Origin of the sequence: Caballeronia glebae, assembly GCF_001545035.1 — a bacterium.
GTDB lineage: Bacteria > Pseudomonadota > Gammaproteobacteria > Burkholderiales > Burkholderiaceae > Caballeronia > Caballeronia glebae.
Genome location: NZ_FCOJ02000004.1, coordinates 56072 through 171414, shown reverse-complemented (window position 1 = coordinate 171414; position 115343 = coordinate 56072). Strand labels below are relative to the sequence as shown.

General features: G+C 63.7%; 105 protein-coding genes and 1 pseudogene (2 of these 106 running past the window's edge). 37 read left to right on the top strand and 69 right to left on the bottom strand.

Translation table 11 applies throughout. The features are described 5' to 3' along the window. The 9 genes from AWB82_RS04540 to ehuR all read right to left on the bottom strand — a co-directional run. Positions 1 to 220, bottom strand: partial view of a hypothetical protein gene (locus AWB82_RS04540; RefSeq protein WP_200818039.1) — the 5' portion only. 14 nt of this gene lie to the left of the window's left edge; 220 of the gene's 234 nt are visible here — the first part of the coding sequence; it begins with the start codon at positions 218 to 220; the stop codon falls past the left edge of the window. Positions 221 to 339: 119 nt separating this feature from the next. Continuing rightward, a complete protein-coding gene (locus AWB82_RS04535; protein WP_086965951.1) occupies positions 340 to 1758 on the bottom strand; it encodes an aspartate aminotransferase family protein in 1419 nt (472 codons plus the stop codon). Between the two features lie 48 nt (positions 1759 to 1806). Next, complete coding sequence (locus AWB82_RS04530; protein WP_086965997.1) at positions 1807 to 3285, bottom strand: NAD-dependent succinate-semialdehyde dehydrogenase; 1479 nt, start codon at positions 3283 to 3285, stop codon at positions 1807 to 1809. Between the two features lie 186 nt (positions 3286 to 3471). Further along, positions 3472 to 3951: an Lrp/AsnC family transcriptional regulator gene (locus AWB82_RS04525; RefSeq protein ID WP_086965996.1), complete on the bottom strand. Its 480-nt coding sequence runs from the start codon at positions 3949 to 3951 to the stop codon at positions 3472 to 3474. 3 nt (positions 3952 to 3954) lie between these two features. After that, positions 3955 to 4977: a N(2)-acetyl-L-2,4-diaminobutanoate deacetylase DoeB gene (gene doeB, locus AWB82_RS04520; protein ID WP_086965950.1), complete on the bottom strand. Its 1023-nt coding sequence runs from the start codon at positions 4975 to 4977 to the stop codon at positions 3955 to 3957. 4 nt (positions 4978 to 4981) lie between these two features. Continuing rightward, positions 4982 to 6199 carry an ectoine hydrolase DoeA gene (doeA, locus tag AWB82_RS04515; protein ID WP_086965949.1) on the bottom strand — a complete coding sequence of 406 codons (1218 nt, stop codon included), beginning with the start codon at positions 6197 to 6199 and terminating at the stop codon, positions 4982 to 4984. Between the two features lie 11 nt (positions 6200 to 6210). Beyond that, positions 6211 to 7215 (bottom strand): cyclodeaminase, encoded by a 1005-nt coding sequence (locus AWB82_RS04510; protein ID WP_086965948.1) that lies wholly within the window; start codon positions 7213 to 7215, stop codon positions 6211 to 6213. A gap of 4 nt (positions 7216 to 7219) precedes the next feature. Further along, positions 7220 to 8185 (bottom strand): hydroxyectoine utilization dehydratase EutB, encoded by a 966-nt coding sequence (eutB, locus tag AWB82_RS04505; protein WP_086965947.1) that lies wholly within the window; start codon positions 8183 to 8185, stop codon positions 7220 to 7222. Between the two features lie 79 nt (positions 8186 to 8264). Beyond that, positions 8265 to 9662, bottom strand: a complete 1398-nt coding sequence (gene ehuR, locus AWB82_RS04500; RefSeq protein WP_086965946.1) for a MocR-like ectoine utilization transcription factor EhuR — start codon at positions 9660 to 9662, stop codon at positions 8265 to 8267. Between the two features lie 247 nt (positions 9663 to 9909). On the opposite strand from ehuR, the gene ehuB reads away from it, so the two are divergent. The 7 genes from ehuB (at position 9910) to AWB82_RS04465 (ending at position 15725) form a co-directional block, all read left to right on the top strand. Next, on the top strand, positions 9910 to 10764 hold the full coding sequence (ehuB, locus tag AWB82_RS04495; protein WP_086965945.1) for an ectoine/hydroxyectoine ABC transporter substrate-binding protein EhuB: 855 nt from the start codon (positions 9910 to 9912) through the stop codon (positions 10762 to 10764). A gap of 50 nt (positions 10765 to 10814) precedes the next feature. Continuing rightward, entirely contained in the window at positions 10815 to 11498 is a 684-nt protein-coding gene (gene ehuC / locus AWB82_RS04490) for an ectoine/hydroxyectoine ABC transporter permease subunit EhuC (RefSeq protein WP_200818038.1), read from the top strand. Further along, positions 11495 to 12163, top strand: coding sequence for an ectoine/hydroxyectoine ABC transporter permease subunit EhuD (gene ehuD / locus AWB82_RS04485; protein ID WP_086965944.1), 669 nt, complete (start codon positions 11495 to 11497; stop codon positions 12161 to 12163). The genes ehuC and ehuD overlap by 4 nt, the downstream gene beginning before the upstream one ends. A gap of 73 nt (positions 12164 to 12236) precedes the next feature. Beyond that, positions 12237 to 13061: an ectoine/hydroxyectoine ABC transporter ATP-binding protein EhuA gene (gene ehuA, locus AWB82_RS04480; RefSeq protein ID WP_086965943.1), complete on the top strand. Its 825-nt coding sequence runs from the start codon at positions 12237 to 12239 to the stop codon at positions 13059 to 13061. Positions 13062 to 13137: 76 nt separating this feature from the next. Continuing rightward, positions 13138 to 14700, top strand: coding sequence for an FAD-dependent oxidoreductase (locus AWB82_RS04475; RefSeq protein WP_086965942.1), 1563 nt, complete (start codon positions 13138 to 13140; stop codon positions 14698 to 14700). 11 nt (positions 14701 to 14711) lie between these two features. After that, entirely contained in the window at positions 14712 to 15335 is a 624-nt protein-coding gene (locus AWB82_RS04470) for a UdgX family uracil-DNA binding protein (protein ID WP_235023175.1), read from the top strand. A gap of 9 nt (positions 15336 to 15344) precedes the next feature. Next, complete coding sequence (locus AWB82_RS04465; RefSeq protein WP_086965940.1) at positions 15345 to 15725, top strand: DUF3175 domain-containing protein; 381 nt, start codon at positions 15345 to 15347, stop codon at positions 15723 to 15725. Between the two features lie 64 nt (positions 15726 to 15789). On the opposite strand, the gene AWB82_RS04460 is transcribed toward AWB82_RS04465, so the two are convergent. Further along, a complete protein-coding gene (locus tag AWB82_RS04460) occupies positions 15790 to 15972 on the bottom strand; it encodes a hypothetical protein (protein WP_086965939.1) in 183 nt (60 codons plus the stop codon). A 257-nt stretch (positions 15973 to 16229) separates the two neighbouring features. Here AWB82_RS04460 and AWB82_RS37895 point away from each other — a divergent pair, with 257 nt between their 5' ends. The 3 genes from AWB82_RS37895 to AWB82_RS04450 all read left to right on the top strand — a co-directional run bounded on the left by AWB82_RS37895 (position 16230) and on the right by AWB82_RS04450 (position 18221). Continuing rightward, complete coding sequence (locus tag AWB82_RS37895; RefSeq protein WP_200818037.1) at positions 16230 to 16397, top strand: hypothetical protein; 168 nt, start codon at positions 16230 to 16232, stop codon at positions 16395 to 16397. Between the two features lie 90 nt (positions 16398 to 16487). Next, positions 16488 to 17738, top strand: coding sequence for a PQQ-dependent sugar dehydrogenase (locus AWB82_RS04455; protein WP_235023181.1), 1251 nt, complete (start codon positions 16488 to 16490; stop codon positions 17736 to 17738). Then, positions 17739 to 18221 carry a hypothetical protein gene (locus tag AWB82_RS04450; RefSeq protein WP_086965938.1) on the top strand — a complete coding sequence of 161 codons (483 nt, stop codon included), beginning with the start codon at positions 17739 to 17741 and terminating at the stop codon, positions 18219 to 18221. An 11-nt stretch (positions 18222 to 18232) separates the two neighbouring features. On the opposite strand, the gene AWB82_RS04445 is transcribed toward AWB82_RS04450, so the two are convergent. The 3 genes from AWB82_RS04445 to AWB82_RS04435 all read right to left on the bottom strand — a co-directional run bounded on the left by AWB82_RS04445 (position 18233) and on the right by AWB82_RS04435 (position 22688). Next, positions 18233 to 20425 carry a hybrid sensor histidine kinase/response regulator gene (locus AWB82_RS04445; protein ID WP_086965937.1) on the bottom strand — a complete coding sequence of 731 codons (2193 nt, stop codon included), beginning with the start codon at positions 20423 to 20425 and terminating at the stop codon, positions 18233 to 18235. A gap of 141 nt (positions 20426 to 20566) precedes the next feature. Next, complete coding sequence (nadE, locus tag AWB82_RS04440) at positions 20567 to 21424, bottom strand: ammonia-dependent NAD(+) synthetase (RefSeq protein WP_086965936.1); 858 nt, start codon at positions 21422 to 21424, stop codon at positions 20567 to 20569. A gap of 61 nt (positions 21425 to 21485) precedes the next feature. Beyond that, the gene (locus tag AWB82_RS04435; RefSeq protein ID WP_086965935.1) at positions 21486 to 22688 is read right to left on the bottom strand and encodes an ammonium transporter; all 1203 of its coding nucleotides are present in this window, start codon (positions 22686 to 22688) and stop codon (positions 21486 to 21488) included. A gap of 311 nt (positions 22689 to 22999) precedes the next feature. Here AWB82_RS04435 and AWB82_RS04430 point away from each other — a divergent pair, with 311 nt between their 5' ends. Next, the gene (locus AWB82_RS04430) at positions 23000 to 23794 is read left to right on the top strand and encodes a crotonase/enoyl-CoA hydratase family protein (protein WP_086965934.1); all 795 of its coding nucleotides are present in this window, start codon (positions 23000 to 23002) and stop codon (positions 23792 to 23794) included. Between the two features lie 13 nt (positions 23795 to 23807). Next, positions 23808 to 24458, top strand: coding sequence for a phosphoribosyltransferase (locus AWB82_RS04425; protein WP_086965993.1), 651 nt, complete (start codon positions 23808 to 23810; stop codon positions 24456 to 24458). On the opposite strand, the gene mdeB is transcribed toward AWB82_RS04425, so the two are convergent. Beyond that, positions 24455 to 27160 (bottom strand): alpha-ketoglutarate dehydrogenase, encoded by a 2706-nt coding sequence (mdeB, locus tag AWB82_RS04420; RefSeq protein ID WP_086965933.1) that lies wholly within the window; start codon positions 27158 to 27160, stop codon positions 24455 to 24457. The two genes, AWB82_RS04425 and mdeB, sit on opposite strands and share 4 nt — an antisense overlap. Before the next feature lie 138 nt (positions 27161 to 27298). Here mdeB and AWB82_RS04415 point away from each other — a divergent pair, with 138 nt between their 5' ends. The 3 genes from AWB82_RS04415 to AWB82_RS04405 all read left to right on the top strand — a co-directional run bounded on the left by AWB82_RS04415 (position 27299) and on the right by AWB82_RS04405 (position 29047). Next, positions 27299 to 27829, top strand: coding sequence for an Lrp/AsnC family transcriptional regulator (locus AWB82_RS04415; RefSeq protein WP_086965932.1), 531 nt, complete (start codon positions 27299 to 27301; stop codon positions 27827 to 27829). 158 nt (positions 27830 to 27987) lie between these two features. After that, entirely contained in the window at positions 27988 to 28800 is an 813-nt protein-coding gene (locus AWB82_RS04410) for a mechanosensitive ion channel family protein (RefSeq protein WP_086965931.1), read from the top strand. 82 nt (positions 28801 to 28882) lie between these two features. Next, positions 28883 to 29047, top strand: a complete 165-nt coding sequence (locus AWB82_RS04405; RefSeq protein WP_086965992.1) for an FmdB family zinc ribbon protein — start codon at positions 28883 to 28885, stop codon at positions 29045 to 29047. A gap of 3 nt (positions 29048 to 29050) precedes the next feature. On the opposite strand, the gene AWB82_RS04400 is transcribed toward AWB82_RS04405, so the two are convergent. The 9 genes from AWB82_RS04400 to AWB82_RS04360 form a co-directional block, all read right to left on the bottom strand. Beyond that, the gene (locus AWB82_RS04400; RefSeq protein WP_086965930.1) at positions 29051 to 29953 is read right to left on the bottom strand and encodes a LysR family transcriptional regulator; all 903 of its coding nucleotides are present in this window, start codon (positions 29951 to 29953) and stop codon (positions 29051 to 29053) included. 188 nt (positions 29954 to 30141) lie between these two features. Beyond that, the gene (locus AWB82_RS04395) at positions 30142 to 30834 is read right to left on the bottom strand and encodes a methyltransferase family protein (RefSeq protein ID WP_407642973.1); all 693 of its coding nucleotides are present in this window, start codon (positions 30832 to 30834) and stop codon (positions 30142 to 30144) included. 25 nt (positions 30835 to 30859) lie between these two features. Continuing rightward, complete coding sequence (locus tag AWB82_RS04390) at positions 30860 to 31624, bottom strand: ParA family protein (RefSeq protein ID WP_086965928.1); 765 nt, start codon at positions 31622 to 31624, stop codon at positions 30860 to 30862. A gap of 147 nt (positions 31625 to 31771) precedes the next feature. After that, a complete protein-coding gene (locus AWB82_RS04385) occupies positions 31772 to 32281 on the bottom strand; it encodes a DUF1269 domain-containing protein (protein WP_086965927.1) in 510 nt (169 codons plus the stop codon). An 84-nt stretch (positions 32282 to 32365) separates the two neighbouring features. After that, positions 32366 to 33484 carry an ABC transporter ATP-binding protein gene (locus AWB82_RS04380; RefSeq protein ID WP_235023174.1) on the bottom strand — a complete coding sequence of 373 codons (1119 nt, stop codon included), beginning with the start codon at positions 33482 to 33484 and terminating at the stop codon, positions 32366 to 32368. A 5-nt stretch (positions 33485 to 33489) separates the two neighbouring features. After that, entirely contained in the window at positions 33490 to 34527 is a 1038-nt protein-coding gene (locus AWB82_RS04375; RefSeq protein WP_086965925.1) for a carbohydrate ABC transporter permease, read from the bottom strand. Further along, entirely contained in the window at positions 34524 to 35675 is a 1152-nt protein-coding gene (locus AWB82_RS04370) for a carbohydrate ABC transporter permease (protein ID WP_086965991.1), read from the bottom strand. The genes AWB82_RS04375 and AWB82_RS04370 overlap by 4 nt, the downstream gene beginning before the upstream one ends. 54 nt (positions 35676 to 35729) lie before the next feature. After that, the gene (locus AWB82_RS04365) at positions 35730 to 37208 is read right to left on the bottom strand and encodes an ABC transporter substrate-binding protein (protein ID WP_086965990.1); all 1479 of its coding nucleotides are present in this window, start codon (positions 37206 to 37208) and stop codon (positions 35730 to 35732) included. A 46-nt stretch (positions 37209 to 37254) separates the two neighbouring features. Beyond that, on the bottom strand, positions 37255 to 37983 hold the full coding sequence (locus AWB82_RS04360) for a GntR family transcriptional regulator (RefSeq protein WP_235023173.1): 729 nt from the start codon (positions 37981 to 37983) through the stop codon (positions 37255 to 37257). Between the two features lie 134 nt (positions 37984 to 38117). On the opposite strand from AWB82_RS04360, the gene AWB82_RS04355 reads away from it, so the two are divergent. Genes AWB82_RS04355 through AWB82_RS04345 form a run of 3 tightly spaced genes read left to right on the top strand, consistent with a single transcriptional unit; the run spans position 38118 to position 41362 of the window. Further along, positions 38118 to 39416: an L-fuconate dehydratase gene (locus AWB82_RS04355; protein ID WP_086965923.1), complete on the top strand. Its 1299-nt coding sequence runs from the start codon at positions 38118 to 38120 to the stop codon at positions 39414 to 39416. Further along, entirely contained in the window at positions 39404 to 40279 is an 876-nt protein-coding gene (locus tag AWB82_RS04350; protein WP_086965922.1) for an ATP adenylyltransferase family protein, read from the top strand. Before AWB82_RS04355 ends, AWB82_RS04350 begins: the two co-directional genes overlap by 13 nt. A gap of 54 nt (positions 40280 to 40333) precedes the next feature. Further along, the gene (locus tag AWB82_RS04345; protein ID WP_086965921.1) at positions 40334 to 41362 is read left to right on the top strand and encodes a S1C family serine protease; all 1029 of its coding nucleotides are present in this window, start codon (positions 40334 to 40336) and stop codon (positions 41360 to 41362) included. A 54-nt stretch (positions 41363 to 41416) separates the two neighbouring features. Here the strand turns inward: AWB82_RS04345 and AWB82_RS04340 are convergent, their stop codons facing one another. Further along, the gene (locus AWB82_RS04340) at positions 41417 to 41707 is read right to left on the bottom strand and encodes a hypothetical protein (RefSeq protein ID WP_086965920.1); all 291 of its coding nucleotides are present in this window, start codon (positions 41705 to 41707) and stop codon (positions 41417 to 41419) included. A 280-nt stretch (positions 41708 to 41987) separates the two neighbouring features. Between AWB82_RS04340 and AWB82_RS37575 the strand changes: the two genes are divergently transcribed. Continuing rightward, positions 41988 to 42161, top strand: a complete 174-nt coding sequence (locus tag AWB82_RS37575) for a hypothetical protein (protein ID WP_159462555.1) — start codon at positions 41988 to 41990, stop codon at positions 42159 to 42161. Positions 42162 to 42215: 54 nt separating this feature from the next. On the opposite strand, the gene AWB82_RS04335 is transcribed toward AWB82_RS37575, so the two are convergent. Next, positions 42216 to 42590, bottom strand: a complete 375-nt coding sequence (locus AWB82_RS04335) for a hypothetical protein (protein WP_086965919.1) — start codon at positions 42588 to 42590, stop codon at positions 42216 to 42218. A 260-nt stretch (positions 42591 to 42850) separates the two neighbouring features. On the opposite strand from AWB82_RS04335, the gene AWB82_RS04330 reads away from it, so the two are divergent. Beyond that, on the top strand, positions 42851 to 43288 hold the full coding sequence (locus tag AWB82_RS04330) for a hypothetical protein (protein WP_086965918.1): 438 nt from the start codon (positions 42851 to 42853) through the stop codon (positions 43286 to 43288). A gap of 11 nt (positions 43289 to 43299) precedes the next feature. Here the strand turns inward: AWB82_RS04330 and AWB82_RS36940 are convergent, their stop codons facing one another. Next, positions 43300 to 43506 carry a hypothetical protein gene (locus AWB82_RS36940; protein ID WP_143756676.1) on the bottom strand — a complete coding sequence of 69 codons (207 nt, stop codon included), beginning with the start codon at positions 43504 to 43506 and terminating at the stop codon, positions 43300 to 43302. Positions 43507 to 43625: 119 nt separating this feature from the next. Beyond that, positions 43626 to 43769 (bottom strand): hypothetical protein, encoded by a 144-nt coding sequence (locus tag AWB82_RS37570; protein WP_159462554.1) that lies wholly within the window; start codon positions 43767 to 43769, stop codon positions 43626 to 43628. A gap of 313 nt (positions 43770 to 44082) precedes the next feature. Here AWB82_RS37570 and AWB82_RS04325 point away from each other — a divergent pair, with 313 nt between their 5' ends. Then, positions 44083 to 45021 carry a DMT family transporter gene (locus AWB82_RS04325; RefSeq protein WP_086965917.1) on the top strand — a complete coding sequence of 313 codons (939 nt, stop codon included), beginning with the start codon at positions 44083 to 44085 and terminating at the stop codon, positions 45019 to 45021. A 50-nt stretch (positions 45022 to 45071) separates the two neighbouring features. Here AWB82_RS04325 and AWB82_RS04320 read toward each other — a convergent pair whose 3' ends face one another. Beyond that, on the bottom strand, positions 45072 to 45287 hold the full coding sequence (locus AWB82_RS04320) for a helix-turn-helix domain-containing protein (RefSeq protein ID WP_086965916.1): 216 nt from the start codon (positions 45285 to 45287) through the stop codon (positions 45072 to 45074). Positions 45288 to 45915: 628 nt separating this feature from the next. Between AWB82_RS04320 and phaP the strand changes: the two genes are divergently transcribed. Continuing rightward, the gene (gene phaP / locus AWB82_RS04315; RefSeq protein ID WP_235023172.1) at positions 45916 to 46482 is read left to right on the top strand and encodes a TIGR01841 family phasin; all 567 of its coding nucleotides are present in this window, start codon (positions 45916 to 45918) and stop codon (positions 46480 to 46482) included. A gap of 54 nt (positions 46483 to 46536) precedes the next feature. Here the strand turns inward: phaP and AWB82_RS04310 are convergent, their stop codons facing one another. Genes AWB82_RS04310 through AWB82_RS38800 form a run of 4 tightly spaced genes read right to left on the bottom strand, consistent with a single transcriptional unit; the run spans position 46537 to position 49005 of the window. Beyond that, positions 46537 to 46905, bottom strand: a complete 369-nt coding sequence (locus AWB82_RS04310) for a DOPA 4,5-dioxygenase family protein (RefSeq protein WP_086965914.1) — start codon at positions 46903 to 46905, stop codon at positions 46537 to 46539. A gap of 53 nt (positions 46906 to 46958) precedes the next feature. Continuing rightward, positions 46959 to 47315, bottom strand: coding sequence for a hypothetical protein (locus tag AWB82_RS04305; protein WP_086965913.1), 357 nt, complete (start codon positions 47313 to 47315; stop codon positions 46959 to 46961). Next, positions 47312 to 48880 (bottom strand): FAD-binding oxidoreductase, encoded by a 1569-nt coding sequence (locus tag AWB82_RS04300; RefSeq protein ID WP_086965912.1) that lies wholly within the window; start codon positions 48878 to 48880, stop codon positions 47312 to 47314. Before AWB82_RS04300 ends, AWB82_RS04305 begins: the two co-directional genes overlap by 4 nt. Beyond that, a complete protein-coding gene (locus AWB82_RS38800; RefSeq protein ID WP_268811017.1) occupies positions 48877 to 49005 on the bottom strand; it encodes a hypothetical protein in 129 nt (42 codons plus the stop codon). Before AWB82_RS38800 ends, AWB82_RS04300 begins: the two co-directional genes overlap by 4 nt. Before the next feature lie 155 nt (positions 49006 to 49160). Between AWB82_RS38800 and AWB82_RS04290 the strand changes: the two genes are divergently transcribed. The 4 genes from AWB82_RS04290 (at position 49161) to AWB82_RS04275 (ending at position 54384) form a co-directional block, all read left to right on the top strand. Beyond that, a complete protein-coding gene (locus AWB82_RS04290) occupies positions 49161 to 50579 on the top strand; it encodes an aminotransferase-like domain-containing protein (protein ID WP_086965910.1) in 1419 nt (472 codons plus the stop codon). 40 nt (positions 50580 to 50619) lie between these two features. Then, positions 50620 to 52953 (top strand): ATP-dependent DNA helicase, encoded by a 2334-nt coding sequence (locus tag AWB82_RS04285; protein ID WP_086965909.1) that lies wholly within the window; start codon positions 50620 to 50622, stop codon positions 52951 to 52953. 119 nt (positions 52954 to 53072) lie between these two features. Next, positions 53073 to 53567, top strand: a complete 495-nt coding sequence (locus tag AWB82_RS04280; protein WP_086965908.1) for a hemerythrin domain-containing protein — start codon at positions 53073 to 53075, stop codon at positions 53565 to 53567. Between the two features lie 82 nt (positions 53568 to 53649). Beyond that, positions 53650 to 54384, top strand: a complete 735-nt coding sequence (locus AWB82_RS04275; protein ID WP_086965907.1) for a 2OG-Fe(II) oxygenase — start codon at positions 53650 to 53652, stop codon at positions 54382 to 54384. Positions 54385 to 54400: 16 nt separating this feature from the next. Here AWB82_RS04275 and ribA read toward each other — a convergent pair whose 3' ends face one another. Both ribA and AWB82_RS04265 read right to left on the bottom strand, forming a co-directional pair. Continuing rightward, positions 54401 to 55069 carry a GTP cyclohydrolase II gene (gene ribA / locus AWB82_RS04270; protein ID WP_086965906.1) on the bottom strand — a complete coding sequence of 223 codons (669 nt, stop codon included), beginning with the start codon at positions 55067 to 55069 and terminating at the stop codon, positions 54401 to 54403. A gap of 161 nt (positions 55070 to 55230) precedes the next feature. Continuing rightward, positions 55231 to 55926: an NADPH-dependent F420 reductase gene (locus AWB82_RS04265; protein WP_086965905.1), complete on the bottom strand. Its 696-nt coding sequence runs from the start codon at positions 55924 to 55926 to the stop codon at positions 55231 to 55233. Positions 55927 to 56141: 215 nt separating this feature from the next. Between AWB82_RS04265 and ahpC the strand changes: the two genes are divergently transcribed. Both ahpC and ahpF read left to right on the top strand, forming a co-directional pair. Beyond that, positions 56142 to 56705, top strand: a complete 564-nt coding sequence (ahpC, locus tag AWB82_RS04260) for an alkyl hydroperoxide reductase subunit C (RefSeq protein ID WP_086965904.1) — start codon at positions 56142 to 56144, stop codon at positions 56703 to 56705. Positions 56706 to 56851: 146 nt separating this feature from the next. Next, positions 56852 to 58438: an alkyl hydroperoxide reductase subunit F gene (ahpF, locus tag AWB82_RS04255; protein ID WP_086965903.1), complete on the top strand. Its 1587-nt coding sequence runs from the start codon at positions 56852 to 56854 to the stop codon at positions 58436 to 58438. A gap of 72 nt (positions 58439 to 58510) precedes the next feature. On the opposite strand, the gene AWB82_RS04250 is transcribed toward ahpF, so the two are convergent. Together AWB82_RS04250 and AWB82_RS04245 are read right to left on the bottom strand one after the other, a co-directional pair. Continuing rightward, the gene (locus tag AWB82_RS04250; protein ID WP_086965989.1) at positions 58511 to 59740 is read right to left on the bottom strand and encodes a sensor histidine kinase; all 1230 of its coding nucleotides are present in this window, start codon (positions 59738 to 59740) and stop codon (positions 58511 to 58513) included. A gap of 217 nt (positions 59741 to 59957) precedes the next feature. Beyond that, positions 59958 to 60851 carry a LysR family transcriptional regulator gene (locus tag AWB82_RS04245; RefSeq protein WP_086965902.1) on the bottom strand — a complete coding sequence of 298 codons (894 nt, stop codon included), beginning with the start codon at positions 60849 to 60851 and terminating at the stop codon, positions 59958 to 59960. Positions 60852 to 60953: 102 nt separating this feature from the next. Between AWB82_RS04245 and tam the strand changes: the two genes are divergently transcribed. Further along, entirely contained in the window at positions 60954 to 61733 is a 780-nt protein-coding gene (tam, locus tag AWB82_RS04240) for a trans-aconitate 2-methyltransferase (RefSeq protein WP_086965901.1), read from the top strand. Positions 61734 to 61736: 3 nt separating this feature from the next. Here the strand turns inward: tam and AWB82_RS04235 are convergent, their stop codons facing one another. After that, on the bottom strand, positions 61737 to 62672 hold the full coding sequence (locus AWB82_RS04235; RefSeq protein WP_086965900.1) for a LysR family transcriptional regulator: 936 nt from the start codon (positions 62670 to 62672) through the stop codon (positions 61737 to 61739). 158 nt (positions 62673 to 62830) lie between these two features. On the opposite strand from AWB82_RS04235, the gene AWB82_RS04230 reads away from it, so the two are divergent. The 3 genes from AWB82_RS04230 to AWB82_RS04220 all read left to right on the top strand — a co-directional run bounded on the left by AWB82_RS04230 (position 62831) and on the right by AWB82_RS04220 (position 68390). Continuing rightward, positions 62831 to 64414: an aldehyde dehydrogenase (NADP(+)) gene (locus AWB82_RS04230; RefSeq protein WP_086965899.1), complete on the top strand. Its 1584-nt coding sequence runs from the start codon at positions 62831 to 62833 to the stop codon at positions 64412 to 64414. Positions 64415 to 65113: 699 nt separating this feature from the next. Continuing rightward, positions 65114 to 67057 (top strand): zinc ribbon domain-containing protein, encoded by a 1944-nt coding sequence (locus tag AWB82_RS04225; RefSeq protein ID WP_086965898.1) that lies wholly within the window; start codon positions 65114 to 65116, stop codon positions 67055 to 67057. A gap of 193 nt (positions 67058 to 67250) precedes the next feature. Next, positions 67251 to 68390, top strand: coding sequence for a TAXI family TRAP transporter solute-binding subunit (locus AWB82_RS04220; protein WP_086965897.1), 1140 nt, complete (start codon positions 67251 to 67253; stop codon positions 68388 to 68390). Positions 68391 to 68400: 10 nt separating this feature from the next. Here the strand turns inward: AWB82_RS04220 and pdxR are convergent, their stop codons facing one another. From pdxR to AWB82_RS04195, 5 genes are all read right to left on the bottom strand, one after another. Then, entirely contained in the window at positions 68401 to 69864 is a 1464-nt protein-coding gene (pdxR, locus tag AWB82_RS04215) for a MocR-like pyridoxine biosynthesis transcription factor PdxR (RefSeq protein ID WP_086965896.1), read from the bottom strand. 345 nt (positions 69865 to 70209) lie between these two features. Further along, positions 70210 to 72420, bottom strand: coding sequence for a two-partner secretion domain-containing protein (locus AWB82_RS04210; protein ID WP_086965895.1), 2211 nt, complete (start codon positions 72418 to 72420; stop codon positions 70210 to 70212). Positions 72421 to 72467: 47 nt separating this feature from the next. After that, on the bottom strand, positions 72468 to 74141 hold the full coding sequence (locus AWB82_RS04205) for a ShlB/FhaC/HecB family hemolysin secretion/activation protein (protein WP_086965988.1): 1674 nt from the start codon (positions 74139 to 74141) through the stop codon (positions 72468 to 72470). Between the two features lie 203 nt (positions 74142 to 74344). Continuing rightward, positions 74345 to 74611, bottom strand: a complete 267-nt coding sequence (locus AWB82_RS04200; protein WP_086965894.1) for a helix-turn-helix domain-containing protein — start codon at positions 74609 to 74611, stop codon at positions 74345 to 74347. Then, positions 74608 to 76059, bottom strand: coding sequence for an aminotransferase-like domain-containing protein (locus AWB82_RS04195; protein WP_086965893.1), 1452 nt, complete (start codon positions 76057 to 76059; stop codon positions 74608 to 74610). Before AWB82_RS04195 ends, AWB82_RS04200 begins: the two co-directional genes overlap by 4 nt. Before the next feature lie 151 nt (positions 76060 to 76210). On the opposite strand from AWB82_RS04195, the gene AWB82_RS04190 reads away from it, so the two are divergent. Beyond that, positions 76211 to 78526: an FdhF/YdeP family oxidoreductase gene (locus AWB82_RS04190; protein WP_086965892.1), complete on the top strand. Its 2316-nt coding sequence runs from the start codon at positions 76211 to 76213 to the stop codon at positions 78524 to 78526. 14 nt (positions 78527 to 78540) lie between these two features. On the opposite strand, the gene AWB82_RS04185 is transcribed toward AWB82_RS04190, so the two are convergent. The 8 genes from AWB82_RS04185 to AWB82_RS04150 all read right to left on the bottom strand — a co-directional run bounded on the left by AWB82_RS04185 (position 78541) and on the right by AWB82_RS04150 (position 94555). After that, on the bottom strand, positions 78541 to 81279 hold the full coding sequence (locus AWB82_RS04185) for an MGH1-like glycoside hydrolase domain-containing protein (protein ID WP_086965891.1): 2739 nt from the start codon (positions 81277 to 81279) through the stop codon (positions 78541 to 78543). A 60-nt stretch (positions 81280 to 81339) separates the two neighbouring features. Continuing rightward, the gene (locus AWB82_RS04180; RefSeq protein ID WP_086965890.1) at positions 81340 to 83304 is read right to left on the bottom strand and encodes an amylo-alpha-1,6-glucosidase; all 1965 of its coding nucleotides are present in this window, start codon (positions 83302 to 83304) and stop codon (positions 81340 to 81342) included. Positions 83305 to 83927: 623 nt separating this feature from the next. Beyond that, entirely contained in the window at positions 83928 to 85172 is a 1245-nt protein-coding gene (locus tag AWB82_RS04175) for a DUF445 domain-containing protein (protein ID WP_235023171.1), read from the bottom strand. Between the two features lie 47 nt (positions 85173 to 85219). Further along, the gene (locus tag AWB82_RS04170) at positions 85220 to 85639 is read right to left on the bottom strand and encodes an ACT domain-containing protein (protein WP_086965888.1); all 420 of its coding nucleotides are present in this window, start codon (positions 85637 to 85639) and stop codon (positions 85220 to 85222) included. Next, positions 85629 to 91442 carry an excinuclease ABC subunit UvrA gene (gene uvrA / locus AWB82_RS04165; protein ID WP_096031414.1) on the bottom strand — a complete coding sequence of 1938 codons (5814 nt, stop codon included), beginning with the start codon at positions 91440 to 91442 and terminating at the stop codon, positions 85629 to 85631. Before uvrA ends, AWB82_RS04170 begins: the two co-directional genes overlap by 11 nt. 176 nt (positions 91443 to 91618) lie before the next feature. After that, positions 91619 to 92509 carry an alpha/beta fold hydrolase gene (locus AWB82_RS04160; RefSeq protein ID WP_086965886.1) on the bottom strand — a complete coding sequence of 297 codons (891 nt, stop codon included), beginning with the start codon at positions 92507 to 92509 and terminating at the stop codon, positions 91619 to 91621. Positions 92510 to 92649: 140 nt separating this feature from the next. After that, positions 92650 to 93774 (bottom strand): succinylglutamate desuccinylase/aspartoacylase family protein, encoded by a 1125-nt coding sequence (locus AWB82_RS04155; RefSeq protein WP_086965885.1) that lies wholly within the window; start codon positions 93772 to 93774, stop codon positions 92650 to 92652. A gap of 10 nt (positions 93775 to 93784) precedes the next feature. Beyond that, positions 93785 to 94555, bottom strand: coding sequence for a transporter substrate-binding domain-containing protein (locus AWB82_RS04150; protein ID WP_086965884.1), 771 nt, complete (start codon positions 94553 to 94555; stop codon positions 93785 to 93787). A 46-nt stretch (positions 94556 to 94601) separates the two neighbouring features. Here AWB82_RS04150 and AWB82_RS04145 point away from each other — a divergent pair. Continuing rightward, positions 94602 to 95471, top strand: a pseudogene (locus AWB82_RS04145) (LysR family transcriptional regulator); the annotation flags it as partial. 94 nt (positions 95472 to 95565) lie between these two features. On the opposite strand, the gene AWB82_RS04140 reads toward AWB82_RS04145, so the two are convergent. From AWB82_RS04140 to AWB82_RS04070, 15 genes are all read right to left on the bottom strand, one after another. After that, positions 95566 to 96069, bottom strand: coding sequence for a DUF6496 domain-containing protein (locus AWB82_RS04140; protein WP_086965883.1), 504 nt, complete (start codon positions 96067 to 96069; stop codon positions 95566 to 95568). Between the two features lie 72 nt (positions 96070 to 96141). Continuing rightward, positions 96142 to 97989, bottom strand: a complete 1848-nt coding sequence (locus AWB82_RS04135; protein WP_235023170.1) for a TadE/TadG family type IV pilus assembly protein — start codon at positions 97987 to 97989, stop codon at positions 96142 to 96144. After that, positions 97965 to 98711, bottom strand: a complete 747-nt coding sequence (locus AWB82_RS04130) for a TadE/TadG family type IV pilus assembly protein (protein ID WP_235023169.1) — start codon at positions 98709 to 98711, stop codon at positions 97965 to 97967. Before AWB82_RS04130 ends, AWB82_RS04135 begins: the two co-directional genes overlap by 25 nt. Then, positions 98708 to 99196 (bottom strand): TadE/TadG family type IV pilus assembly protein, encoded by a 489-nt coding sequence (locus tag AWB82_RS04125; protein ID WP_235023168.1) that lies wholly within the window; start codon positions 99194 to 99196, stop codon positions 98708 to 98710. The genes AWB82_RS04130 and AWB82_RS04125 overlap by 4 nt, the downstream gene beginning before the upstream one ends. Positions 99197 to 99198: 2 nt before the next feature. Further along, a complete protein-coding gene (locus AWB82_RS04120; RefSeq protein WP_086965881.1) occupies positions 99199 to 100074 on the bottom strand; it encodes a tetratricopeptide repeat protein in 876 nt (291 codons plus the stop codon). Continuing rightward, on the bottom strand, positions 100071 to 101039 hold the full coding sequence (locus AWB82_RS04115) for a type II secretion system F family protein (protein ID WP_086965880.1): 969 nt from the start codon (positions 101037 to 101039) through the stop codon (positions 100071 to 100073). The genes AWB82_RS04120 and AWB82_RS04115 overlap by 4 nt, the downstream gene beginning before the upstream one ends. Next, the gene (locus tag AWB82_RS04110) at positions 101036 to 102010 is read right to left on the bottom strand and encodes a type II secretion system F family protein (protein ID WP_086965879.1); all 975 of its coding nucleotides are present in this window, start codon (positions 102008 to 102010) and stop codon (positions 101036 to 101038) included. Before AWB82_RS04110 ends, AWB82_RS04115 begins: the two co-directional genes overlap by 4 nt. After that, the gene (locus tag AWB82_RS04105; RefSeq protein WP_086965878.1) at positions 102007 to 103431 is read right to left on the bottom strand and encodes a CpaF family protein; all 1425 of its coding nucleotides are present in this window, start codon (positions 103429 to 103431) and stop codon (positions 102007 to 102009) included. The genes AWB82_RS04110 and AWB82_RS04105 overlap by 4 nt, the downstream gene beginning before the upstream one ends. Then, on the bottom strand, positions 103431 to 104651 hold the full coding sequence (locus AWB82_RS04100; protein WP_086965877.1) for an AAA family ATPase: 1221 nt from the start codon (positions 104649 to 104651) through the stop codon (positions 103431 to 103433). The genes AWB82_RS04105 and AWB82_RS04100 overlap by 1 nt, the downstream gene beginning before the upstream one ends. 20 nt (positions 104652 to 104671) lie before the next feature. Beyond that, on the bottom strand, positions 104672 to 105058 hold the full coding sequence (locus AWB82_RS04095; protein ID WP_086965876.1) for a CpaD family pilus assembly lipoprotein: 387 nt from the start codon (positions 105056 to 105058) through the stop codon (positions 104672 to 104674). Positions 105059 to 105068: 10 nt separating this feature from the next. Continuing rightward, positions 105069 to 106595, bottom strand: coding sequence for a type II and III secretion system protein family protein (locus AWB82_RS04090; RefSeq protein ID WP_086965875.1), 1527 nt, complete (start codon positions 106593 to 106595; stop codon positions 105069 to 105071). Positions 106596 to 106708: 113 nt separating this feature from the next. Next, positions 106709 to 107671, bottom strand: a complete 963-nt coding sequence (gene cpaB / locus AWB82_RS04085; protein ID WP_086965874.1) for a Flp pilus assembly protein CpaB — start codon at positions 107669 to 107671, stop codon at positions 106709 to 106711. 12 nt (positions 107672 to 107683) lie between these two features. Beyond that, positions 107684 to 108193 carry an A24 family peptidase gene (locus tag AWB82_RS04080; RefSeq protein WP_086965873.1) on the bottom strand — a complete coding sequence of 170 codons (510 nt, stop codon included), beginning with the start codon at positions 108191 to 108193 and terminating at the stop codon, positions 107684 to 107686. An 87-nt stretch (positions 108194 to 108280) separates the two neighbouring features. Next, positions 108281 to 108472: a Flp family type IVb pilin gene (locus AWB82_RS04075; RefSeq protein WP_086965872.1), complete on the bottom strand. Its 192-nt coding sequence runs from the start codon at positions 108470 to 108472 to the stop codon at positions 108281 to 108283. Positions 108473 to 108936: 464 nt separating this feature from the next. Then, entirely contained in the window at positions 108937 to 109368 is a 432-nt protein-coding gene (locus AWB82_RS04070) for a low affinity iron permease family protein (protein ID WP_086965871.1), read from the bottom strand. A 40-nt stretch (positions 109369 to 109408) separates the two neighbouring features. Here AWB82_RS04070 and AWB82_RS04065 point away from each other — a divergent pair, with 40 nt between their 5' ends. Continuing rightward, a complete protein-coding gene (locus tag AWB82_RS04065; protein ID WP_086965870.1) occupies positions 109409 to 109981 on the top strand; it encodes a DNA-3-methyladenine glycosylase in 573 nt (190 codons plus the stop codon). A gap of 4 nt (positions 109982 to 109985) precedes the next feature. On the opposite strand, the gene AWB82_RS04060 is transcribed toward AWB82_RS04065, so the two are convergent. From AWB82_RS04060 to AWB82_RS04045, 4 genes are read right to left on the bottom strand one after another with little or no spacing between them, the layout of a single operon-like run. Then, positions 109986 to 111185 carry an ABC transporter substrate-binding protein gene (locus AWB82_RS04060; RefSeq protein ID WP_086965869.1) on the bottom strand — a complete coding sequence of 400 codons (1200 nt, stop codon included), beginning with the start codon at positions 111183 to 111185 and terminating at the stop codon, positions 109986 to 109988. Between the two features lie 33 nt (positions 111186 to 111218). After that, the gene (locus tag AWB82_RS04055) at positions 111219 to 111926 is read right to left on the bottom strand and encodes an ABC transporter ATP-binding protein (protein WP_086965868.1); all 708 of its coding nucleotides are present in this window, start codon (positions 111924 to 111926) and stop codon (positions 111219 to 111221) included. Beyond that, on the bottom strand, positions 111923 to 112708 hold the full coding sequence (locus tag AWB82_RS04050; RefSeq protein ID WP_086965867.1) for an ABC transporter ATP-binding protein: 786 nt from the start codon (positions 112706 to 112708) through the stop codon (positions 111923 to 111925). Before AWB82_RS04050 ends, AWB82_RS04055 begins: the two co-directional genes overlap by 4 nt. After that, positions 112705 to 114585: an ABC transporter permease gene (locus tag AWB82_RS04045; RefSeq protein ID WP_086965866.1), complete on the bottom strand. Its 1881-nt coding sequence runs from the start codon at positions 114583 to 114585 to the stop codon at positions 112705 to 112707. Before AWB82_RS04045 ends, AWB82_RS04050 begins: the two co-directional genes overlap by 4 nt. Positions 114586 to 114785: 200 nt before the next feature. Here AWB82_RS04045 and AWB82_RS04040 point away from each other — a divergent pair, with 200 nt between their 5' ends. Together AWB82_RS04040 and AWB82_RS04035 are read left to right on the top strand one after the other, a co-directional pair. Further along, complete coding sequence (locus AWB82_RS04040; RefSeq protein WP_086965865.1) at positions 114786 to 114977, top strand: hypothetical protein; 192 nt, start codon at positions 114786 to 114788, stop codon at positions 114975 to 114977. Between the two features lie 147 nt (positions 114978 to 115124). Then, positions 115125 to 115343 carry the 5' portion of a glutamine synthetase family protein gene (locus tag AWB82_RS04035; RefSeq protein ID WP_086965864.1) on the top strand. Its footprint extends 1116 nt past the window's final position, so 219 of the gene's 1335 nt are visible here — the first part of the coding sequence; the start codon lies at positions 115125 to 115127; its stop codon lies off the right edge, out of view.

Here is a 115343-nt window from a genome sequence, read left to right as displayed (position 1 = left end):
GTGGTTTGGTATGTTCTTTCGCGGGATCGGAAAGATCCGCGTTCTGTGCATCGAGCCCGCCCTTGCCCGGGAGTTCCGGCTCATTGCCCGATCCATAGGGCACCTCCGCCGTCTGATGCGGATGCTGATCGAGCCGCCGGTTCTCCGGCTCAATTTCCGCCGCATTCGGGTGAGGCGCGGCATGCGGTTGCTCGTGGCGCTTCTCTTCGCTCTCGCTCATCGTGAATCTCCTTTCGATCGGGCGTCGAAGTTCATTCAGCAACGCGCGTACCACTCATACGAAAAAGGCCCGCGATGCTTCGCGGGCCTCTGCCACCACTACTGCTGCTGCGAGAAAAATCAGATAGCTTGCGTAGCGAGCGCCGAGCCGATCACTTCATTCGCCACTGCATCCACGGCCTGCTTCACGATGCCGACGATCTCGTCCGCGTCTTCACGCGTCGTGATGAGCGGCGGCGCAAAACCGAGGATGTCGCCATGCGGCATGGCACGAGCGATCACACCGCGTTCGAGCGCCGCCGCCGATACCTTCGGCCCGACCTTCAGCGCTGCGTCGAATGGCTTGCGCGCGTCCTTGTCGGCCATGAATTCGAGCGCCGCGAGCATGCCCGCGCCGCGCACTTCACCGACGAGCGGATGCGCGTCGAATGCAGAGTGCAACTGCTGCTGGAAGTACGCGCCGACATCGGCGGCGTTCTGCGTGAGGTTTTCGCGCTCCAGAATATCGAGGTTGGCAAGCGCCGCGGCCGCGCAGATAGGATGTCCCGAATACGTCCAGCCGTGGCCCATCGGACCATGTTCCCGCGAACCTTTTTCGAGCACGTCCCACACCTTCTCGCCGACGATCACGCCCGACAGCGGCGCATATGCGCTCGTCAGGCCCTTCGCGACCGTGATGAGGTCCGGTTTGATGCCGAAGTGTTGCGCACCCATCTTCGAGCCGAGACGACCGAAGCCGCACACGACTTCATCGGAGATCAAAAGGATGTCGTGTTTCTTTAAGACGTCCTGGATAGCTTCCCAATAACCTTGCGGCGGCGCGATGATGCCACCCGTGCCCATAACAGGTTCGGCGATAAATGCGGCGATCGTGTCCGCGCCTTCTTTCGCGATCAGCTTTTCCAGTTCTTCCACGCAATACGCGGTGAATTGCGCTTCGCTCATGCCGGCCGGCGCCTTGCGATACCAGTGCGGACAAACCGTATGCTTCACGCGCTCGATCGGCAGATCGAAGTTCTGATGAAAGCTAGCCAGTCCCGTGAGACTGCCCGTCACGATGCCCGATCCGTGATAACCGCGCTCGCGCGAAATGATCTTCTTCTTGTTGGGGCGACCGAGAACATTGTTGTAATACCAGACGATCTTGATCTGCGTTTCGTTAGCGTCCGAACCCGACATGCCGTAATACACCTTCTTCATCCCTTCCGGCGACCAGTCGATGATGCGCGACGACAATTCGATGATCGTATCCGTCGAGTGACCGACATACGTGTGGTAGTACGCGAGCTTCTTGGCCTGCTCATAGATCGCTTCGGCCACTTCGGTGCGGCCATAGCCGATGTTCACGCAATAGAGGCCCGCGAATGCGTCGATATAACTTTTTCCCTGATGATCCTGAATGCGGATGCCCTTCGCGCCCGTGACGATCTTGCCGGGCAGCGCGCCGCTCGCGTGATCGTGCGCATGCGTGGACGGATGCATGAAGTGCGCGCGGTCTTCGGCAAACAGTTGTTCGAGCGATTGATTTTTCTGGGTCATGTGCTTCTCCTTGATATCCGGTAATGCGTGTATTCGAGAATGGTTCTTTCAGGCCGCGCTCGTGATCGGCAGGCCGAGATTGCCGAGGCAAAAGTATTTCGTTTCGACGAAGGGCTCGAAGCCTTCCGCGCCGCCTTCGCGTCCGAGGCCCGATGCCTTCATGCCGCCGAACGGAATCGGTGCACCGGTGAATTTCACGCCGTTGACCGACACCATTGCAAAATCGAGTCGACGCACGAGCTGGAAGATCGTGTCGATGCGCGTCGAGCAGACGTATGCGGCGAGGCCGTATTCGGTGTCGTTGGCGCGCGCGACGGCTTCGTCGAGCGTATCGAACGGGGAAATCGCGGAGATCGGCGCGAAGTTCTCTTCGTCGTAGATGCGCATGCCGGCTTTGGCATCGGCGACGACGGTCGGTTCATAAAACCATCCGCCAAGTGCATGAGCCTTCCCGCCGACCGTGATACGCGCGCCTTGCGCCTTCGCATCCTCCACGCGCGCGACGGTCGCATCGAAAGCAGCCTGATGCATGAGCGGTCCGATATCGACATGTGCTTCGAAGGCCGTTCCCACTTTCAGCGCTTTCACCGCTTCCGTATAGCGTTCGACGAATGATTCATAAAGCGGACGCGCGACCAGAATACGGTTTGCAGCGCAGCAATCTTGTCCCGAGGTCTGGAACTTGGCGCCCACTGCAACGCGCACGGCCTGTTCCAGGTTTGCGTCTTCGGTCACGATGAAAGGCGCGTTGCCGCCCAGTTCCAGTGCGAGCTTCTTGATGCCCGCCTGCGCCGCCGTTTTCGCCACAAGGCCGCCGACGCGCGTCGAGCCGGTAAAGCTGACGGCGCGCACGCGCGTATCGCTGACGAGCGCTTCCATCGCCATTTGCGGCTCGCCTATGACGACGTTGAACACGCCTGGCGGAAAGCCCGCTTCTTCGGCGAGTTGTGCGAGCGCGATCGCGGAAAACGGCGTTTCGTGCGCGGGTTTGACGACGACCGTGCAGCCCGCGGCGAGCGCGGCGGCGGCCTTGCGCGTGATCATCGCGACCGGGAAATTCCACGGCGTGATCAAGGCTGCGACGCCGACCGGCTCCATCACGGTGCCAAGATGCGCGCCGTCGATATGCGTGGGAATGGTGCGGCCCGTAAGCCGTTTCGCTTCGCTCGCGAACCATTCGACGAAACTCGCCGCATATGCAATCTCGCCTTTCGATTCGGCAAGCGGCTTGCCTTGTTCGAGCGACAGAATGCCCGCGAGGTCGGACTGATGACGCATGATGAGTTCATGCCAGCGCAAGAGCAGCGCACTGCGTTTTTGCTGCGACACCCAGCGCCACGACTGAAATGCGCGATCGGCTGCATCGACCGAGGCGACGATTTGCGCCTTATCGAGCATCGGCACGTGGCCGATAACTTTCTGATCGGCGGGATTGGTCACTGCGACCGATGCGGCGCTGTCGCTGTGAACCCAGCGGCCGTCGACATAACAAAGCGATTTGAATAGAACGGGATGGCCCAGCAACATGTTCGTCTCCTTGCTCTCTGCGTGCATTGATTTGCGTGTTCCGATGCATCCACTTTAAGGCTGTGGGCAGGATGGAGTTTTTTGTTATCGCTACGGGCGCTTGGTGTTTTTTCTGTTTTCCATGCGGTTTGCGATGGGTTTTTCGGGCTTCCGCCGGATCGCGTCAAACAACAAAAGACGAGCACATCAAACCGATTCATCCGCCCAGTCCGGCGGCCCTTCCGTGACGTTCTTCACGACTTTCGTGACGATATAGGTGAAGTACCGCTCGATGCCAAGCTCTTCCACGAGCAAGGAATCGATGAAGCGCTGATAGTGATCGATATCGCGCGACACGACGTGCAGCACGTAATCCACACCGCCACCTGTCGCATAACATTGCACGATTTCGGAAGCCGCCGCGACGCGTTCCTCGAAGCGCCGCATGTCCTGCGCGGTATGACGCGAAAGCGTCACCTCAACGACAATACGGCTGCCTTTGAAAGCAGCCGTCCAGTCGATGTCCGCGCGATAGCCCTTGATGAGCCCGCTGTCTTCGAGTTTCTTCACACGCTCCCAAGCGGGAGAGATCGACAGACTGACCTCTTCCGCGAGGCGCGATTTCGTAATGCGGCCATCCCGTGCAAGGATGCGCAGAATGGCCAGATCGTAGCGGTCGAGCTTGATCAATTACACGCTCACAGCAATGTTGCGTTCGACGATATCCGCGACCACGGCCACGGTATCGCCCATTTGCACGAGGCCCGGAAAATGCCGGGCCGCGAGCAGTCCGTCGCGCTTCGCGCGATATTCCACCGGCGCCGCCCCCGTACGCGTGATGTCGTACACGCGCGCGAGCACATCGCCCGCTTTCACCATGTCGCCTAGATCGCGGCACATTTCGAGCAGGCCCGTATGCTCGCTCGTCGTGTAACAGGAGCTATCCGGCATGTCGAGCAGCGTGGTCGTGCGCGCTTCGCCGCGCACGACTTCTTTCTCGATGATCCCCGCATACGCGAGAAAGCCGTACACGCCACGCTCCGCAATTGCAACGCTCTTGGCCGTCGACGAACCGCCGCCGCCCAGTTCCGTCGATACGAACACCTTGCCCGCTTCCTCGGCCGCGCTGTCATAGAGACCGACGCTGTCGAGTTCGAGCATGCGCATTGAATACGGCGCGCCGAATGCACGCATCGCGGCTTCGCAACGCGACTGATGCGTCGCGTCGTTCAGCACGTGAATCGCCGCGAATGGCAGGAAGTCCAGCGTGCGGCCGCCCGCGTGAATATCGAGCACGTAATCGGCGAGCGGCAGCAGATGACGCTGGAAGTAATCGGCAATCTTATCCGTCACCGTGCCATCGGGTTTGCCGGGAAAGCTGCGGTTCAGGTTGCCCGCGTCGAGCGGCGAGGTGCGCGATCCCACGCGAAACGCCGGATAGTTCATGAACGGCACGATGATCACGCGGCCGTTCACGTCGCCTGCCTTCAAGGTCGATGCAAGCTTCGCCAGCGCGATCGGCCCTTCGTACTCGTCGCCGTGATTGCCGCCCGTGAGCAGCGCGGTCGGACCGTCGCCGTGCTTGATCACAGTGACCGGAATCATCACGGCGCCCCACGCCGAATCGTTGCGCGAGTACGGCAGCTTCAGGAAGCCGTGCTGTTCGCCCTCCGCATCGAAATCGACGGTCGGGCTGATCGGTGACGCGCGCATCGTGCTACTCCTTCACGAACAATTTGCGAGGCGTGTTGCAGAAGGTCTCGACGCCGGTGTCGGTAATCAGGATGCTCTCCGTGATTTCCAGGCCCCAGTCGTCGAGCCACAGCCCCGGCATGAAGTGAAACGTCATGCCGGGTTCGAGGACGGTCTTGTCCCCGGGACGCAGGCTCATCGTGCGCTCGCCCCAGTCGGGTGGATAGCTTGCCCCAATCGGATAACCGCAACGGCTATCTTTCTCGATGCCGAACTTGCGCAGCACCGCGAAGAACGCATTGGCGATGTCCTCGGTTTTGTTGCCCGGCTTCGCCATCGCGAGACCCGCTTCGATGCCTTCGACAACCGCCTTCTCGCCTTCGATGAAATGCTGCGGCGGGCGGCCGAGATACACCGTGCGCGAAAGCGGGCAGTGATAGCGCTTGAAGCAACCGGCGATTTCGAAGAACGTGCCGGCGTTCGCGGTGAATGCCGAGTCATCCCACGTGAGGTGCGGCGCGGCGGCGTCGGAACCCGTCGGCAATAGCGGCACGATTGCGGGATAGTCGCCGCCATAACCTTCGACGCCCGTGATGCCCGCTTCATAAATCTGCGCGACGAGATCGCTCTTCTTCATGCCCGGCTCGACCTTGTCGAGAATGCGCGCATGCATCTTCTCGACAATGCGCGCCGCGACGCGCATGTATTCGATCTCGCGCGGCGACTTTACCGCGCGCTGCCAGTTGACGAGCGCGGTCGCATCGACGAACTTCGCGTTCGGCAAATGTTGCGTCAACGACGCATACGCCTTCGCGCTGAAGTAATAGTTATCCATCTCCACGCCGATGCGCAACTTGTCCCAGCCACGCGCGGCGATAACTTCAGTGGACAAGTAATCCATCGGATGGCGCGTCGGCGACTGCACATAGTGATCCGGATAGCCGACGATATCGTCGTGCGACATGAACACCGTGCGCTTCGCGCCGTTCGCATCCTGGCCGCGGCCATACCAGACAGGATCGCCGTGCATCGCGAGGAGCACGCATTGATGCACGTAGAACGACCAGCCGTCGTAACCGGTGAGCCACGCCATGTTGGTCGGGTCGGTCACGATCATCAGATCGATGCCCGCCTTCTCCATCGCGCGCCGCGTCTTCGCGATGCGCGCGTCGTGCTCGCTGCGTTCGAACGGCAGGCGTACCACGGGCGCCTCGCCCTTCTTCAGTTGCATGATTTCGGACATCGTCCCCTCTATCAAGCGGTCACATCGTTGTGGAAAATGGTTCCTGCCTGTGCCGCGCGCGCACGCTGAATGGCGAGCGTCGCAATCGCGGTGTCTTGTGCGCCGGTGCCGGTCAGATCGCACACGGTAATTTCGTCGTCGTTCGCGCGGCCCTGCGCTTTCTGCGCGATAACTTCGCCGAGCTCCGCATAGGATGCGTCCGCATCCGTCACGCCTGCCTCGATCGCATGATGCAGCTCACCGAGCACGCGCACTTGTTGCAAGCGGTCGCATACGTAGCGCGCTTGTGCAAACACGTCGGGCGCGATTTCATTCTTGTGCTCGGCGTCCGAGCCCATCGCGGTGATATGCAGGCCGGGATGAAGATCGCGTGCATGAATCAGCGGCTCGCGGCTCGGCGTCGTCGTGATGGCGATATCGGCCTCCTTGAGCGCATGACTCACGTTCTGGGCAACATCGCACGGCAAGCCTTCGCACTCACGCGCGAATTGCTGCGCGCTGCTCGCGTCGCGTGCCCATACGGTGACATGCTCGATGTCGCGCACGAGACGCAACGCCTTCAGTTGCAAACGCGCCTGCTCGCCCGCGCCGATGATCGCGACGCGCTTCGCATCCTTGCGCGCGAGCCAGCGCGATGCCACCGCGCCCGCCGCAGCGGTGCGCACGGCGGTGAGATAACCGTTGTCGAGCAACACGGCTTCCGTGAGACCGGTGCGTGCGGACAGCACGAGCATCAGGCCGTTCAGACTCGGAAGTCCGAGCGAAGGATTGTTGAAAAAGCCGGGGCTCACCTTGATCGCAAAGCTCGGAAAACGCGGCAAATAAGCGGTTTTCACGTCGACTTCGCCAGCGTGCTCGGGAATGTCGAGACGCAGGATCGGCGGCATCGCGACGGCTTCAGTCGCGAGCGACCTGAATGCGGCTTCGACTTGCTCGATTGCGTCGAGGTCGAGCGGCACGAGCTTGCGCAATTGCGCCTGCCCGAGCAGCACGGTGGAGGTATCGATGTTGGACATGAGTTCAGGCCGCTCCGATCAGCCGGCGATGCGTTTCGATATCGATGTTGGCGCCGCTCACGACGATGACGATTGGCCCGTTCTGTGCAGCGATCGCGCCGTCGAGCAAGGCCGCGATACCGACCGCCGCCGCCCCTTCGACAACGAGCCGTTCCTCGCGATACGCATGCACGATGCCGCGCGCGATCGACACTTCGTCGAGCAACACGACCTCGTCGATGAGATCGCGCGTCATGGCGAACGTATGCGCGTTGTCGAGCCCGATGCCGCCGCCGAGCGAATCGGCGAGGGTTTCCAGTTCATCGACGAACACGGGCTTGCCTGCCGCGAGACTTGCATGCATCGCGGCCCCGCGCTCCATCGACACGCCGATCATCTTCACGTCGGGGCGAATGTTCTTTGCCGCGAACGCGACGCCGCTGAAAAGCCCGCCGCCCGACAAGGGCACGACAATGCTCGCCACGTCGGGCAGCGTTTCAAAAATTTCGAGGCCGATGGTGGCTTGTCCCGCGATAACGCGTTCATCGTCGAAGGGCGGTACGAATGCATAACCTTCTTCACGCACGAGACGTTGAGCTTCGAGTTGCGCATCGTCCTGACTCTTGCCGGCGATAACGACACGCGCGCCGAGCGCGGCCACCGCATCGACCTTGTTCTTCGGCACGAGCGAGGACATGCACACGGCCGCTTCGATGCCGAGCGCGCGCGCCGCGTGCGCAACGGCGCGGCCATGATTGCCCGTCGATGCCGTGACGACGCGCCTGCCGCCTTGCTCGGCAATCTGCGCGAGCGCATTGGTCGCGCCGCGCAATTTGAAGCTGCCCGTGGGTTGCAGCGTTTCTAGCTTCAGATGCACCGGCACGCCAGCGATGCGCGAGAGCGACAGCGAATGGACCAGCGGCGTGACGAGCGCGCGGCCTTCGATGCGCTGGCGGGCGCGGTAGACATCGGTGAGCGTAAGTGCGGACATGTGGGCTGAATTGCGTTTGAGCTATCAATGCAACTCAGTCTAATGTCCTAAAAAATCGTTTTTGATTGTCCTAGTTCATTTAGTTGAAGTCATGTACGTGCGGGTACTGGCCGAAGACTTCGCGCATCGTTTCCACGGCGCTGCGAAACGTGCTTTCGCCGACTTCCGCGCCCACGCATAACCGCACCGCATTGGGCCGGTCCGCGCCGCGCACCAGAAACGGATCGGGCGATGTCACCGCGATATTGCGATTGCGCAGCTCACGCGTAATACGTTCCGCTTCCCATTCGTCCGGCACGCGCAGCCATACCGAGAGCGCGTTCGGATGGCTGCCGAGCACGTATTCGCCGAGCACTTCGCGCACCACGCTCTGACGCGCCGCGAGACGCTCGCGCTGAATCTGCACGAGACGCTGCGCTGTGCCGTCGTTGATCCAGCGCGCGGTGACTTCCGCGATGGGCGAGGTGGCCATCCAGCAACTCACGCGCAGCACGCTTTCCGCGCGCAACGCAAGACGTCGCGGCACCGTCATGAAGCCGGTGCGCAGGCCGCTCAACACCGACTTCGTCATGCTCGTGCAGTAGAACGCCAGTTCGGGGATAAGGCTCGCGATTGGCGTCTGCGTTTTCGCGGGCAGCGCGCCGTAGACGTCGTCTTCGATCACATAGACGCCATAGCGCTCGGCGATGCGCGCGATCGCGCGGCGGCGCGAATCCGGCATCATCGCGACAGTGGGATTGTTGAGCGTCGGCGTGCAGACGAGCGCGCTCACGCGTTCGCTATCGCAGACTTCCTCGAAGTGTTCGGGGCGAATGCCGTGCTCGTCGATTTCGAGACCCTTGAGCGTAAACCCCAGCACGTTCGCCGAACCGATCACGCCGTGGTCCGTGAGGCTTTCGCACAGCACCGTATCGCCCGGCCCCACGATGCTGGCGAGGGCAAGAAAAATGCCATGCGCGACGCCGTTGGTGACGAGCAGCGTCTCCACCTTCGCGGGCATGTTGAGCGAAGCGAGCCATTCGACGCCCGCCTGACGATGACTATCGAAGCCCGCGATCGGCCTGAACGCGCGTATCCACGGCTGATCTTCAATGGTCGAGAGCGTTGCGCAGACCTTGCGCCACATCGCGTCGTGCTCGGGCGTATGCACGATGCGCGCGATGGAGAAATCGACGACCGAGCGCTCGGCGGTGTCGAGCATATAGTTGGACATGGTCTCGGTCACGCGCGCGGTGACGAAGCTGCCGCGCCCGACCTCGCAACGAATCAGCCCTTGCCTCTCCAGTTCCTTGTACGCGTTGGTGACGGTCTGCACGCTGATCGCGAGATCGGCCGCCACTTCGCGCTGCGGCGGCAAACGTTCGCCCGACGCGAGCGCGCCGCTTTCTATGTCGGCGGCCATCGCCTTGACGAGCCGCTTGTACTTCGACTGCACGCCCTGTACGGTGCGCACGGCGTCGCGCCATGTTTCATTCACTTCCGGCTCCTCGCATGCCTGGTTCCATGCACATAGTGGCCTAAAAGCGCGCGTGAAAATAATTGTCCTAGAGCAATCGGAACAAATATATGGCTTTGTATTCTGCGTCGGTGGATGCACTGCGAGTCGCTTTAAAGACCTGCTCAAAGCCCGGCGAACTAAGGGTTTTCTCTGTCTCTCGCCGGTCGCGCCGCCATAGGATTGCCCCTCTCGACCACGCTTGAAAAACCATTACTACGGGAACGATATGAACACGAAGCGACTGTCTGGAATGCTGGCGGCGGCGTGCGTCGCGGCGGCGAGCCTTGCCGCCTATGCCACGAGCGCGAGCGCGGAAACCACGTTGCAGCGCATTCAGCGCACCGGCGAGGTGCGTATCGGCTATGCGAACGAAACGCCTTTCGCCTACACGACGCCCGATGGAACCGTGACCGGCGAATCGCCCGAGATCGCGAAGAAAGTATTTGCCAAGCTCGGCGTGAAGAAGGTCGATGCGGTGCTGACCGAATGGGGTGCATTGATTCCGGGCCTGAAAGCCGGCCGCTTCGACGTGATCGCGGCGGGCATGTACATCACGCCCGAGCGTTGCAAACAAGTGGCCTTCGCCGATCCGCAATACCAGATTCCCGACACGCTGCTGACGATGAAGGGCAATCCGAAGAACCTGCATAGCTATGCCGATGTCGCGAAGCACCCGGACACGAAACTTGCTGTGATGGCTGGTACGGCCGAACTGGGTTATGCGCGTCAGGCAGGCATCAAGGATGACCAGATCCTTCAGGTTCCGGACACGACCGCGCAATTGCAGGCGGTGCGCGCACGTCGCGCCGACGCGGCCGTCGGCACGTCATTGACGATGAAGGGTCTCGCCGGCAAGGGCGGCCCGCAAGTCGAAGCGATCAGCCAGTTCAACGACGATCCGAAGCACACAGGTTATGGCGCGCTCGCGTTCCGCCCCGAAGACGCCGATCTTCGCGACGCCGTCAACAAGGAACTGCATCAATGGCTCGGCACCGACGATCACCTGAAGACGGTCGCGCCCTTCGGCTTCGACAAGTCCAACGTGACGACGAAGAAAGCGCCGGAACTGTGCGCCGGCTGAACATCGATGTATAGCGACGCGCAGCGTTCATCTCTTAGCGAGGAACCGTCATGAGTGACCTCAATGAGCTTCTGCCCTTGATGATGAAGGGCACGCTCGTCACGATCCAGATCGCCGTCATCAGCATCCTGCTCGCGATCGTGATGGCCGGCACCGCGACGGCGTTGCGCGCCGCGCCATACCGCGCCGTGCGATGGGCCGCCAACGTGTATGTCGAAGTGTTTCGCGGCACTTCGCTGCTCGTGCAATTGTTCTGGCTCTTCTTCGTGCTGCCGCTGCCGCCGTTCAACGTGCAACTGACGCCCTTCACGGTCGCTATCGTCGGTCTCGGATTGCACTATGGCGCGTATGGCTCGGAGATCCTGCGCGGCGCGCTGCGCTCGGTGCCGGGCGGGCAATACGAAGCAGCGCTTGCGCTGAACCTGCCGGCCGCGGCGCGGCTGCGCCGCGTCGTGCTACCGCAGGCGATGATCAACGCGCTGCCGCCCGCGACTAACCTGATGATCGAGTTGTTGAAAGGCACCTCGCTCGTCTCGCTCATCACGCTCTCGGACCTCACGTTCCGCGCGCGTCAGCTCGACGAAGCGACCTTCAAGACGGCGGAAATCTTCGGACTCACGCTGCTGATCTACTTCGTGCTCGCGCAAGTGATCGTCGCCGTGATGCGCGTGTTCGAGCGGCGCGTGAGCAGTCATGTCGCCATTCGCCGCGCTGTTCCGGGGGCCGCATCATGACGACGCTGGGTCAACTCTTCGATGTGAAATACGCGCTGCATATCCTGCCCGAACTCGCGCGCGCGGCGATCTATACGATCGGCATCACGCTCGTCGGATTCGCCATCGCGCTCGTGCTCGGCCTCGTCCTCGCAATCATGCGGCGCAGCGATTTCGCGCCGCTCGCGAAGACGACCGCGCTCTTCATCGAGTTCATTCGCAGCACGCCGCTGCTGATTCAGGTGTACGTGCTCTTCTATGTCGCGCCGCTTTACGGCTTCACGATGTCCGCGCTGATGGCGGGCACGCTCGGCATCGCCGTGCACTATGCGTGCTATGTGTCCGAGGTGTATCGCGCGGGACTCAACGGCGTCGCGCGCGGGCAGTGGGAAGCGTCGTGCGCGCTGTCGCTCAGGCCGTGGCGCACCTATACGGGCGTGATCCTGCCGCAGGCGATTCGTCCGGTGATTCCCGCGCTCGGCAACTATCTCGTCGCGATGTTCAAGGACACGCCGGTGCTCTCCGCGATCACCGTCGTCGAACTGATGCAGCAGGCGAAGAACATCGGCTCCGAGACCTTTCGCTATCTCGAACCGATCACGATGACCGGGATCTTCTTCCTCCTCATCAGCGTGACGTTCGCTTCGGGCGTGCGTCATCTCGAACGGCGCGTGAGGCTGCCATGACCGGCGGACTTCGCGTATCGACCACTCAGACCCCGCTGGACGGCGCACGGTAATGCAACTCCAGGAGCAGCAGATGAAACGAGATCTCGACCCCGCGCTCGGTGCCGCAGCCGACGCGAGCGCGAATACGCCGATGGTGCGCTTTCGCAACGTCACCAAGCGCTACGGCGCGCTCACCGTGCTCGACGGCCTCGATCTCGATGTCGCGTCGAACGAGAAGGTTGCGATCATCGGGCCGAGCGGCTCGGGCAAGTCCACGCTGCTGCGCGTGTTGATGACGCTCGATCCGCTGACCGATGGCGTTATCGAAGTGGATGGCGAGCCGCTCACGCACGAAATGCGCGGCGGCAAGCTCGTGCCCGCATCGCCGCGACACGTGCGCCAGGTACGCAGCAAGATCGGCATGGTCTTTCAGAGCTTCAATCTCTTTCCGCACATGACCGCGCTCGCGAATACGATCGAAGCGCCGATGAGTGTGCTCGGTCTGTCGAGGAAGGAAGCGACCGAGCGAGCGCGCGAATTGCTGTCGCTCGTGGGCCTTTCCGAAAAGTGCGAGCACTATCCGTCGCAGTTGTCGGGCGGGCAGCAGCAGCGTGTCGCGATTGCGCGCGCGCTCGCCATGCGCCCGAAGATCATGCTGTTCGATGAAGTGACGTCGGCGCTCGATCCGGAATTGTGCGGCGAAGTGCTCAACGTGATTCGGCGTCTGGGCGAAGAGCACAACCTCACGATGCTGATGGTCACGCACCAGATGGGCTTCGCCAAGGAGTTCGCCGATCGCGTGTGCTTCTTCTCGCAAGGCAAGATCATCGAGCAGGCGCCGCCGCGGCAGTTCTTCTCCGCGCCGCAGCATGAGCGCACGCGCCAGTTCCTGCGCGCCGTCACCGAGGCGACCTGATCGGGCACGGCGTCGCGGTCCGTTAATTGCTGCGCGCTCTTCGCATGGCCAGATGCTTGCGCCACCGGAGAGTGCGATGCCCCCTACCCTGCATAAAGTCGCGCGCTTCGCGGATCTGTCCGCCGAGCGCGGTACCCGCGTGTGCGTCAAAGGTGACGACAAAGACGCGAAGGACATTCCCATCCTGCTCGTGCGCGATGGAGAAAGCGTGCGCGCCTATACCGCCGAATGCCCTCATGCGGGCGGCCCGCTCGACGAAGGCGCGATCTGCAACGGCCGCATCGTCTGTCCGTGGCACAAGGGCACCTTCGAAGTTCGCGACGGCAGTCTCGTCGAGCCGCCGCCATTAAAAGCATTAACGCGCTATGAAGCGACGCTCAAGGACGGCGACGTGTACGTGTCCACTCAAACCGTCGACAGCGGCGAAGTCACGCAAAAGCAGACCGGCGATAGCCGCACCATGCTGATCGTCGGCGCGGGCGCGGCGGGCGCGGCCGCATGTTCCGCGTTGCGCGAAGCGGGTTTCGGCGGGCGCATGGTGCTCGTCGGCGACGATGCGCGCGAGCCGTACGATCGCACGTCGCTCAGCAAGTTCACGCTTGCGGGCGACATGCCGCCCGACGATGTCCCGTCTTTGCTAGGCGACGATTTCTTCGCGAAGCACGACATCGAGCGCAACGAATCGCCGGTCGTTCATCTCGACGCAAAGATGCGCCATGCCGAACTCGCAAGCGGACAAGAGATCGACTACGACGCCGCGTTGATCTGCACCGGCGGCATTCCGAAGCCGCTCACAATACCCGGCGCGAATCTCGACCACGTGCATCTGCTGCGCACCCGCGACGATGCGCGCGCGATTCTCGCTTCACTCGAAGGACGCAAGCGCGTCGTGATCGTCGGGGCGAGTTTCATCGGGCTCGAAGCGGCTTCATGTCTGAGGAAGCAGCACATGGATGTCACCATCGTCGCGCCGGGCAAGGTGCCATTCGCGAAGCAGTTCGGCGAGCGCATCGGCGAAATGTTCAGGAAACTGCACGAAAAGAACGGCGTGACGTTTCATATGAATTCGCGTGTCAGCGCATTCAGGGGCGGCAATGGGTTAAGCGAAGTTATCCTCGATTCGGGTGAAAAGATCGCGGCCGATGTCGTGCTCGCCGGCACGGGCGTCGATCCCGCCACGTCGTTTCTGTCGGGCGTCGCGCTCGCGGATGACGGCGGCATCGAAGTCGATTCGTCCATGCTCGCCGCGCCCGCACTCTATGCCGCCGGCGATGTCGCGCGCTTTCCCTTGCCGCGCGCGGATCAAAGCGTGCGCATCGAGCATTGGCGCGTCGCGCAGCAACATGCACGCGTCGCCGCTTACAACATGGCGGGCAGTGCGCGTAAGTATGTCGGCGTTCCCTACTTCTGGACTTATCACTACGAGAAGACTTTCGACTATCTCGGACATGTTAGCGAGCCGGATAACATTGAAATAGACGGCGACCTCGATGCACAGCATTTCATCGCCTATCTGATGAAGGACGGACGCGTGGGCGCGGTCGTCGCGTGCGAACACGACACCGCCGTATGCCGACTCGCCGAAGCGATGCGCGAACCGCTCACACTCGACGACGCGCGCCGTATCGCCAACGCCTGAAGCGCTCGGCTATGACCACGAAACGTCCCGATGTCGAACCTGAACAGGAGCCCGCATCGCTGGACGAATGCCGGCGTTGCGCGCTCTGGGAACACGCGACGCAAGCGGTGCCCGGCAATGGCCCGCGTCATGCGCCAATCATGATCGTCGGCGAGCAGCCCGGCGACCAGGAGGACTTGCAGGGCAAGCCGTTCGTCGGACCCGCGGGCGCGATGCTCGATCGCGCGCTCGAAGAAGCGGGCGTCGCGCGCAAAGAGGTGTACGTGACGAATGCCGTGAAGCACTTCAAGTGGGAACCGCGCGGCAAGCGGCGTCTGCACAAGACGCCCGGGCAGCGCGAGATCGACGCGTGCCATTACTGGCTCGATCGAGAGACAGGCGACATTGCGCCGAAGGTAATCGTCGCGCTAGGCTCGACCGCGCTGAAGTCGGTGTTACGCGATGCGAAGGCGACGTTGCAGACTTCGATAGGACGCGCGATCGAACACGATGGACATGCGATCGTCGCGACGTATCATCCGTCGTTCGCGTTGCGCGCGCCCGATCCGCAAACGCGCGAGCGTGCTTATAAGGCGATAGTCGACGCTTTGCGCGATGCGCATCGGCTCGTCGCCCATCATCGGAAAGAGCGTTGAGGAAAAGCTATGGCGACGAGTACAAATACCACAGCGAAGAAGAAAAGCAGCGGCAAGCGGCCGAGCACGCGTCAGCGGCATGCGCTCGCGACCGCCCGCAAAAAGCCGACGCGCGCCGCGCATCGCTGGTCGCATCATGTTATGGAAACGAGCGATGCAATGGATATTCAGCGCGATGTCTTTAAAACCGGCAATGCGCAGGAAATCGCGGATTCGCTCAAGCGCTCATCGACGCGCAGCACGCGCCGCAAGGGTTCGCCATTTCAATCGGCGATGTCGATGTTGAACTTCTATATCAATCGCGCGGGACGCAATCTGCCGAAGTCGCGCAAGAGCACGCTGGAACGCGCGAAGAAGCGCTTGCGCGAAGCGTTCGGACGCAAGCCGTGAAAACAATCGCGCGGCCCCGTAGAAACGAGGCCGCGCGCGTTGCTTTCCGCTACTTCCCGAAAGATCAAGGTTGACGCTGACCGCCCTTATGCTGCGGCAACGGCTGATTCTGTTGCTGCTGGCCGGTCTGCTGATCTTGTTGCGGTTGCCCCGGCGACCATTCCTGCTGACCATGCTGCTTGTGCGATGGGTCCGTCTGATTCGGCGTCGATGGCTTATCGCCCGTTTGCTTTTGATTTCCGCTCATGAAGCCCTCCTGGCTGTGTCATTGCGCTCGAAAGTCGCATGACGACGTTGCAGTGGAAAAGCCGCGGCTTGCGCCGCACAATCTTTCGAGCATCACGCGTACCAGAACGAACGTCCGCAAGCGAAAGCACTGCGCGATTTTTCCGTCGCGCCGCGCGCGTGCAAAAACTGCCAGATGAATGCAAGCCTTGCAAAGTCGCGAGGAACGTCGCTTGCTTCGCACAACAACGATGCGACCCGTTCACAAAGGAGATAGCAATGGCGCAAGAACCTCCACTCAATCCCGGCGATGAAGCCGAGCCCGGCGAGACCGGTTCGGGCGAGGACATTTGTCCGGACTGCAACGGCTCGGGCAAGCGCGAAGGCGCCGAATGCAACACATGCGGGGGAACCGGCAAAGTGACACAGGGCATTGGCGGCGGTTGAATCGACGTCTCTTTCAGGAGCCACGCATTGAAAACGCACCCGCGCCGCCACGCGCTCGCGCTCGCACTGCTGCTCGCGAGCGGCGCGGTCATGGCCGACGATTACGCGCAGGACTTCGGCCCGAATCCGACCTTACCCGCGCCGCACAAATCGCTGATGCCGACGGTGAATATCGCGCCGGCCAAACCGTGGGCGCAGGGACAAAAGCCCATCGCGCCCTCCGGTTTCGATGTAACCGCGTTCGCCGCGGGGCTCGAACATCCGCGCTGGCTCGCGACGCTGCCCAATGGCGATGTGCTCGTCGCCGAGAGCAATGCGCCCGCGAAGCATGACGAAAACGCCGGTATCAAAGGCTTCGTGATGAAGAAGGTGATGAAGCGCGCGGGCGCGGCCGTGCAAAGCCCCGATCGCATCATCTTGCTGCGCGATGCCGACGGCGATGGCGTCGCTGAAACGCGCACCGTCTTCATCGACAAGCTGCATTCGCCGTTCGGCATGGCGCTCGTCGGCGACGATCTGTACGTCGCGGATACCGACGCGATCCTGCGCTTCAAGTACGAAAACGGCGCGACGCAGATCACGACGCCCGGCGAGAAGTTCATCGACTTGCCTGCTGGCGATATCAACCATCACTGGACCAAGAACATCATCGCGAGCCGTGACGGCAAGAAGCTTTACGTTACGGTCGGCTCGAACAGCAACGCGGCGGAGAATGGCATCGACGCGGAGAACGGCCGCGCGGCGATCATGGAAGTGGATATCGAAACGAAGCAGTCGCGCCTGTTCGCAACGGGTTTGCGCAATGCGAACGGCATGTCGTGGCAGCCGCAAAGCGGCGCGCTCTGGACCGTGGTCAACGAGCGCGACGAACTCGGCAACGAACTCGTGCCGGACTATCTGACATCGGTAAAAGACGGCGCGTTCTATGGCTGGCCCTATAGCTATTACGGCCAGCATGTCGATGAGCGCGTGAAGCCGCAACGCGCGGATCTCGTGCAAGCGGCAATCGCGCCCGACTATGCGATCGGCGCGCACACCGCTTCGCTCGGGCTCGCGTTCTACGACGGCACCGCGTTTCCGGAGCGTTATCGCAACGGCGCGTTTATCGGTCAGCATGGTTCGTGGAATCGCAAGCCGAGAAGCGGCTACAAAGTTATCTTCGTGCCCTTCGACGACGGCAAGCCTTCAGGACCGCCCGAAGATATTCTGACGGGCTTTCTGTCGTCGGACGGCCATGCGCTCGGGCGTCCCGTCGGCGTGGCGATCGATGGCAAAGGCGCGCTGCTCGTCGCCGACGATATCGGCAATGCGGTGTGGCGGGTCGCGCCCGCCGCGAAATGAATGGCCGCGCGAACGCCGAAACGCGGCGCGACGAATCTCTTCACGCTCGCGGAGAAACAGCTCGTCGGGCTCTACGACGCGGGCGTGATGTCGCCCGCCGTGCTGCATCACGTCGTCGCGGCGTATGCGGATAGCGGCATCGACTGGCACGGCGACGGCAAGCTGAAAACCGTGGATGGTCATACGGTGCAGGAAGCCGTCGTGCTCGTGATGATGCCGGGACGCGCGCTGAAGAACGCGCGCAAGGACTTCATCTCGGTGGTCGAACATCTCGCGGGCGTCGAACCTCAGGCCCAGGACGACGAAGAAGCCGATGACGACGAAGAGCTGCTGACTCAACTCAGCGGCGATACATCGTCGCCGCGTTCAAAAACGTCGAAAACGCGCGCCGCGAAGAAGAGCACGCAAACGGCGGAGCCGAAACGGGCGGCGTTCAATCCGCTCGTCGGCGCGCGTGCCGTGCGCGGCAACGACCAAGGTTAGTCGCGCGTCGATCAATGCGGCACGCGCGGCGCAATCAGATCGAGCAGATCGTCCATGTCGAAAGGCTTCGCGAGAATCGGCACGCCGAGATGCTTCGCGCGTTCCAGTTCGTCGGCATAACCCGTCATCAACACGAGCTTCTGCGCTGGCAGGCGCTGCGTGATCTGTTCGGCCAGATCGATGCCGTTCATGCGGCCCGGCATCTGCACGTCCGACAGCACGAGATCGAAGCCGTAGCCTTCGCCTAACAGGTCGAACGCGGCATCCGCGCTTTGCTCGTGACGCACCGTGCAACCGAGCACTTCGAGCACCGCCGTCACGCCCGCCGCGACGTCCGCGTTGTCTTCGACGAGAAGCACCGACGTGCCGCGCAACGGCACTTCTTCAACGGATGCGGGCGCGCTCGCCGGCGTGGCGACGTCGGGCGGCACGTAGGCGTTCGACTCCCTCCGCGCCGGCACATGATGGCGCGGCAGATAAAGCCGCACGGTCGTGCCCGATCCCGCCACGCTCGTGATGCGCGCCGTGCCGCCCGCCTGCTCGCACGCGGCGAGCACCTGCGTAAGACCGAGGCCCGTGCCCGCGCCGCGCTGCTTCGTTGTGAAAAGCGGCTCGAACGCGCGCCGCCGCACTTGCTCGGTCATGCCTTCGCCGTTGTCGGTAATCGAGACGAGCACGTATTCGCCATCGGGAATGTCCGTATCCGCGCCGCGCACGCGCGCATTCTGGCAACGGATCAGCACACGCCCGCCGTATGGCATCGCGTCGCTCGCATTCACCGCGACATTCACGAGCGCGAGTTCCAGTTCGACCGGATCGGCCATCACGCCCCACAGATCGGGCGACAACTCCAGCGTCACCGTGACGGACGGATGCACCGATTTCTTCACGAGATCGAGCACGCTTCTCAGCCAGTCGGCGGGATCGAGCAATTCGCGTTTCAACGGCTGTTTGCGCGCGACGCTCATCAGCCGCCGCGCGAGCGACTCGGCGCCGGCCGTGGCGCGCTCCACTGCGAGCACTTCGCTCTCGACGTCGTTGAAGCGCTTGTGCCGCGCGAGTTCCATGTTCGCGCCGACGACCATCAGCAGATTGTTGAAGTCGTGCGCGACGTTCGCGACGAGATTGCCGAGCGCGCCCATGCGCCGCAATTGCCGGCTCGACGCTTCGATGGAAAGGCGCGTCGCGACTTCGGCTTGCCAGCGTTCCCATGCGGCCTGCTCCGCGTTGAGCCGCCGGATCGAAAACAGGATCAGCAGCCACACCGCGATGCACGGTAGCAGCGCGATGGTCGCGACCAGCGCTAGATTGTTGCGCCAGCGCGCGTCGATGGCGGACACCGCATAGCCCGTTGAAACATAGAGCGGATAATCGCCGACGCGTCTGAAGGCGAGCAACCGGTCCACGTGATCGACGCTCGAACGCATGCGCATGCTGCCGTACAGCTCGTTGTTGCGAAAGGCGGTGGTAAAAGGCGTGTTCGTTGCAGGTTGCGTGCTGTCCGTGCTGGCCGGAAAGCGCGCGAGGATATTGCCGTCGCGGCGATAGAGTCCGATGACGACAGCTTGATCGCCGCCCGCGAGTTCGCGATAGAAGTCCGTGAGGTAATCGCGCTTCAACGCAATCGACACGACGCCCAGAAAGCGCCCGTCGTGGCCAATGCGTCCCATCGTCGTCGTGAACACGTCCGAGCGCGCCACCTTACCGCGCAACGGCAGCGAGAAATACGTGACGGGCGCCACTGCGCGCGCGGACTGAAAGTCGTCGCGATCCTCAATCGATACGGAAGGCGATGGATACCAGCGGCTATTCGCGAGCAGCGCGCCTTTCTCGCCGAATACGGAAATCGCCGCGATTTGCGCGAGCGTGCCGCTCATGTCGTCGAGCGTGCGATGCAGCGCTTCTTCACGGCTTTTGATCTGCGCGTCGTCGCTATCGCCGAGAAGATCGACGACGCGCGTCTCCAATTGCTGATTCAGATCGATAACTTTCAGCGCGTGTTCGTCGGCGACGCGCGTGAGACGCTCGGTCAGTTCCCGCGCGTCTTCAAAGCGGCGTAGATGATCGTAATAGCCGTAGATGCAAAGGCACGCGATCGGAATCGCGATCGACGCGCCCAATACGAGCAGCAGCATCTTCCGCATCGACGCGAAATTGCGGGCGGGCAGCGGCAGATCGAATGTCGCGCTCTCTGTGGAGTCCAAGCGTTGCGTCTCCGAGGGAATCGACCGGTATATCGTAACCGGCGCGCAGTCGGAGCGATATGAAGAATGAGAACTGCGCCGGGCGGGGCATTCTCTTTTAACGCGGCGCGCGCGTCAATCGCCGCTGGCTTTCATTCTTGTTCAGCGAAGCGCGTGCGTGCGCCAGTCGTCGTAGGGCGTGATCGGGAGAACACGCTTGTGATGCGTCGCGTCGTAGAAGCGATAGATGGTCGTGTAGACCTCGTCGGAGACGCGCTTGCCTTCGAGAAAATCGTCGATGTCTTCGTAGCCGATGCCGTAGCTGTCTTCGTCCGGCTTCATCGGCGTGAGTGTTTCGAGATCGGCGGTCGGGACCTTTCTCGCGACTTCGATGCTCGCACCGAGCGCTTCCGCGAGCGCGCGCACGCGGCGCTTGTTCAGGCCGTAGAGCGGCAACACGTCCGCGCCGCCATCGCCGAATTTGGTGAAGAAGCCCATCAGCGATTCGGCCGCGTGGTCCGTGCCGATCACCACGCCCGCGTGTGCCGCGGCCACCGCGTATTGCGCGATCATGCGCTGGCGCGCCTTGATGTTGCCGAGCACGAAGTCCTCGTGCTTTTCGTCGCGATACAGCACGCCCGATTTCGCGAGCGATTCGCGCATGGCGTCGGCGGCCGGCTTCACGTGGACGGTGAGCGTTTCATCGGGCTGAATGAACGCGAGCGCGCGTTGCGCATCGGCTTCGTCGCGCTGCTCGCCGTAGGGAAGACGCATCGCGATGAAGCGCGCATCGACATGGCGCGCGCGCAGACGCTCGACCGCCAGTTGTGCGAGACGCCCCGCCGTCGACGAGTCCACGCCGCCGCTGATGCCGAGCACATAGCTTTTGAGCTTCTGTGCTTCGAGATAATCGGCGAGGAACGCGATACGGCGTTCGCGTTCCGCGTCGAGATCGAAGACCGGCGCGACCTTCAGTTCTTCGATGATGCCGGGCTGGCGGGTAGCGTGTTCGTTCGACATCGAGTGGCTCGCTTGGGGCGTGGGGACTTCGTAACCCTACAGCAAAGCGCGAGCCACGGCGTCAGCCGGCCATTTCGCGATCCGGCGTGGACGAGATGCGATGAATCGCGAGGTCGGCGCCGTTGAACTCTTCCTCGCGATCGAGCCGCAAACCGACCGTCATCTTGATCGCGCCATACACGGCCGCGCCGCCCGCGAGCGCGAGCGCCACCGCGCCCGCCGTGCCGATGACCTGCGACCACATCGACACGCCGCCGATACCGCCAAACGCCTTCTGCCCGAAGATGCCCGCCGCAATGCCGCCCCACGCGCCGCACATGCCGTGCAGCGGCCACACGCCGAGCACGTCGTCGATGCGCCAGCGGTTCTGCACGCACGTGAACATCTGCACGAACAGCACGCCCGCGACCGCGCCGGCGATCAGCGCGCCGAGCGGATGCATGAGGTCCGAGCCCGCGCATACCGCGACGAGACCCGCGAGCGGCCCGTTATACGTGAAGCCCGGATCGTTGCGGCCCGCGACCCACGCGGCGAGCGTGCCGCCGACCATCGCCATCAGCGAATTCACGGCGACGAGGCCGCTGATCTTGTCGACCGTCTGCGCGCTCATCACGTTGAAGCCGAACCAGCCGACGGCGAGCACCCACGCACCCAGCGCAAGAAACGGAATGCTCGAAGGCGGATGCGCGGCGATGCGCCCGTCCTTGTGATAACGCCCGTGACGCGGCCCGAGCAGCAGCACGGCCGGCAACGCGACCCAGCCGCCGAACGCATGCACGACGACCGAGCCCGCGAAATCGTGAAACGGCGCGCCGAACGCGTGCGTCAACCAGCCCTGAATGCCGAAGCGCCCGTTCCATGCCACGCCTTCCAGCAAGGGATAAATGAAGCCGACGATCACGCAGGTCGCGAACAATTGCGGATTGAACTTCGCGCGCTCCGCGATGCCGCCCGACACGATCGCCGGAATCGCCGCAGCGAAAGTCAGCAGGAAGAAGAAGCGCACGAGCGCATAACCGTTGTGCTCGGCGAGGATATCGGCGCTGTGCATGAACTGCACGCCATACGCGATGTTGTAGCCGATAAAGAAGTACGCGAGCGTCGAGACCGCGAAGTCCACGAGGATCTTCACGAGCGCGTTCACCTGATTCTCGCGGCGCACGGTGCCGAGTTCGAGGAACGCGAAACCCGCGTGCATCGCAAGCACCATCGCGGCGCCCAGCAGCAAAAAGAGAGTGTCGGTTCCGGATTGGAGTGCCTGCATGATTCGAGCGGTCGGTCTTAAGGAGGCGCACATTTCGCAAGTTCCGGACCAAGTTGGCGCAATCGGCATCGAAACGGTGCAGACGCTTTGCAGGCACGGTTAAACATGGTGCAACGCGCGTTCACGCGGCTTTTACGGTGCGCACGTTCATGGTGCAATGCCCCGTTGTATCGCATCGCGTGCACCGGGCGAGAGCCAAAATTTTCAGCATGCAGGCTTAGCGTAGGGTGATCGCAAGCATGCGACACGCCTCACGTTTGCCGCGCGCCGCGACTATTCTGGAGACTGGTCCGCGCGAAACGGAGTGGTCCATGACCTCTCGCATCGAACCTTTTGGCGAGCACGTGCGCATGGAACCGCATGCGCGCGATCCGCGTGTGGTGACGGTCGTGCTCGACCGGCCCGCGCGTAGCAATGCCGTCGATCGGTCCGTGGCCGACGCATTGCGCGCGGCGTTTGAGCGCTTCGATGCGGACGATGCGCTATCGGTCGCCGTGCTGTGGGGCGCGGGCGGCACGTTCTGCGCGGGCGCGGATTTGTCCGCACTGAACGACGACGCGCGCCGCAACGAGATCCATGCCGACGGCGGCGGCCCCGGCCCGATGGGACCGACGCGACTCGCGCTGACCAAACCCGTGATCGCGGCGATCGCCGGTCATGCGGTCGCGGGCGGACTCGAACTCGCGGCGTGGTGCGATCTGCGCGTCGTCGAGGAAAGCGCGGTGCTCGGCGTGTTTTGCAGGCGCATTGGCGTGCCGCTCATCGATGGCGGCACGATACGGCTGCCGCGTCTTGTCGGCATGTCGCGCGCGCTCGACCTGATCCTGACCGGCCGCGCGGTCGATGCGCACGAAGCGCTCGCCATTGGTCTTGCGAACCGCATCGCGCCGGCAGGCGATGCGCGCAACGTAGCCGAAGCGCTCGCATGCGAACTGGCCGCGCTGCCGCAAGCCGCGCTGCGCGCCGACTTGTGCTCGGTGCACGACAACGCGTTCGACGCGGATATCGCCCGCGCATTGCAGCGCGAAGGCGCGAATGGATATCACGCGGTCTTCGATGAAGGTCTCGACGGCGCGGCGCGTTTCGTCGCACGCGGTCGGCACTGAAAGGACAAGCGACATGGACTCGGTGTTCGAGAACCGGAGAGAAGCGGGCCGCGAGCTTGCGCGGCATCTCGGCGCTTATGCGGGCCGCAACGACGTCACCGTGCTCGCACTGCCGCGCGGCGGCGTGCCTGTTGCGTATGAAGTGGCGCGCGCGTTGGGTGCGCGGCTCGATGTGCTCGTCGTGCGCAAGCTCGGCGTGCCGGTTCAGCCGGAACTCGCAATGGGCGCGATCGCATCCGGCGATGCGTTCTTTCTCGACGATCGCATCGTGCAATACGCGGGCGTCGGCAAAGACGAGCTCGATCGCGTGATCGCGCAGGAGCGCGCCGAACTGGAGCGGCGCGAGACGCTGTATCGCGGCGACATGCCGCCGCTCGATGTGAACGGCCGCGTCGCTATCGTCGTCGATGACGGCATGGCGACCGGCGCGACGATGAAGGCCGCGGCGATGTCATTGCGTCATGCGCATCCGTCGAAGATCGTCGCGGCGCTACCGGTTGCGCCGCTCGATTCGGAAGCGCGCGTTGAAAACGACGTCGACGAATTCGTCTGCGTTATGCGGCCGCATCGATACTTCGGCGTCGGGCAGTTCTACATCGACTTCGATCAGACGAGCGACGAAGAAGTGCGCGAGCTGCTCGACGCGGCGCGCAAGCATGCTTAACGCAGCCAGGGCGCGTCTTGCGATTCCCGCGTCTTGCCGTACTTTTCGCGCGCGGTTTTCAAAGTCAGGCTGTCGATGACGCCTTCGTCCACGAGCGATTTCAACGCGGCAATGACGATCGACACACGATCCACTTCGAAGAATTCACGCAACGATTGACGCGTGTCGCTGCGGCCGAAGCCATCGGTGCCGAGCGTGACATAGCGGCGCGGCACGTAGGCGCGAATCAGTTCGGGCACCGCGCGCACGTAATCCGTCGCCGCGATCACGGGGCCGCGCGATCCTTCGAGCGCGCGCGTGACGAAGGGCACGTTCGCGTCGTCGGTGAGGCGCGCCGCGCGCTCGCATGACGCGCCATCGCGATGCAGTTCCGTGTAGCTCGTCACGCTCCACAGCGCGGCGTCGATGTTCCAATCGTCTTTCAGCATCGCGCGCGCGGCGGCCGCTTCGTTGAGGATCGCGCCGGAGCCGAGCAATTGCACTTGCGCGTTTGCATCGCCGCCGATGCGATAGATGCCGCGCAAAATGCCTTCGCGCGTTGGCGCATCCAGCGAGCCGCCGGGCGCCGACGGTTGCGCGTAATTTTCGTTAGTCACCGTGACGTAATAGAACACGTCGTTCTGGCGTTCCATCATCTCCTGCATGCCTTCGTCGACGATAGCCGCGACTTCATAAGCGAACGCGGGATCGTAGGCGCGGCAGTTCGGAATCGTCGATGCCGAGAGATGGCTCGTGCCGTCCTGATGCTGCAAGCCTTCGCCGCCGAGCGTCGTGCGCCCCGCCGTCGCGCCGATGAGAAAGCCGCGCGAACGCTGATCCGCCGCCGCGAAAATCAGGTCGCCGATGCGCTGGAAACCGAACATCGAGTAGTAGATGTAGAACGGCAGCATGGGCAGATCGTGCACGCTGTACGACGTCGCGGCCGCGATCCACGACGACACCGCGCCCGCCTCCGAAATGCCCTCTTCGAGAATCTGGCCGCGCGTGTCCTCGCGGTAATAGAGCATCGAACCCATGTCCTCCGGCTCGTACAGTTGACCGAGCGGGGAATAGATGCCCACCTGCCTGAAGAGATTCGCCATGCCGAACGTGCGCGCCTCGTCTGCAACCACGGGCACGACGCGCGGCCCGAGCGTCTTGTCCTTCAGCAGGCTGCCGAGCATGCGCACGAAGGCCATCGTCGTCGACATTTCCTTGCCGGATGCGTCGAGTGCAAACTGGCCCCAGGTGCCGAGCGCGGGCGGCGTGAGCCCAAGCGACGCCTTCGCGCGACGGCGCGGCAGATAACCGCCCAATGCCGCGCGACGCTCATGCAGATAGCGCATTTCCGGCGCGTTATCGGCGGGCTTATAAAACTTCACCTGCTCGACATCTTCATCGGACAGCGGCAAGCGGAAGCGATCGCGGAATTGCTTGAGATCGTCGAGATCGAGCTTCTTCTGCTGATGCGTCGTCATGCGGCCCTGTCCCACCGTGCCCATGCCGAAGCCCTTCATGGTCTTAGCAAGAATCACGGTTGGCTGACCCTTGTGCGAAAGCGCCTTCGCATAAGCCGCGTAGAGCTTACGCACATCGTGACCGCCACGGCGCAAGCGGTCGATATCTTCATCCGACATATGCGCGACGAGCGCCGCGAGTTCCGGGTTCTGTCCGAAGAAACGCTCGCGGTTATAGCGGCCGTCGTTCGCCGAGAAGGTCTGGAATTGGCCGTCGACGGTATGCGCGAACGCGCGCAGCAAGGCATTGGTGCGATCGCGCGCGAACAGCGCGTCCCAGTCCGAGCCCCATAACACTTTGATGACGTTCCAGCCCGCGCCGGTGAATTGCGCTTCGAGTTCATCGACAATGCGTCCATTGCTGCGCACGGGACCATCGAGCCGCTGCAGATTGCAGTTGATGACGAACACAAGGTTATCGAGTTGCTCGCGCGCCGCGAGCGACAGCGCCCCGATCGATTCGGGTTCGTCCATCTCGCCGTCGCCGAAGAAGCCCCACACTTTGCGCCCTTCCGTGCGCTGCAGATTGCGGTTCTGCAAATACCGCATGAAGCGCGCTTGATAGATCGAATTGATCGGGCCAATGCCCATCGAGCCAGTCGGAAATTGCCAGAAATCCGGCATCAGCCAGGGATGGGGATACGAGCACAAGCCCGGCCCCGCGATCTCTCGCCGATAGTGTTTCAGATGTTCTTCGCCGAGAAAGCCTTCGAGGAAAGCGCGCGCATAGACGCCAGGCGATGAATGCGGCTGAAAGTAGACGATATCGCCGCCATTGTTTTCATCGGCGGCTTTAAAGAAATGATTGAAGCCGACTTCGAAAAGATCCGCCGCCGACGCATAACTTGCGATATGGCCGCCGAGTTCGCCATAGGCGCGATTCGCGCGCACGACCATCGCGAGCGCATTCCAGCGCAGCACGGCCGCGAGCTTTTCCTCGGTGTCGAGATTGCCGGGATAAGGCTGCTGCTGCGATACGGGAATCGTATTCGCATACGGTGTCGCGCGCGCCCGCGACGATTCGACGCCTACCGAAAGCGCATGCTCCGCGAGCCTGTCGAAAAGATATTGCGCGCGATCTTTACCGACGTGCGCGACAACCGCATCGAGCGCCTCCAGCCATTCGGCGGTTTCACCGGGATCGGTGTCCTCGCGTCCCTTGGCAATGGAAAGAAGCTGGGTGGTACCGCTCGACAAGTCGGTCATGGTGCGACTCCGCTTAACTAGACAATACGTTCAAGCATATCCATTGATGCGCAGAATGTGCGTCTCATTTGGCTGGCGTCGCGCTTTGCGGTAGTGTGTTTATACTTCTGAAATGCCAAAAACCGGAATCTTTCGACTATGACGGCACCCGCCAAACAGCGCCTCGACCGCATCGACATCGGCATATTGAATCAGCTTCAGCAAAACGCGCGCATCACCAACTCCGAACTCGCGCGCGCCGTGAATCTTTCGGCGACGCCCTGCTTCAATCGCGTGCGCGCACTGGAAAAAGCCGGTCTCTTCAAGCAGCACGTCACCTTGCTGAATCCTGAAGCGCTCGGGCTTTCCATCAATGTTTTCATTCAGGTCAGTCTGGAAAAGCAGATCAAGGATGCACTCGCGCGTTTCGAGCAGGCTATCAGCGAGCGGCCCGAAGTGATGGAGTGTTATCTGATGACGGGCGACGCCGATTACTTATTGCGTGTCGTGTTACCCGACGTGGCCGCGCTCGAACGCTTCATCCTGGAGCGGCTCACGAAAATGCCGGGTGTCGCCAACATTCGTTCGAGCTTCGCGCTCAAGCAGGTGCGCTATAAGACCGCGCTGCCCTTGCCCGCATCCGGACTAACCCTGCCCGATCAGAACGCCGACGAAGCAGAATGGACATGATCGTGCTGCGTCGAGCGGTCGATCCTTCCGATAAAACCAGACATAGCCGTAATTCTTGCGATGACGCGGTGCATCGCCTATAACTCGTGTGGCCTATGCGGCATGTTTTCCCGGCTTGACGTGTTCCTCCGACGAAGTGCCACGCACGCGAGAAAGACATGAACCTGGACACGGTACGTGTATTCATCATGACGCGCGGCGTCGACTTCGCGATCATGGTGATCGGCGCCATCGCGCTGTGGATCATCGGCCGCTGGCTGATCAATCTCGTCACGGGAACACTGCGCAAGCTTCTTTCGCGCAACGGCCGCGTCGATCCAACGCTTGCGCATTATCTCGGGTCTATCCTCGGCGTCATTCTCAATCTGCTGCTCGTACTCGCGATCCTGCAGGTCTTCGGCGTTCAGACCACGTCCTTCGCCGCGTTGCTCGCGGGTCTCGGTCTCGCGATCGGCACGGCGTGGGGTGGACTGCTCGCGCACTTCGCGGCGGGCGTATTCATGCAGGTGCTGCGGCCTTTTAAAGTGGGCGATTTCGTGACCGCGGGCGGCGTGACCGGCACCGTTACCGAACTCGGTCTCTTCGGCACGACGATCACGACGCCCGACAATGTGGCGGCCATCATCGGCAATAACAAGATCTTTTCCGACACGATCTGGAACTTCAGCTTGCTGCCGCATCGGCGTGTCGAATTGACCGCGAAGATCGCGAACGGTGTCGATCCACTCGATGCCATCGCGCGTCTGAAAGAAGCGGTCGCCCATATCCCGAACGTGGCGACCACGCCGCCGCCCGATGTGGAAGTCATGGCCTTCACGCCGGAGGGCCCGCTTTTGTGCGTTCGGCCTTATACCAATACGAGCGACTATTGGCAGGTCTATTTCGACACCAATCGCGCGATCATCGAAACATTCAGGCAAGCCGGCTATCCGACGCCGGAAACGCCGCTCGTGCGCCGCGTCGTGAACTGATTTTCACGCGCGTTCGCTGAACTAGAATGAGTGGAACCGGCGTGGCTTGCGCCGGATCACCGGTCGCGCGCGGGAGGATGCCATGCCGACTTATCAATACCGTTGCCAGGATTGCGGCGAGACCTTCGAGCACGCGGAGCACATCGTCGAGCACGCAACGGTGCAACTCAAATGCCCCAAGTGCGGCAGCGAGAAAGTCGCGCACGCGCCCGCGCCGTTCGTCGCGAAGACCTCGAAGAAAAGTTGATCTTCAGGCCGCGCGAAATCGGACTTCGTGCGAAGGCAGGCCGCCTAAACGCTGCGCGACGTGATCGATGAACGCGCGCAGGCGCGGCGCTTCGTGACGGCTCGGCGGCCATAGAATCTGAAACACGCCTTCCGTGCGCATATGCGCACCGAGCACCGCGCGCAGCATGCCGCCTTCCAGCGCGCTCCTTGCGATGAAATCCGGCACGCAGGCGAGCCCCAGTCCAGAGATGCAGGCAGCGAGCACGGCTTCCATGTCGTTGAACATGAGCGTCGCATGCGGGTCGATGGCGAAGGTGTGATCGTCGCGCGCGAAACGCCAAAGTTCGGTACGGCCGCTCGCCGGAGAACGGAAGCGGATGCACGCATGGCCTTCGAGATCGTCGGGCGTCGTAGGCTCGCCATGACCGGCGAAGTATGCGGGCGAGCCCACCACCACCGGCCCGTATTGCGCGAGCGGCCGCGCGAGCAATTGCGAATCGGCGAGACGTCCCGTGCGGATCACCGCGTCATAGCCTTCCTGCGTGACATCGGCCACGCGATCGCTGAATTCGATATCCAGTTCGATGTCGGGATAGCGTCGCCTGAATTCCGGCACGAGCGGCATCAGAAGCCGCGTGCCGAGCGACGGCGCGCTGATGCGCAACCGTCCGCGCGGCGACGAGGTCGAATGGAACAGCTCGCTCTCCGCTTCTTCGAGATCGGCGAGCATGCGTTTGCAGCGCGCGAAAAAACGTGCGCCTTCGTGCGTGAGCCCGATCCTGCGCGTCGTGCGATTGAGCAGTTGCACGCCGAGCTTCGCTTCGAGCCGCATCACGCTCTTGCCCACGGCCGAAGCCGACAGTCCCAGCGCGCGCCCCGCCGCCACGAAACTGCCCGATTCCGCCGCGCGAACGAACGCGACCATGCCGGAAAGACTTTCTGTCGAAGGAGACGCCCCGGGCGAAGTCGCCGTGAGAGACCCATGCGAATCCTGCGATGGAACGGTCGTCATATTCATGATCTGGCGAGAAGGAAGGCGCGACGGATTGCACCTGTCTTCTGCATGAACGTGCATGACGGCGATTTATTCCCGAAATTTCGTGCAGCGCGTATCTACCAGACGAAGGGCACGAGCCGATAGCGCACGCGTCGCGCGTATTGCGCATAACCTTCGAGATGCGCGACGAGTTCGCGCTCCTCCATGACCGTGCGCCAGACGAGTCCCGCGAGCAGCAGCACGGAGAACGCAAGCCCCCACCACGAGCCGAGCACGAGCGCGCTAGAAGGAATCATGATGGCGGCGGCGGCGTAGAGCGGATGACGCACGACCGCATACGGCCCGCTCGATATCACGCGATGTCCGCGCTCGGTCTGAATCTTCACGACGGGTGCGAGAAACGTGTTTTCCAGAAACACGCGCGCGACGAGCCAGAATGAAAGCGCGACGAGCGCCGACCCGGCCGACGCGAGCCAGAGCGGCATGACGGACCAGCGAAAGCGCACGGCGTCGAGTCCCATCAGGACGAGCCACGCGCACCACAGCACGCCCATCGCGACGAGAAAGATCTTGTCCCAGAGCGGCTGACCGGGCTGCATCGGCGAGCGCATGCGTTCGGCGAGCAAGGCGGGATCGCGCCGCGCGATGAGCGCCGTCACCACGCCGCCACCGCCGAACATCAAAACCATCCACGCCCATCCCGCGCCCCATTCGAGCGTGCCCGCCGCGCCGAACAGCAACGCGATGAACAGCACGGCTTCGACGATACTTGCGATTGCAACTTTCGACGTGACCGACATAACCGACATGACGTGATCGCGCGACGGCGGCGCGTCAGCCGTTCAGTTCCTCGTGCAGCGCGACATATTCCTGCGCGAGCTTGTGACGCGGTTCGAGATAGATCACCGGACGAGCGTGCTGATGGCTCTCGCGGATTTTCACGGAGAGCGACAGATGCGAATTGAGCACGGGCAGATCTTCGCTGCGCAGTTCGTCGACGAGTTGCTGCGGCAGGCTCGCGCGCGGCTGGAACTGGTTGATGACGATGCCTTCGACGCTCAGATCCGGATTGTGATCGTGGCGGATTTCCTGCACGTTATCGAGCACCGAATAGAGCGCGCGGCGCGAGAAGTCGTCGCAATCGAACGGAATCAGGCAGCGCTCCACCGCGATCAATGCCGAGCGCGTGAAGAAGTTGAGCGCGGGCGGCGTGTCGATATAGACGGCGTCGTACTGTTGCAGGCCCTTCAATGCATCGCGCAGCTTGTAAATCTTATAGCGCGATTCGAGCTTGCTTTGCAGCGCTTCGAGACTCGGATGCGACGGCACGATGTCGAGATTCTCGAACGGCGTCGAATGAATAAAGGACTCGAACGCCGGTTCGCGAAAGCTATAGCTCAATGCGGATTCGAAGAAGCTCGCGAGATTCGGCTGTGCGTCGCGGGCTTCGGCGCCGAGCAGATACTGGCTCGCATTGCCTTGCGGATCGAGGTCGACGACCAGGGTGCGCACGCCGCGCGAGGCGCTGATCGCGGCAAGATTGCAAACGATGGTGGACTTGCCTACGCCACCCTTTTGATTGAAGACCACACGGCGCATCGGGTTATTCATCCTCGGTTTATGAACGCTCGTTTTTTTATGCGTTCTGTCTGGGTCGATCGGTGCCCGAGTGGTGATCTTATCGCATCAAAATGACAAGGCCTTTTTAGTTCAGAGACGTCGCCCGCGAAGCCCAAAGCCATAACATTATGGAAACGCCGGAATTGTAGGATCGATCCCTTCGACATCCGCCTCCGGATGATGACTCTTCACCAGCGCCTCGATTTCCTCGACACGATCTTTCGGCACATCGACCATCATCAGCAATTCGCCTTCCTCGATAGCATGCTCGAAGCGCCGCAAGCGCGTGTTCGGAATGCCTACGCCGATCATCGTCGCGGCCCACGCGCCGAAACCCATGCTCGCGAGCGTCATGCATACGACCGCGCCGCCCGCGATCGTCAGGCCCGCGGGAGGAAACGCCATCGCGACGAGTCCGGCGAGCGCGCCCGTCACCCCGCCGGCAGCGGTTCCGCGTGCGAGCGCCGGCAAGAGATCGGAACGCTGAACGAGTGTGGCTTGCGGCAGATCCTCCAGCGGTTCGTGCGGCCGCGCGAGCACATGGATATGCCGCCATTCGATTCGCTTCAGCAGCAATTCGTCGATGATCCCCTTGGCGCTCGTCACGTTCGGAAGCAGAAAATAGATGCGCCTCATCTCGCACCTCCATATCGGATCGTCACCAATCCAATATAGACGACACGCACAGGAACGCTTCGCGCATAAGAAGGCTTACGGTTATCAAACGGTTTGGCGAATGCGCGCGCCGCTTTCATCGAAGATATAAATGCGCTCGCGATTCACGCGCACGCCCGCAGCGCCGCCGATCTCGCCCGCGAAAGTATTCGGCACCTTCACGACAATCTGTTGCTCGCCGACGTTCATCGTGACGAGCGAATGATCGCCGATAAGTTCGACCGAATAGATGCGCCCCTGCATTTCGCCCTCGCCTTGCGCCGCGAGCGAACATTCCTCGGGACGCACGCCGAGCGTCGCTTGCCCTTCGTGACGAACCGGCGCGGCGAGCGAGATGCCCGCCGCATCGAAACGTCCTTGCGCGAGCGTGCCGCGCAGAAAGTTCATCGGCGGCGAACCGATGAAACCCGCGACGAACAGATTCGCCGGGTCCGAATAGATGCGCGCGGGCGTATCGAGTTGCTGCAACGCGCCTTTGTCGAGGACGGCGACGCGATGCGCGAGCGTCATGGCCTCGATCTGATCGTGCGTCACGTAGATCGTCGTGATGCCCAGCTCGTGCTGCATATGTTTTAGTTCGGCGCGCATGTGGCCGCGCAGCTTGGCGTCGAGATTGGAAAGCGGCTCGTCCATCAGGAACGCCGCGGGCCGCCGCACGATCGCGCGCGCGAGCGCCACGCGCTGACGCTGCCCGCCGGACAACTGGCGCGGCAAACGCGATAACAATGGCTCCAGTTGCACGCTCGCGGCCACTTCACGCACGGCTGCTTCGATCTCGGCTTTCGCGCGCTTCCTCACAACGAGCGGATACGCAATGTTCTCGAACACAGTCTTGTGCGGATACAGCGCATACGACTGAAACACCATCGCCACATCGCGATCGCGCGGCAGTTGATGCGTGACGTCGGTATCGCCGACGAACACTGCGCCCTGCGTCGCCGATTCGAGTCCCGCGACGATGCGCAGCGCCGTCGTCTTGCCGCAGCCCGATTCGCCGAGCAGCACGAGAAATTCGCCCGCCTGCACGTCGAGCGAGAGGTCTCGAAGCACGCGCGTTTCGCCGAACATCTTGCCGACGTTTCTCAGCGATACGCTCTTCGACTGGCGCGCCGCCGCGATTTTCGTCAGGCGCGCGTCGTCGACCTTCACCGCCTCGCTATCCATGACCGTCATCCTTTCACCGCTCCCACGAGAATGCCCCGCACGATGAAGCGCTGCAGCGTGAGCGTCAGCAGCATCACCGGCAGGATCATGATGAGTATCAGCACCGACATGTTCCACCATTGCGGACCGCGTGTTGCGTTCTGCGCGGCGACGAGTAGCGGCATCGTCTGCGCGTTCGCGGTCGTCAGAAAGAGCGCGAAGAGGTACTCGTTCCACGAGAGGATCAGCACGAGCAGGCTCGTTGCGACGAGACCCGGCGCGACGAGCGGCAGCACGATGCCGAAGAGTATCGAGAAGCGCGTCGCGCCGTCGATCTGCGCGCTCTCTTCGATCTCGCGCGGCACGCCCGCGAAGAAATCGAACATCAGCCATACGACGATCGGCAGGTTCGCGGTCGCATACGTGATGATGAGCGCGAGATGCGTGTCGAGCAGACCGGCTTCCTTGAAGATGAGATAGATCGGGATAACCGTGACGACAGGCGGCAGAATGCGTTGCGACACGACCCAGAAAAGAATGTCGTCGTTGTTCAGATGTCTGCGCGCGCGCCGCACGATAGGGCGCAATACCAGAAAGAAGAGCGCTAGCGCGACGGCGAGCGCGATGCGTAAATCGACATGTCCCCACGCGACGGCCGCGATCAGCAACGCGATCAACAACACGCCGAGGCCCACCGCCGCGACGGGCGGCCGATACTCGATGCGCGCGAGCGCATACGCCGCCATCGACCCGAGAAAGACCGAAGCCGCCGTGCCGCAAGACGCGACGATCAGCGAGTTCATATAAGGGCGATACGTGTCCGGCCCGAGGTCGACGAAAATGTAATGCCACGCGTCGAGATGCGGCTTGAAGTCGACGAACGGAATGTAGAACGGTCCTGTCGACACATCGACCGGCAGCTTGAACGAAGTTATCGCCATCCAGTAAAGCGGGAACAACACGACGAGCGACCAAAAGCCAAGCAGCAGATAGGCGATCGCCTTTGCGCCGGCCGGCAATTCATCCAGACGCGCGGGCACGAACCAGCGTTTTAACGAACTCATTGCTGATCTCCCCGCGCCCGCCGCACGACGAACTGAAAGAAGGAGACGCACGCGATCGTCGCCACGAAGAACAGCATGTAGGCCACCGCCGATGCACCGCCGAGATTCAGCGCGCGCCATTCGATGAACGCGTGCAGCGTCATCGATTCGGTTGCGATGCCGGGGCCGCCGTTGGTCAGCACGTTCGGCAAGTCGACGATCTTGAACGCTTCGATCAGACGGATAAGCACGGCGCTCGCGGCGACGGCCGCGATCGATGGCCACGTGACATCGCGGAACACGCGCCACGCCGATGCACCGTCGAGTTGCGCCGCCTCGATCTGCTCGCGCGACGTGCCTTCGAGCGCCGCGAGCATCACGAGGAACATGAACGGCACCCACTGCCATGTATCGCCGATCACGACGACGAGCCGCGCGAGCCACGGGTCCGCCGCCCACGCGATCTGGCCGAGTCCGAGCCACGACCATAACGGCGCGAGCGGCCCGACGGACGTATCGGCCATCATGCGGAACATGTACGCGATGCCGACAGGCGTGACCATCAGCGGCAGGAAGAACAGGAGGCGAAAGAAGCGCCCGCCCTTGAGCGGCAGCGTGCACAAGTAGGCAAGCCCGAGCCCGATGAAAAATTGCAGCGCAACGCCGAGCAGGACATAGAAGATCGTCACCATCAGGCTGCCGAGCGCGCCGCCGCCGCCCAGCGTGTTCGCCCCGAGCCACACGAGCGCAAGGAACGCGGACGCAGCGATCAGACGGCCGAGCGTGCCAAGAATAGAGCGGCGCTCGCCTCTTAAATAGCGATAGAACCAGACCAGCACCGCGAGCACCGCGATCGAGATAGTTGCAAGGCTAACTATTCCCGGCGGACGGAATACGCCGGTGAAGTGATATTGCTGACTGCCGGAAAAAAGCCGCACGTAATTGCGCAGGCCCGTGTAGGTCAGTCGATAGCCGCCCTCGCCCAGCTCGAAACGCGTAAGCGAAAGATAGGCCGAGGTCACGAGCGGAAAGATCGAGAACCCGAGGATCAATAACACGGTCGGCAGCACGAACACGAAGGGCGCTTGCCGGTCGAGCCAGTTCGCGACGCGCGCGCGCGAGCCTCGTTCGTTCGCGAGCCCGGACGATGCGTGCGACGGCGTATTCATCGTGCCTCCATTGTGAAGCGAGCGCGTCACGAATCGACGCGCCCGCTTTCCTCCTCACTTCGCGCCGATCGACGCCTTGTACGCGCGCAACTGGGTATCCTTGCCGAGATCGTCGGTGATCTCGCTCCAGCCGCTGTCGATGGCTTTCATCGTCGCATCCGCATCGATTTCACCCGCGACGAAGCGCGCCACCGCCGTATCGAGCACGACCTGCTCGTAGCGCTGATTCTGCGGAATGCGCAGATCGATGATCATGTTCGGGCTTTGCAGGCTTTGCTGAATCGCGCCGAGATACGACTTCCCGGCCGCGTCGCTCATGCCCGCTTTCTTCCACGCCGACATATCCGTGAATTGCGAACGCCGATAAGGATTGAAGCCCGATGCGCCGATCGTCACGTCCACGTTCGACTGCGCCGGCTGGCTCATGAACGAGAGGAACGCATAAGCCGCGTCCTTCACCTTCGGCTTCGCCTTCGCGTTGATGCCGCCCGACCACCCGCCGAATGCCGCGAACGGTGCGTGATTCACGCCGTCGATCGCATAGGGGCAACGCGTCTTGTCGCACGGCACGAGCTTGCCCGTGTCGCGATCGACCACCTTGCGCGAGCCCGGCAGAATCACCGCGCCGACCTTGTCGATAACCTTCGACTGTTTCGGATCGATTGCGAGCACGCCGACATCGCCCCAGTCGAGCGTCAATGCGCAGTGACCGGCGATGAACGCGCTGCGCGTATCGCCGACATCGAGGTTGATTTCATTGGGCGGTCCGTAAGTCGTCGATTCCTTATAGACGCGCAGCGCCTCCTTAAAGCCGTCGTTGTTCACGAGCGACTTGAAGTTGCGCGGATCGAAGAACGCGCCTTGCGCCGTGCCCTTCGATTGCAGATAACCGCCCGCGATGGAGATGATTGCCCAATACGCCTGCGCGTTACGCTTCTTCGAAATGCACGAGCCCGCGACCGGCTTGCCGTCGCCACCGAAGACCTTGCCGTTGGCGGCCTTCGCGATGTCGAGGTAATCGTCCCAGGTCTTCGGCGGCGCTTTGCCGAGTTGCTGAAGAATGTCCGTGCGGTAATAGACCATCTGGAAATCGCCGTCGAGCGCGACGAGATAGGTCTTGCCGTTGTACTTCTGCGAGAAGTCGACGAAGAACGGCATCACGTCGTCTTCCTTCAATGCCGTGTCTTTCGCGACGCGCTGCGTCAGGTCTTCGAGAAACGCGCCTTTGGTGTAATCGACCATCCATTGCGGCGCGAATACGGCGGCATCGACGGAGTTCGTGCCGGACGCCCAGTCCGTCAACAGCTTTTGATAGAGATCGGAGAACGGCACCGTCAGCACGTTCACCTTCGCGCCCGTCAGCTTCTCGAACTCGGGCGCGCGGCGTTGCAGCGGCTCTGCGATCTGCGGTCCGACGAAGGTCATCACGTTGACGGTCACGCCCTTGAAGTCCTCGGCGGCCATCGCCGGCGATACACCGAGACATGCGGCCGCGAGCGCGGTCATGCCGGCCACTTGCTTGAACAGGTTCATTGTCTCCTCCATTGCGGTTGACTACGCTTCTTGGCTTCCTTGTCTCCTACTCCCTGAACAGGTCCGGTCTTTCAGCGGAAAAGCGCCGCAGTTCAGCGACTACCTCATCGAGATGACCGTGCATCGCGCGCGCGGCGGCTTCTCCATCACGCGCGCGAATCGCGTCTGCAATGCGCCTGTGCTCCGCGAGCGTATGCGCGTGACGCTCGGGACTCGCCATCAGGCGGCGCGCGCGATCGAGCGCATTGCGCGACGCCGCGACGATCTCCTTCACGCGCGGCAGATTGATTGCATCGAGAAGCAATTCGTGAAATGCGAGATCGAGCAGATGAAACTCGCGACGCAGCCCTTGCTGCACCGCATCGCGTTCGCGTTCTAGATTGGCGTCGAGCGCATCGAGCGTGGCGTCGTCGCAAGCAAAGGCTAGCGAGCGCACGGTCTCCACTTCGAGTGCGCTGCGTATGAACAGATGCTGTCGAATGTCGTGCATGACGATGGGCATGACGCGCGTGCCGCGTTGCGGCAAGACTTCGACGAGGCCCACGGCCGCGAGCTTCGCCAGTGCGGACGAAACCGGAAAGCGCGATACGCCCATGCGCTCGCACACCGCGAGCTTGTCGATCATCATGCCGGGCTCCATCGCAAGATTGACGATGGCCGCGCGCAGCGCCTCCTCGACCGCGTCGGTGAGGCTGCCTCGCTCTGAACCGTGCAAGCGGGGCAATGCGCGGTAAGGGTCGGCGGCAAGGCTGTTTTCATTCGTCGATGAGCTCACGCCGCCCTTGATTTCGCACTAACATGCTAGCAGGCTAGGAGGCGAAACAAGGCTTGTCAATCTCGTTTGTACCCATGCGTTGCAGCATTTTCGTGCCTGTATGAAGGCCTCCGATCAAAACCGAGGAGATGAACATGACCAGCATCACGAAGCTCTCCGTGCGCGATATCCGCTTTCCCACTTCGCGTTCGCTCGACGGCTCGGACGCCATGAATGCCGCGCCCGACTATTCGGCTGCCTACGTGATACTCGAAACCGATGCGCCCGGCCTCGCGGGTCATGGCCTCACGTTCACGATCGGGCGCGGCACCGAAGTCGTTGTCGCGGCGGTCGAGGCGCTCGCGCCGCTCGTCGTGGGCAGGACCATCGAAGACATCGCGGCCGACATGGGCGGCTTCTGGCGCGCGTTCACATCGGATAGTCAGTTGCGCTGGATCGGTCCGGAGAAAGGCGTGATTCATCTCGCGACCGCTGCGGTCGTGAATGCCGTGTGGGATCTGTGGGCGAAGAGCGAGAACAAGCCCGTGTGGAAACTGCTCGTCGACATGAGCCCGGAGAAGCTCGTGAGCTGCCTGGACTTTCGCTACGTGACCGACGCCATCACGCCATCCGAAGCGCTCGCGTTGCTCAAGCGTCTGCACGGCACGCGCGGCGAACGCGAGAAGGAAATGCTCGCACACGGCTTTCCCGCCTATACGACATCGGCCGGCTGGCTCGGTTACGACGACGACAAGATTCGCCGGCTCGCGCGCGAAGGCGTCGCGGAGGGCTGGACACATTTCAAGCAGAAGGTAGGCGGCAGTCTCGATGAAGACATCCGCCGCGCGCGCATTTTGCGCGAGGAAATCGGCCCGGACCGCAAGCTCATGATGGACGCGAATCAGGTCTGGGAAGTCGATGAAGCCATCGCGAACATGCGACGTCTCGCGGAGTTCGACCCGTGGTGGATCGAAGAGCCGACGAGCCCCGACGACGTCCTCGGCCACGCCGCGATACGCAGGCGCCTCGCGCCGATGATCGGCGTCGCGACCGGCGAGCATTGCCAGAACCGCGTCATCTTCAAGCAACTGCTGCAAGCCGAAGCAATCGATTTTTGTCAGATCGACAGTTGCCGTCTCGGTGGCCTGAACGAAGTGCTCATCGTCCTTCTGATGGCTGCGAAGTTCGGCGTTCCGGTGTGTCCCCATGCAGGCGGCGTCGGCTTGTGCGAGTATGTCCAGCATATTTCGCTATTCGATTACATCTGCGTATCAGGTTCGCTCGATAGGCGCGTGCTCGAATACGTCGATCATCTGCACGAGCATTTTCTCGATCCCGTCGTCATTAGGAACGGGCGGTATATGCCGCCGCAAGCGCCCGGCTACAGCATCGAGATGCACGCGGCATCGCTCGAACGATACGAGTTCGGAAAAGGAGAAGCATGGCGCACATGAACGTACCTTCGTGGCAGGACGTAACCTCGCAAACCGAACGCGCGCTCGCATGCGGCGCGCTGCGTTCGTTCGATACGGCGCAAAGCGTGATTGAAGACGGCGGCGTGCGCTTTCTCGTGCGCCAAGCGGCGAATATCGCGCGCAAGGAGCAGGCGTCGAAGCTCGCGGCGAAGTCCGCCGCGGATGCCGCGAGCGAATGGCGCGATCCGTTCTCGCCGTGCGAGGAAGCCTTGCGTGTCGGCGATATTGGCGAGCGGCATTTCCTGTTGCTCAACAAGTTCAACGTGCTCGCGCATCATCTGCTGATCGTGACGACGGAATTCGAGCCGCAGGAAACGCTCGTCGGCGAAGATGACTTCGCGGCGCTCTTTGCCTGCCTCGATCGCTTCGATGGACTCGGCTTCTATAACGGCGGCACGGTCGCCGGATCGAGTCAGCCGCATAAGCATCTACAGATGGTGCCGCTGCCGCTCGATGGTCACGCATTGCCGATCGAGGCGGCCATCGAAGCGGCGCGCACGAGCGGCGTCTTTCGCGTGCCGCAACTCGCGTTCGCGCACGCGGCCGCATGGCTCGACGACGACAGTGTCGCCAACGTGCATGCAACCTATCTGCAACTGTTGAACGCGATCGGCGTGCACACGTTCGATGTCATGGGCGCAGCGCATCAGAGTGCGCCCTACAACTTGCTCGTCACGCGCCGCTGGATGCTCGCGGTGCCGCGCAGCGTGTCGCATGTCGAGGGCGTCGCGGTGAACGCGCTCGGCTTCGCGGGCTCGCTCTTCGTGCGCGACGACGCGCAACGCGACATCGTCGAAACGCTCGGTCCGATGAAACTACTTGCAAACGCAACTATCTCTTGAAATCGGCTTTGGCGACCCGCATGTCGGCTTCCAGACATCGGGAGTTCAAGGAACATGGGAAGCCGGCCTCAATTCATCGACGATCTTACGCGCGGCGCGCAGGACGCCGCGCCCTCCGCCCCGCTCGACGATACCGCCCTGCTCGACGCCTATTCGCGCACGGTCATCGGCGCGCTGGAGCGCGTGCAGCAAGCAGTCGTGTTCATTTCAGTCGAGCGTTCGCTCGTTGATCCGCGCGGCGCGCGGCGCAATGTCGGCGGCACGGGCTCGGGATTCATCTTCACGCCCGACGGCTATCTGCTGACCAATAGTCATGTCGTGCACGGCGCGACGCATATCGTGGTCGCGCTCGCCGACGGCACGCGCTTCGATGCCGATCTCGTCGGCGACGATCCCGCGAGCGATCTCGCGGTGCTGCGCATCGGCTCGCCGGAGCCGCTGCCGCATGTCGAACTGGGCAATTCGGGCAACCTGCGCGTGGGACAAATCGCGATCGCGGTGGGCAATCCGCTCGGGCTCGCGCAGACGGTCACGACAGGCGTCGTCTCCGCGCTCGGCCGGACGCTGCGCTCGACTTCGGGCCGCATGATCTACGACGTCATCCAGACCGACGCCGCGCTCAATCCCGGCAACTCTGGCGGCCCGCTCATCGATTCGGCGGGGCACGTGATCGGCGTGAACACTGCGATCATTTCCGGCGCGCAGGCCATCTCCTTCGCGACCGCGATCGATACGGCGAAGTGGGTCATCATGCAGATCTTCGCGCACGGGCGCGTGCGGCGCGCGTATATCGGCGTGGCGGGCACGACCACGCCAATCTCGCGGCGCGTGCAGCGCTTTTTCGCGCTGGCGTCCGCGAGCGGCGTACATGTGATGGAGATCGTGAAAGGCAGCCCGGCCGCGCTCGACGGATTGCGCACGGGCGATCGGATCGTCGCGGTGGATGGCATCGCCGTCGATAGCGTCGACAGCCTGCAACGCACGCTGGATGCATCGCGCATCGACAAGCCCGTGGAAATCGCGGTGCTGCGTGGCGCGCAGAAGCTCGATATCGAAGTGACGCCCGTAGAGCAGACGGGTTGACGCGGCGGCGGCGCATGCCCGCATGTACACGCGCCGCCTCGCGGTCGCTTCGCTTCATCTTCTGCTGCCGGTCTCCCGCGCCGGTTCTCCCGCGTGCCCCGTATTTCGTTCGTGCGCATCGGCGAATACATCGGCCAGGCGCTCGCGCAGCGCGTCGGCGTCGCGGCGCAACAGCCCGCTCGTCGACGCGACCATCAACGCATCGATGCGCCGCTGCCAGTATTCCTCTTGCATGACGGCATGCAGCATCGGCCCGCCGCGCGGCTTAATCACGACGCGCTCAAGCTCCGCGATCATCCGCCCAATGTGCGCGAGTTCCTCCTGCGCGTGTTGATCGACGCTCACAGGCTTCTCCTCTCTCCCGCGTCTCGATTCCAGCGCGGTTCCATGAGTGCTAAACGGCGCAACCGAAAGGTTTATTCCAGCGAAGGCGAACGAAGCGATATCGCGGCCTGGCCCGCGCTTTGCGCTATTTGCCTTGCCTTGACGGCTATGTGCGCTAACAGCCGGTCGCGCGTGCGCGGCTCCGGCCTAATGTGAAAGCAGCAGACAGTGTTCGCGCGCACGGGCCGCCCCGTTCGAACGATCCTGCCCTGTCGGGGAAGGTCCTAGAAAAAGGATTGCCATGACCACGCACAAGAAAAATCAGACGGCGATTCGCCGCGAAGCGTTCCGCTGCACCGGCGCACAACTCGACGCCATCTTGCGATTCGCGGAAGAACGCAAGCTCGACGATCAGCCAATGCATATTGTCGTCGCCGAATACTGGCGCTATCAGGCGCACGCGAAAGCCGCCTGATCGTTCGTACTTCTCGCTGGATTCGACGCATTGCCCGTGCGGGCGGCGCGGGCGCTATTGTCCGGAAAGCACCCGCTGCTTGAGCACCCAGATCGCCGTGGGCACGGCGTAATAACCGCTGACGTTGCCTGTGACGAGCTTGCCCGTCAGCTGGATGCGCGCGTTCTCCGTGGGCGTCGCGTCGATGATCTGCACCGCCGATACGTTCGACTGCTGCCGTCCGCCCTGTCCCGTGCCCGCGCTCTGCACGCACACGGGACTCGACAGCGAAAGCACCCACGCAGGCTTCGCGGACGCATCGCCTTCATGCGCGGCCTGGCGCGTCGCCGTGCCTTCGAGCGTGACGACATCGCCATCGTTGTAGCAAGGCGCCGCCGCTGCGGAGCCTGCCATCAGCACGAGCACCCAAGCACAGGCTTTCGCAATCATTCGAACCTCGCGCAGAGCGCGTCGCGTGACGCGCGGATCCGGGAAAGAAGCTCAGCTACTTTAGGTGATAGCCGTTGGGGTCGCAACCCGAGGAAGAAAGGACATCCGCCGGCTCTGCTTTCAGAACCTTCATGCGGGAACGCGTGTTGCTGACGTTCATCTGACGAATCCAAGAGCGCGGAGCATCAATCCAAGACCGCGCATAAATGACATCTGTTGCTTGGACCGCGATCTGATGCGGACCGACAGAGGGGGCGACGATGAATCAGGTAATTGTTGGGGTGTTCGGCTCTTATCGGGACGGACACGACGCACTTCGCGCATTGCAGCTCGCGGGTTTGCGACGCGACGATGCGCATCTTTACCGGGCTGGACGCGGAGAAATCGACATCGATGCGCTTCTGCCACCAGGGCACGACGAGGACGATGCCGAGTACGTCGCGCACGGCGAACACCAAGGCGTGATTGGCGCGCGCAACCGGTTCGTGCCGCACGAGCCGTTGACGCAACGTCCGCCCACGCCGCACGCCGCCGATGATGACGCCACGCCACAGCGCACGTTGCTCGTCATTCGCATGACAGACGACATCAAGCCGGGCGCCATTGGCGAAATGCTGCACGAGCACGGCGCGATCGCGGTCAAGGATGCGAGCGGCCACTGGCGCTTTTCGCCATACAGGAATCCGGCGGGCGTCTGAATGCGGACGTTTCAATGCATGCCCGGATGAGGCTTGCGAGCGGTGCGCGGCGCGTCGGACTCGGCGCGCTCGTCCTCTTCCAATGCATCGTCGGGTAGAGGCTCGTTGGCGAGATCGCGCGCTTCTTGCGCCGCCGCGGCCGCGCGCAGCGTTCGACAGTGCGCCGAATGGCGGAACGTCGCCAGCATGCGCACAACTTCGCGGGTTCTCGTTCTCATTGTTGCCTCCCTCGAAGCAGTTGAGAAACTACTTTAAGTGTAGGCGGCGAATCCTCGGGTGCAAGACGTTCTAGCGAAATAATGTGCGCGCACGCATGCTCTGTTTTCCTGCGTGGCTATCAATCGATAAAGAGCATTTGCTCCGGCGCCGCGCGGGTGATCTGAAACATGTCGCTAGCATCGCGAATGCTATTCATCGACATGAATGCGATAAGAATCATCGACATCATGGCGGCGGCAAGGATGATGCGCTTCTTCTGCATGACGACTCCCTCGTTCTATGTTGTTCGACGTTGAGTCGAATAGTAGAGAGTCGAAGTTAGGAAAGCGCTAATCCGCTTCTTAAATCAAGCTGCAAAAATAAGAATTGAAAAGCACGATCGGGCAGTTATCGCGCAGTTATCGGGGGCGACCCGCAGCATGCGTTTGTTCGAACCGTCTAGTACATTTCAGGTGTCGTGACCTGCGCACAACACGGCGGATAAGAACTTTACTGTCGCCTTGCCAGCGTCGCGCGATGTCGGGAAAATTGAAGGAACGGCATAAAAGCCGTTCCTTCACTACCACGAGAGTTCGATGGCAACCTTAGAGGGCAAAGCGCGGTACCGCATTGATACCGATAACACCGGAGCCGGTATCGCCATCATGATCCTGACGACGGCGACCTTCGCGGCAAGCGACTCCACCGTCAAGCTGATCGGCACCGCAGTCCCTCTACTGGCGCTACTCTGGGTGCGCTATCTGTTTCAAATGATCGTGATGGGCGCATGGCAGGTGCGCCGCCGCGCGTTCGGTCTCTTCCGTACGGGCAGCGTGCGGCTGCAGATCGTGCGCGCTGTGCTCTTGCTCACCAATTCCGCATGCACGTTCGCGGGTTTGCGGCATCTTCCGTTGCCTGTCAGCACTTCCCTCGCAATGCTCGCGCCGCTCATTTCGACGCTGCTCGCCGCGCTCGTGCTGAAAGACGACGTGCCGCGCAGCAAATGGGCGATGGTCGTGATCGGTTTCGTCGGCATGCTGCTCGTCGTGCGGCCGGGCGGCAGCCAGTTCAGTTGGACGGTGATCTATCCGATCGGCGCGGCGACGACGTTCGCGTGCTTTCAGGTGGTGTCGAGCCATCTTTCGCGCGTCGACGACGCGATCACGACCAACTTCCTCACGGCGCTCGTCGCGACCGTCATGCTGTGCGTGCTCGTGTGGATGGATCAGGCCGAAACGCTGCCCGCGATAGCGCAAGTGCGATTCGAAAGCTGGCTGCTCGTCGTCTTCATGGCGACGATGGCGACCACCGGCCACGGGCTCATGCTGCAGGCCTTGAAGCGCGCGCCGCTCTCCGTGCTCACGCCGCTCGGCTACGGCCAGCTCGCGTTCGCCGCGCTCTTCAGTTGGCTGCTGTTCGGACAGGCGCCCGACCTGTGGACGGCGATCGGCATGTGCGTGATTGCGGCGAGCGGCATCGGCACCGTGCTTCTACATGGACGCAAGGCGCCGCTGGCCGTATCGACGGAAGTCTGACTGGAGGACGCGAAGCGCGGCGCGCGTGCTGCGCGCCGTCGTGAATCCGCTCAGTTGGCGGAATGCGCGTGCTGCGCCTGGCCCGTGCAGAGCCAGTGCGGATCGATGCCGAGCGCCTTCGCGATGCGGTTGAATGCCGCGAACGGCGGAACCGTGATGCCGCGCCGCCAGAATTGCACGTCGTGCTCGCTCACATCGAGCCAGCCGGCGGCTTTTGCGGAACTGATGTTCGCCTTCTGCAAGGCCCGGTCGAGTCGTGCGGCCATGGCGCGCCGCAAGATGTTGTCGTCGTGACTGCGTTCAAGGTGGCCAATGGTGTGGGAATGTCGCCCCATTTTTCAGATTCTCTCGATTTATATCTTTATGCCGTTCAGCGCCGGCTCATTCGCGCGAGGTGAATCCTACTGATTCGAGATGACGGGGCAGTGACACAAATACCGGAAAAATCGCCCGCCTCGTCGAATACCTCTTGCGCGTGCTGCAATGCGAGATTCTTTCAATTAGCGCACCAATGCGTCAAGTGGGGAAATGCCGCATTCGGTAAATTCTGGCTTAGGTGTTTACGATGAGACGCCCCTGTCCTTTTACCAGACAGGGCTTTAAATGAACGTGCGTTCGCCGGCCGACTGGTCGGAATTATTACCTCTGCAGGAATTCTGTCCGAAATCAAGCGACCCGCGATAATCATGTGATGTGTGATCAATTTGCACCTGCTTTATAAGCCTGCTCATTTACTTTTCGTTCTCCATTATTTTTGAATAAATGATCGTATGGTTTAAAGTCAAGCAGGGAAAACGTATTTGACACGTCCCGCGCTTGCCTTAAAATGAGTCATTCGCTGCGTCGCACAAATTCATCGGGCATTCAATTGGCCACTTCCATATGGAGTCGAGCATGAGCAGTCTTGCGCCGGAAAACGTAATCGCGTCACAAAAGGCGGGTGTCGACACCACCTTCGGTCTCGCCGCACAAGTTGTTGGAGGCTTCGAGAAGCTGATCGACCTGAACGTGCGCACGGTCAGGACGGCGCTCGACGAGCATCAGGCGCTCATCGCCAGATCGCTCTCCGTGCGCGATCCGCAGGAATTCTTCGCGCTTCAGAACCAGAATCTGCAGGACGGCGCACAGCGCGTCCAGGCGTACTGGCGCGGCGTCTACGAGATCGCCGCGGGCGTGCGCGGCGGCTATCTGGAAGCCGCGCAGGATCAGATCGAGAAATCGCAGCGCAACGTGCAGGCGTTCGTCGAGAGTCTCGCGAGCAACGCGCCGGTCGGGAGCGAGGCCGTGGTGACGGCATGGCGCACCGCGATCGATGCCGCGACGGAATCGGCGAATTCGGCTTACGAAGCAGCGAAGAAGGCCGCAAAGCAAGTGGTCGAAGCCGCGCAAAACGACGCCACGGTCGCGGACCAGACGGCCGTGCGCGTGGTGCCGCCGAGAACGGCCAACGCGAAGAAGTAATCTCGCTGGCGTTTCGGAAAAAGGCGAACGGGGTTCGCCTTTTTCGTTTCCGCTCTAGCCGCCCAGACTCTTCAGCGCGAGTTCGTGCGAATGGCCGATCCACACGGCCGAATCGCGATGATCGACGAGCGCATCGCCCGTGTTCGGATGCATGAAGACATCGAGCGCGCCGTGATTCAGCGTGAGCCACGCGAGCATCGGCGCGAGCAGGTCGCCGCCGAATCCCAACTGGAACGACCACATCGGATGCGGTCCGACCGGCCGTTCGTGAAAACGGCCCAGGCGCAGTGTGCCGCCTTGCAATTCGTCCGCAAAACGTTGCTCGATCACGAGCCGGAGCTGCCATGCGGCGTCGCGGCTCGCTGCGTCGAAATAGACATGCGCGTGCCAGTCCGCGATTGTGCGTGTATCCGTGGCGTTCATTGTTTCGTCCATCGCGGCATCATTGAGATGCCCGTCATTTTAGCGAAGCGCATTCAGCCGCGGTCGAGCGTCCAGAGCACGGCGCCGTTTTCGAACGCCCGATGATGCGTCGCGCGCATGCCGGCGTCCGCGCCGAGTTGCGACAACACGAACGCATCGGCGAAACGCGTGATTCCGCCGATCGCGTGCAACGACGACAGCCGCTCGATCCACAGCCAGCCCGCATCGCCGGAAAGGGATGCGATGCCCGCGCCCGTCAGACGCGCGCGCCGCACGAGTACGCGGCTTTGCGGCAAGTCCTCGTCGACGACCCAGATGCGCGTCGATACCGGCATCGCGATGCCGAGCGATCTCCACGGCATTCCCGCTACGCCCGTCGCAATGAGAAACGCGCGCCGTGTCGTGTTCATCGCCCTTTTCCCGCGTCTTCCCTGGGCCAGATGCCCTGCTTGCCCGGCGACAGAATGCCGTTCGGATCGAGCGCCGTCTTGATCGTGTTCGAGAGCCGCATCATCGCGTGATCGTTGAAATCGTATTGCGCGGCGGCGAGGTCCATATACGAGAGATGCGTGCGATATTGCCCGTAGCCCGCCGCGCCCGCATCGCGGATGAGCGTTTCGATAAGCGCGCCGGCATCGCGCGATTGTTTCGCATCGTCGCGGTCGAAGATCGCCGCGAAGATGTGATGCATCGCGCGCTCGCCCGCCGTGAAACCGCCGTAATAATCGAAGCCGAATTGTGCGGCGCGCTCGCGCACCATGCGGACCTGCTTCACGGCATCGCGTCCGAGCGGCGGGCACATCGGCGAGAAATCGATATGCGCGCCCGAGCCGCCGCGCCAGTTGAGCAGGTTGAACGCTTCGAGTCCCGGAATGCCGACTTGCGCGCGGTCGCCGCCGCCTTCCGGCTCGATCGATGCATCGCGATACGGCATCTCGAAGAGCGTCGCGCCCGCGATCGGTTCGAAGCGCGCATGCACGATATCGCGCCGCGCCTCGACGAGCGCGCGCGGTCCATACAGGCAGAAGCGCAGATTCCAGCGCCCGATGCCGATCTTGCGCGCCATGGCGTCGATGGCGTCGTCGGGCATCGCGCCGTCGCCGTCGAACCATGTCTTGCGCGTCGACACGCCCGCCGCCCAGCGCACCGCGCTTTCGATCACCGCGTTGCTCTGGATCGTGCCGTCCATCCTGAGCGGGCGCAGCGTATCGACGACGCGCTCCAGATCGTCCTCGCGGGCAAACGCGTAGCGGCAGATCATGTAGCCCTCGGGCGCGGGCATGAGCCAGATGCCGAGCTTCGTGACGACGCCGAAGTTCGACTGCATGAACATACCGTCATACGACGGCCCGAAGCCGCTCTTGACCACCTGCCATTCGCGACTCGACGACATCGCGCCCATGCCGGTGCGCACGACATCGCCGTTCGCGAGCACGACTTCCATGCCGCACTGATTGGCCGCGTGGTCGCCATAAGGCGTCGTGCCGTAGCCGCGTTCGAGCGTGTTGCCGATCACGCTGCCCCATCCGGCCGCGGGCGGATCGAGCCAGAAGCGCCGTGGCGTGCCGAGCGCGCGATGCAACTCGTAATACGTCACGCCCGGTTCGACGAGCGCATAACCGAGCGTTTCATCGATCTCGATGATGCGATTCATCCGCCGCAAGTCGAGCACGACACACCCGCGCATGCGCGGCGCGGCGCCGCCGTAAGCGAAGTTGCGTCCCGTCGATACGGTCCAGAGCGGCACGCGATGCCGATTCGCGACCGCCAATACCGCGCGCACGCCATCGACATCCTTCGGCAACACGGCGGCGGACGGCGCGTGCGCGGACGCGTCGCCGGGCGCGAACGGATCGAGATACGAAGCGACCTCGTTCGACGACACCGCATCGTTGCCGAGCGCCACCGCGAAAGCCGTGAGCGCCGCGCGAAACTGCGCCGCCGACAAATCCGGCGGCAGCGTCTGCGTGCTCAATAGCCGCCGCTGCTGCCACTATTCGATGTCGTGCCCGACGCGCCCGAACTGGCATCGGTCTGACATCCCGCGAGCAGGCCGGCGAGCAAGGCGAGCATGACTGTTGCGATTCTGGCGAGCTTCATGAAAGCACCTCCGAAAGATTTGAAAAGCCGGGCGCGGCGATTAAGCCGCTTATCCGTTAAACGCGCGGCGAAGCGCCGATATTCCTTCGCGTCGAGCGTGTGAGACAATTTCGCGCCGCGCGAAGCCCGCGCGCGACCGCTCACCAACACACGCGATGAAGCGCTACCAAGCCCTTGCCGACACCATGGCCGCCGAGATTCGCACTGGCCGGTTGCCTGTCGGCGCGCGGCTGCCTTCGGTGCGGCATCTGACGACGCAATATGGCGTCGGTCAATCGACGGTGTTTCGCGCGTATTACCTGCTCGAAGAATGGGGCTTGATTCGTGCGCGCGAACGTTCCGGTTATTACGTCGCGCCGGGCGCGAAGCTTTCGATGCCGCCAATTCCGCCGATGCCGCCGACGCCGCTCGCCGAGCCCGCGCCCATCGACGTGAGCAGCCTCGTGTTCTCCGTGCTCGATGCCGTGAAGCGTCCAGACGTCGCGCCGCTCGGCTCCGCCTTTCCATCGCCCGCGCTCTTTCCGTTGCAACGTCTCGCGAAGTCGCTCGCGCACGCGACGCGCATGCTCGATCCGTGGAGCACCGTGACCGACATGCCGCCCGGCAGCGAGCCTTTGCGCCGGCAGATCGCGCTGCGTTATATCGGCATGGGCATCGCGCAGCCGGTGGAGGAACTCATCGTCACGAATGGCGCGATGGAAGCGCTCACGCTCTGCCTCATGGCCGTCACGAAGCCGGGCGATGTCGTCGCGATCGAATCGCCGTGCTTCTATGCGGCGTTGCAGGCCATCGAGCATCTCGGTCTGCGCGCGGTGGAGATTCCGGTCGATCCGCGCGACGGCCTCGATCTGGACGTGCTCGCCGAAGCGCTCGACAAGCATCCGGTGCGCGCGTGCTGGTTCATGACCAACCTCCAGAATCCGACGGGCGTGACGCTTTCCGTCGAGAAGAAGCGCGCGCTCGTCGCGTTGCTCGCGAAGCATGACGTCCCGCTCATCGAAGACGATGTCTACGGCGAGCTGCATTTCGCGCGGGAACGTCCGCCGCCCGCGAAAGCCTTCGATACCCAGGGACTCGTGATGCATTGCGCGTCGCTGTCGAAGACGCTCGCGCCGGGATATCGGCTCGGCTGGGTCGCGGCGGGCCGCTTCGCCGACGCGATCCGCCGCCTCAAGCTGATGACGAGCATTTCCACCAGCATCCCGATCCAGGCGGGCATCGCCGATTATCTTGAGCACGGCGGCTTCGACAAGCATTTGCGCAAGCTGCGCGGCGCGCTTCTCGCGCAACGCGACGCGATGGAACACGCCATCGCGCGCTGGCTGCCGCCCGACGTCGCGTTCGTGCGGCCCGACGGCGGCTATTTCCTGTGGCTGCAACTGGCCGATCACGTCGATGCGATGCAGTTGCACCGGCGCGGGCTCGAACATGGCATCAACGTGACGCCGGGGCCGATTTTTTCCGCGCGTCACGCATACGGGAATTACGTGCGCATCAACTTCGGCCATCCGTGGTCGCCTCAGATCGAACACGCGATGAAAACGCTCGGAGAACTGCTGCGCGCGTCCGCGTGAGGCCCTCGGGCGGCGCGGCGTACATGCTAGACTGCTGTACATGCATACAGTATCCGAGCCCGTCTACACCGTCGCCGTGCGCGCGCTGTGCGAGTTCACGGCGAAACAGGGCGATCTCGATCTGCGCTTCACGCCGACGCCGAGCGCGCTGGAAGGCGTCGCCGGCCATGTCACGGTAACGAGCCGGCGGCCGGCCGGGTATCAAAAGGAAATCTCGCTTTCGGAAACCTGCGGGCCGCTTCTCGTGCGTGGCCGCGCCGACGGCTACGATCCCGCGCTCAACCGGCTCGAAGAGATCAAGACGCATCGCGGCAAGCTCGAATCGATGCCAGAGAATCACCGGCATCTGCATTGGGCGCAGGCGCGCGTCTACGGGCACCTGATGTGCCGCAAGCTCGGGCTCGAAGCCATCCAGATCGCGCTCGTGTATTTCGATATCGTCGAAGAGACGGAGAGCGTGCTCGTCGAAACGCAGACGGCTCAGGCGCTCGCCACGCATTTCCAGACGCAGTGCGAGCGCTTCATCGCATGGGCGCGGCAGGAACTGGCGCACGGCGCGGCGCGCGACGAAGCGCTGAGAACGCTCGCGTTCCCTCACGCCGATTTCCGCCCCGGCCAGCGGGCGCTCGCGGAAGCGGTGTATCGCTCGGCGGTTTCGAAGCGCTGTCTCGCCGCGCAAGCGCCGACGGGCATCGGCAAAACGGTCGGCACGCTGTTTCCGCTGCTGAAGGCTTGGCCCGGCCAGCAACTCGACAAGATCTTCTTTCTCACGGCGAAGAGCGCGGGACGGCAACTCGCGCTCGATGCATTGACGACGCTCGCCGCGAAGCCGTTGCGCGTCATCGAACTCGTTGCGCGCGACAAGGCTTGCGAATATCCCGATCGCGCGTGCCACGGCGAATCGTGTCCGCTCGCGCGCGGCTTTTACGATCGCCTCGCCAATGCGCGCGCCGCCGCGCTCGAATGCGCGCAACTCGATCGCGCGTCGGTCGCCGGAGTCGCGCGGCGGCACGAAGTCTGTCCGTACTATCTGAGCCAGGAATTGTCGCGCTGGAGCGACGTGATCGTCGGCGACTACAACTACTACTTCGACACGAGCGCGATGCTCTTCGCGCTCGCGGAGGCGAATCGCTGGCGCGTGGCGGTGCTCGTCGACGAAGCGCATAACCTTGTCGAACGGGCGCGCGGCATGTATTCCGCGACGCTCGATCAGGCCGCCTTCGACGCGATGCGCCGAGTCGCGCCGCCCGTGCTCAAGAAAACGTTCGCACGCGTCGCGCGAAGCTGGAGCGAAACGGCGAGCGAACAACACGCGTCGGGCGTCGACTACGCCGCGCATACGGAACCGCCCGCGCGCTTTCTGGCCTCGCTCGGGCAAGCCGTTTCGCTCATGACGGAACTGCTCGGCGAACAACCCGACGCCTTCACGCCCGAGACCCTTCGCTTCTATTTCGACGCGGTGCATTTCACGCGCATCGCTGAGCGCTTCGGTTCGCATTCGATCTTCGACATCACGCTGGGTGGCGCAAACCGAAGCGCGAGCCGAAGCGCGAAGAAACGCAATGCGGCGCTATGCCTGCGCAACGTGATTCCCGCGCCGCATCTCGCGCCGCGTTTCGCGCGCGCACACAGCGTCGCGCTTTTTTCGGCGACGCTCACGCCCGCGCACTTCTACGCCGATACGCTCGGCTTGCCGGCATCGAGCGTGCGGATCGACGTCGAATCGCCCTTCTCCGCCGAACAACTCGACGTGCGCGCGATCGCCGATCTTTCCACGCGTTACCGCGATCGCGAGCGTTCGGTGGATCGCATCGCCGATCTGATCGCCGCGCAGTTCTTCAGCGCCGAGGGCAACTATCTGAGCTTCTTCAGCAGCTTCGACTATCTGACGCAAGTGGCGACGGCGCTCGTGGCTCGTCATCCGTCGATTCCTTGCTGGCAGCAGTCCCGCGCGATGAGCGAGGCCGCGCAACGCGAGTTTCTCGCGCGCTTCGTCGCCGACGGACGCGGCGTCGGATTCGCGGTGCTGGGCGGCGCGTTCGGCGAGGCGATCGATTTGCCCGGCACGCGTCTCATCGGCGCGTTCGTCGCCACGCTCGGTCTGCCGCAACTCAACGCCGTCAATCAGGAAATGAAAGCACGCATGCACGCGGCGTTCGGCGAGGGCTATGCGTACACGTATCTTTTTCCCGGCTTGCAGAAAGTCGTGCAGGCGGCCGGGCGCGTAATCCGCGGGCCGCTTGATCGCGGCGTGCTCTATCTGATCGACGACCGCTTCGCGCGCGCCGAGGTGCGGCGTCTCCTGCCCGCGTGGTGGCAGGTGAAAGTGCTGCGGCAACGCGACCTGAGCGAATCGATCGATACGACTCTTTAGACGCGCGCGCCGCCGCCGTTAACCGGTCAATCGCGGGCATTCGTCTTGCTGCTTTCCGGCACCTCAGGGACACACAGATGTCTCTATCGGGCCGAGAGAGCCCATCTTGGAGAACCCACATGTCCACCGCTCAAACCCCGCGACCCATTGATGCGCTCGACATGCTCGAAGCCGATCACCGCGCGATCGAACAATTGTTCGATGCCTTCGAACGCACGGAACGCAACGATTTCGAACGCAAGAACACGCTCGTGCAACGCGCGTGCGAGTTGCTGACAATCCACGCGATCGTCGAGGAAGAACTGCTGTATCCGCTTGCGCAGAACGCGCTCGCCGCTGACCGGCGCGTCGACGTGGACGAAGCCTACGTCGAGCATTTTCTGATGAAGACGCTGATCGAACGATTCGCGAACCTGAGCGCCGGCGAAGACGGCTTCGACGCGACCTTCAAGGTGCTCAGGGAGAATGCGGCGCATCACATCGACGAAGAGGAAACCACGCTTTTCCCGCAAGTGCGCAAGACGCCGATGGATCTCGTCGCGATCGGCGCGAAGATGGCCGCGCGCATGGCCGTGCTGCGCGAACACTTCGCGGAGGCTGCGACGGCGCATTGAATTGCGCAGCAAGACCCGGAGTGCGGGCGTGGCGCGGCTGGCGCACACTTCAGTCGAACTCACGCATATACGGAGAAATGACATGAAGGTGCTCGAACGCGCGACGGCAGACGATATCGGGGAACGTATCGACGCGCTCGACTGGGCCGATCTCGAAGCGCAACTCGACAGCCACGGCTGCGCCACGGCGTCCGCGCTCCTCTCGCGCGACGAATGCGAGATGCTCGCGGCGCAGTACGATCGCGACGGCCTCTTTCGCAGCCGCGTCGTGATGGAGCGCCACGGCTTCGGGCGCGGCGAATACAAGTACTTCGCGTATCCCTTGCCCGATGCGCTCGAACGCGTGCGGCGCGCGGTCTATCCGCATCTCGCGCCGGTCGCGAATCGCTGGAACGAGGTGATGGGCATCGAGACGCGTTATCCGCGCGAGCACGCGGCGTTCATCGAGCGCTGTCATCGCGCGGGGCAGACACGGCCGACGCCGCTCCTGCTACGTTACGCACCCGGCGATTTCAACTGTCTGCATCAGGATCTCTACGGCGAGCACGTCTTTCCGCTTCAGATGGCGATCCTGCTTTCCGAGCCCGGCCGCGATTTCACCGGCGGCGAGTTCGTGATGACGGAGCAGCGTCCGCGCATGCAGTCGCGCGCGGAAGTGGTGCCGCTCTCACAAGGCGATGCGGTGTTTTTCGCCGTGCATCATCGGCCTGTGCAGGGCACGCGCGGGCCGTATCGCGTGAATATGAGGCATGGCGTGAGCCGCCTGCGCTCGGGGCGGCGGCATATGCTCGGCGTGATTTTTCACGACGCGCAGTGAGCGCGCGCGTTGTGCGTTACTCGTTCTCTTCGAAGTAATGCCCGAAGCGCGACTGCTTCGTCTTGATGTACCGCTCGTTTTCCTCGCGCATCGGGATGGCGAGCGCGACGCGTTCGCACACGGGAATGTCGTGCTTGAGCAGCGTGTCGAACTTCGATGGATTGTTGCTCATCAGACGCACCGACTTCACGTTCATCGAACGCAGGATCGCGGCGGCGGAGTCGTATTCACGGGCGTCGTCGGGCAGGCCGAGATGCAGGTTCGCATCGACGGTATCGAGCCCCTGCTCCTGTAGCGCGTACGCACGGATCTTGTTCGCGAGGCCGATGCCGCGACCTTCATGCCCGCGCAGATACAGCAGAATCCCGCGAGCTTCCGCGGCGATATAGCGCAACGCCAGATCGAGTTGCTCGCCGCAGTCGCAGCGGTAGGAGCCGAACACGTCGCCGGTCACGCATTCGGAATGCAGACGCGTGAGCACGGATTCGCCGTTGCTCACGTCGCCCATCACGAACGCGATGTGCTCGGCTTCCGTGTGCTTCACGCGATAGACATACGAATCGAAGGTGCCGTAGCGGGTCGGAATGGTGGCGCTCGCCACGAGTTCGACATCCGCGCACTCGTCGCACTCGCCGAAGCGGTGTTGCGGGTTTTGCACGTCCTGCGGGGGAGAAGCGGTTTTCATAGGTCAATCTGCGGTCCACGACGCCGGACTGTGGTCGGCTTTTTCGTGCCAGCCCGGTTCGTCATGTTAAAGCCCATCGGGAAAGTTTGCAGATTGTCTCACGGCGCGCGCCGCTTCCCGCGCTTTCCCGTACGGGCGTTCCGCTTATCGGCCTTGCATTCTCACGCTGGATTCTCGAAGCTGCCCGGGCTCTCGTCGGTCGCGCGCCATTCGGGTTTGCGCGCCGGATCGGCCCGATGCAGCGCCGCGCGCACGCCCTCGGCATCGAGATCGCCGGTATAGACGGGCGTCGCGGGCTGCTGACGCCAGGAATCGTCGATTGCGCCGGCATCGACCGGATCGAAGCCAATTTCATCGACGAGCTTCATCACGACGGCTTTCGCCTGCGCGCTGTCGCCCGCGACCGGCAGCGCGACGCGTCCCGGCGTTCCCGGCGGCTTGCCGAGATTGCGCAGGTGATCCGCGTAGATGTTGTTGAACGCCTTCACGACCGGCCGGCCGATCTGCTGCTCCACCCAGCGGCTCTCCGGCGTTCCCTTCTCGATGCCCTCGATCCGCCCGTCGCGCTGCCGCGGGTAATAGTTGCCCGTGTCGATCACGACGACGTTCGCCGGCACGGCCGCGAACAAATCCTTCGGCAGATTCGGCACCTTGGCCTCCGGAATCGTCACGACGACGACTTCGGCGTCCTTTAGCGCGTCGCGCGCTTCGACGGCCTTCGCGCCGGTCTCGCGTTCGACATCCGCAAGCGACGCCGGCCCGCGCGAATTGGCGATGCGCACCTCATGCCCGTTCTCGCCGAAGCGCAACGCGAGGACCGAGCCAATATTCCCGGCCCCGATAATTCCTATTTTCATACCGCCTCCTTGAAAAGAAAATGAAAGCAACCACGTGCTTTGAAGGAACTTGCGAGGAGCGTATGCAATCCCAATGCCTCATGTGGGAAAACACGAAATATCGGCGTGATAGCCCTGAGCTATCCCGACAATAAAATCAATCCACTTCGCAAGTGCGATAGCTTTCCTGTATAGTTCACTCACTTCTTCAACACCACTCCAAAAGGAAACTGGTAATGCCCATCATCAACAGTCAAGTCAAGCCGTTCAAAGCAACCGCCTTCCACAATGGCGAGTTCGTGACCGTCACCGATGAAAGCCTGAAGGGCAAGTGGTCGGTGTTCGTGTTCTACCCGGCCGACTTCACGTTCGTGTGCCCGACCGAGTTGGGCGACCTGGCTGACCGCTACGAAGAATTCAAGAAGCTTGGCGTGGAAATCTACTCGGTTTCGACCGACACGCACTTCACGCACAAGGCATGGCACGACACGTCGGACACGATCCAGAAGATCCAGTACCCGATGGTCGCCGACCCGACGCTCGCAATCTCGCGCAACTTCGACGTTCTCATCGAAGAAGAAGGCCTGGCGCTGCGCGGCACGTTCGTGATCAATCCGGAAGGCGAGATCAAGCTGTGCGAAGTGCACGACAACGGCATCGGCCGCGACGCCGGCGAACTGCTCCGCAAGGTTCAGGCTGCCCAGTACATCGCGAAGAATCCGGGTCAAGTGTGCCCCGCCAAGTGGACGCCGGGCGCTGAAACGCTGACCCCGTCGCTCGACCTGATCGGCAAGATCTAAGTCTCGTATTTCACGAGCGCTGCATCGAACTTGCCGCGGTTCAGCGGCAGGTTCACCCAGGAAAACGTGTTCGTCCGGCGCTGCGATTTTCGCGGCGTCGCGGCGCAACACGTCTGCAACACCCAAGTCAAGGAACGGACATCGCCATGCTCGACGCCAATCTCAAGAATCAATTAAAAGCGTATCTGGAAAAAGTCACCCGGCCGATCGAACTCGTCGCCTTCCTCGACGACGGCGACAAGTCGCGCGAGCTGAAAAGCCTGCTCGACGAAATCGCCTCGCTGTCCACGCAGATCAGCGTCGTCGAGAAAGAGGACGCCAGCGCGCGTCGTCCGTCCTTCACCATCGGCGAGGCGGGCAAGGCCGCGGGCATCCGCTTCGCCGGCATCCCGATGGGCCACGAATTCACGTCGCTCGTACTTGCGCTGTTGCAGGCGGGCGGCCATCCGATCAAGCTCGACGACGCCACCATCGAGCAGATCAAGAATCTCGACGGCGAGCACGCGTTCGAGACGTATTTTTCCCTGTCGTGCCAGAACTGCCCGGAAGTCGTGCAAGCGCTGAACGTGATGTCGATCATCAATCCGCGCATCAAACATGTCGCGATCGACGGCGCGCTGTTCCAGAAGGAAGTCGAGGAACGCCAGGTCATGTCCGTGCCGATGATGTTCGTCAACGGCGAGAGCTTCGGCTCGGGCCGCATGGGCGTGAAGGAAATTCTCGCGAAGCTGGACACCGGCGCATCGGCGCGTGCGGCGAAGGCGCTCGAAAGCAAGCCTGTGTTCGACACGCTGATCGTCGGCGGCGGCCCTGCCGGCGCGGCAGCGGCGATTTACTCGGCGCGCAAGGGCATCGCAACGGGCGTCGTGGCCGAGCGCTTCGGTGGACAGGTGCTCGACACGATGGCGATCGAGAACTTCATCTCCGTGACGGAAACCGAAGGACCGAAGTTCGCGACGGCGCTCGAACAGCACGTGAATAGCTACGAAGTCGACGTGATGGACGTGCAGCGCGCCGAAAAGCTGGTGCCCGGCCGCATCAACGAGATTCATCTTGCGAGCGGCGCGGTGCTGAAGGCGAAGACGGTGATTCTGTCGACGGGCGCGCGCTGGCGTGAAATCAACGTGCCGGGCGAGCGCGAGTATCGCGGACGCGGCGTGGCGTACTGCCCGCACTGCGACGGCCCGCTGTTCAAGGGTAAGCGCGTCGCGGTGGTCGGCGGCGGCAATTCGGGCGTGGAAGCGGCGATCGACCTCGCGGGCATCGTAGCGGCCGTGACGCTGATCGAGTTCGGCAACGAGTTGCGCGCCGACGCGGTGCTGCAAAAGAAACTGCGCAGCATGCCGAACGTGACGATCGTCACCGGGGCGCAGACGACCGAAGTCACCGGCGACGGCAAGAAGGTCAACGGCATCACGTACACGGACCGCGCGACGGGCGCGAGCCATCACGTCGAGCTGGAAGGCGTGTTCGTGCAGATCGGCCTCGTGCCGAACACCGAATGGCTGAAGGGCGTGGTGGAGTTGTCGAAGCACGGCGAGATCGTCGTCGATGCGAAAGGCGCGACCTCGCTGCCGGGCGTGTTCGCCGCGGGCGACGTGACGACGGTGCCGTACAAGCAGATCGTGATCGCGGTCGGCGAAGGCGCGAAGGCGGCGCTCTCGGCGTTCGATCATCTGATCCGCGCGTCGGTGGAAGACGAAGCAGTGGTCGAAGAAGAAGCGGCGGCCTGAGTATCGTTCAGGCGTCGTAGTGACCGGAAGGCGGACGGGGCGACCCGTTCGCCTTTTTTCGTTTATCGGCCTTCAGGTGCTCTCAGGGGCCTTCGGCGCAAGCACCATCGGGAACGTTACTTCGAACACGCTGCCGCGTCCCTTCGCCGACTGGAACCGCAACTCCCCTTCCAGCGTGCGCGACAATTCCTTGACGATGGCAAGGCCGAGTCCCGCGCCGGGGATGTCGTCATCGGCGGCGCGCTCGAACTCTTCGAACACGCGCTCCTGATCCGCCGCGCTGATGCCCACGCCCGTGTCGGCCACGCGCAGCTTCCAGCGCTCGTCGGGGGCGGCGACGATCGACAGCGCAATCTCGCCCGACGACGTGTACTTGATCGCGTTCGACAGCAGATTCAGCGCGACCTGTTTCACCTTCAGCCGGTTCGACGTCACCATACCGAGCGCGGGATCGAGATGGCCGAGCAGCTTCAATCCCTTCGCTTCGGACGCGACGCGGCACGCCTGTATCAACTCGTCGAAGAGGCCGACGAGATCGAACGGCTCGACGGTCAGCACCGCATCATCGTTGAGCACTTTCGAGTATTCGACCATTTCGTCGACGAGCGACGCCATGTCGGCGACTTGCCGGTTCGCGAGCCCGAGCGCCGTGTCGCGCTTCGCAGGCGAGCGCGCGGCGAGTTGCAGCGCCGTCGAGAACACGTTGAGAAAGTTGCGCAGATCGTGCGCGACGTGCCGCGTGACCTGCATACGCGTTTCGTACAGATCGCTGATGAGCTTTTGTCTAAGCGTCAGTTCGTAGTTGGCGCGCTCCAGCATGCCGGTGTATTCGTCGATCTTGCTATCGCGCTCGCCGACCGCCTCGCGAATCGACGCGAGCGTAACGAAGCTCACGACTTCATCGGTCATGAGGCGCGCGTGCTCTTCGTCGGCGCGCGAGAAATCGTCGTGCGCGCCCGCGTATTCGCCAATCGCGAGCAGCAACACCTGACGGAACAGATCGAGTTCGCGCACCAGTTCGTCGACACGATAACCCTGCTGCCAGCGCCATTGCCCGTGCTGACGCGCGTCGCGCTCGATCGCGCCTTCCTGTTCGCGCAGATTGCGCGATTCCAGCACGATGCAGATTTCGTCGAAGATGCTCGGCAGATGATCCGCGAGCTGCTTATACGTGAGTTGATCGGAATGTTCGACTTCCTGGTCGCCGAACACGAGCTTCATCCATCGCTCGGTAAGCGCGTTTTGCTGCTCGCGTAGCGCGGCCACGAGACCTTTCAAGCCGTCGACCGACGTGTCGCTCATCTGCGAATTTCCCGAGTGCTTAAGGCGCCGGAACGCGGCGCGCATGGTGATCGTGATATGCAGTCGAAAGCGATTTCCCGATCTTGCCCGGCGCCGCCCGCGAATGCTTCGCCAGTATAGGGCGATGCTCGCGCCGAAGAAACAATCCCGAGTCTTATCTTGGAGTTTCCGAGACTTTCCTCGAAGCCGCGCGCGCGTATCGAATTCAGTATTCCATTCAAAAACCGTCGCGCGAATTTGCGAGCATCGCGTAGAGCGCCTGAGCCGCCGGCGACAGCGACGCCGACTTGCGCGTCACCAGCACGAGCGAGCGCGTGATCGCCGGTTCGACGAGTTCGACGGCGCGCACCGTCGGATACGCGTCTTTCTGAATCGCGAGCGCCGGCACGACCGCGGCCCCGACGCGCTGCGCGACGAGCCCGAGCGCCGTCGAACTGCGCTGCACTTCATAGAACGAATGCAGTTCGATGCCGCTGCCTTCCAGCGCGGCATCGATCAACGCGCGATTGCCGCTCACGTCGCCCGCGAGAATCAGCGGGAAGTCCGACAGCGCGCGCCACGCAATGCGCTTGCGCCGCGCGAGCGGATGATCGCGATGGCAAACGAGCACGTATCTATCCTCGATGAGCGGCTCGGTATGCAGATCCGGATGATGTTCTCCCGCGATCTTGATGCCGAATTCCACTTCCCGATGCAGCACGGCTTGCGCGACCGCCGACGACGCGTGATCGAGAATCCGGATGCGGTTATGCGGAAAACGCTTCGAATACGCCTGCAACACGCGCGGCAGATATTGCACGCCGACGGTCGGCACGCACGCGATCGACACATCGCCGCGCTGCGCCATGCCCGTCTCGCGGATTTCGATCAGCGCGGCCGACAGTTCGGCGAGCAGCCGCCGCGCCTGTGGCAAAAAAGAGAGTCCGGTTCCGGTGAGATTCATCGAACGCGTGGTGCGCTCGATCAGCGGCACGCCGAGAAAATCTTCGAGCTTTCGCAAACGCTGAGTGATCGCGGTCTGCGTGATATTGAGGCGCTCCGCCGCGCCCCGAAAGCTGCCCTGATCCGCGATGGCGACGAACGCCTGCACGCCCAGCGTGTCGATTTTCATAAGAAAAACCTAATAATCCGCCGCATAAATTCATTTTACGCTGGGCGCGGGCGGGTCCAGAATCGCGGCTATCCTCACGACGAACAACCGACTGGAGCCTCTATGACGACATCATCGGCCGACTGGCAAGCCCGCCAATATTCGATATTCGAGGAAGAGCGCACGCGCCCGGTCCGCGATCTGCTGAACGCGACGCGCGCGCAGACCGCGCGCACGGCGGTCGATCTCGGCTGCGGCCCCGGCAATTCGACCGAAACGCTCATCGCGCACGCGCCGAACGCGAGCGTCATCGGCATAGACAGTTCCAGCGACATGATCGACGCAGCGAAAAAGCGCCTCGCGCACGTCGAATTCGGACTCGCCGATATCTCGGCGTGGCAGGCTGAAGGACCGTTCGATCTGATCCTCGCGAACGCGGCGCTGCAGTGGGTGCCCGACCACGAGACGCTGTTTCCTTCGCTCGTCGGCAAGCTTTCGAAGGGCGGCCAACTCGCGGTGCAAATGCCCGATAATCTCGACGAGCCCGCGCATCGGCTCATGCGCGAAGCCGCCGCCGATGGTCCGTGGCGCGACAAGCTAAAAGGCGTGGAGCGCACCGCGCGTTATCGGGCGGACTGGTACTACGCGATGCTCAAGCCGCGGTGCGCGCGCGTCGACGTATGGCGCACGACGTACCATCATCCGCTGGAAGGCGGCGTCGATGCGATCATCGAATGGTTCAAGGGCTCGGCGCTGCGGCCGTTTCTCGCGAAGCTCGACGCGTCCGAGACTAGCGCATTCCTCGACCGCTATCGCGCCGGGCTGAAAACCGCATATACGGTTTTCGACGACGGCAGCTTGCTGCTGCCCTTCCCGCGCCTTTTCATCGTTGCGACGCGCTGAATCTCAATGCGGGCGGCGCTGTTCGCGCAACATCTGCACGAACTGCCGCGCCGCGGGCGAAAGCTCGCCGCCCTTGCGCGTGACGATGCCGTATGTCTGCGATTTCGACTTCATGCGCACCGGCAGAATCCGCAGCATGCCGTGGCGCTCGAACACTTTCGCGACGCTCGCCGGCAGAATCGAAACGAGCTCGGCGCTTTCCTGCAGCAGCGTCACCGTCATGAGCGGCGAGGCGGTGGAAATCGGATTGGCGGGCATCCGCAGACCGGCGAGATCGAGTTCGCGTTCGAGCAGCGCGCTCATCGGCATGTAGCTCGGATACGTGACCCAGCGGTAACGCGCGAGATCGGCGAACCCCACTTCCGGCTCGCCCGTGCGCTCGTGACCGCGACCGACGACGATGCAAAGCGGTTCGTCCGCGAGCGGCTGATAGTGATATTTCGACGGTTGATCCGACACGCTCGATCGGCCGATCACGAGATCGACGCGGCCGTCGTCGAGCATCGGCAGCATGCGCGCGCTCGTATCCTCGACGATTTCGATGGCCAGATCCGGATGTTTCGCGTGCATTTCGTTGACGATCGGCGCGACGACGCCCGGCACCGCGCCCATGATCGTGCCGACGGTCAGCCGCCCGCCCGTGCCGGCGCGAATCTGCGCGACTTCCTGGCAGAGCGCGTTCAGATCGGCGGCCAGAACGCGTGCATAACGCACCACGCAGCGGCCGAACGGATTCGGGATCAGCCCGGTTTTCGCGCGCTCGAAAAGCGGCGCTTCCAGCATCGATTCGAGTTCGGCGAGCGCCTTGCTCGCGGCGGATTGCGTCATCGCCATCGCGCTCGATGCCTTGTGCAGCGACTTGTGATCGTCCAGCGCGATCAGCAATTGCAGCTGCTTCATACGCAGCCGCGACATCAATACATCGAGCGTATTCTTCATGCTTCGGCCTGCGGGAAAGCGCGGGGTGATTCCAAAAAGCGATCAAGCGATGGAAAGGTTTCACTATACAGGCGCACGCGCGAGGCCGTATAGTCGGGCGTGATGCAGTCATCGTACAACTGGCTGCCGCGAATCACTTAAAGCAAGGACGAGACATCATGCAACTCACTGGCAACCTGCTCATCGGTCAGGAATCGGTCTTCGGCTCGAACGGCTCGATCAAGGCCGTCAACGCGTCGACCGGCGCGGCCATCGAACCGGCTTTCGGCGGCGCGACGCTCGCCGACCTCGACCGCGCGTGCGCCCTCGCGTGGGCCGCGTTCGACGTCTACCGCGAGACCGCGCCCGAAGCGCGCGCGAAGTTTCTCGAAACGATCGCGCAGAACATTCTCGATATCGGCGACGACCTGATCGAGCGCTGCATGATCGAAAGCGGCTTGCCGCGCGGGCGTATCGAAGGCGAGCGCGGCCGCACGGTCGGCCAGTTGCGCATGTTCGCCGACGTGGTCCGCAACGGCGACTTCCTCGGCGTGCGTATCGATCCGGCGCAGCCCGAGCGCAAGCCGCTGCCGCGCGTCGATCTGCGTCTGCGCCATATCGGCGTCGGCCCGGTCGCCGTGTTCGGCGCGAGCAACTTCCCGCTCGCATTCTCGGTGGCGGGCGGCGACACGGCCTCGGCGCTCGCCGCCGGCTGCCCGGTCATCGTCAAGGCGCACTCGGCGCATCCGGGCACGGCGGAACTCGTCGGCCGCGCGGTGCAGAAGGCCGTGAAGGACTGCGGCCTGCCCGAAGGCACGTTCTCGCTCCTGTTCGACAGCGGGCGCGACGTCGGCCAAGGTCTCGTGGCGGACAACCGCATCAAGGCGGCGGGCTTCACCGGCTCGCGCGGCGGCGGCACGGCGCTCATGAAGATCGCCGCGGCGCGCACCGAGCCAATTCCGGTCTACGCGGAAATGAGCAGCATCAACCCGGTTCTGCTGTTCCCGAACGCTCTCAAGAATCGCGCGGAAAGCATCGCGAAGGCATTCGTGGGTTCGCTCGTGCTCGGCGCGGGCCAGTTCTGCACGAATCCGGGTCTGGTGCTCGCCGTCGACGGTCCGGATCTCGACAAGTTCATCGCAGCGGCATCGGCTGCGCTGCAGGAAACCGCCGCGCAGACCATGCTCACGCCGGGCATCTGCAAGACGTATCAGGGCGCCGTGGTGCGCGCCGCCGAACACGCGGACGTGACAACCGCCGCGCGCGGCGTCGAGGCGAAGGGCGACAATCAGGGCCAGTCGGCGCTGTTCGTCACCACGGCCGACGCGTTCCGCAAGAGCCACGCGCTGCAGGAAGAGATCTTCGGTGCATCGTCGCTCGTCGTGCGCTGCCCGGACCTCGCCACGCTGTTCGCGCTGATCGAATCGCTGGAAGGCCAGTTGACCTCGGCGCTGCATATCGACGAAGCGGATTACGCCGATGCGAAGCGCGTGCTGCCCGCTCTTGAGCGCCGCACCGGCCGCCTGCTGGTGAACGGCTTCGGCACGGGTGTGGAAGTCGGCCACGCGATGGTGCACGGCGGCCCGTTCCCGTCCACGGCGGATGGCCGCTCGACCTCGGTCGGCAGCCTCGCGATCAACCGCTTCCTGCGTCCGGTGAGCTATCAGGATCTGCCTGACGCGCTCCTGCCCGACGCGCTGAAGACGGACAATCCGCTCGGCCTGAATCGCCGTATCGACGGTAAGCTGCAGCTCGCCGAGTAAGGCTTCCCGCCACGCTGGCCAAGGCCGCGGCGCGACATTCGCGCCGCGGCCTTTTCGCTTTTGCGCCATCGCCGGAGAGCGAAAGGCATCGTTTTCGAACGATGATTCGGAAACCTTATCAATTTCCGGGCAACGGGCGGCGCTTCGGCCAATCCACCTTCACGCGCCCGGCGTTGGCGCGCTACAACGCTCCATGCAAACCGCGAATCGCTTTGGCATCAGTGGGTTATCCGGCGATCGCGTTCCCTTGTCGGTTATCGGCTAAGGATTGGCGGTTCAAAACCGCCGGCGCGATCCCAAAATGTCAGAAATATCGTGAGCGAGAGAAGCGCGAAGAAGCGAGGCGCGCTGCGCGAGCCGATCGGCGTGGTACGTGCATCGATCCGACGCTTTCACATCGACATCAGGGCCATGCGACGGACGCTTCGGTCCACGCGCCATACGCGGCGGGGCGAGACGCAAATGGTGTAATCGCTTAAGTTATCGGCCCGGAATAGGTGCGAAAGGCAATTGACGTCCGATAGTGGTTGAACCATAGTCGGATAGTCGTTTCCCGCTGGCGCGCACGCCGCGCGGGAAGAGAATACGAAGGATTGCTGCCGCGGGACCTCGTTCCCGCGTACAGGCGCGACGACTCGGCGCGCATTGGCGGCCACGCAAGTTTGGCACCTCACGCACACGTCCTTCGAGGGCTTTAGCATGACCACGCGTCTGACGTTTCCCGCATCCATGTTCTCCGTCGTCTGCCAGCGGTGCGGCAGCACGATGCGCAAAAACGCCGACAGTTGCCCCAATTGCGGCGCCGACCGCAGCGCCGCATTCGGCCAGGCGCGCGAGCGAGCCCCGGGCAAGTCGCGCACGAACGTTTTCGACGAGGCTGCTTCGGCGCCGCTCGCATCGGCGGCTGCGTCCGCGTCGGGTTCTTCCGCCTCGATGGGCTCGGATGGCGACGAGCGCGTCGAGCCGGGCATGCGCTCGCGCTGGACGGAGCGCGCGAGCGAGCGCATCGCGCAGAAAGCGGCGGAATATCGCGCCCGCCGCGCCGAGGAATCCGCGCGCAACGCCTTTGCCGATTCCAGCAACGATCCCGACGCCCTGCCCGGCTCCGAGCGCTGGAACACGAAGAAGACCGTCATCGCGGGTGCATGCGGTCTCGTCTTGCTGCTCGGCGCGACGTTCTATTACCAGCTCGGCGATTCCGACGGCGGGTCGAGCCCGCCGTCCGCGGATCACAGCGTCTCGGGCGTGATCGATTCCAAGGTCGGTTCGCTCATGCGCGGCGCAACCGATGCGCCGGGCACGTCCGCCGCGCCGGCCATCGCCGAGCGGCGCGCTCCGGCCGACACCCGCGCGGCCGCGTCGGGCAATGCGCTGCAGGACGTGCGCTTCGCGCTGGATCAGCACGATCTCGGCACGGCCCGCGCGCGGCTCAAAATGCTTCCGGCGCAGCAACAGGCGCGCGCGGAATACGAATCCCTGAAGGACGAACTCGTCAAACGCGAATCGCAACGCGACGCCGCGCTGCAACTCGCGCGTGCGTGCGAGCGGACTTCCGCATGGGCTTGCGTCCAGCAGAACGCGGGTGAGGCGCTCGCGCTCGACGGCGGCAACATCGAATCGCAAGCGATGCTCGAACGCGTGATCTCGCACGCGGGCTGGCTCGCGCCGACGGCGGTCGCCGCGCTCGCCAAACGGATGCCGGGCACGGCGCCTGCCGCGGATGCAGCGAACGCGCCGGACGCGACGAACACGGCTGCGGCGCAGCCGAAGCCCGGCGCGACCGTGCCCGCTCAACTTCCCGCGCAGGCAAACGTTGCAGCGGCCGCACAGGTTGCGAAGCCGAATATGTTCGCGCCGAAACCCGCGCAGGAACGGCACGCGACGCAACGCAGCGCCGCCGCCGCGCGTCAGGCCGACGACGACGCCGCCTACGGATCGCGTGCGGAAAAGATTGCGCGTGGCCAGGCGGCGACCGCCGCGATCACCGCGACGACGATCATGCCGCCGGCCGAGCCCACCGTCGCCACGACGATGACGAAGCCCGCGACCGCTCCGCAACCGACCGCGCAACCGACGACGCAAGCCGCCGCGCCCGCGCCGTCGCAGCCGGCGGCGGCGAAGGCGGCTCCGGCGCCCGCAGCGCAGACAGCGCGCGCGCCCTACTATCTCGGCGACGACGACGCCCAGCCTTCCGCGGCCAACACGCGCGCCGCGAACCCGCGCACGCCCTATTACCTCGGCGACGAACCGCAGCAGGCCGCGCGTCCGGCCAGTCCGCGCGGCGCGTACTACCTCGGCGAAGATCCGCCGCAGCCGTCCGCGCCCGCCACGCGCACGGCCGTCCCGCACCCGCCGCAATCCGGCAGTCCGAGCAGCGCGCTACCGCCATCGACGGCAACGATGCAGGCAGCCGTGCCCCGCCCGCCCGCAGCCGTCACGCAGCAACCTGTCGCCCAGCCCGTCGCGCAGACGAGCGCAGCCCCGCGCAGCACGCAGGCCGCGACCGGCGCCGGTGCGTCGCCCCAGTTCGCCACCATGCCGCCCGGCGCGCATCTCGACACCGACAAGTCCGAGGAACTCGAACGCGCCATCAAGCAATACGGCTGGAGCGGCGACTCGGCCTCCAAGCCGCCGCCGCGCTAAAAAAACGCACACGAACGACGCAAGTACAAGAACACGCAGAGACAACGATGACGCACGGCAAGCACGCGCCACGCACCTTCGCGTTGGGCCGCATGTGAGTGACCGGTCATGAGCAGATTGCGCGCGACGCGGACGGTTTGCGCGACGCGCGAGTTCCAAAAAGCACCCGTCCAACTCCGACTAAGGGTCAATCATGTTCACCACGAAATGCATGCGCAACGCCGCACGGGGCGCGCTGACGCTTCTCGCCATCGCCGGGCTGCTCGGCGCGGAATCGAGCTTCGCCGCCGATCCGATTCCCTACAAGATCACGACGGGCCAGGAACGCGGCACGTATATCCAGATCGGTCAGGACTTGTCGAAGTACGTGGCCGAGCCGGCGGGCATCGAGCTGGAAGTGTTGCCGTCGAAGGGCTCGGCGGAGAACGTGCAGCGCATGCGCTACGAGCCCGGCGTGAAATTCGCGCTGGTGCAGTCGGACGTGTATCAGGCGTACATGGACATGGCGACCTCGGGCAACGCGGACGCGGGCAAGATCATCAAGCCGTTGCGCCTCATCATGCCGCTCTATGACGAGGAGATTTACTTCGTCACGCGCGCCGATTCGCCGATGAAGTACATCCACGAGATCAAGGGCAAGAACATCAGCGTGGGGCCGATCGGCAGCGGCACCGCGCAATCGGCGGAGACGCTGTATCGGCTGATGTTCGGCGAGCCGATCGCCGACGCCAACGAGCAGCATCTCAACAACGAGGATTCGCTCGCGCGGCTGATCGTCGGCAAGATCGACGTGGCGGTGATCGTCGCGGGTCAGCCGGCGAAGCTCTTTCAGGACATGAATCCGGAGTTGCTGAAGCAGATCAAGCTGCTGCGCCTCGATTCGAGCGCGCAGGAAACCGCGCGCGCGAAGCAGACCTACTTTCCGGCGACGATCCGCACGACGAGCTATCCGAACTGGATTCAGGAAGACACGCCGACGCTCACCGTGAAGGCGTTTCTCGTGACTTACGACTACGGTTTGCGCGGCACGGTCGGCGCGCTGTCCAAGTTCGCGGATTCGCTGTGCGCGAACTTCGACACGCTGCAGGCGAACGGCCATCCGAAGTGGAAGCAGGTGCATCTCGAACTGCCGCCGCTCACGAAAGGCTGGAAATACTATCCGCCGATGGAAAAGCACCTGCGCGCGTGCATCGCGCAGCGCACGGCGGCGGCCGAGCAGTCGCAGAATCCGGCGCGCAAGGTCGCGACGCGTGACTCGGACGCGGCCGCGCAGAAGCCCAAGAAAGCGGCTTGCTCCGCGCAGGAAAAGCTGCTGCTGCTGTGCGATCAGTGATGCCGTGAAACTAGCGGGAGAGCGTCGGCATGAGCGTCGGCATGAGCGCGGCGAGGCGCGTCGTGCCGCGCTCGATCGACGCGGCGTTCGTCCCGCCGTAGCCGAGCAGCACGCCCTGCTGGGCCGGCTCGCCCGCGTAGAACGCGCGGATTCCATACAGCCCGACCGATAAAACGCGCGCCGCCGCGACGACCTCGTCTTCTCGCAGCGTGCCGGTGAGCCGCGCGACCAGATGGATGCCCGCCGTCGCCGGCAGCGGCTCGAACCAGGGCGCGAGCTCGCCGCGCAGACGCTCGATCAAAAGCGCGCGGCGCTCCGCATAAGCCTTGTGCATGCGGCGCAGATGTTTCGCGTATTCGCCGTCGAGCATGAACGCGCCCAGCGCCGATTGCGTCAGCATGCAACTGTGCCAGTCGCAGATCTGCTTCGCGTTCCAGAGCGGCCCGGAGAGCGTCGCGGGCGGCACGACGTAGCCGATCCGCAAATCGGGAAACAGCGTCTTCGAGAATGTGCCGACATACGCGACGAGCCCCGCGCGATCCAGGCTTTTCAGCGATTCCACCGGTCGGCCTTCGAAGCGGAATTCGCCGTCGTAGTCGTCCTCGACGATCACCGCGCCGCGCTTCGCGGCCCATTCGAGCAACTCGACGCGCCGGTCGAGGCTCATCGGCATGCCGAGCGGAAACTGATGCGATGGCGTCACGTAGACGAGGCGCGTGTTGCGCGGAATCTTTGTCACGACGATGCCCTCGTCATCGACCGGCACATGCGCGATGCGTGCGCCGAGCGCCGCGAACAGCGCCCGCGCGGGCGGATAACCCGGCTCCTCGACCGCGACCACATCGCCCGGCTGGATCGTCACGCGCGCGAGCAGGTCGAGCGCCTGCTGCGCGCCCTGTGTCACGATCACGTCTTGCCAGTTGCACACGACCGCGCGGCTGAACGCGAGATAACGCGCGATGCCGAGCCGCAACGCCTGCTCGCCGCCCGGATCGCGATAGCCCGCCACGCCGCCGCCCGCGCGCGCCTGTGTGCGCAGCGCTTGATTCAGGCAGCGTCGCCACGCGTCGTAGGGAAAAAGCGATTTGTCGGTCACGCCGCCCCTGAAGTCGCAGTCGAGCGTTTCGTGGGCGGGCGGCATCGGCATGGCCATGCGCTCGGGCATCTGGCGCCAGATGCCGGTCGCACGGGCGCGGGCCGAAACCGGTTCGGCCCGCGCGGACGGCAGACGCGTGAGACCTTCCGCGACGAACGTGCCATCGCCGGCGCGCGTGCGCAGAAAGCCTTCCGCGATGAGGCGCTCGAAGACATCGAGCGTGGTCTTGCGCGACACGCCGAGTTGCGCGGCGAGATCGCGCGTGGACGGCAGACGCGCGTTCGCAGCAAGCCGCCCTTCGATGATGCCCGCGCGTAGCTGGCCGTAGATCTGGCCGGTCAGGTCGCGGCGGCCGTGCAGGGTGATGTGGATGTCCAAGGGCGGTGGCGACCGGCGCGGCTACAGTTGATAGGGCATTCGCACGCCGGGATCGTCAGGCGGAAATCCTTCATGTTGCAGGAAACCAGAAGCGCGCCAGCGATTGAGCCGACGCCCATACGATTGCATCTGGCAGCTTGATACGCGCGTTCTTGCGAATCGCGAACGCTGATATTTGCCGCTACGTATCGTATATCAAGTTAGCGCGGTGTTCATTCACGCTCCCGAACGATCGCCCCCGAATTGGCTGCACGCGCCGCAGATCGATGCAAAAGGCCGCCGAACGCATGGCGTTTCGGCGGCCTGTTTCCGGATCAGCCGATCATGCGATGACCGGCCTGCCCTTTAGCGCGTGACGCCCGCGACCGACATGCTCGTTCCGGCGTAATAGTAGAAGGCGCCATCCGGACCGACGAAGCCCGATTGCGGATAGCGGCCCGGATTGTAGTCCTGCGGTGCAACGCGGACGTAGCCGGGACCCGGATCGAATGCCTGACCGGCGGCGGGAGGAATCGGGTTCGTGCTGCCGCCCTGATTGCCGCCCGCGCTCGTGCTGGCCGCCGTGCTGATGTTCGCGCCGTTCGGCGCGGCGATCGTGCCGCGGTCGTTCACCAGCGTACCTGCCGTGCCGTCGATGAGCGTATCCGACTTGATCGAACCACCGACGTTGGAGAGGCGATTCGCGACGTTGAACGTGGCGTTGCGCTTCGCCGCGATCGAACCGGCGTCGTTGGTCAGGTTGTCGGTATTCACGCGTAGCGCGTCGCCCGAAGCGATCTTGCCGTTTGCGTTCAAGACCTCGCGACCCTGAAGCTGCATCGCGCCGCGATCCGTGCTCAGACTGCCACCGCGGTTGTCGATGCCGAGCGCCGAGACGGCCAGCGCGTTGCCCGCCTTGATCGCGCCCGCTGCATTGTCCAGCGCGCCTTGAACATCGATCGTTGCATTATTCGACGCCGCGATCGTGCCGTTCGCATTTTTCAGGCCGCTCGATACGTTGGCGCGCACGTCGCCGCCCGACGACATCGTACCCTTCGAGTTGTCCATGTCCTGTGCGTCAAACGACAGCGACTGGCCGGCCTTCACGCTACCGCCGGCGTTGACGATTTGGCCTGCCTGCATCGCGACCGAACCGTGCGCGGATTCGAGCTTGCCGTTCGTGTTGTCGAGCGAGGCGCTGTTGACCGTCAGGCTGCGCGCGACGGCGATCGAACCGCCGGCGTTGTCGAGCTTCGTCTGCGCGATGATCTGCGCGTCGCCGCCGCTCGACAGCACGCCGCTGTTCGAGAGGCTATTCGCACGAACGTCCAGCATTTGGCCTGCGTTGACGGTGGCTTTCTGGTTGACGAGGGTCTGGCCGTTCAGCGCGACGCTGCCGTCCGCCGTGACCGTGCCGCCGTTGAGCGTCACGCGATCGCCGCCGAGCGTCGCATTCGAGCCAGCCTTCACCGTGCCGCTGTTCACGAGCGACTGCTGTCCGACCAGACCGATGCCGTCGCCGGACACCGTGCCGGTGTTGGCGAGCGCCTGAGTGGCCAGCATCGAAACGCTGCGCGCCGTCACGTTGCCGGCATTCGTCACGTTCGTCCCGTTGATCATCGCATCCGCGCCAGCCTTGATGCTGCCGGGCGCACCGATGCTCACGTCGCCGTTCGCGGACAGGTTGATCGCGCCGTTCAGCGACGAAATCGCGCCGTTGTCGCGCACGCCCACGCCGGCTTCGGTGCCGATCATGCGCACCGCGCCGTCGCCGTACATGCTGCCGAGCGACTGGACGTCGATCGCCACTTGCGGCTTGCTGCCCGTGCCCGCCTGCGCGGTGGCGTTCTTCGTTGCGTAGTCGACCCGGTTCGCGCCCGCGATCGCATCGATCGTCTTGCCCTGTACCTTGCCGTTGATCGTCATCGCGCGCGCGATCAGATCGACCGCGCTGCCCGATGCGTTCAGACCGACGCCATCGACCGCGATCTGGCCTTGCTTGACGTCGAAGCCCGCAAGCGAGCCGTCGTTGTTCAGAATGGCCGCGCCGGTCGCGAGCGACACGCGCGGTGCGTTCAGGAAGCCGCAGCCATTGCACGAGATGCCGGCCGGATTCGCCAGCACGACGTTCGCGCCACGGCCAGCGACTTCGGTCATGCCGAGCAGCTGCGACGGCGCGCCGGAAGTCACCTGCAACACAACCGTGGTCGCAGCCTGATTGCCGAGCATCGCGTTCGCCTGAACCGCGCCGCCGATTTGCGTCGTCGTGGCCTGAGTCGCGTTGTTGAGAATCACGCCGGACTTGCCGACGTTGTAGTTGGTGAACAGGTTATTCGACACACCGCCCCTGTTCGCCGCGACAATATTGACGACCTGCGTACCGTTCAACGACGTGCCGAGCGTGGCGCGCGCGGCCGCGGACGGATCGACGGCGATCTGTGCGCTCGCCAGCATCGGGGTCATGCCGAACGCGCACAGCGCGGCGAACGCGCTGGAGCGCGCCACGAACCACAGTGACGCCTGCTGCGCATTGCGGCCGCGCGCCAGTTTGTTCTGGTGCATTTTTACTTCTTTCATTAGTATTCCTATATCTATAAAACCGTTACGATCTCAACCACAGACCGTCAAATCAACACGCTGACCTGCATCAACATGGTTGGCGATCGATCGGAAAAACCCGCTGGCTTGTGGAGCGGCCAGCCCACCGAGACGTCGTAAGCGACGCTCGACGAGGAGAAGCTCTTTTTTGCCAGAGAACCCTTCACACCGAACACCATGCCGACCAGCGTATTACCCACCAGATATTTCGCCGTCGGGCCGCGAACACGTCCGGCATCCACACCTGCGTAGAGCGCCTGAGTGCCAAGCGGCGTTGGCGCATACCAGTCGAGTTCGTTCGAAAGAGTCCATCCGCTTTCAGCCGCAAGCGTGGTTCGCTGGTCGAAACCGCGCACGGCGAAGCGTGTACCGATCGTAAAATAGTCGGGCGCCGCCACCGGCGTCAGCGCGTTCTGCGTCCGCCAGTTCGTCTGCCACGAGAACGTCTGGCCGCCGATGCGAAAAGGCGTGAGTGCATTCACGCTGGCGGTTTCCAGTTGCTGGCGTCCGGCTCGCCCCGGATGATCGACCACATAGCCGGTCATCTTCGATATTCCGGGCAAGGTTCCCGTGTAGCCGACGGATGCATCGAGTTGCGTGCGGCCGATATAACGCCGATGCGACGCGCCGAGTTCGAAGCCATAGACATCGCGCGCGTTGATTTCCTGCGGCGCGGCGTTGAGGCGAACGTCATTGGTCGCGCGATAAAACCGTGTGCGAAGCTCCGTGCGCGAACGCGCGTTGCGATGCACGACCGCGGACAGTCGGACGCTCGCGTATTTCTGGATGTTCGCGTACTGAATCGGACCATAGGTCGACGCGACGGACTGCAAGGTGTTGGACTGACTTGCGTCGAAAGCGAACATGCCGTAGCCGAACGGCACACTGTAGGACGTCGCCGCCACGTCAGTGCCTTTGCCCGGCGCCCCCCGATCCGCGTTGCTGAGCCCGTACAGTTGCACTTGATCGTAGAGCCCGAGCGGCGAATCGATGGTGAGGGAAGCGGATACCTCGTTCTTGCCAGTCGATACGGGACCCGCATTGTCGTATCCGATCGATGCATGCCACCGTTTTCCACTGCCGGGATACAGGATGACATCCGATTCGCCCGGCAACTCACCCGGCGCGATATCGAATCGCGCATCCGCCTGCGACGGAAGACGCCGGATGGTTTCGAGCGCCTGGTCGATCGCGTGCTGATTCAGCACCGAACCCGATGCAAACGGCAACACGGTAGCGAGCGCGCCGATCGCGTCATCGCTGCTGCGTGTGTCGCCGATAAGCCCGGGCGCGATTTGCAGCATGAGCCGTTCGGAAGACAACGATTGCGCCGGGACTGTCACGCGCGTGGTCACATAGCCGCGTTCGATCAGTTCGGTGGCGACCGCGTCCTGCACAATCTTCAAGCCTTGCGTACCGATGCACTGACCTTCCGCCGGCTTGACGATCTGCTCGAGGTTTCGGAACGGATTGTCCCGCAGCACGATTTCGCGGATCGGAAAGCATGGCTGCTCCGCCGGCAGCCGTGCGAGATCGCGGGTCTGCGCGGGCGGGACCGTATCGACGAGTTCATTCGCGAGCTCGCCGCCGTTGAGCGTCGCGTTCAGGTTCTGCTGCTGCAGGCGCTGGGCGTCGAACCCGCGCGTTGGCGTGGGCGCCGGCGCCGCCGTTTCCGCGCATGCCGCGGCGCTGGCCAGCATCAATGACGCAGCGGTGGCGATACTTGTCTTGGTCGGAAGATACACAGCAGGCGCGGTGAAGTCGAAAGCGCCGGAGCATAGCGATTTAGCTGTTTGAAATCTATAGAAAGAATTCAGAAAGGACAATTTGCATCGAAACGTAGCGCGTGTCGATGAACCCGCCAACTATGTTGAAATGTGATGTGCAACTGATGCGATGCCCGTCAACGCACGCCGTCGCCAAACAGCGCGCGGCAAAACGCCTCGCCTTCCGCACTCAGCCGTGCGATGCCGGCGCCATCCTCGCTCCTCGTCACTTCGACGAATCCGGCGTCCGCAAGCCCGGTCAATTGCCGCCTGAGCGCGCTCATCGGCAAACCGGACTGTTTCGCAAGCTTCGCGAGCGACCACGCGCGCTCTGGCGTTTCCGTCCGCGCGCGCCACAACTGCGTCAGCACGGCGACGAGCGCCGGATCGATGTCATCGCTCATGCGCGTTCTCCCATGTTCGCGTCCTTGCCCGCGCGCTGGCCGATCTCGCCGACGAGTTCGCCGAGCCGCTGCAACGCGGCCTCGCTCTGCGCGTTCCACGGATAACTGTAGTTGAGCCGGATGAAGTGGCTGAAGGCATTGCGCGTCGAGAACATATAGCCCGGCCCGACCGTGATGCCGCTGTCGAGCGCGGCGCGATAGAGCCGCATCGAATCGACGCGTTCCGGCAGTTCGACCCACAGCACGTAGCCGCCCTGCGGCGCCGACGTGCGCGTGCCCGCCGGAAAGAACCGCTCGACCATCGCGCTCATGATGCGCGACTGTTGCCGATACAGCTTGCGCACGCGTCGCAGATGCCGGTCGTAGCCGTCCTGCCGCAGATAATCCGCGATCGCGACTTGCGGCACGGAAGGCGTCGTCAGCGTGTTGAGGAACTTGAGCTTTTCGACTTGCGCCCGATATCGTCCCGGCATTGCCCAGCCGATCCGGTACGACGCCGTCAGACTCTTCGAGAACGAGGCGCAATGCAGCACGAGCCCTTTCGTGTCGAAGTTCTTGAGCGTCGACGGGCGCGTATCGCCGTAGTAAAGCTCGTGATAGACATCGTTCTCGATCACCGGAATCTCGTGCGCGCCCAGCAATTCGACGAGCTGACGCTTGCGTTCGTCCGGCATCTGAAAGCCGAGCGGATTCTGGAAGTTCGGCATCACCATGCACGCGGCGATTTTTCTTCTTCCGATGATCTGCGCCAACGCCTCGATGTCGATGCCTTCCGCCGGATGCGTCGGCACTTCGATCGCGCGCATGCCGAGGCGCTCGATCGCGTGCAGCATCGCGTAATAGGTCGGCGACTCGACCGCCACCGTGTCGCCCGGCTGCGCGACGGCCTGCAGGCTCAGGTTGATCGCCTCGGTCGCGCCGACCGTGATGACGATCTCGTCCGGATCGACCGGCACGCCGTTTTCCGCATAACGCCGTGCGATCTGGCGGATCAGTTCGGGATTGCCGGGCGGCAGATCGTCGATGAGGTTCCAGCTCGATTGCCGCCGCGCGATCGCGTTCGCGTACTGGTTGATGCGCCGCCACGGAAACGGCTCGGGATCGGGATACGGCGAGCCGAACGGCACGGCGTCGTGCGCGCGGATGCTGCGCAAGGTCGAAAGCACGAGCCGGCTCACATCGACTTCCGATGCGGTCGCGATCACGCGCTTCGGTTGACTGTGCGCCGCGCCCGCGTGCGGTTTCGCGCGCACGAAATAGCCCGACTGCGGACGCGTTTCCAGAATGCCGCGGCTCTCCAGAATCGCATAGGCGTGCAGCACGGTCTTGATGCTCACGCCGTGCTGCTGGCTCGCCTGCCGCACCGACGCGATCTTCTCGCCCGGCGCGAATACGCCGCGCCGCACGGCTTCTTCGATTTCGTCGGCGAGTTTTTCGTAGAGCTTCAAGTGGTTTTCGTCCCGGCGTGGTAATGCGTCAAGTCTAGGGCAAAACGCCGCAACTGTACTCCTTCTATTTCGCATTTTCTGTGCGCCGCAGGCGTTTCGGAACACAGTACGCTTCCAACATCGCAAGCCATCCGCGTCAATCCGACACGCCATGTTCAAGAAACCCGAAGAACGCATCGAACCCTATACGCATCCCGCCGCCGGCTGGGGCGCGCTGAAGCAGGTCGCCATCAACCTCGTCAAGGAGAAGGTGGCGGGCGGCAACTTCAAGACGTTGTTCAAGCAGAATCAGCCCGACGGTTTCGATTGCCCCGGCTGCGCGTGGCCCGACCGCGAGCACGGCTCGACCTTCGAATTCTGCGAAAACGGCGTGAAAGCCGTCGCCGCCGAAGCCACGAGCAAGCGCGTGACGCCCGCGTTCTTCGAGGAGCACACGGTGTCGTCGCTGATGGCTCAGAGCGACTACGAACTGGAGCAGCATGGCCGACTCACCGATCCGCTCGTCTACGATGCGAAGCGCGACCGTTACGTGCCGATCGAATGGGACGACGCCTTCGAACTGATCGCCTCGCATCTGAAAAAACTCGACGATCCGGACCGCGCCGCGTTCTACACGTCGGGGCGCGCGAGCAATGAGGCGGCGTTTCTGTATCAGTTGTTCGTGCGCATGTACGGCACCAACAATTTCCCCGATTGCTCGAACATGTGCCACGAAGCGACGAGCCGTGGCTTGCCGCACACGGTGGGCATCGGCAAGGGCACGGTCACGCTCGACGACTTCGAGCACGCCGACACGTTGCTGCTCTTCGGTCAGAATCCGGCGACGAATCATCCGCGCATGCTCGGCGAGTTGCGCGAATGCGCGAAACGCGGCGCGACCATCGTGTCGATCAATCCGCTGAAGGAGCGCGGCCTCGAACGTTTCGCGAGTCCGCAGCACACGCTCGACCTGCTCTCGCCGAAGGGCGTGAAAATCAGCTCGGTGTTCATCCGCCCCAAAGTGGGCGGCGACTTCGCGCTGATCAAAGGTGTGGCGAAGCGCGTGATCGAACTGGACGATGCAGCACTGGCGAACGGCGGCGAGCGCGTGCTCGACGTCGATTTCATCGCGCAGCACACGGTCGGCTTCGACGCCTTCGCCGACGACCTGCGCGCCGAAAGCTGGGACGCGATCATCGCGGAATCGGGTGTGGACATGGACGATGTGCTCCGTCTCGCCGATATCTACGCGAACGGCCGCGCCGCCATCGCGACGTGGGGCATGGGACTCACGCAGCACAAGAACTCCGTGCCGACGATCCAGCTTCTCTCGAACCTGATGATGATGCGCGGCAATATCGGCCGGCGCGGCGCGGGACTGTGCCCGGTGCGCGGCCATTCGAACGTGCAGGGCGACCGCACCGTCGGCATCGAGGAAAAGCCGACGCAAGCGTTTCTCGAACGGCTCGGCGCCGCCTACGATTTCGAGCCGCCGCGCGAGCATGGTTACGACGTCGTCGAAACCATTCACGCAATGCTCGAAGGCAAGGTGAAGGTGTTCATCGGCCTGGGCGGGAATTTCTCGATCGCGACGCCCGACACGCCGCGCACCTGGGACGCGATGCGCTCGTGCGACCTCACCGTGCACATCACGACGAAGCTCAATCGCAGCCATCTCGTGCACGGCCGCGACGCGCTCATTTTGCCGACGCTCGGCCGCACCGAGATCGATATTCAGAACGGCGTGCCGCAAGGCGTTTCCGTCGAGGATTCGATGAGCATGGTGCATATCTCGTACGGCATGAACAAGCCGGCCTCGGCGAATCTTCTTTCGGAAATCGCGATCGTCGCGCGCATGGCGCATGCAACTCTCGGCTCGGCCAAAGTCGACTGGCGCGCGCAGGCGGGCGACTATGCGTTGATTCGCGACGGCATCGAGAAAGTGCTCGACGGCTTCGAGCGTTACAACGAACGCCTGAAGCAGCCGGGCGGTTTTCATCTGGGCGTGGCCTCGCGCGAGCGCGTCTGGAAAACGCCGAGCGGCAAGGCGCAGTTCATCGTGCACGAGATCGCGTTCGATACGCCGATCCACCGCGCCCGCGCCCTGTACGGGGAGCGTCTCATGACGCTCATGACGACGCGCTCGCACGATCAGTACAACACGACGATCTACGGCCTCGACGATCGTTATCGCGGCGTGTACGGACAGCGGCGCGTGCTGTTCGCGAACCGCGAGGACATCGACATGCTCGGGTTCGAGCCGGGCGAACTCGTGGATATCACGAGCGTGTGGGACGACGGCGTCGAGCGTCGCGTGGACGGTTTCAAGCTCGTCGAGTACGACATTCCGCGCGGTTGTCTCGGTGCGTATTATCCGGAGACGAATCCGCTCGTGCCGTTGTCATCGGTGGCCGATGGCGCCGGCACGCCGACATCGAAGTCCATTCCCGTGTTGCTGACGTCTTCCAGTCAGGCCATTGCCGCCTGAAACCGCTTCGCGCGCTACTTCGCGCCGGCGAACTCCTGGATATCGGCATCGGCTTCGCCCGCGAGCGGCACGACGCCGGACGGCCCCGTTGCATGCGGATGCAGCAGCAGCGCGACCAGTCCGCTCCAGCCCGTCTGGTGCGACGCGCCCACGCCGCGCCCGTTGTCGCCGTGGAAATATTCGTGGAACAGCACGAGATCGCGCGAACGCGGATCGGCCTGTAGCTGCGGATACGCGCCCATCACGGGACGCTCGCCGTTCTTGTCGAGCAAAAAGAGCGTGGTCACGCGGCGCGCGAGTTCATCGGCGATCTGGGCGAGCGAGAATTTCTGCCCCGAGCCGGTCGGATATTCGACGCGAAAATCGTCGCCGTAATAGCGATGAAACTCGTGGATCGATTCGATCAGCAGATAGTTCACCGGCATCCACACCGGACCGCGCCAGTTCGAATTGCCGCCGAACACGCGCGAGTCCGACTCCGCCGGAAGATATCGGATGCCGAAGCTTTCGTTGTTGTGATAGAAGACGAACGGATTATCGAGATGCACCCGCGAAAGCGCACGCACGCCGTGATCGGAGAGAAACTCTGATTCGTCGAGCATGCGCCTGAGCAACGCCTTCATACGATGCCCGCGCAACAGCGACAGCAGCACGCTGTTGCCCTGACCCGCCACGTTCCAGCGCGACACGAGCTTCGAGAGATCGGTGCGATGTTCGAGGAACCAGTGCAGCCGCTCGCGCAACTCCGGCAGCGAGCGATACACCTTCGGCTCCAGCACATGCACGGCGAAAAGCGGAATCAGCCCGACGATGGAACGCACGCGCATCGGCACATTGGTTCCGTCGGGCAGACGCAGCTTGTCGTAGAAGAACTCGTCCTCGCCGTCCCAGAGGCCGGTGTCGCAGTCGTCCTCGCAGCTCACCGCTTCCGCGATGTATAGGAAGTGCTCGAAGAACTTCACCGCGATGTCGACGAACACCTTGTTCGCATACGCGAGTTCCAGCGCGATGCGCATCAGGTCGAGTGCATACGCGGCCATCCACGCGGTGCCGTCGGCCTGATCGATATGGCCGCCCGTCGGCAGCGGCGACGACCGGTCGAAGATGCCCACGTTGTCCAGCCCGAGAAAGCCGCCCTGGAAAATATTCTTGCCGTCGGCGTCCTTGCGGTTCACCCACCACGAGAAGTTGAGCAGCAGCTTGTGGAACACGAGCTCCAGGAAATCGCGGTCGCCCTTTCCGGTGATGGCGCGGTCGATCTCGTAGACGCGCCACGTCGCCCACGCGTGCACGGGCGGATTGGCATCGCCGAAAGCCCATTCGTAGGCGGGCAACTGGCCGTTCGGATGCTGATAGCGGTCCTTGACGAGCAGGAGCAACTGACGTTTCGCGAACTCCGGATCGATGAGCGCGAACGCGGCCGCATGAAACGCGAGATCCCACGACGCGTACCACGGGTATTCCCACTTGTCCGGCATCGAGACGATGTCCGCGTTGCACAGATGCCGCCAGTCGGAATCGCGCCCGGAGCGTCGCTGCTTCGGCGGCTTCGGCTGGAGCGGATCGCCGTCGAGCCAGCGCGTCACGTCGAACTGATAGTACTGCTTCGACCACAACATGCCCGCGAGCGCCTGACGCTGCACGAGCCGCTGATCGGCGTCGGCGATATCGTGCTGCAGCGCGCCGTAGAACTCGTCCGCTTCCGCGATGCGGCGCGCGAAAAGTCCATCGACGTCGAGCGGCACGGCGTCCGGCGCGGATTCGGGCCGCCAGCGCAGATACACCACGGCCTTGCCGAGCGGCGCCAGTTCGAGATGCGCATGCGCGGCCGCGCGCGTGCCCTTGTCGCGGCGAATCGCGTTCTCGTTGCCTTGCAGGATGTAATCGTTGAAGCCGTCCTTGTACGGGCCTTGGCCTTCCATGTGAAAGAGACGCTCGACGTTGGTCTCGTTCTCGCAGAAGAGCCATTCGATCTTGTCGGCGTCCGGCGACCACGCGGTGACGACCATCGGCTCGTGCGCGCCTTGTTCGGCAAGCACGTAGGTGCCTTCGGCCTGCACCGTCTGCGCCCTCAGCGACGGCTTCCCCGGCGTCGGCTTCCACGACCACGTATTGCGCGCCCAGATTTGCGGCAGCACGTCGAGCGCGGCCGACACCTCGCCGCGATTTTCGATCGTCACGCGCATCAGGATGTCGTCGGGCGTGTGCTTGGCGTATTCGACCTGCACGTCGAAGTAACGCCCGTCGTCGAACACGCCGGTGTCGAGCACTTCGTACTCGGCCATGTCGGCGCCGCGCCGTGCGTTTTCATCGACGAGATCGGCATACGGATACGCCGCATGCGGATACTTGTAGAGCATGCGCATGTATGAATGCGTCGGCGTGCCGTCGATGTAGAAGTACAGCTCCTTCACGTCCTCGCCGTGATTGCCCTCCTCGTTCGTCAGACCGAAGAGCCGCTCCTTGATGATCGGATCGCAGCCGTTCCAGAGCGCGAGCGAGACGCACCAGTTGAGCTTGTCGTCGCCGAAGCCGGCGAGACCGTCCTCGCCCCAGCGATACGCGCGGCTGCGCGCATGATCGTGCGGGAAGTAGTCCCAAGCGGTGCCGAATTCGCTGTAATCCTCGCGCACCGTGCCCCATTGACGTTCGCTCAGATACGGTCCCCAGCGCTGCCAGCGCGGGCAGTCCTGCGAATGGAGCCTCAAGCCCTCGACGGTATCGAGCTGGTTCACGGGGCGCGACTTCGACATGGGCGTTTCCTGGTTGACTGCGTCCGCAATAGCGGACAAGACTGGTAATTTAGCGCGTTTTTAGGCCGACCCGCACGCTGCGCCGAGCAGTGTCTCGATGCGCAAAAGCTCCGCGAGCGACCACGCCTGGAACGGCGTGCCGCCGGGCGTGTGCGGGGCGTCGCCATCGGCGACTTCGCTGATGTGATCGAGACCGTAGCGATCGAGATGTGCATAGAGCGGCGTCAGAAAGCGCTCGCGCACTTGCGCCGCGCCGTGCACGCGCACCCACGCCTCGACGAACGGGCCGATCAGCCACGGCCAGACGGTGCCCTGATGATACGCGCCGTCGCGCTCCAGTACGCCGCCCGCATAGTGCGACTTGTAGGCCGGATCGGACGGCGCGAGCGTGCGCAGGCCGAGCGGCGTGAGAAGCTGAGCCTCGGCCTGCGCGACGACGGCGCGCGCGATCTCGCCATCGACGAGCGGAAACGGCAGTCCGCCGACCGCGAAGATCTGATTCGGACGAATCGAGCGGTCGACCGTGCCGGGCTGATGATCCACGTCGACGACATCGAAGAGCGTGTGCGTGTCCGGATCGACGAAGCGCGCGGCGAACGAGAGCCGCGCCTGATCGCGCAACGCCTGCCAGCGCGGATTCCACGCGCTCGCAATCGACAGCGCGTTGATCCACAGCGCCTGCACCTCGACCGGCTTGCCGATGCGCGGCGTCACGACCCAGTCGCCCACCTTCGCGTCCATCCACGTGAGTTGCACGCCGGGAACGCCCGCGCGCAGCAGGCCGTCCGTATCGACGGCGATGCCGAAGCGCGTGCCGCGCGAATAGCCGTCGAGAATCGCATCGACGGCGCGTTGCAGGCTGCTCGTTGTCGCGGCGTGCGCGTGACCCGTCGCCAGATAATCCTGCACGGCGACGACGAACCACAGCGATGCATCCACGGAGTTGTACTCGGGCATGCCGCCGCTGTCGGGAAAGCGATTCGGCAGCATGCCTTCGGAAATCGTATCGGCCCATTCGAGCAGGATCGATTCCGCTTCTTCATGCCGGCCCGATGCAAGCAGAAGCCCGCGCATCGAGATGAAGGTGTCGCGGCCCCAGTCGGTGAACCACGGAAAGCCCGCGATGATCGTGCGCCCGACGTTGCGATTCACGACATACGCATCCGCCGAGCGCGCGAGCCGCGAGCCGAACGCCGCGCGGCGCTGCGTTTCTCGCGAGGCCAGCTTCGATGCGTGCGCGAGCGCGCTGTCTTCGAACGGCTCGTCGGGGTCCGCGTGCGTGTGGAGGATCATTACGGCTTCGCCGCGCGTGAGATCGAAGCTGAACACGCCGGGCGTCGCGAGGTCTTCGGTGAAATCCAGTCCCCGCTCGCGTTCACGCACATAGCAGAAGTTGCGATACCAGTCGGGCGCATGCTCGTAGGCGCCGTTCGACGTGACGCAGATCGTGGGCAGATTGCAATACGGCTGCCATTGCACGCGCTCGCCTTCGAACGAGGCATCGAAGGAAAACGCCGGATTCTCGTGATGCAGCGCGTGATAGTCGCGCCCCGAAAGCAGCGGGCGCACTTGCAGGCGCGCCGTGGCGAAGGTCTGCGTGGCCGCGCCTTCGAGACGCCAGCGCAGCACGGTCTCGTGCACGTCCTTGGCGACGAGCATTTCCGCGACGACGACGGCATCGTCGCCGATCCGAAATCGCCACGTCGGCCACGGTTGCGTGTCGAACGACAGCAGGCTCGCGCGGGCGTCCGGATAGAGCACGTCGGGCGCGTAGCGCTGCATCGTCAGAGGGAAGCGCGTGCCGCCGACGTCGAGCCATGCCTCGATGCCGTTGATGAGCACGACGCGTCCCGCGGGCGGTTGCGTCGCGCTGAGCAGCAGCGCGTGATAGCGCCGCGTGCGCATCGTGCCGACGGTGCCGGAGGCGAAACCGCCGTTGGCGTCGGGTTCGAGCCATTCGTCTTCGAGGCGCGCGGCGTCGATCGGCGATTGTTCGTTGTGCTCGTTATCTTCGATGCGTGTCATGGCTTCCCCTCTTGCGCTTTTTGGCGATAACCCTTGAGCGACGTGCTTCCCGTGCCTGGATCGCGCTGTATCGGCGGCGATCGTTGTTGGCGTTGGCCATCTGTGCTTGCGCGGCTTTGTTCGCTTTTGGCTTTTCGCTTTGGTCTTTCGCGGGAACCCGTGTTCGCTTCGGTTAATTCGCGTTGCCTCTGTACGGGGCAGTTTGCAAGTGCGCTCCGAAGACCATGTAAAGCCTTGCCTGATAAGCGAGAGCGCCAATTCTAGCACCCATTTCGGAGGCCTATTTGCCAGGTTTTGATCATCGTTTGACGATAGCCGTGACTTCCCGCGAAGGCAGCCGCCGCGGAATCAATTGTTTTGTACCACTTAGCGGGTGTTGGCGGCTTAAACACTGCCACGGAAGCAGGCGAAAAATGAGCGGCCGGGAACGCGAATCCCGGCCGCGCCAGTCTTCGCGTTTAACAGAGGGATTGAATCAGGATCATTGAGGGGCGCTGAATCGCCATGCTGGCTACGTTGCTGGCAAGAGCAAGCGGCCTGATGGCGTCAGCTATGCGATTCGTGAAACCGGGGCAACGTCGAAAGTGCGATCCAGCGAAAACAAGAACGAAACAACCAACCCCTCACCCAACAAACAAAGTCACCGCATGAATCAAAATGCCGACCGCCCCGCCGACCAGCGTCCCGTTCACGCGAATAAACTGCAGATCCCGCCCGATATTCAACTCGACGTCCCTCACGAGCGTGGCATCGTCCCACTGCTTGACCGTCGCGGCAATATGCTTCGCGATACCATCGCGCAACTCCGGCGCGAGTGCCTTCAACGCATCGCGCATATGCTCGTTGATCGAATCGCGTAGCGCCGGATCGCTGCCGAGCGCTTCGGCGAAACCGCCCGCCATCGCCACGACCTTCGCATGCAGCGCCGAATCGGGCCGCCGGATGTCCGCGTCGAGCCACGCGATGAACTCGTCCCACAGCCCGTTCACATAATCCCGCAACTCGGGCCGTTCGAGCCATTCGCGCTTGTGCTCGTCGATGCGCGCCTTGAACGTCGAGTCCGTCTTCAGACGTTCGACGAAGCGCTCCACGGCCGCATCGAACGCTTGGCGACGCTCGTGCTCCGGATCGCTGCTCACATCGTGCAGCCATTGATTCGCGCCGCGCACGAGTCCGGCCGCGAACTTGTTGCCGAGGTCCTCGGCGTTCAGTCCGACGAAACCCAGCATGCCGATGAGCTTCGGATACTCCTCGCCCGCCACCGCGACGATGCGCGTCGCGAGCATCTCCTGCACTTCCGGCTTGTCGAGCCACCCGGCCAACTGCTTAAGGCCCTCGTCGAGCAGCAACTGATGACGCCGGTCCGATGTCAGCGTCGACAGCACGCTCCCGGCCGCGCTCGCGAGATCGAACGTATCCGCGCGGCGGCGCAGCGTGTCGTACAACATGGACTTGACGCGCTCGTCGTCGACGAAAGACAGCAACTGGCCGACCGCCGTCACCGCCTTCTTGCCCAGCAGTTCCGAGTTCTTCGGCTCCGCGAGCCACATCGACAGACGGCTCGCCGGATCGAACGCGTTCACGCGCGCGACGAGCGCGTCCGTGCCGAGAAAACGGTCGCGCACGAATACGGCGAGGTTGTCCGCGACGCGCGCCTTGTTCGCCGGCAGAATCGCGGTGTGCGGAATCGGCACGCCGAGCGGATGGCGAAACAGCGCGACGACCGCGAACCAGTCGGCGAGCGCGCCGACCATCGCGGCTTCCGCGAAAGACGAGACCCACGCCCACGCGCCCGCGTCGTGCTGGCTCTTGGCGAGGGCGAACAGGCCGCCCGCCGCGACGAGCAGCGCGGCGGCGAACCATTTCATTCTTTTTAGCGCGACGGCTTTGTCCTGCGTTTCCATCTATGTCGGTTTCATGGTTTTGGTGAGGCCGAAAGCTTACCAGCAGTGCGTTGCAATTCTCGAAGGACATTCACGGCGCGCTCGCCTTCTTCGACGGGAACGAAGATGTGATCGTGATACGCCGCCGCGATCACATTGCAGCTGATGTTCGCCTCGCCGAGCGCACGCGCGAACGCCGCCGTCAAACCGACCGCGTTGAGGTCGGAATGCACCGTCAACGTGATCCACGCCGCGCGAAACAGCGGCGCGACGCCAGCCGCCCGCGCCGCGCCTTCTTCCATCACGACCGTCAGTCCCTCGCGCTCCCGAAACGTCGCGACGATGCCCGCGCCGCTCGCCACCGCATCGTGCGGCAGCGACGCGAACACGTAGACGCCCGGCTGCAGCTCGGGCTGCATCGACGCGATCAGCGCTTCGAGATCACGCAGCATTTTCGGCCTCCCGCGAGCGCCCCAAAACCGGCCGCAGCGCCGCGCCCGTATGACTGCGCGGATGCGTCGCGAGCGTGTCCGGGTCCGCCGCCGCCACGATCATGCCGCCGTTCACGCCGCCTTCCGGCCCGAGATCGAGCACCCAGTCGGCCTCGGCGATCACATCGAGATCGTGCTCGATGACGATCACGCTATGCCCGCCATCCACCAGCCGATGCAGCACGCGAATCAGCTTCGCGACGTCGGCCATGTGCAGGCCGACGGTCGGTTCGTCGAGCACGTAAAGCGTGTGCGGCGGCTTCTGGCCGCGTCGCGTGATGTCGTCGCGCACCTTCGACAACTCGGTGACGAGCTTGATGCGCTGCGCCTCGCCGCCCGAGAGCGTCGGCGACGGCTGGCCGAGCGTCAGATAGCCCAGGCCGACGTCGCACAGCAACTGCAACGGATGCGCGATGCTTTGCATCGACGAGAAGAACTCGACGGCTTCGTCGATCTCCATGGTCAGCACTTCGCCGATGTTCTTGCCGCGCCACGTCACCGCGAGCGTTTCCGGATTGAAGCGCTGGCCGTGACACACGTCGCACGGCACCTTCACGTCCGGCAGGAAGCTCATCGCGATGGTGCGCACGCCCTGGCCTTCGCACGCCGGACAGCGCCCGTCGCCCGTGTTGAACGAGAAGCGCGACGGCGTGTAGCCGCGCGCGCGGGCTTCGAGCGTATCGGCGAAGAGCTTGCGGATGGTGTCCCACATGCCGATGTACGTCGCCGGGCACGAACGCGGCGTCTTGCCGATCGGCGTCTGATCGACTTCGAGCACGCGGTCGATCGCCTCGAAACCGGTGACGCCCGCGCAACCCTGCCACGCGTGGGCGACATCGAACTTCGGACGCGGCGCTTCGCGCGCAAGCACGCTGGCGCGGGACTCCGCTGCCGGAGCGCCGGCAAGCGCCGTCTTGCGCGCGCGTCGCACCGCCGGCGACGACAACACCGAGCGGCCGACGGCATCTAGCAGGTTGGTCATCAGCACGTCGCGCGCGAGCGTCGATTTGCCCGAGCCCGACACGCCAGTGATCGCGACGAGACGATTCAACGGCATGCTCGCCGTCACGTTGCGCAGGTTGTGCAGCGTCGCGCCTTCGACGGTCAGCCAACGCTCGGGCACGGCGGGCCGTTTCGCGGTGCCCGCGCGCACTTCGCGGCGCGGCTGCAGCGGATGCACGATCGGATTGGCGAGGTACTGGCCTGTGAGCGACGCCTTGTGCGCCGCGAGGTCCCTCACGGTGCCCTGCGCGACCACCGTGCCGCCGCGCTTGCCCGCGCCCGGCCCGATATCGATGATGTGGTCCGCGCTGCGAATCGTGTCTTCATCGTGCTCGACGACGACGAGCGTATTGCCCTTGTCGTTCAGCTTCCTGAGCGCCGACAGCAGGATGAGGTTATCGCGCGGATGCAGTCCGATGGTCGGCTCGTCGAGCACATAACACACGCCCTGCAGGTTGCTGCCGAGTTGCGCCGCGAGCCGGATGCGTTGCGCTTCGCCGCCGGAAAGCGTCGGCGCGGCGCGATCGAGGCTCAGATAGCCGAGCCCGACTTCTTCGAGAAACTGCAAGCGGCCTTCGATTTCGCTCACCACGTCACGCGCGATATCCGCATCGCGGCCTTTGAGCTTCAACGATGCAATCCACTCGCGCGTGTCGCTGACCGTCCAGCGCCCGACTTCCGTGATCGGATAGTTACCGAACGTGACGGCGCGCGCGACCTCGTTCAGACGCGTGCCTTCGCAATCCGGGCACGGCTGATCGACGATATCGTCCGGCTCCTGATCCACCGAACCGATGCTCTGCTCGCGGCCGCGATCGTCCTGTGCGAACAAGGTGTCGTCGAACGCGGCGCGCTGTTCGCGTGTGAGCTTCACGCCGGTCCCGACGCATGTGTTGCACCAGCCATGCTTGCTGTTGTACGAGAACATGCGCGGATCGAGCTCGGGATAACTCGTGCCGCAAACCGGGCACGCGCGCTTGGTCGAGAACACGCGCGTTGCTTCCTTGCCGCGGCGCGCGCCGTCTTGCCATGAACCGTGCAGTTCATCGAGCGGTGCGCAAAGATGCATGACGCCCTTGCCGATTTCGAGCGTGTCGTCGAGCCGACGCCGCAATTCGGCTTCGTTGTCCGCCGACACGACGAGATCCGCGACGGGCAATTCGATCGTGTGTTCGCGGAAGCGATCGAGCTTCGGCCACGGGCTCACCGGCAGGAACTCGCCATCCACGCGAAGATGCGTGTTGCCGCGCGCCTTCGCCCATTTCGCGAGATCGGTGTACACGCCCTTGCGATTGACGACGAGCGGCGCGAGCAGTCCGACATGCTGTCCCTTGAAGTCGCGCAAGATCTGCGCGGCGATCGATTCCGAGCTTTGCGCCTGCACCGGCGTGCCGTCATGGATGCAATGCTGGATGCCGAGCTTCACGTACAGCAAACGCAGGAAGTGCCAGACTTCCGATGTCGTCGCGACCGTCGACTTGCGTCCGCCGCGCGACAGACGCTGCTCGATCGCGACCGTCGGCGGAATGCCATACACGGCATCGACTTCGGGGCGGCCGGCGGGCTGCACGATGGAGCGCGCGTAAGCGTTCAGCGATTCGAGATAACGACGCTGGCCTTCGTGGAAAAGAATATCGAACGCGAGCGTCGATTTGCCCGAGCCGGACACGCCCGTCACGACGTTGAACTTGTTGTGCGGAATATCGACATCGAGCGATTTCAGGTTGTGCTCGCGCGCATTGACGATACGCACGACGTCCTCGCCTTGCAGCGCACGGCGCGCGCTCGCGACTTCCGCCGCCAGTTGCAACGGCACGCCCGCGCGCTTCTCCGCCGCGCCCGGCGCCATCGCTTCTTCGTAGTCGATCAGCGCGCGGCCCGTGTGCGATTGCTCGCATGCGGCCACGTCGTCCGGCGTGCCGACGCATACCACTTGCCCGCCGCCATCGCCGCCTTCGGGACCGAGATCGACGATCCAGTCGGCCGCGCGAATCACATCGAGATTGTGCTCGATGACGATCAGCGAATGACCGCGTTCGAGCAGACGCCGCAGCGCCTGCATCAGCTTGGCGATGTCGTCGAAATGCAGGCCGGTGGTCGGCTCGTCGAACATGAAAAGGCGGCTTTCGCTCTTGCTCGTTTGCGACGTTTCCGCCAGAAAACCCGCGAGCTTGAGACGCTGCGCCTCGCCGCCCGACAGCGTCGGCACGGGCTGGCCGAGCTTCACGTATTCGAGACCGACATCGACGATCGGCTGCAGCACGCGCAGCACTTCCTTGTCTTCGGCAAACAGCGCGACCGCTTCGCTGACGGTAAGTTCGAGCACATCGGCGACGCTCAACTGACGCTCGCCGCGCTCGATCTTCACTTCGAGAACTTCCGCGCGATAACGGCGTCCGTCGCAATCGGGGCAACGCAGATAGACATCGCTCAGGAATTGCATCTCGACGTGCTCGAAGCCCGATCCGCCGCAAGTCGGGCAGCGGCCATCGCCCGAGTTGAAGCTGAACATGCTCGCGCTATAGCCGCGCTGCGATGCGAGCGGCGCCTTCGCGAAGAGCTTGCGGATTTCATCGAACGCGCCGACATAGCTCGCCGGGTTCGAGCGCGCCGTGCGGCCGATCGGCGACTGATCGACGAACACGACGTCGCTCAGATGCTCCACGCCCTTCAGATCGCGATACGCGCCGGGCGCTTCCGTCGCCTTACCGAAATGACGCATCAGCGCGGGCGCGAGCACGTCCTGAATCAGCGTCGATTTGCCCGAGCCGGACACACCGGTCACGCACACGAGACATTGCAGCGGGATATCGACCGTGACATCGCGCAGGTTGTGATCGCTCGCGCCTTCGAGCGTGAGGCGCGGCGTGTTCGCATCGACGATACGGCGATTCCAGTTCGACGCGTGCGCCACGTGCTTGCGCCCGCCGAGATACGCGCCGGTCAGCGTGTCGGTGGCTTGAATGTCGCCGGGCGCGCCGTCGTAGACGATCTGCCCGCCGCGCTCGCCCGGTCCCGGTCCCATGTCGATGAGACGGTCGGCCGCGAGCATCACCGAAGGATCGTGCTCGACGACGACGAGCGTGTTGCCCGCATCGCGCAGACGATGCATCGCCTCGACGATGCGGTTCAGATCGCGCGGATGCAGGCCGATGCTCGGCTCATCGAGCACGAAGAGCGTGTTCACGAGCGACGTGCCGAGCGCGGTCGTCAGGTTGATGCGCTGCACTTCGCCGCCGGACAGCGTGCGTGACTGACGATCCAGCGTCAGATAACCGATGCCGACATCGCAGAGATATTTCAGACGCGTGCGCACTTCCGCGTGCAGCAGCTTGAGCGCCTCGTCGAGCAAGGTCGATGGCAGCGTCAGCGAATCGAAGAAGCGGCGGATGCGCTCGATCGGCATCAGCATCAGATCGTGTACCGTGAGGCCCGGCAGCGCTTCGAGTTGCGCGCGCGTCCAGTCGACGCCTTCCGGCATGAAGCGATCTTGCGGCGAGAGCACGGCGTCGGCCTGTTCCTTCGTGCCGAGACGCCACAGCAGCGATTCCGTTTTCAGGCGCGCGCCGGCGCACACGGGACACGTCGTATAGCTGCGATATTTCGACAGCAGTACGCGGATGTGCATCTTGTACGCCTTCGACTCCAGATAATCGAAGAAGCGCTGCACGCCGTACCACTGGTTTTGCCACTTGCCGGTCCAGTCCGGCGAGCCTTTGATGACCCAGTCGCGTTCCTTCTGCGTGAGATCCTTCCAGGGCACGCCGAGACGAATGCCCGCCTTCGCGCCGTAGCGCACGAGATCGTCCTGATTTTCTTTCCACGCGGGCGTCTGCAGCGTTTTGACCGCGCCGTCGCGCAGCGTCTTCTTCTCGTCGGGAATGACGAGGCCGTAATCGACGCCGATCACGCGTCCGAAGCCGCGGCAGGTTTCACACGCGCCATACGCGGAGTTGAAGGAGAACAGCGCGGGCTGCGGGTCCGCGTAGCGCAGATCGCTTTCAGGGCTATGCAGACCGGTGGAAAAGCGCCAGATTTCCGGCTCGGCCTCGTCCTTCAGCACATAGACATCGACGCGACCGGTGCCGCGCAGCAAAGCGCTTTCGATCGCCTCCAGCGCGCGCGAGCGCTCGATATTCTGCAAGCGGAAACGATCCGCGACGACATCGAGCATCTGCCGCGCGCCGGACGCCGTCTGCACGTGGCGCTTCGCCTGCACGCGCGTATAGCCGCTCGCGGAGAGCCATTGCGCGACTTCCTCGTCGCTCGCGGTGTCGGGCAATTCGACGGGGAACGTGATCGCGAGGCGCGGATCGTCGGCGCGCGTGCGTTCGAGCAGTTCGGCGTAGATCGTTTCGGGCGTGTCGTGACGCACGCGGTGCGACGTCTTTTTGTCGAAAAGCTCGGCCGCGCGCGCGTAGAAGAGCTTCAGATGATCGTTCAGCTCGGTCATCGTGCCGACGGTCGAGCGCGAGCTGCGCACCGGATTCGTCTGGTCGATGGCGATGGCGGGCGGCACGCCGTCCACGCGATCGACCTGCGGACGGTCCATCCGGTCGAGAAACTGACGCGCATACGCGCTGAAGGTCTCGACGTAGCGCCGCTGGCCTTCCGCGTAGAGCGTGTCGAACACGAGGCTCGACTTGCCGGACCCGGACGGGCCGGTCACGACCGTCATCTGGCCCGTGTGCAGGTCGAGATCGAGATTCTTGAGGTTATGCTGACGTGCGCCGCGAATTCGGATTGCGTTGTTCGATGCCAATTTTTCAACCGGTTCAATAAGTTAGGCGGCTTTCTCGAAGCCGTGGGCGAGCTCGCGCGAGTGTTCGGAAGCGTGCGTCCGCCCCTGCGAACAGTACTGTACACGCATACAGTATCTGTCGCCAAACGTGTCAGGACTGTCCGTGGTGCTTCGCAAGACGCTCGCCTGCCCGCCCGCTATGCAAGATGTGCGATCACTGCTTGCGCGACCGCGTCCGGCGCCTCGCGCAGCGGAAAATGCCCCGCGCCATCGATGACAACGCGCCGGTATCCGGCCGTGAAATAGTGCGCCTGTCCTTCCGAAATCGCCGGTTCGTCGCAGGCATCCGCGCCGCCTTGAACCATCAGCGCCGGCACGCCGATGCGTTCGATCGTAGGAAGCCGCGCATACAGTTGGGCGAGCGCCGGGTCGGACGGCTGATCACCGCGCCAGCGCCGGCGATACGCATTCAGCGTGATCGGCACCCAGTCGGGATTCTCGAATGCGCGCGCCGTCGTCGTGAATTCGGCTTCGTCGAACCAGCCGGGCGGCGACCATGTGTCCCACTGAATGCGCGCGAAGCCTTTGGGATCGGCGGCGAGCGCGTCCGGGCCGCCGTCGAGGGACATGAACCATTGGTACCAGAAACGCCGCGCCTGCGGAAAATCCGGCAATTCGAAAACGCCGCGCGGCTGATAAGCAAGCGCGAGCGCCGCCATGCGACGCACGCGTTCGGGGAACAACGCGGACATCGTGTACGCGGCGCGCGCGCCCCAATCGTGGCCGACGACATCGAATTTCGCGATGCCGAGCGCATCGGCGAGATCGACAGCGTCTTGCGCGAGCGCGACGCCCGAGCCGTCGCGCACGGTGTCGTCGCGCAAAAAACGCGTGCCGCCCGCGCCGCGCAACTCCGGGACGATGGTGCGATAGCCCGCGTCGTTGAGCCGCGCGGACACGGCGTTCCACGCGCGCGCCGCGTCCGGCCAGCCGTGAATCAGCAGCAAGACGGGACCGTCGGCGGGACCGGAATCGGCGTAGGAAATTTCGAGCGTGGGCGTGCGCGCGTGGCGTCCGAAGTCCAGCATGGCGAGACTCCTCGAAAGGGAAGAGTCATTCTAGCCAGCAAGGGAAATGCGCGCTCGGCGTGGTGAGCGGCGCATGTCGTGCGGCTCGTGCGGCTCGTGCGGCTCGTGCGTCTCGTGCGTCTCGTGCGTCTCGTGCGTCTTCACGCGCCGATCAGCACCCCGCTGCGGATCGCCTTTTCACCCGTGACCCTGCCCATCGGCGCACCCGCGTACACGAAGCGGATCGCGCGGCGCATGTAGAACACGCCGTCGTTGGTCGTCTTGACGGTCGTGACCGCGTCGCTGATCGGATCGACGATATCGAACACCGGCTCGCCCGCTTTCAGCCGCGCGCCCACTTTCGCGCGGTACACGACGATCCCGCTCACCGGCGCCGTCAGTTGCTGGCTGCCCGCGAGCGGCGTGGCGGGTTGCGCGAGCGGGGGCGCGTCCTTCGCCTGGCCTTCGATCACGCCGCGCGCGATCAGATAATCGACGATGGCGTCGGCATCGTGCGACGCGGTGTCGTAATCGACGTCGCGCTGCCCGCGATGCTCGATCGTCGCCGCGACGTTCGGCGCGCCGAGCGGCGTCTTTTCGCCCAGACGCTCGCGGACCTCGTTCCACAGCAGCGTATGAACCTCATCGAACGACTGACCGCCGGAATCCGTCGCCAGCAGCACGCCGTTCGCGCCGAGATAGCGCGCAAGCGGCTCGATCGCGGGCCAGCTCGCGGGGCTCGTGTAAATGTGCATGGTCGCTTCGAGCGAGCAATGCAGATCGAGCACCACATCGGCTCCCGACGCCAGCGTGAGCAGCGCGAGCCGCAGCGATTCGAACTCGTTTTTCGCGCGCGTTTCGCCGAGCAGGTCGACGAGCGCGCCGCGTAGAAGACGCGCGTTGTGCGCGGCGTCGTCGGACGAGAAGCGCGCGCTCACGCGTTCGATCAGCGCGGCGGCGGACGGCATCGGGAAATTGCGGTTGAAGTTGTGGCCGCTGTTCGCCTCGAAGCGCCCGAGGAATTGCCCGAGCACGTGCTGCGACAGGCCGATGGGATTCGCCACCGGCACCAGCACGACCTCGCCTCGCACGCGGCCTTCGGCTTCGAGGGCGGCGAGACGTTGCTTCAAACTCCAGGCGGTGAGCATCGCGGGCGTTTCATCGGCATGCAGCGAAGCCTGCAGATAAATCGTTTCGCCCTTTCGGGCATCGCCGAAATGAAAGCTGACGAGTTCGCGCGACGTGCCGAGCGTAGTCGACACGAGCGGATGACATTTCGTTTGCATCGATAAATCCTTAGTCTCCGTAGACGTCGAAATCGAGATACTTGCGCGCGATCTTCTGATACGTGCCGTCGGCGCGCATGTCGCCCACGGCCTTGTCGACCTTCGCCTTCAGCGCTGCGTCGTCCTGGCGCAAGCCCATGCCGACGCCGTGATCGCCCATCGACAACGGCTCGCCGACGAACGCGAAGCCCACGCCGCGCGGCGTCTTCAGAAAGCCGTGCTCCGCTTCGACCGAGCCGAGCAGCGCGGCGTCGATACGTCCCGCGCTCAGGTCGTTCAGCACGCCGTCCACGCTCTGATACGCCACGACTTCGACGCCGCCCGGCTGCCAGTTCTTCATCGCATAAGTTTCGAACTGGCTGCCGCTCTGCACGCCGATGCGCTTGCCGCGCAAGCCCTGCGCGCTCGCGTTGAGCGGCACGCCCTGCTTCGCGATCAGCCGCGAGCGGAACTGGAACAGCTTGGTGGAGAAGGCGATCTGCTTCATGCGCTTGTCGGTGATCGCCATCGACGACATGATTCCGTCGATCTTGCGCGCCTGCAGCGCCGGAATCATCCCCGAGAACTCAAGCTCGACCCACTGGCAGCGCATCGCGATACGGCGACAGATTTCATCGCCGAGATCGACGTCGAAGCCCGCGACGTGGCCGTCGGGCGTCTTCACGTCCATCGGCGGATAGCCGGGGTCGATGCCGAGGCGCAAGGTGTCGGCGTCTTTCGCGTGAACCGGCGCGGCGGCGGCGAGCGCGGCGGCCAGCAAGAGTGAGCTGAGTCTGAGCATGAAAGCGGTGTCTCCTGAATATGGCCACCGATAGTACGGGCGCAAAATGCTCGCAAAAAGAGGCGTTTTGCTTATCATGATCACTTTTCGAGATCATCCGACGGAGACGCCGAGCGTGGATCTGACTCTGACGCAGTTGCGCATGTTCGTCGCCGTTGCCGATGCGGGCAGCGTGCGCGCCGCCGCGCGACAACTCGACATCGCCCAAAGCGGCATCACGCAGCAGTTGCAGAAGCTCGAAGCGCTGGCGGGCGGACCGCTTTTCGAACGCGACGTGCGCGGCGCGCGGCTCACGCCGATCGGCGAAAGATTGCGCGTGCGCGCCGAACTGATCGTCGGGGAATGCCGCAAGACGGAGGACGAGATGCGCCAGTTGCGCGGCGACCTGACGGGCCGCGTCGCGCTGGGACTCGCAGCCGAAGCGACGATGCGGCTCTTTCCCGCGTTGCTCGCGAGCTATCGGGAGCGCTGTCCGCGCATCAATGTGCATCTGACGAGCGCGACGTCGCGCATGCTGACATCGTGGGTGCGCGACGGCAGTCTCGATTTCGCGCTCGCGCTCATTGCGCGCGACGCGGACATCCACGACATGGAGACGACGCCGCTTTTCGATTCCGAGGTCGCGGTGATCGCGCGGCGTGGTCATCCGCTCGCACGTTCGCGCACGCTGGCCGGCTTGCAAGACGCCGAGTGGGTCAGCACGCGGCAACGCGGCGGCAGCACGCCCGGCAACAAGCTATCGGCGCTTTTCGAGCACGCGAAGCTCGCGCCGCCGCGCGTCGCCGCGACGACCGAAGCGGTCTTCGACACGCTGCATTGCATTGCGTCGAGCGATTATCTCGGGCTCGAACCCGCGAGCCTTGCCGGGCATCCGTTCTTCCGCGAGCATGTCGAGATCGTGCCGATCGTCGAACGCGCCGCGAAAACGCCCGTCTGCCTGCTACGACGCGCGGGCGTGCCGCTCACGCCCTCGCGACGATGGCGGTGTCCTACGCCCGGATGCTGCCCTCTCAACGCGACGCGTGACGCGTATGCGCGCCCTTCGGTTTGGCGGCCGCGTTCTTGCGCCGCGTCGCCCAGCCCTTCTTCGCGGCGGCCGACCGATCCGCCGCCGAGCGACGGCTTGCGGCGGCATGCGTCTGCCGCGACAGCGACTTGTGCGAAGCGGCCTTGGTGCCTTCGCGCTTGAGCACGCGCGTGGAAGTGGCCGAACGCTTGGCTTTCGACTCGGTGCTCGGGCTCTTCTTCGTGCGATGCGCGGCCTTGGTGTCCTGCGCGGCCTTCTTGCGCGTCGCCTCGGACGCCGTGCCCTTCCTGGGCGCCTTCGTCTTCACGCCTGAGCGCCGCGCCTCGGACAAACCGATCGCGATAGCCTGCTTCGCCGATTTCGCGCCGTGCTTGCCCTCGCGCACGTGATCGATCTGCTCCTTCACGAATGCGCCGGCTTGCGTGCTCGGGGACTTGCCTTCGCGCTTGGCCTTCGCCGCGCGTTCGAGGGTTTTCTTTTCGGGCATGTCGGTACTCCTTGTGAAGTGGACTTGCCCCGACAAGGCGAGCAACGTGCGTGCCCGCCTCGCCCGAAACCCTTACTGCGTAAGACGCAGCACGCCCAAATTACCCGCAATCTGCTGGAAGATCTGGTTGAGCGTCGCGTTGCTCGGCGCGTGATAGTAGTTGCCGGGGCTCGCGCAGTTCTGCATCGTCGTCTGCGCGCTCACGCTGGCCGTATCCGTGCCGTAGGTGCCGAAGGTGATCGAATAAATGATGATGCCCTCCTGCTTCATCGCGGAGCACACGGCGAGCTGGAACGTGTTGATGTCGTCGACGGAACCCATCGAGCCGGGTCTCTTCGTGGAGGCGAGCGACGAACCGTCGTCCGCGCGGAACACCGTATTCGCCTTCAGATCCGAGCGGCCCACGCCGGACAGCCCGTTGAAAGCCTGCGGCGGCATGATGCCCGTCGATCCGCCCGGATCGTTCTCGCCGTCCGTCAGCACGATGAGGACGCGCTGCAGGCCCTGCGTCGTCTCCAGGCGCGGCAGGGTCGTATCGGTCGAGATCCAGCCGTTGCCCGTGCCCGCCACATTGTCCGACCACGACGACTTGAGCATGCGCCAGCCCCACAGCAGACCGGTCGGGATCAACGTCGAACCGGCCGCGTTCATGTTCGCGATGCCCGTCGTCAGGTCGCTCTGGCTCTTCGTGAGGAAGAGCGCCGGCGCGATGCTGCACGGGCCGTTGGCGCCGTAGTTGGTGTTGCCGTTCTGGTCGTAGGTGATGGTCGAGGTCGAACTGCTGCTCTTGTTGACGTACCACTGGTCGTAAATCGCCGGCGGCGTCGCGCCCGAGTACGTCGTGCCGCACGAGGTCGTCACGCCGCCGCTCGTGAGATACGTGAGCGGCGCGCCCACCGTGGCGGTCGGCGTGTTGTTGATCGTGCAAGTGGTGACGCCCTTCCTGCTCGTCGCCGTGGTGTAGGTATAGACCGAGAAGTTGTTCTTCGGCACGTTCCAGAAGAACGGCCTGAAGTTCGGCGACGACGCCGGGTTGTATGCCTGCGGGCTCAGGTTGTCGCCCGCGTCGCGCGGCTCGACTGCGCAACCGCCCCAGCCCGAGCCTTTCCAGCTGCTGCTGGTGGTCATGGACATATGCTGGGAGTTGTAGTTATCGAACAGCGGCGTGAGCCACTTGCCGGTGGGCTGCAAGGCCTTTTTCACGTTGACCATCGTCGTGAACGGCACGAGGCCGACGTACGAATCCGTCGTCGACGACTGGAAGATGCTCGTGACGAGATTCTGCGCGGCCGCCCGCAGACCCGTGATCTTCGTGCCCGCCGAATGGTCCTTGGAGTTGGCGTAGTCGGTCATCGAACCGGTGTTGTCGAGCACCATCACGAGTTCGAGCGTGCTCTTCGGCAGGCGCAACGCCGCGTTGCTCGCGCTGACGTTCGCCGCGTCGGGATTGGTCTGGTTGCCGCCGTTGCTGCCCGAGCCCGTGTCGGTTGCCGTCTTGCCGAAGATGACCGGCGCGAGCAGCGGCATTGAGCCCGCGGCCGAGAGCCGGATAGTCTGGCCCGTCGCGGGCGCGCCCGTCACCGTCGCCGAGAAGTTCGCGTTGGGCAGGTTCAGCGCCATGTAGCCCGAAGGCATGTTGACGTCGTAATACGCGCGCGCGTCGGTCTTCCAGTTGGAGAGATCCGCGGGCTTGGTCGTGTCGTAGTGAGCGAGATCCGCGCCCGCCGAAAGCGTCGCGACGTCGAGCGCCATCTGCATGCGCGCCTGCGTCATTTCGTAGTGGATCGAGTCGATGGCCATGCACATCGAGCCGATCATCATGCTCGCGCACACCGCGAACATCATCGTGACGGCGCCCTCGTCGCCGCACATGAGATTGCGCGCGCTACGCGCGCTCAAAGGGCCGTGGCGCTTTCGCATTGCGATGTCGATGCCGTCAAGGATGGGTTCGTGAGCGCCAGCACCTGCCCGTTGCGCGGACGCACGAAGACGCGCTCATAGATGGTCGTCTCGCCCGGGGCGCTGCGCCAGAACGGCGCGGTCATCGAGAACGGCGTGTAGCGGTAGAAGACTTCGATCGCTACGGCGGAATCGCCATAACGGAACGGCCAGTTCGTCGGCAGCACTTTCGTCTTCGTGACGCTCGACGCCATGCCCGACGGTTGCCATTTCGGCTTCGCGCTCCACATGATCGACGGCGTGCCCTTGTTCTGCGACAGCGCTCCGCCCATCTGCGTGCAATTGCAGTTCACGTTCTGGTCGCAGATCGCCGTGACGATCACGCCGCCCTTGCTCGCGAGCGCGTTCGGCTGCGCGAGCGTGACCGCCGCCGCCCAGATCGACGTAAGGCTGTTCGCGTTGGTCGCGTTGTTCTTGTCCGACGTATCGTCGATGACGTTGCTCATCTGGCCGATCGAATCCGCGAGCGTGAACGCCGTGTGTTCGACGAGACTCACGGCGCGCATGTAGAGATACAGCTCGGTGAAGCCGAGCAGGATCAGCAGCATGATCGGCACGACGATCACGAACTCGATCGTTACGCTGCCGCGCTCCGAGCGCATGAACCGTCTCGACACGTAGCGCGCGCGTCGCGCGACGGCCGCCACGAACAGGGATCGCATCGTTGCGCTGACGGGCTTCATTTTTCGTTCTGCACGAGGTAGTTGCGTTGAAAGGTCATCGTCTCGATGCCGAAGAGCTTCGGGATGCCCGAGAAGGTCGGCATTGTCAGCGTGATCTGATAGAGCACGACATCGCCGAAGTTGCCCATCGTGTTCTGATAGTTGCCGGCCGAAATATCGTTGTACGAACTATATGCGTAGGTCTTGATGTCGACCTTGCCGTTGATCTTCGTCCAGCCGCCGAGAATGTTATTGACGATGTTCGCCGCCTCCTGACTACGCGTGCCGCTCGACGGATTGGCCGTCGTGAGTCCCGCGCGCGAGGCTTGCTGCGCCGCGTACTGCACGGAGGCGTCGACGATCATGTCGAGCGCGACTTCCACCGTGCCGAGGATCAGGATGAACACCAGCGGCGCGACGATCGCGAACTCGATCGCCGACGCGCCGCGTTCGTCGCGCGTGAAGCGCGGCCAGAAGCGGCTGTTGCGCGGCGATGGCGCACGCATGATCACTTCACGCTCGCCGTCTGAACCCGGGGCGTCGCGACCGTGGAGACGGCCACGCTCTTCGGCGGCTGCGCGGGCGCGTGTCCATCCTGCTCGCGCTGGAGTTCGTAGTAATGCAGATTGTCCTGCACCGACGCCTTCGGCAGATCGCGCGACAGGATCGCGGCGGCCGCGTCCTCGTTGCCGAGCAGGCCATATGCGAGCGCGAGATTCTGGCGCGCTTGCGGCGGCGCGGCGGGAAAGCGCGTCACGTCGAGCAGCACGTTCGCGCCCTGACGCGGATCGCCCGACAGCGTGAGCGACAAGCCGAGATTCACCGACAGCATCGGATCGCCCGGATTGGCGCTCAGCGCCTCGCGCAGCAAAGCCTGCGCATGCGCGTGATCGCCCGAAAGATCGAGCGCCGCGCCAAGGCCCGCGCACGCCAGCGGATCGTTCGGCATGATGGCGAGGACACGGTGATAAGTGGCGATGGCGTCGGCGAAGCGGCGTTGATGGATCGCCACGCGCGCGATGCCGATCAGCGGCGGCGTCGCCTTCGGGTCGATCAGGCTCGCGCGCTGATAGAAGACGCCGGCGCGCGTGTAGTCGCCCACGCCGTACAGCGTGTTGCCGAGACCCGTCAGGCCGGGCACGGATTTCGGGTCGGCCTGCAGGATCTTCTCGTACAGCGAGGTCGCAAGCTCGAAGTTGTTCGATTCGAGCGCGGTGTCGGCGATGCGCAGTTCGCTCATCGTGCTCGGCGCGGAATTGCGCAGCACGGGGCGCGTCTCGCTGACCTGACGCACGGTCGTCGTGCAGCCGGTGGCGGCCAGCACGAGTGCGAGCATGGAAGCGAATCCCGCGATACGCGCGGTACGTTGGATGGATGACTTCATTTGTTTCCCGCGATGAACGCAAGCAACTGAATAACGGCAGGACCCGCCGCGATCGCGATGATGGCGGGAAGAATGAACAGCATCATCGGCACGACCATCTTCGGCGCGAGCTTCGCGGCCTTCTCTTCGAGCGACACGATGTGCGCGACGCGCTCGGTGCGCGAAAGCGTGCGCAGCGCCTGCGTGATCGGCGTGCCGTAACGCATCGATTGCGTGAGCGTCGAGATGAGCGCGCGGATCGACGGCAAATCGATGCGCTCGGCCAGATTGTTGAGCGCGCGCGTGCTGTCGCCGGAGAGCTTGAGTTCGTCGGCGGCGAGCGAGAACTCGTCGGACAGCGGCGGACAAATCGTCTTCAACTCGTCGGCGACGCGCCGGATCGACACGCCCAGACTGTTGCCCGCGTTCGTGCAGATGACGAGCAGATCGAGCGCATCGGGCAGGCAGCCGGCCATCTTCTTGCGGCGGCGCGACGCCCTGAACGCGACCACGTACTCCGGCACGATCATGCCGACGATGAACACCATCAGCATGGCGATGCCGCGCGCGGCCGGATAAGCGCCGACCATCGGAATGCGCGAGCCGAGCATCACGGTGGCGGCCGCGCAGGCCAGCCCGCAGAAGAACTTCACCGCCAGCAGGATCGACACCGCGAGGTTGCTGCGATAGCCGCTCTTCACCATTTCCTTCTGCAGCTTGAGGCGATACTTCGCATCGAAGAGCGGAATCTTGTCGCCGATGCGCGCGAGCCGGCGCAACACGCGCTCGCGCCGCGTCGACGTTTCGCCGTCGTCTTGCGCCGCCGCGGCGCTGTCGCTGCGATGCGTGGCGGCCGCCATGCGCGCGCGCTCGGCGATGCGCCCGCGCGTGCCGCCGTGCTTGGTCGCCCACCAAACGGCGAGCGCGGCGAACAGGCCGAACAGCATCAGCAGATTGATGAGGGTTTCGATTTCGTTCTGGTTCATCGCGAGGTATCGAGTTTCGACATCTTGCCGATCACGATCAGGCCCATGACGATGGAGACGACCCCGAACGTGAGCAGGTTGTTGCCTGTTTCGGTGTTGAACAGCACCATCAGATACGAGCGGTTGAGCGCGTACATCGACCCCATGATGATCACGGGAATGGCTGCGAGAATCTTCGTCGTGATGCGCGCCTCGCCCGTCAGCGCACGGGTCTTCTGGCGGATCTCGCGGCGCGTGCGCACGATGCTCGACAGGTTCTCCAGCGTCTCACCGAGCTGGCCGCCGGTCTCACGCTGCAGCAACAGACATACGCAAAAGAACGAGAAGTCCGCGATCTCGATGCGCCGCATCGTCACCTTGAGCACTTCGTCCAGATCGAGGCCGACCTGCAACGAGTCGGCCATCAACTGAAACTCGCTTTTCAGCGGCTCGCGGCATTCGCTCGCCGCCGAGCCGATCACCTGCGTTACCGGCACGCCCGCACGCACCGCGCGCACGATCATGTCGATGACATCGGGAAAGCCATCCAGAAAGCGCTTGCGAAAGCGCTCCACGAGGAAGCGATACGACTGCATGAGCGCGAGCACGGGCAGGCCGATCAGGACGAGCGGCCGCAGAAGATCCGGCATCGGCACGAAGCGGTTGATCACCACGGCGACGAGTTCGCCCGCGAGCGCCGCGACGGTCACGATGCGCACGCCGTTCGCGCCCGCGACGGTGCGCAGGCGCGCCAAGCGCGGCCCGGTCCAGCGTGTAAACGCGTTGTCGTTGCGATTGACCTGGAAGATGTCGAGATCGAGCTTGTTGGCCTGCCCCGCGTTCGTACCGTGACCCGCGAACGACTTCTGCATGCGCTGGCGAATGCGCGACGGCGGCTGGTTGTCGCGCATGTCCTGCACGACGACGATCATCACGCCGAACAGCACCACGCAGACGAACGAAGCGATGGTGACGAGGTTGACGAGGTTCATGGCTTCATCGCTTCCAGAAGCGCATCTTCCAGGCCGTAGTACGCGGCGCGCTGCGCGAAGGCCGGACGCACGGCGGCGGTCTCGAAAACGCCCTTCACTTCCTCGCTGTACGCGCTCGCGTCGTAGCGGAACGTGAACAGATCCTGCGTGATGATCACATCGCCTTCCATGCCGACCAGCTCGGTAATCCGCGTGATGCGCCGCATGCCGTCACGCATGCGCTCGATCTGCACGATGAAGTGCACGGCGCTCGCAATCTGCCTGCGGATCGACAGTAGCGGCAGGTTGCCGTTCGCCATCATCACCATCGACTCCAGACGCGTGATGCCGTCGCGCGGCGTGTTCGCGTGGATCGTGGTCATCGAACCGTCGTGGCCGGTGTTCATCGCCTGCAGCACGTCGAAGGCTTCGGCGCCGCGCGTTTCGCCGAGAATGATGCGGTCCGGGCGCATGCGCAGCGCATTGCGCACGAGATCGCGCTGCGTCACCGCGCCGAGACCTTCGGCGTTCTCGGGCCGCGTCTCCAGACTCACGACGTGCGGCTGCACGAGTTGCAGTTCGGCCGCATCCTCGATCGTCACCGTGCGCTCGCCGTGACCGATGAAATGCGACAGCGCGTTGAGCAGCGTCGTCTTGCCCGAGCCCGTGCCGCCCGACACGATGATGTTGAGGCGGCATGTGCTCGCGAGCTTGAGCACGGTCGCCATTTGCGCGGACATGTTGCCCTGCGTCGCCATGCGATGCAGCGTGATGTTGCGCTTCGAGAACTTTCGAATGGAGATCGACGCGCCGTGAATCGCGAGCGGCGGCAGCACGACGTTCACGCGGCTGCCGTCGGCGAGACGCGCATCGACCATCGGGCTGCTTTCGTCGACACGCCGGCCGACGCCCGCCGCGATGCGCTGCGCGACGTTGACCACGTGCGCGTTGTCGCGGAACTTGCAGTTGGTCAGTTCCAGCCGGCCGTGCCGCTCGACCCAGACCTGATCGGGGCCGTTGACGAGCACGTCGGTGATGGTTTCATCGGCGAGCAAGGGTTCGATCGGACCGAGGCCGAACATGTCGTTCAGCAGTTCGCCGACAATCTGCACCTGCTCCGAAATCGTGATGTTCAGACGCTCGCGCTCCGCGACGTCGAGCACCAGCGTTTCGACCGCCGGCTTCATCTGCTCGCGCGTCTTGCCGACCGCGGCCGACGGATTCATCGCCGCGAACACGCCCGCGCGGATCGTCCTGAAGAGATCGGAGCGGACCAGCGTTTCACTGCCGTCCGAGGGCTGCGCGCGCGTGGGCGCCGGGGCGGGCGCGGCGGCCTGCTTCTCCACGAGCGAAAGCGGCGGCGCCTCGCTCGGCGGCTGTCCGTTCGCGCCGTCCTGAAGTTCGGACGGCGGCTCTGCGCGCGCCTGCTTTTGCCCGAACATCACGCCCTCCGCAGCTTGAACTTGCTGAGGAACGTGCGCTCGACCGTCGCGTGCTGACCGGTCAGATCGTTGGCGATCCGCGCGATGGTCTGCGTGAAGCCGTTCTGCGCGCGCTCGACCGGCGCCTCGCCGAGGTTCTCGGCGGTCGCGAGCGCCTTCGGTTCGAACTGCACTTCGTGCAGCACGGTGCGGCCGATCGCCGTCATGAAATCGGCCGGCTGCACCTTGCCGGCGCTCGCGGCATTCGGATTGTTGAGCACCACGGATGTCGGCGGATTGTTGTCGCGGTCCTCGATATAGCGCAGCATGCGGATCGTCTCGCGCGTCGAATGCACCGAGCGGTCCGCGACGAGATACACGCGCGAGGCGTGGTCGAAGGCTTCAGCGGCGAGCGGGCCGCTCGGATCGCCGATATCGAGAATCACGTAGTGGAAGCTGTCGCACAGCAGCTCGACCACGCGGCGCAGCGCGCCCGGCTCGAACTGCTTTGCCGCGCCGTAGTCGATATCCGCCGAGAGGATGAACAACCGGCTGCCGTTCGAGACCAGCGTGCGTTCCACATATTGCGGATCGAGCCGATGCACGTTCTGCAGCACGTCGACGAGGCCGTTGTTGCTCTGCATGCCGAGCATGCTGTTGGCGGCGCCGCCGCACAGCTTCAGGTCGACATACGCGACCCGGCGATGCGTGTCCTCGGCCAGATAGCGCGCGAGATTGAGCGCGAGCGTGGTCACGCCGACGCCGCCTCGCGCGCCCGCGAACGCAATCGTCTTGCCGGCGCGCGCCAGCGTCACCGGGCTCACTTTGCCCTCGGACACGTTGACGGTGCGCTTGAGCAACTCGACGGTCAGCGGCTTGACGAGATAGTCGCGCACGCCGATCTTGAGCAGGCTGCGGAACAGGCCGACGTCGTTGCGCTCGCCGATCGCGACGACCTGCACCGACGGCTCGCACACTTCCGCGAGACGGCCGAGGTCGGAGAGCGGCATCACCGACGCTTCGAGGTCGACGAGCAGAAAGAGCGGCGAGCGCTCGATCTTCGACAGATGCGCGATGGCATCGTCCACGTTGCCCACGGCGATGTGCACATGCGGCATCGCCTGTTCGAGCACGAAGCTCTTCAGGACCTGCTCGGTCTTGCGGTCCGCCACGAACGCGATGAAGTCGGCAATCCGGACGCCCTGCTTGCCTTTGAAGAAGCTGATCTCAGTGGTGCTCATGTTCTCGGTCCGTGAAGGCGCTAGTTCGAATCGCGCGTCGACGACTTGTCGAGCGGAGTCACGTGGCCGGTTTCATAGCGGCGCATCGCGCTGGCGGCGGTCGCGCCGTCGGCGGGGCCGAGCGGCTGCGGCGCGACGATATCGGCCGGATGCGCGAGTTGCGCCGCGAGGTTCGTGTAGGTCGCGCAGCCCCACTGCATCGACGGGCGATGCTTGCCGGCGTCGGTCAGGATCGCGGGGCGCGAGAGCGTGGCGCAATCGGGCGGCACGGCACCCGTGCCGTCATAACCGATCACCGAATCGTTGGGCATGTTGCGCGGCGGCTGGAAGCACCCGGAAAGGCCGCACGCGAGCGCGAGCAGCACGGCGAGTGTCGAATAGCGGGTCGGACGAAGTGCATGTTTCATGACTGGGCGCTCAATAAACGTAGCCGGCCGCGCCGACGAGACGCGGTTCGGATGCGGACGGCTGCGCGCCCGCCTTGCGCTGGAAGCTGTATTCGACATCGCTCGACGGCGAGATCAGCGAGTCGAGCGGCGAACGCAGCTTCCCGGGATCGGTCGGCTCGACGAGATAAGGCGTCACCATGATCACCAGTTCGGTCTTGTTGTTCTGATAGTTCGACGACGAGAACAGTTTGCCGAGCACCGGAATCGAACCGACGCCGGGAATCTGCGAGACGATGTCGGTGGTATTGCTCTGCAACAGCCCGCCGATCGCGAAGCTCTGTCCGCTCGCGAGCTCGACGGTCGTGTCGGCGCGACGCACCGAAAGGCCCGGCACAGTCACGCCGCCGGTCGTCACGCTCGCGGTCGAGTCGATCTGGCTCACTTCCGGGCGCACCTTCAGGCTGATGCGCCGCTCGTTGAGCACGGTCGGCGTGAAGTCGAGCTTGACGCCGAACTGCTTGAACTCGACCGCGATCGCGCCGTTGGTCTGCGAGACCGGAATCGGGAACTCGCCGCCCGCGAGGAAGCTCGCGGTCTGGCCGGACATCGCGACGAGATTCGGCTCGGCGAGCACGGTGAGCAGACCTTCCTGATTGAGCGCGTCGATGAGCGCGCGGATATCGGTATTGGCCGTCCTGAAGCCCGCGAGAACCGAGAACGCGTTGTTCGACGCCAGGTTGATCGGATAGGTCACGCCGCCGTTCGCGCCGACGATCGGCTGGTTCAGGTTCTGGATCGCGCGGCCCGAGAAGAGTCCGCCGAGCCAGTTGCCCGAGGTGCCGAGCGCCTGCCAGTTGATGCCGAGCTGCTGCGTCACGTTGCGGTCCACTTCCGTGATGCGCACGCGCAACTGCACCTGAAGCGGACGGTCCACGGTCAGGCGGTTGATGAGCACTTCCTTGTCGCCGAGATACGGCGTGAGGGCCTGCTGAATCGCGTCGGCGTCGGCGGAAGTCGGCACCTGTCCCGCGATGAGCAGCGAGCCCTGGCCGGCGCTCGTCTGCAGGTTCAGGTTCGGAAAGCGCGCGGCGAGCATGTTGCGCAAGGAGAGCATGTCGCGCGCGACGATCACCGTGCGCTGAAGCAGCGTCTTGTTGCCCGCGCCGAGCACGTACAACGTGGTCGTGCCGTTCTTCTTGCCGAGCACGAACACGGTCTTGGGCGAAGGCACATGCACGTCCGCGATCGACGGATCGGCGACGAACACCGAAGTCGCGTCTTCGGGCAGGCGCAGCATCGTGCCCTTGCCCGCGTCGAGCATGAGCGCGCCCTGACCGGTCTCGGCGGCCGGCGCGGCAAGCGCGGTCCGTGCGAGCGCCGGATTGCGCACGCGAGCCTGCGCGATCTGAATGGCGGGCGACGCATCGTTGTCCGGCTTGACGGACATGACCGGCTGCGCCGCCTGGACGGACGCGGCCAGCAGCATGCCGGCGCACGCGAGCGCGATTCGCGCGCTCCGTCTTTCGATGCTGCTCAAGTCCAACTGCGTTCTCATGAGATTCGATCCTGGCACTGTGCTGCCGTGACTTGCTGCTGCTCTATATTCGGCGCCGCGTACTGCTGCTTAATGCTGCGTTGTGCATCGGCGCGCGGGATGCGTGGCGATGCTTATCGGGCCGGCACGGTCGGAATCGGCGGCGCGCCGTCCGAAGCACCGCCGACTTGCGCGACCGTCGCGGCGGCTTCGCTCTTCTCCGAACCGCGATAGATCGTGACGGGGCGCGCGGGCGCGGGCACGTGAACCGGCGCGCTCGTCTGCGTCTGACGCGAGCGCGGCAGATCGCGCACGGCGCGCGAGATATCGCCCGCCCAGATCGGTGCGTGCTGCGCGGACGATGCGGCCACCGCGGCGATCGCCGAGGCGTTCGGATCGCGCGAATCGGTCGCGAAACTGCGCAGCGCGAGCGAGAGCGAACCGAGGCGCGCCGCGACGGCGACGACCTCGCCCATGCGCGGCGTCACTTCGAGCGTGACGGTGCGGGCGCGCGCGACAACCTCAGTGGAGTCGCCATTGTTCTTGGGCCGCTTGATCTCGGAGCCGACGGCCAGCACGCGCACGTGCTCGACCACGGTTTCGCTCGATACGGCGAGGTCCGGCGAATCGGTGCGGCGCTCCATTTGCTGCGTCAGTAACAGGTCGACGTAATCGCCCGGCTGAATCAGACCCGCGTTGCCGGAGACGTCGTCGACCGCGACCGAGACGGCGCGCATGTCCGGCTTGAGCGTCGCGGCGAGAAAGCCCGGCGCGTTCGGCAGAAAGACGTCGGCGGTGGTCAGTACCGCGCCGCTCTCGACCGGATGACGCAACAGCGCGCCCTTGATGTCGGGCGCGTCTTGCGCGCCGGAGATGATCGCGTTGGGCGGAATCTGGCTGGCGGGCATCACTTTCCAGGCGAGATCTTCGTCGCGCAGGAGCAGACCCTGAGGCAGTTCGGCGGCGCTCACCTGCACCTTCTCGGTGGTAACGGGGCGATTGGTCGGGCGCGAAGCGCTCGCGACCACGGCGCGCACGATGAGCGCGATGAGCAAAGCGCCGACCAGAAGCACGGCGAACTTGATGATGTTGGACATGAGCGCGCCGTCCTATCGGATAGCAAAGAAAGGCATGAGCGCCGGCAACACGATCACGAGACCGCCGCCGAGCGCGAGGGCCACGCCGTACGGAACGCCGCGTGCGCCGGAAAACATCGCGAGCGCTCTCATGGGCATGAACCGTTGCACGGGGTCCATGTAGCGCGTCGCGAGACTGATGAGGGACACGAGCGTCCCGATCAGCGAAATCAGGGTTAAGGCGGGCAAGGACAACGCGAGGCCGGCCCAGAGAAAAATGACGGAGGCGAGTTTTGCATCGCCTCCGCCCAGCATTTTTACCGCGAACAACACGGCGCAGAGCAAGAACACGCCAACTGCGAGCAGCAGATGCACGATGACATCGTCGAGCGGCATGCGGCGTGCGAGGGCGTCGGCAAAGAAGAGCGCGCCAACCGCGAGCACGATTTTCGTCGGCAGGCGTCGGGAGCGCACGTCGATGACCGCGAGCCAGAGCAGCACGCAGAGCACGATCAGGCGAATGGCAAGAGACAGAAGCTGCACGATGGTCTCGTTCTATGGTGGGCGGGCGGTGTGATCCGTTCAGCCGGACAGTGGCGCCCGACCCAGTGGTCTACGTCTCTACGTCTATTAGCTGCCGCTGCCGCTGCTTTGTGCCGAGGAGACTTTGCTGAACAGGCCCGAGAACATCGTGCTGATGCTGCTGTTGAACGCGCTCGCCATTGCGCCCAGCGCCAGCACGACGATGCCGGCCAGGACTGCATATTCCATCGCGCTGACACCGCGCTCATCGCGCACGAATGCCTTCATCAATTTGCGCATTTTCTTTCCTTCAAGGGTTTGGGTAGGTGTGGACCCGGCAAAAAGGATTACCGGGCAGGACACATCCTAGCCATTGTGGAAAGAAATAACTTCGCGAATTAAAGGCCTGAAATGGCCTCTTTCCGAGCTTTAGAAACGGCTTGCGCGCGCTCTTGTCGGCAAAGAACTGAAAAACTTTAGAGGGTGGATTTCGCTTTTTTCTTTTGCCCGATCGGTCGGGCGGACGCTTGGTCGAATTTCGCGGTTCGGGCAAACTTCGAGAAAACGTTTGCGGATACCTGGGGAAATGCATCCGTAAGAAACGGCTCGCCGGACCATGAAAGTCCGGGGCCAGACGCCTCGCGCAGCGCGCGCGTCGTCGTGAAAACGCGAGATTACCTTTTATTACCCGGTTTTGTCACGTAGTTTGCGAAGCCCGCAAGAAAAATGTTACGGGCCGCTCGTCCATGTCTTGCCATGCAAGCTTAGCGATCGCGCCTGTCGTCTTGCGGAAAAGAAGGCATGTCGATATCGCTGCTCGCGGAGCGAAAGTTATCGCGCGCCTCTTGCGCAAGCTTCTCATAACGCTTGCGAAAAACCGTGAGTTCTTTCTCATCGAGTTCTTCGAGATCGAGCAGCGCGTTATGCGCCTTGTCGATTGCGCGAATGAGTTCGTCGAGCTTGATCTGCATCGCGGCGGTATCGCGATTCTGCGTGTTCTGGATAAGGAAGACCATCAAGAAAGTCACGATGGTCGTCGACGTATTGATGACGAGTTGCCATGTATCGCTGAAATGAAAGAGCGGCCCCGAGACGCCCCAGACGATCACGAGCAACACGGCGATGACGAAGGTCGACGCGTGGCCCGCCACTTGCGCCAGCGCATTCGAGAACCTGAGAAACCACGAAGTTTTCATTCGGCGTCTCCTGACTTGTAGCGCGGCTAGAATACCGCTTGTGAACAAAAAGCCCAAACCCATCGATTTCCTCGCGCCGTCCGAGATCGTCGCGCAACGCCTGATCGGCGCGATCGTCACCGTCGACGGTGTCGGCGGCCGCATCGTCGAAACGGAAGCCTATGATCGCGAAGATCCCGCCTCGCATAGCTTCTCCGGTCCGACGCCGCGCAATGCGGTAATGTTCGGGCCGCCCGCGCATGTCTATGTCTATCGCTCCTATGGCATTCACTGGTGCATGAACTTCGTGTGCCGTGAAGACGGTCATGGCGCGGGCGTGTTGATTCGCGCGATCGAGCCGCTCGTCGGCATCGATGAAATGCGCGAGCGGCGCGGCCTTACGCCGATCAAACTTCTATGCTCGGGGCCGGGCCGCGTCGCGCAAGCGCTCGGCATCACGCACAAGAACAATGGTATGTCCTTGCTCGAAGCGCCGTTTCAGATCGAGCCGCCCGAAGAAGATTTTGCTATCGTTCACGGGCCGCGCATCGGCATCAGCAAGGCGATGGACGTTCCGTGGCGCTTCGGGCTTGCCGGTTCGAAGTTCGTCAGCAAGCCCTTTCCCCAAGCGTGATACGTCACTGCGCCGGACGCAGCTTCTTCACTTCGTCATCGGATGGCTGCACGCTCGCGCCATCGACATAACGGAACGACGTCATCACGCCCTTGCCGTCCTTCTGGCCCGTTACGCCGACATACGCGCCCATAGTCGATTGATTGTCCTGCTTGCGGTACGTGATCGGACCGAACGGCGTATCGACCGGCAAGCCCTTGAATGCGGCGGCGAGCTTGTCGGCATCGGGCGAGCCCGCTTTCTTCAGGCCGTTGGCGATCGACATCATCGCCGTATAACCCACGACCGATCCGAGGCGCGGATAGTCGTGATACTTCGCCTCGTAAGCGGCGACGAACTTCTTGTTCTCCGGCGTATCGATCGAATACCACGGATAACCTGTCACGATCCAGCCGACCGGCGCTTCCTTGCCGAGCGGATCGAGATAGTCCGGCTCGCCCGTCAGAAGCGACACGACCGCGCGATCCTTGAACAAGCCGCGCGTATTGCCTTCACGCACGAACTTGCCGAGATCCGCGCTGAACAGCACATTGAAAATGGCGTCGGGCTTCGCGTCCGCGAGCGCTTGCGTGACCGCGCCCGCATCGACGTTGCCGAGCGGCGTCGCCTGCTCCGCGACGAACTCGACATCCGGTTGCGCCGCTTTCAACAAGCGCTTGAATGTGGCCACCGCCGATTGCCCGTACTCGTAATTCGGATAGACGAGCGCCCAGCGCTTCTTCTTAAGTTTCGCGGCTTCGGGCACGAGCATCGCGACCTGCATGTAAGTCGACGGGCGCAGCCGATATGTGTACTTGTTGCCGTCCTGCCATACGATCTTGTCGGTGAGCGGCTCGGCCGCGAGGAAGAAGATGCGCCTTTGCTTCGCGTAATCCGCGAGCGCGAGACCCGTATTCGACAGATAACCGCCGAACAATAACTTCACCTGCTCGCGCGTGACCAGCTCTTGCGCGACGCGAACGGTATCGCCGGGATTGCCGTTGTCATCGCGCGAGACGACTTCGAGCTTGTTGCCGTCGATGCCGCCTGCCGCATTGATCTCGTCGAGCGCGAGATTCCAGCCGTTCCTGTACGGCATGAGAAACGCAGGCTGCGCCTTGTAGCTATTGATCTCGCCGATCTTGATGGTATCGGCGTGCGCGGCGAAGGCCATGCCCGCTGCGATGGCGGTCACGGTCAGGTGCATGCCTGCACGAATCGTCATTTAATCTTCTCCTCTTCCAATGTATGGCTTGCTTTAGACACCTAGAAATTCGCGGCGCGCGGCATCGTCGCCGGCGAATGCGTTCATCGCGCCTTCATGACGAATCTGCCCTTTTTCCAGCACATAAACGCGATCGCTTACGAGTTCCGCGAAGTGCAGATTCTGTTCCGACAGCAGTATCGCGAGCCCTTCGCGCTTCAGTTCGAGAATCATATCGGCCATTTGTTCGACGATCAGAGGCGCGACGCCTTCCGATGGTTCGTCGAGCAGCACGAGGCGCGGATTGCCCATCAGTGTGCGCGATACGGTCAACATCTGCTGCTCGCCGCCGCTCATGCGACTCGCGCGGCGGTTGCGCATTTCGCCGAGATTCGGGAACACGCGAAAAAGCTTTTCAGGCGTCCACGACGGCGCGTTCTCACGCGGCGGCTGGCGACCCGCGTCGAGATTCTCCATCACGGTGAGATCGCCGAACACGCGGCGATCCTCGGGCACATAACCCAGACCTCTTCGCGCGATACGATGCGGCGCCATGCCCGCGATGTCTTCGCCCGCGAACGACACCGCGCCCGATATGCGCGGCAAAAGACCCATCACGGCTTTCATCGTGGTCGATTTGCCCGCGCCGTTGCGGCCCATCAGCGCGACCACTTCGCCGCGACCGACTTCGAAGCCGACATCGAACAATATCTGCGCGCGGCCATAGAACGCGTTCAGCGCATCGACTTTCAGCAGCGTCATGACGATGCTCCCGCGCTCAGCGCCGCACGCGGCGAGAACGACGCGCCCGTGCCGAGATAGACCTCGCGCACGCGTGCATCGTTGCGGATCGTGTCGGCATCGCCTTGCGCGATGAGGCGGCCGCGCGCGAGCACGATCAACCTGTCCGCATGGGAGAACACCACGTCCATGCTGTGCTCGGTGAACAGCACGCCGATGTTGCGCTCCTTCGCGAGACGCGCGGTGAGCGCCATGAGCTCGTTGCGTTCCTGCGGCGCCATGCCCGCGGTCGGTTCGTCCATCAACAATAGCTTTGGACGGTTCGCCAGCGCGATCGCGAGTTCGACCCGCTTCACGTCGCCGTATGCGAGCACCGCGCAACTGCGGCGCGCATGCGTCGCCATGCCGACGAGATCGAGCAACGCCATCGCCTCGTCTTCCTTCCATGACGCGACGCGACTGAAAAGCCTGTAGATGCGCCGATCGTGCGACAACAACGCCATCTGAACGTTTTCGAGCACGGTCATCGAGTTGAAGGTCGCGGCGATCTGAAACGTGCGCCCCACGCCGCGACGCCAGATATCGCGCGGACGCATGCCCGCGATATCGTGACCGTCGAGGCGGATCTCGCCCGCGGTCGGTTCGAGCTGACCGTTGATCATGTTGAAGCACGTCGACTTGCCCGCGCCGTTCGGCCCGATGAGCGCGAGCAACTGACCCGCTTCGAGATCGAAGGAAACGTCGTCGATAGCCTGCACGCCGTCGAATGACTTCGAGAGATGCGCGACGGACAGCAAGCTCATTGCGCCTCCCTGAAGAAGCGCTCGCGCACGAAACCCGCGATGCCTTGCGGAAACGCGATGACCAGCACGAGGATCGCGCCGCCGAGCAGCGCCTGCCAGTAGTCGGTCTGACGCGCGACGGTATCTTGCAGCCAGGTGAACACGCTCGCGCCGACGATCGGACCGGCGAGCGTCTGGATGCCGCCGAGCAGGACCATCACGAGGCCATCGACGGAGCGGCCCACGCTGATCGCTTCGGGCGAGATGTTGCCTTTGGAAAACGCATAGAGCGAGCCCGCGAATCCGCATACGAGCGCCGCCACGACGAATGCGACCCACTGCACGCGCGCGACGTTCACGCCGATGGCTTCGGCGCGCAACGGCGAATCGCGGCCCGCGCGCATCGCGAGACCAAGCGGCGAGAAAAGCATGCGCCGCAGAAGCCATACGCCGATCACGGCAAAGACGAGCGTGAGGTAATAGAACGCGACGGGAGATGAGAGCCACGGCGACGGCCAGATGCCCAGAATGCCGTTGCTGCCGCCCGTCACCGCGTCCCACTGAAAGACGACCGACCAGACGATCTGCGCGAACGCGAGCGTGAGCATCGCGAGATACACGCCCGACAAGCGCACGCAAAACCAGCCGAACACGATCGCGCCAATGCCGGCGATGAGCGGCCCGAGCACGAGCGCTGCTTCCATCGGCAACGCGAACACTTTGAGGAACAGCGCCGCGCCGTATGCGCCGAGACCGAAATACGCCGCGTGGCCGAACGAGTGCATGCCGCCCGGTCCCATGATGAAGTGCAGGCTCGCGGCGAACAGCACCGCGATCATGATCTCGACGAACAACACGGGGATGTACGGAAACGCATCGGCGGCGAGCGGCGCGAGCGCAAGCGCGATCACAAAGACAACAGCGGCGATCTTCATGTTGCGCGTGGCCGGACGCAACGGCTGATCCGCCGGCGCGGCGGAACGCGCGATCGTCTGCGCGCGTCCGAAAAGTCCCCACGGACGCAGCACAAGCACGACGGCCATCACGACGAACTCCGCGACAAGCGTGAACTTCGACAGCGAGAAGCCGATGCCCATGATCGATATCTGCCCTATGCCGATGCACATCGCCTTGATCTCGGCGATCAGGAGCGCCGCGACGAACGCGCCAGGAATCGAGCCCATGCCGCCGACCACGACGACGACGAACGCATTGCCGATGGTCTCGATATCGAGCGAAAGATTCGCCGACATGCGCGGCACCTGCAGCGCCCCGCCGAGTCCCGCGAGCATCGCGCCGACGAAGAACACGCCGGTGAAGAGCCACGCCTGATTGACGCCGAGCGCGCCGAGCATCTCGCGATCCGCGCTCGCCGCGCGCACGAGCGTGCCCCAGCGCGTGCGCGTGAGCGCATACCAGAGCGCAAACAGCACGAGCGGGCCGATGGCGATCAACGCGAGATCGTAAGTGGGCACTGCATGACCGAGCATCTGTACGGCGCCTTCGAGATGCGGCGCGCGCGGGCCGAACAGATCCTCCGGTCCCCATAGCCGCAGCACGGCATCGCGAATGATCAGCACGAGCGCGAATGTGGCAAGCAGATGAAACAACTCGGGCGCGCGATAGATGCGCCTCAGCACACTCACTTCGATCGCCGCGCCGATCGCGCCGACCAGCAGCGCCGCGCCCGCGACCGATGCCCAGAAGCCCGCGACGCTTTCGCCGAAGCGGCTCGTCAGGCTATAGGCGACATACACGCCGAGCATATAGAGCGAGCCGTGCGCGAAGTTGACGATGCGCGTGACGCCGAAGATGAGCGACAGCCCTGAAGCGACGAGAAAGAGCGCGCAGGCGTCGGCGAGGCCATTGACGAGTTGAACGAGCAGGTTGGAGAGCATCGGCTCTATGGGCATTTCGACTGAAAGAGCCGACATTATCGATGAATTGAGCAATAGTCTCCTTGCATAACAAAATAGTCACGCGCGCGACCCATGGAAAAAACGTATTGACGGCGTTTATGTCTCGTATACGCTGACTGAAGGGCCATTGTGGTTATCGGCAATTGCTCTGCAAATCCACTCGACCAACGAGTCTTATCGTGAACGTCCAAAGCCCTCTGGCACGCTGGAGCCGTAACTCCCGCGCCGATCGCTGCGGCAAGCTTCCCGATCGCCGCTTCCTATCGGTTCTGACCGTCCTCTCTCGCCGCTGCGTGCGGCGTCACAACGCCATTTCCGCGCGCGCGTTCATCGCCGTGCATTGCGTCGGCGCGGCTTCGCTGCTGCCGTAGCGCCTCTCTTCGTTTTCTCGACGCTCAAGTACGGGTCCGCGCGCGTGCGCCTCTACGCATGAACGCGCGCGCCTTCCTTCTTCGCGCCATTGCGATACATAGCAAAGGCCGTGGAAGCCTGCGCCTCTTCGAAACACGAGAACGAAAATGGAACGCATCGACGAATTCCTGCGAAAGCATCGCATCACCGAAGTTGAAGCAATCATTCCCGACATGGCGGGCACCGCGCGCGGCAAGATCATTCCGCGCAGCAAGTTCGAATCCGGCGAAGCGATGCGCCTGCCGCAAGCCGTGATGATCCAGACCGTGACGGGCGACTATCCCGTCGATGGCAGCTTCACCGGCGTCACCGATCCCGACATGGTC

Coding starts and splice junctions, on each gene's coding strand:
- AWB82_RS04135 (WP_235023170.1), bottom strand. CDS start 97,989: ATGCGAAAGCGCCACGGCCCTTTGAGCGCGCGTAGCGCGCGCAATCTC.
- ribA (WP_086965906.1), bottom strand. CDS start 55,069: ATGAAAACCGCTTCTCCCCCGCAGGACGTGCAAAACCCGCAACACCGC.
- AWB82_RS04405 (WP_086965992.1), top strand. CDS start 28,883: ATGCCGACTTATCAATACCGTTGCCAGGATTGCGGCGAGACCTTCGAG.
- ehuA (WP_086965943.1), top strand. CDS start 12,237: ATGAAACGAGATCTCGACCCCGCGCTCGGTGCCGCAGCCGACGCGAGC.
- AWB82_RS04185 (WP_086965891.1), bottom strand. CDS start 81,279: ATGTCGAAGTCGCGCCCCGTGAACCAGCTCGATACCGTCGAGGGCTTG.
- AWB82_RS04320 (WP_086965916.1), bottom strand. CDS start 45,287: ATGGCCGCACGACTCGACCGGGCCTTGCAGAAGGCGAACATCAGTTCC.
- AWB82_RS04375 (WP_086965925.1), bottom strand. CDS start 34,527: ATGAGTTCGTTAAAACGCTGGTTCGTGCCCGCGCGTCTGGATGAATTG.
- AWB82_RS04110 (WP_086965879.1), bottom strand. CDS start 102,010: ATGAACCTCGTCAACCTCGTCACCATCGCTTCGTTCGTCTGCGTGGTG.
- AWB82_RS04050 (WP_086965867.1), bottom strand. CDS start 112,708: ATGAGCTTGCTGTCCGTCGCGCATCTCTCGAAGTCATTCGACGGCGTG.
- AWB82_RS04265 (WP_086965905.1), bottom strand. CDS start 55,926: ATGAAAATAGGAATTATCGGGGCCGGGAATATTGGCTCGGTCCTCGCG.
- AWB82_RS04280 (WP_086965908.1), top strand. CDS start 53,073: ATGTCCACCGCTCAAACCCCGCGACCCATTGATGCGCTCGACATGCTC.
- AWB82_RS04400 (WP_086965930.1), bottom strand. CDS start 29,953: ATGGTCGCGTTCGTTCGCGCGGCGGAATCGGGCAGTTTCGTGGCGGCG.
- AWB82_RS04470 (WP_235023175.1), top strand. CDS start 14,712: ATGACCACGAAACGTCCCGATGTCGAACCTGAACAGGAGCCCGCATCG.
- AWB82_RS04390 (WP_086965928.1), bottom strand. CDS start 31,624: ATGCGCCGTGTGGTCTTCAATCAAAAGGGTGGCGTAGGCAAGTCCACC.
- AWB82_RS04310 (WP_086965914.1), bottom strand. CDS start 46,905: ATGAACGCCACGGATACACGCACAATCGCGGACTGGCACGCGCATGTC.
- AWB82_RS04410 (WP_086965931.1), top strand. CDS start 27,988: ATGAACCTGGACACGGTACGTGTATTCATCATGACGCGCGGCGTCGAC.
- AWB82_RS04120 (WP_086965881.1), bottom strand. CDS start 100,074: ATGAAGTCATCCATCCAACGTACCGCGCGTATCGCGGGATTCGCTTCC.
- AWB82_RS36940 (WP_143756676.1), bottom strand. CDS start 43,506: ATGAGAACGAGAACCCGCGAAGTTGTGCGCATGCTGGCGACGTTCCGC.
- AWB82_RS04330 (WP_086965918.1), top strand. CDS start 42,851: ATGAATCAGGTAATTGTTGGGGTGTTCGGCTCTTATCGGGACGGACAC.
- AWB82_RS04250 (WP_086965989.1), bottom strand. CDS start 59,740: ATGAGCGACACGTCGGTCGACGGCTTGAAAGGTCTCGTGGCCGCGCTA.
- mdeB (WP_086965933.1), bottom strand. CDS start 27,160: ATGACCGACTTGTCGAGCGGTACCACCCAGCTTCTTTCCATTGCCAAG.
- AWB82_RS04425 (WP_086965993.1), top strand. CDS start 23,808: ATGGACTCGGTGTTCGAGAACCGGAGAGAAGCGGGCCGCGAGCTTGCG.
- AWB82_RS04115 (WP_086965880.1), bottom strand. CDS start 101,039: ATGAACCAGAACGAAATCGAAACCCTCATCAATCTGCTGATGCTGTTC.
- AWB82_RS04070 (WP_086965871.1), bottom strand. CDS start 109,368: ATGAAAACTTCGTGGTTTCTCAGGTTCTCGAATGCGCTGGCGCAAGTG.
- AWB82_RS04365 (WP_086965990.1), bottom strand. CDS start 37,208: ATGAACCTGTTCAAGCAAGTGGCCGGCATGACCGCGCTCGCGGCCGCA.
- AWB82_RS04535 (WP_086965951.1), bottom strand. CDS start 1,758: ATGACCCAGAAAAATCAATCGCTCGAACAACTGTTTGCCGAAGACCGC.
- AWB82_RS04510 (WP_086965948.1), bottom strand. CDS start 7,215: ATGTCCAACATCGATACCTCCACCGTGCTGCTCGGGCAGGCGCAATTG.
- AWB82_RS04355 (WP_086965923.1), top strand. CDS start 38,118: ATGACCAGCATCACGAAGCTCTCCGTGCGCGATATCCGCTTTCCCACT.
- AWB82_RS04180 (WP_086965890.1), bottom strand. CDS start 83,304: ATGACACGCATCGAAGATAACGAGCACAACGAACAATCGCCGATCGAC.
- AWB82_RS04435 (WP_086965935.1), bottom strand. CDS start 22,688: ATGCAGGCACTCCAATCCGGAACCGACACTCTCTTTTTGCTGCTGGGC.
- AWB82_RS04220 (WP_086965897.1), top strand. CDS start 67,251: ATGTTCACCACGAAATGCATGCGCAACGCCGCACGGGGCGCGCTGACG.
- phaP (WP_235023172.1), top strand. CDS start 45,916: ATGAGCAGTCTTGCGCCGGAAAACGTAATCGCGTCACAAAAGGCGGGT.
- ahpF (WP_086965903.1), top strand. CDS start 56,852: ATGCTCGACGCCAATCTCAAGAATCAATTAAAAGCGTATCTGGAAAAA.
- AWB82_RS04105 (WP_086965878.1), bottom strand. CDS start 103,431: ATGTTCGGGCAAAAGCAGGCGCGCGCAGAGCCGCCGTCCGAACTTCAG.
- AWB82_RS04055 (WP_086965868.1), bottom strand. CDS start 111,926: ATGACGCTGCTGAAAGTCGATGCGCTGAACGCGTTCTATGGCCGCGCG.
- AWB82_RS04230 (WP_086965899.1), top strand. CDS start 62,831: ATGCAACTCACTGGCAACCTGCTCATCGGTCAGGAATCGGTCTTCGGC.
- AWB82_RS04350 (WP_086965922.1), top strand. CDS start 39,404: ATGGCGCACATGAACGTACCTTCGTGGCAGGACGTAACCTCGCAAACC.
- AWB82_RS04100 (WP_086965877.1), bottom strand. CDS start 104,651: ATGAGCACCACTGAGATCAGCTTCTTCAAAGGCAAGCAGGGCGTCCGG.
- tam (WP_086965901.1), top strand. CDS start 60,954: ATGACGACATCATCGGCCGACTGGCAAGCCCGCCAATATTCGATATTC.
- ehuD (WP_086965944.1), top strand. CDS start 11,495: ATGACGACGCTGGGTCAACTCTTCGATGTGAAATACGCGCTGCATATC.
- AWB82_RS04130 (WP_235023169.1), bottom strand. CDS start 98,711: ATGAAGCCCGTCAGCGCAACGATGCGATCCCTGTTCGTGGCGGCCGTC.
- nadE (WP_086965936.1), bottom strand. CDS start 21,424: ATGTCGAACGAACACGCTACCCGCCAGCCCGGCATCATCGAAGAACTG.
- AWB82_RS04075 (WP_086965872.1), bottom strand. CDS start 108,472: ATGCGCAAATTGATGAAGGCATTCGTGCGCGATGAGCGCGGTGTCAGC.
- cpaB (WP_086965874.1), bottom strand. CDS start 107,671: ATGTCCAACATCATCAAGTTCGCCGTGCTTCTGGTCGGCGCTTTGCTC.
- AWB82_RS04150 (WP_086965884.1), bottom strand. CDS start 94,555: ATGCTCAGACTCAGCTCACTCTTGCTGGCCGCCGCGCTCGCCGCCGCC.
- ahpC (WP_086965904.1), top strand. CDS start 56,142: ATGCCCATCATCAACAGTCAAGTCAAGCCGTTCAAAGCAACCGCCTTC.
- AWB82_RS04460 (WP_086965939.1), bottom strand. CDS start 15,972: ATGAGCGGAAATCAAAAGCAAACGGGCGATAAGCCATCGACGCCGAAT.
- AWB82_RS04060 (WP_086965869.1), bottom strand. CDS start 111,185: ATGACGATTCGTGCAGGCATGCACCTGACCGTGACCGCCATCGCAGCG.
- AWB82_RS04450 (WP_086965938.1), top strand. CDS start 17,739: ATGGCCGCGCGAACGCCGAAACGCGGCGCGACGAATCTCTTCACGCTC.
- AWB82_RS04160 (WP_086965886.1), bottom strand. CDS start 92,509: ATGCTGGACTTCGGACGCCACGCGCGCACGCCCACGCTCGAAATTTCC.
- AWB82_RS04190 (WP_086965892.1), top strand. CDS start 76,211: ATGTTCAAGAAACCCGAAGAACGCATCGAACCCTATACGCATCCCGCC.
- AWB82_RS04370 (WP_086965991.1), bottom strand. CDS start 35,675: ATGAATACGCCGTCGCACGCATCGTCCGGGCTCGCGAACGAACGAGGC.
- AWB82_RS04455 (WP_235023181.1), top strand. CDS start 16,488: ATGGCCGACGATTACGCGCAGGACTTCGGCCCGAATCCGACCTTACCC.
- AWB82_RS04415 (WP_086965932.1), top strand. CDS start 27,299: ATGACGGCACCCGCCAAACAGCGCCTCGACCGCATCGACATCGGCATA.
- AWB82_RS04045 (WP_086965866.1), bottom strand. CDS start 114,585: ATGCTCTCCAACCTGCTCGTTCAACTCGTCAATGGCCTCGCCGACGCC.
- AWB82_RS04170 (WP_086965888.1), bottom strand. CDS start 85,639: ATGCTGCGTGATCTCGAAGCGCTGATCGCGTCGATGCAGCCCGAGCTG.
- AWB82_RS37575 (WP_159462555.1), top strand. CDS start 41,988: ATGACCACGCACAAGAAAAATCAGACGGCGATTCGCCGCGAAGCGTTC.
- AWB82_RS04155 (WP_086965885.1), bottom strand. CDS start 93,774: ATGCAAACGAAATGTCATCCGCTCGTGTCGACTACGCTCGGCACGTCG.
- AWB82_RS04275 (WP_086965907.1), top strand. CDS start 53,650: ATGAAGGTGCTCGAACGCGCGACGGCAGACGATATCGGGGAACGTATC.
- AWB82_RS37570 (WP_159462554.1), bottom strand. CDS start 43,769: ATGCAGAAGAAGCGCATCATCCTTGCCGCCGCCATGATGTCGATGATT.
- AWB82_RS04325 (WP_086965917.1), top strand. CDS start 44,083: ATGGCAACCTTAGAGGGCAAAGCGCGGTACCGCATTGATACCGATAAC.
- AWB82_RS04380 (WP_235023174.1), bottom strand. CDS start 33,484: ATGGATAGCGAGGCGGTGAAGGTCGACGACGCGCGCCTGACGAAAATC.
- doeA (WP_086965949.1), bottom strand. CDS start 6,199: ATGTCCGAAATCATGCAACTGAAGAAGGGCGAGGCGCCCGTGGTACGC.
- AWB82_RS04205 (WP_086965988.1), bottom strand. CDS start 74,141: ATGCTGGCCAGCGCCGCGGCATGCGCGGAAACGGCGGCGCCGGCGCCC.
- AWB82_RS04430 (WP_086965934.1), top strand. CDS start 23,000: ATGACCTCTCGCATCGAACCTTTTGGCGAGCACGTGCGCATGGAACCG.
- eutB (WP_086965947.1), bottom strand. CDS start 8,185: ATGTCCGCACTTACGCTCACCGATGTCTACCGCGCCCGCCAGCGCATC.
- AWB82_RS04530 (WP_086965997.1), bottom strand. CDS start 3,285: ATGTTGCTGGGCCATCCCGTTCTATTCAAATCGCTTTGTTATGTCGAC.
- AWB82_RS04335 (WP_086965919.1), bottom strand. CDS start 42,590: ATGATTGCGAAAGCCTGTGCTTGGGTGCTCGTGCTGATGGCAGGCTCC.
- AWB82_RS04125 (WP_235023168.1), bottom strand. CDS start 99,196: ATGCGTGCGCCATCGCCGCGCAACAGCCGCTTCTGGCCGCGCTTCACG.
- ehuC (WP_200818038.1), top strand. CDS start 10,815: ATGAGTGACCTCAATGAGCTTCTGCCCTTGATGATGAAGGGCACGCTC.
- AWB82_RS04475 (WP_086965942.1), top strand. CDS start 13,138: ATGCCCCCTACCCTGCATAAAGTCGCGCGCTTCGCGGATCTGTCCGCC.
- AWB82_RS37895 (WP_200818037.1), top strand. CDS start 16,230: ATGGCGCAAGAACCTCCACTCAATCCCGGCGATGAAGCCGAGCCCGGC.
- AWB82_RS04090 (WP_086965875.1), bottom strand. CDS start 106,595: ATGAGAACGCAGTTGGACTTGAGCAGCATCGAAAGACGGAGCGCGCGA.
- AWB82_RS04285 (WP_086965909.1), top strand. CDS start 50,620: ATGCATACAGTATCCGAGCCCGTCTACACCGTCGCCGTGCGCGCGCTG.
- ehuB (WP_086965945.1), top strand. CDS start 9,910: ATGAACACGAAGCGACTGTCTGGAATGCTGGCGGCGGCGTGCGTCGCG.
- AWB82_RS04140 (WP_086965883.1), bottom strand. CDS start 96,069: ATGCCCGAAAAGAAAACCCTCGAACGCGCGGCGAAGGCCAAGCGCGAA.
- AWB82_RS04395 (WP_407642973.1), bottom strand. CDS start 30,834: ATGTCGGTTATGTCGGTCACGTCGAAAGTTGCAATCGCAAGTATCGTC.
- AWB82_RS04225 (WP_086965898.1), top strand. CDS start 65,114: ATGACCACGCGTCTGACGTTTCCCGCATCCATGTTCTCCGTCGTCTGC.
- AWB82_RS04385 (WP_086965927.1), bottom strand. CDS start 32,281: ATGAGGCGCATCTATTTTCTGCTTCCGAACGTGACGAGCGCCAAGGGG.
- AWB82_RS04095 (WP_086965876.1), bottom strand. CDS start 105,058: ATGAAACATGCACTTCGTCCGACCCGCTATTCGACACTCGCCGTGCTG.
- AWB82_RS04200 (WP_086965894.1), bottom strand. CDS start 74,611: ATGAGCGATGACATCGATCCGGCGCTCGTCGCCGTGCTGACGCAGTTG.
- AWB82_RS04245 (WP_086965902.1), bottom strand. CDS start 60,851: ATGAAAATCGACACGCTGGGCGTGCAGGCGTTCGTCGCCATCGCGGAT.
- AWB82_RS04465 (WP_086965940.1), top strand. CDS start 15,345: ATGGCGACGAGTACAAATACCACAGCGAAGAAGAAAAGCAGCGGCAAG.
- AWB82_RS04345 (WP_086965921.1), top strand. CDS start 40,334: ATGGGAAGCCGGCCTCAATTCATCGACGATCTTACGCGCGGCGCGCAG.
- AWB82_RS04175 (WP_235023171.1), bottom strand. CDS start 85,172: ATGAAATGGTTCGCCGCCGCGCTGCTCGTCGCGGCGGGCGGCCTGTTC.
- AWB82_RS04235 (WP_086965900.1), bottom strand. CDS start 62,672: ATGAAGAATACGCTCGATGTATTGATGTCGCGGCTGCGTATGAAGCAG.
- AWB82_RS04210 (WP_086965895.1), bottom strand. CDS start 72,420: ATGAAAGAAGTAAAAATGCACCAGAACAAACTGGCGCGCGGCCGCAAT.
- AWB82_RS04305 (WP_086965913.1), bottom strand. CDS start 47,315: ATGAACACGACACGGCGCGCGTTTCTCATTGCGACGGGCGTAGCGGGA.
- AWB82_RS38800 (WP_268811017.1), bottom strand. CDS start 49,005: ATGAAGCTCGCCAGAATCGCAACAGTCATGCTCGCCTTGCTCGCCGGC.
- doeB (WP_086965950.1), bottom strand. CDS start 4,977: ATGCGCGCGTCACCGATCAGCCCGACCGTCGATTTCGATGCGGAGGGC.
- AWB82_RS04290 (WP_086965910.1), top strand. CDS start 49,161: ATGAAGCGCTACCAAGCCCTTGCCGACACCATGGCCGCCGAGATTCGC.